109 protein-coding genes, 1 tRNA gene and 2 pseudogenes (2 of these 112 cut by a window edge) are annotated in these 115343 nt (G+C 40.6%); 23 read left to right on the top strand and 89 right to left on the bottom strand.

Annotation, left to right across the window (positions count from 1 at the left end; genetic code table 11):
- The 26 genes from LOC50_RS03225 to LOC50_RS03100 all read right to left on the bottom strand — a co-directional run.
- Positions 1-13, bottom strand: the 5' end (the start) of a protein-coding gene (locus LOC50_RS03225) for a flagellar motor protein (protein ID WP_250653616.1). It extends 752 nt beyond the left edge of the window; only the first 13 of its 765 coding nucleotides appear in the window; its start codon is at positions 11-13; its stop codon lies beyond the left edge, outside the window.
- A complete protein-coding gene (locus LOC50_RS03220) occupies positions 6-1142 on the bottom strand; it encodes a protein-glutamate methylesterase/protein-glutamine glutaminase (protein WP_250653615.1) in 1137 nt (378 codons plus the stop codon). The genes LOC50_RS03225 and LOC50_RS03220 overlap by 8 nt, the downstream gene beginning before the upstream one ends.
- Positions 1143-1195: 53 nt before the next feature.
- Positions 1196-3403 carry a chemotaxis protein CheA gene (locus LOC50_RS03215; RefSeq protein ID WP_250653614.1) on the bottom strand — a complete coding sequence of 736 codons (2208 nt, stop codon included), beginning with the start codon at positions 3401-3403 and terminating at the stop codon, positions 1196-1198.
- 14 nt (positions 3404-3417) lie between these two features.
- On the bottom strand, positions 3418-4185 hold the full coding sequence (locus tag LOC50_RS03210) for a protein phosphatase CheZ (protein ID WP_250653613.1): 768 nt from the start codon (positions 4183-4185) through the stop codon (positions 3418-3420).
- A gap of 16 nt (positions 4186-4201) precedes the next feature.
- Positions 4202-4585 carry a chemotaxis response regulator CheY gene (cheY, locus tag LOC50_RS03205; protein ID WP_036981761.1) on the bottom strand — a complete coding sequence of 128 codons (384 nt, stop codon included), beginning with the start codon at positions 4583-4585 and terminating at the stop codon, positions 4202-4204.
- Between the two features lie 40 nt (positions 4586-4625).
- Positions 4626-5336 carry an RNA polymerase sigma factor FliA gene (locus tag LOC50_RS03200; protein WP_008112209.1) on the bottom strand — a complete coding sequence of 237 codons (711 nt, stop codon included), beginning with the start codon at positions 5334-5336 and terminating at the stop codon, positions 4626-4628.
- A gap of 26 nt (positions 5337-5362) precedes the next feature.
- A complete protein-coding gene (locus tag LOC50_RS03195) occupies positions 5363-6223 on the bottom strand; it encodes a MinD/ParA family ATP-binding protein (RefSeq protein WP_036981759.1) in 861 nt (286 codons plus the stop codon).
- Positions 6216-7706 (bottom strand): flagellar biosynthesis GTPase FlhF, encoded by a 1491-nt coding sequence (flhF, locus tag LOC50_RS03190; RefSeq protein ID WP_250653612.1) that lies wholly within the window; start codon positions 7704-7706, stop codon positions 6216-6218. The genes LOC50_RS03195 and flhF overlap by 8 nt, the downstream gene beginning before the upstream one ends.
- Before the next feature lie 21 nt (positions 7707-7727).
- Positions 7728-9836 (bottom strand): flagellar biosynthesis protein FlhA, encoded by a 2109-nt coding sequence (gene flhA, locus LOC50_RS03185; protein WP_250653611.1) that lies wholly within the window; start codon positions 9834-9836, stop codon positions 7728-7730.
- Between the two features lie 71 nt (positions 9837-9907).
- Positions 9908-11038 carry a flagellar biosynthesis protein FlhB gene (flhB, locus tag LOC50_RS03180; RefSeq protein WP_250653610.1) on the bottom strand — a complete coding sequence of 377 codons (1131 nt, stop codon included), beginning with the start codon at positions 11036-11038 and terminating at the stop codon, positions 9908-9910.
- Positions 11039-11047: 9 nt separating this feature from the next.
- Positions 11048-11827 (bottom strand): flagellar biosynthetic protein FliR, encoded by a 780-nt coding sequence (gene fliR / locus LOC50_RS03175; RefSeq protein WP_036981751.1) that lies wholly within the window; start codon positions 11825-11827, stop codon positions 11048-11050.
- A 2-nt stretch (positions 11828-11829) separates the two neighbouring features.
- Positions 11830-12099 carry a flagellar biosynthetic protein FliQ gene (locus LOC50_RS03170; RefSeq protein ID WP_010387922.1) on the bottom strand — a complete coding sequence of 90 codons (270 nt, stop codon included), beginning with the start codon at positions 12097-12099 and terminating at the stop codon, positions 11830-11832.
- Between the two features lie 41 nt (positions 12100-12140).
- Positions 12141-12881: a flagellar type III secretion system pore protein FliP gene (fliP, locus tag LOC50_RS03165; protein ID WP_013465552.1), complete on the bottom strand. Its 741-nt coding sequence runs from the start codon at positions 12879-12881 to the stop codon at positions 12141-12143.
- A 4-nt stretch (positions 12882-12885) separates the two neighbouring features.
- Positions 12886-13269, bottom strand: a complete 384-nt coding sequence (gene fliO, locus LOC50_RS03160) for a flagellar biosynthetic protein FliO (RefSeq protein ID WP_024602027.1) — start codon at positions 13267-13269, stop codon at positions 12886-12888.
- Entirely contained in the window at positions 13266-13664 is a 399-nt protein-coding gene (gene fliN, locus LOC50_RS03155) for a flagellar motor switch protein FliN (protein ID WP_036981749.1), read from the bottom strand. The genes fliO and fliN overlap by 4 nt, the downstream gene beginning before the upstream one ends.
- Before the next feature lie 20 nt (positions 13665-13684).
- Positions 13685-14776: a flagellar motor switch protein FliM gene (fliM, locus tag LOC50_RS03150; protein WP_036981747.1), complete on the bottom strand. Its 1092-nt coding sequence runs from the start codon at positions 14774-14776 to the stop codon at positions 13685-13687.
- Between the two features lie 9 nt (positions 14777-14785).
- A complete protein-coding gene (gene fliL, locus LOC50_RS03145; protein ID WP_250653609.1) occupies positions 14786-15313 on the bottom strand; it encodes a flagellar basal body-associated protein FliL in 528 nt (175 codons plus the stop codon).
- 57 nt (positions 15314-15370) lie between these two features.
- Positions 15371-17182, bottom strand: coding sequence for a flagellar hook-length control protein FliK (locus LOC50_RS03140; RefSeq protein WP_250653608.1), 1812 nt, complete (start codon positions 17180-17182; stop codon positions 15371-15373).
- 87 nt (positions 17183-17269) lie between these two features.
- Positions 17270-17716 carry a flagellar export protein FliJ gene (gene fliJ, locus LOC50_RS03135; RefSeq protein ID WP_248532818.1) on the bottom strand — a complete coding sequence of 149 codons (447 nt, stop codon included), beginning with the start codon at positions 17714-17716 and terminating at the stop codon, positions 17270-17272.
- Positions 17716-19050, bottom strand: a complete 1335-nt coding sequence (gene fliI / locus LOC50_RS03130; RefSeq protein WP_076920613.1) for a flagellar protein export ATPase FliI — start codon at positions 19048-19050, stop codon at positions 17716-17718. The genes fliJ and fliI overlap by 1 nt, the downstream gene beginning before the upstream one ends.
- 17 nt (positions 19051-19067) lie before the next feature.
- Complete coding sequence (fliH, locus tag LOC50_RS03125; protein WP_250653607.1) at positions 19068-19871, bottom strand: flagellar assembly protein FliH; 804 nt, start codon at positions 19869-19871, stop codon at positions 19068-19070.
- A gap of 3 nt (positions 19872-19874) precedes the next feature.
- A complete protein-coding gene (gene fliG, locus LOC50_RS03120; RefSeq protein WP_036981734.1) occupies positions 19875-20915 on the bottom strand; it encodes a flagellar motor switch protein FliG in 1041 nt (346 codons plus the stop codon).
- Positions 20908-22623 (bottom strand): flagellar basal-body MS-ring/collar protein FliF, encoded by a 1716-nt coding sequence (fliF, locus tag LOC50_RS03115; protein WP_250653606.1) that lies wholly within the window; start codon positions 22621-22623, stop codon positions 20908-20910. The genes fliG and fliF overlap by 8 nt, the downstream gene beginning before the upstream one ends.
- Positions 22624-22643: 20 nt before the next feature.
- On the bottom strand, positions 22644-22976 hold the full coding sequence (fliE, locus tag LOC50_RS03110) for a flagellar hook-basal body complex protein FliE (RefSeq protein WP_016899229.1): 333 nt from the start codon (positions 22974-22976) through the stop codon (positions 22644-22646).
- A gap of 157 nt (positions 22977-23133) precedes the next feature.
- The gene (locus LOC50_RS03105) at positions 23134-24558 is read right to left on the bottom strand and encodes a sigma-54-dependent transcriptional regulator (protein ID WP_250653605.1); all 1425 of its coding nucleotides are present in this window, start codon (positions 24556-24558) and stop codon (positions 23134-23136) included.
- Positions 24555-25667, bottom strand: coding sequence for a sensor histidine kinase (locus LOC50_RS03100; RefSeq protein ID WP_069438714.1), 1113 nt, complete (start codon positions 25665-25667; stop codon positions 24555-24557). Before LOC50_RS03100 ends, LOC50_RS03105 begins: the two co-directional genes overlap by 4 nt.
- Positions 25668-25796: 129 nt before the next feature.
- Here LOC50_RS03100 and LOC50_RS03095 point away from each other — a divergent pair, with 129 nt between their 5' ends.
- Positions 25797-26384: a DNA-3-methyladenine glycosylase I gene (locus tag LOC50_RS03095; protein ID WP_250653604.1), complete on the top strand. Its 588-nt coding sequence runs from the start codon at positions 25797-25799 to the stop codon at positions 26382-26384.
- Between the two features lie 130 nt (positions 26385-26514).
- Here the strand turns inward: LOC50_RS03095 and LOC50_RS03090 are convergent, their stop codons facing one another.
- On the bottom strand, positions 26515-27951 hold the full coding sequence (locus LOC50_RS03090) for a sigma-54 dependent transcriptional regulator (protein ID WP_036981723.1): 1437 nt from the start codon (positions 27949-27951) through the stop codon (positions 26515-26517).
- A 373-nt stretch (positions 27952-28324) separates the two neighbouring features.
- Between LOC50_RS03090 and fliS the strand changes: the two genes are divergently transcribed.
- Together fliS and LOC50_RS03080 are read left to right on the top strand one after the other, a co-directional pair.
- Positions 28325-28726 (top strand): flagellar export chaperone FliS, encoded by a 402-nt coding sequence (fliS, locus tag LOC50_RS03085; protein WP_214551947.1) that lies wholly within the window; start codon positions 28325-28327, stop codon positions 28724-28726.
- A gap of 6 nt (positions 28727-28732) precedes the next feature.
- Positions 28733-29032, top strand: a complete 300-nt coding sequence (locus LOC50_RS03080; RefSeq protein ID WP_036981719.1) for a hypothetical protein — start codon at positions 28733-28735, stop codon at positions 29030-29032.
- Positions 29033-29292: 260 nt separating this feature from the next.
- Here LOC50_RS03080 and fliD read toward each other — a convergent pair whose 3' ends face one another.
- The 17 genes from fliD to LOC50_RS02995 form a co-directional block, all read right to left on the bottom strand.
- Positions 29293-30705 carry a flagellar filament capping protein FliD gene (fliD, locus tag LOC50_RS03075; RefSeq protein WP_214551948.1) on the bottom strand — a complete coding sequence of 471 codons (1413 nt, stop codon included), beginning with the start codon at positions 30703-30705 and terminating at the stop codon, positions 29293-29295.
- 80 nt (positions 30706-30785) lie between these two features.
- A complete protein-coding gene (locus LOC50_RS03070) occupies positions 30786-31199 on the bottom strand; it encodes a flagellar protein FlaG (RefSeq protein ID WP_036981715.1) in 414 nt (137 codons plus the stop codon).
- Positions 31200-31337: 138 nt separating this feature from the next.
- Positions 31338-32888, bottom strand: coding sequence for a flagellin (locus LOC50_RS03065; RefSeq protein WP_284692564.1), 1551 nt, complete (start codon positions 32886-32888; stop codon positions 31338-31340).
- Positions 32889-33190: 302 nt separating this feature from the next.
- Positions 33191-34759: a flagellin gene (locus LOC50_RS03060; protein WP_250653603.1), complete on the bottom strand. Its 1569-nt coding sequence runs from the start codon at positions 34757-34759 to the stop codon at positions 33191-33193.
- Between the two features lie 452 nt (positions 34760-35211).
- Complete coding sequence (flgL, locus tag LOC50_RS03055) at positions 35212-36471, bottom strand: flagellar hook-associated protein FlgL (RefSeq protein WP_250653602.1); 1260 nt, start codon at positions 36469-36471, stop codon at positions 35212-35214.
- Between the two features lie 2 nt (positions 36472-36473).
- A complete protein-coding gene (gene flgK / locus LOC50_RS03050) occupies positions 36474-38480 on the bottom strand; it encodes a flagellar hook-associated protein FlgK (protein ID WP_214551952.1) in 2007 nt (668 codons plus the stop codon).
- Position 38481: 1 nt separating this feature from the next.
- Positions 38482-39477, bottom strand: a complete 996-nt coding sequence (gene flgJ / locus LOC50_RS03045) for a flagellar assembly peptidoglycan hydrolase FlgJ (RefSeq protein WP_250653601.1) — start codon at positions 39475-39477, stop codon at positions 38482-38484.
- 272 nt (positions 39478-39749) lie between these two features.
- Entirely contained in the window at positions 39750-40844 is a 1095-nt protein-coding gene (locus LOC50_RS03040; protein ID WP_250653600.1) for a flagellar basal body P-ring protein FlgI, read from the bottom strand.
- Between the two features lie 12 nt (positions 40845-40856).
- Positions 40857-41540 carry a flagellar basal body L-ring protein FlgH gene (flgH, locus tag LOC50_RS03035; protein WP_013465588.1) on the bottom strand — a complete coding sequence of 228 codons (684 nt, stop codon included), beginning with the start codon at positions 41538-41540 and terminating at the stop codon, positions 40857-40859.
- Positions 41541-41554: 14 nt separating this feature from the next.
- A complete protein-coding gene (flgG, locus tag LOC50_RS03030) occupies positions 41555-42343 on the bottom strand; it encodes a flagellar basal-body rod protein FlgG (protein WP_036981704.1) in 789 nt (262 codons plus the stop codon).
- A 21-nt stretch (positions 42344-42364) separates the two neighbouring features.
- Positions 42365-43108, bottom strand: a complete 744-nt coding sequence (locus LOC50_RS03025) for a flagellar basal body rod protein FlgF (protein ID WP_013465590.1) — start codon at positions 43106-43108, stop codon at positions 42365-42367.
- Between the two features lie 133 nt (positions 43109-43241).
- Positions 43242-44564, bottom strand: coding sequence for a flagellar hook protein FlgE (gene flgE / locus LOC50_RS03020; RefSeq protein ID WP_250653599.1), 1323 nt, complete (start codon positions 44562-44564; stop codon positions 43242-43244).
- A 58-nt stretch (positions 44565-44622) separates the two neighbouring features.
- Positions 44623-45300, bottom strand: a complete 678-nt coding sequence (locus tag LOC50_RS03015; protein WP_008113070.1) for a flagellar hook assembly protein FlgD — start codon at positions 45298-45300, stop codon at positions 44623-44625.
- Positions 45301-45313: 13 nt separating this feature from the next.
- Positions 45314-45745, bottom strand: a complete 432-nt coding sequence (gene flgC / locus LOC50_RS03010) for a flagellar basal body rod protein FlgC (RefSeq protein WP_013465593.1) — start codon at positions 45743-45745, stop codon at positions 45314-45316.
- Positions 45746-45747: 2 nt separating this feature from the next.
- Positions 45748-46158, bottom strand: a complete 411-nt coding sequence (gene flgB / locus LOC50_RS03005) for a flagellar basal body rod protein FlgB (RefSeq protein WP_010387869.1) — start codon at positions 46156-46158, stop codon at positions 45748-45750.
- Positions 46159-46287: 129 nt separating this feature from the next.
- Positions 46288-47118, bottom strand: coding sequence for a CheR family methyltransferase (locus tag LOC50_RS03000; RefSeq protein WP_138626804.1), 831 nt, complete (start codon positions 47116-47118; stop codon positions 46288-46290).
- A gap of 20 nt (positions 47119-47138) precedes the next feature.
- The gene (locus tag LOC50_RS02995) at positions 47139-48071 is read right to left on the bottom strand and encodes a chemotaxis protein (protein ID WP_036981697.1); all 933 of its coding nucleotides are present in this window, start codon (positions 48069-48071) and stop codon (positions 47139-47141) included.
- A gap of 137 nt (positions 48072-48208) precedes the next feature.
- Here LOC50_RS02995 and flgA point away from each other — a divergent pair, with 137 nt between their 5' ends.
- From flgA to flgN, 3 genes are all read left to right on the top strand, one after another.
- A complete protein-coding gene (flgA, locus tag LOC50_RS02990; RefSeq protein ID WP_250653598.1) occupies positions 48209-48916 on the top strand; it encodes a flagellar basal body P-ring formation chaperone FlgA in 708 nt (235 codons plus the stop codon).
- A gap of 75 nt (positions 48917-48991) precedes the next feature.
- Positions 48992-49312, top strand: a complete 321-nt coding sequence (gene flgM / locus LOC50_RS02985) for a flagellar biosynthesis anti-sigma factor FlgM (protein ID WP_036983407.1) — start codon at positions 48992-48994, stop codon at positions 49310-49312.
- Complete coding sequence (gene flgN, locus LOC50_RS02980; protein WP_250653597.1) at positions 49305-49736, top strand: flagellar export chaperone FlgN; 432 nt, start codon at positions 49305-49307, stop codon at positions 49734-49736. The genes flgM and flgN overlap by 8 nt, the downstream gene beginning before the upstream one ends.
- A gap of 72 nt (positions 49737-49808) precedes the next feature.
- Here flgN and LOC50_RS02975 read toward each other — a convergent pair whose 3' ends face one another.
- Positions 49809-50267 (bottom strand): LPP20 family lipoprotein, encoded by a 459-nt coding sequence (locus LOC50_RS02975; RefSeq protein WP_036983405.1) that lies wholly within the window; start codon positions 50265-50267, stop codon positions 49809-49811.
- Positions 50268-50406: 139 nt separating this feature from the next.
- On the opposite strand from LOC50_RS02975, the gene LOC50_RS02970 reads away from it, so the two are divergent.
- Entirely contained in the window at positions 50407-51594 is a 1188-nt protein-coding gene (locus LOC50_RS02970; protein WP_250653596.1) for a flagellar assembly protein T N-terminal domain-containing protein, read from the top strand.
- Positions 51595-51608: 14 nt separating this feature from the next.
- Here the strand turns inward: LOC50_RS02970 and LOC50_RS02965 are convergent, their stop codons facing one another.
- Positions 51609-52508, bottom strand: coding sequence for a LysR substrate-binding domain-containing protein (locus LOC50_RS02965; RefSeq protein ID WP_250653595.1), 900 nt, complete (start codon positions 52506-52508; stop codon positions 51609-51611).
- Between the two features lie 113 nt (positions 52509-52621).
- Here LOC50_RS02965 and LOC50_RS02960 point away from each other — a divergent pair, with 113 nt between their 5' ends.
- The 4 genes from LOC50_RS02960 (at position 52622) to LOC50_RS02945 (ending at position 56599) form a co-directional block, all read left to right on the top strand.
- The gene (locus LOC50_RS02960) at positions 52622-53350 is read left to right on the top strand and encodes a glutathione peroxidase (RefSeq protein WP_069438729.1); all 729 of its coding nucleotides are present in this window, start codon (positions 52622-52624) and stop codon (positions 53348-53350) included.
- Between the two features lie 54 nt (positions 53351-53404).
- Complete coding sequence (locus LOC50_RS02955; RefSeq protein ID WP_214551958.1) at positions 53405-54853, top strand: dihydrolipoyl dehydrogenase; 1449 nt, start codon at positions 53405-53407, stop codon at positions 54851-54853.
- A gap of 134 nt (positions 54854-54987) precedes the next feature.
- Entirely contained in the window at positions 54988-55920 is a 933-nt protein-coding gene (locus LOC50_RS02950; protein WP_250653594.1) for a DHH family phosphoesterase, read from the top strand.
- Between the two features lie 337 nt (positions 55921-56257).
- Positions 56258-56599 carry a hypothetical protein gene (locus LOC50_RS02945; RefSeq protein WP_250653593.1) on the top strand — a complete coding sequence of 114 codons (342 nt, stop codon included), beginning with the start codon at positions 56258-56260 and terminating at the stop codon, positions 56597-56599.
- 352 nt (positions 56600-56951) lie between these two features.
- Here LOC50_RS02945 and LOC50_RS02940 read toward each other — a convergent pair.
- The 17 genes and pseudogenes from LOC50_RS02940 to rppH form a co-directional block, all read right to left on the bottom strand.
- Positions 56952-57026: transfer RNA gene (locus tag LOC50_RS02940), tRNA-Arg, on the bottom strand.
- A 74-nt stretch (positions 57027-57100) separates the two neighbouring features.
- Entirely contained in the window at positions 57101-57778 is a 678-nt protein-coding gene (locus LOC50_RS02935; protein WP_214552533.1) for a FlgO family outer membrane protein, read from the bottom strand.
- 8 nt (positions 57779-57786) lie between these two features.
- On the bottom strand, positions 57787-58464 hold the full coding sequence (locus tag LOC50_RS02930) for a FlgO family outer membrane protein (RefSeq protein ID WP_138627451.1): 678 nt from the start codon (positions 58462-58464) through the stop codon (positions 57787-57789).
- Between the two features lie 12 nt (positions 58465-58476).
- Positions 58477-59070: a FlgO family outer membrane protein gene (locus LOC50_RS02925; protein WP_069440012.1), complete on the bottom strand. Its 594-nt coding sequence runs from the start codon at positions 59068-59070 to the stop codon at positions 58477-58479.
- Positions 59071-59137: 67 nt separating this feature from the next.
- Positions 59138-59800: an SPOR domain-containing protein gene (locus LOC50_RS02920; protein ID WP_250653592.1), complete on the bottom strand. Its 663-nt coding sequence runs from the start codon at positions 59798-59800 to the stop codon at positions 59138-59140.
- A gap of 18 nt (positions 59801-59818) precedes the next feature.
- Positions 59819-62809, bottom strand: coding sequence for a hypothetical protein (locus LOC50_RS02915; RefSeq protein ID WP_250653591.1), 2991 nt, complete (start codon positions 62807-62809; stop codon positions 59819-59821).
- Positions 62810-62812: 3 nt separating this feature from the next.
- Positions 62813-63637, bottom strand: coding sequence for a fimbrial biogenesis chaperone (locus tag LOC50_RS02910; protein WP_250653590.1), 825 nt, complete (start codon positions 63635-63637; stop codon positions 62813-62815).
- A gap of 21 nt (positions 63638-63658) precedes the next feature.
- Positions 63659-64108: a DUF4402 domain-containing protein gene (locus LOC50_RS02905; protein ID WP_250653589.1), complete on the bottom strand. Its 450-nt coding sequence runs from the start codon at positions 64106-64108 to the stop codon at positions 63659-63661.
- A gap of 39 nt (positions 64109-64147) precedes the next feature.
- Positions 64148-64738, bottom strand: a complete 591-nt coding sequence (locus tag LOC50_RS02900; protein ID WP_250653588.1) for a DUF4402 domain-containing protein — start codon at positions 64736-64738, stop codon at positions 64148-64150.
- A gap of 136 nt (positions 64739-64874) precedes the next feature.
- The gene (locus LOC50_RS02895; protein WP_250653587.1) at positions 64875-65471 is read right to left on the bottom strand and encodes an SPOR domain-containing protein; all 597 of its coding nucleotides are present in this window, start codon (positions 65469-65471) and stop codon (positions 64875-64877) included.
- A gap of 70 nt (positions 65472-65541) precedes the next feature.
- Positions 65542-66394 (bottom strand): annotated as a pseudogene (locus LOC50_RS17415) (SPOR domain-containing protein).
- Between the two features lie 276 nt (positions 66395-66670).
- Complete coding sequence (gene galU / locus LOC50_RS02880) at positions 66671-67549, bottom strand: UTP--glucose-1-phosphate uridylyltransferase GalU (RefSeq protein ID WP_013465615.1); 879 nt, start codon at positions 67547-67549, stop codon at positions 66671-66673.
- 17 nt (positions 67550-67566) lie between these two features.
- Positions 67567-68418 carry a thymidylate synthase gene (locus LOC50_RS02875; protein WP_069440013.1) on the bottom strand — a complete coding sequence of 284 codons (852 nt, stop codon included), beginning with the start codon at positions 68416-68418 and terminating at the stop codon, positions 67567-67569.
- A 13-nt stretch (positions 68419-68431) separates the two neighbouring features.
- Positions 68432-69235 carry a prolipoprotein diacylglyceryl transferase gene (lgt, locus tag LOC50_RS02870; protein ID WP_064663050.1) on the bottom strand — a complete coding sequence of 268 codons (804 nt, stop codon included), beginning with the start codon at positions 69233-69235 and terminating at the stop codon, positions 68432-68434.
- Between the two features lie 12 nt (positions 69236-69247).
- Positions 69248-70057 carry a sulfite exporter TauE/SafE family protein gene (locus tag LOC50_RS02865; RefSeq protein ID WP_250653585.1) on the bottom strand — a complete coding sequence of 270 codons (810 nt, stop codon included), beginning with the start codon at positions 70055-70057 and terminating at the stop codon, positions 69248-69250.
- Between the two features lie 65 nt (positions 70058-70122).
- Complete coding sequence (gene ptsP, locus LOC50_RS02860) at positions 70123-72387, bottom strand: phosphoenolpyruvate--protein phosphotransferase (RefSeq protein ID WP_250653584.1); 2265 nt, start codon at positions 72385-72387, stop codon at positions 70123-70125.
- Between the two features lie 23 nt (positions 72388-72410).
- Entirely contained in the window at positions 72411-72929 is a 519-nt protein-coding gene (gene rppH / locus LOC50_RS02855; protein ID WP_013465620.1) for an RNA pyrophosphohydrolase, read from the bottom strand.
- A 521-nt stretch (positions 72930-73450) separates the two neighbouring features.
- Here rppH and mutH point away from each other — a divergent pair.
- Positions 73451-74122 (top strand): DNA mismatch repair endonuclease MutH, encoded by a 672-nt coding sequence (mutH, locus tag LOC50_RS02850; RefSeq protein ID WP_138627447.1) that lies wholly within the window; start codon positions 73451-73453, stop codon positions 74120-74122.
- A gap of 13 nt (positions 74123-74135) precedes the next feature.
- Here the strand turns inward: mutH and LOC50_RS02845 are convergent, their stop codons facing one another.
- The 6 genes from LOC50_RS02845 to rlmD form a co-directional block, all read right to left on the bottom strand.
- Positions 74136-75110 (bottom strand): prolyl hydroxylase family protein, encoded by a 975-nt coding sequence (locus tag LOC50_RS02845; RefSeq protein WP_250653583.1) that lies wholly within the window; start codon positions 75108-75110, stop codon positions 74136-74138.
- Between the two features lie 143 nt (positions 75111-75253).
- A complete protein-coding gene (eno, locus tag LOC50_RS02840) occupies positions 75254-76552 on the bottom strand; it encodes a phosphopyruvate hydratase (RefSeq protein ID WP_250653582.1) in 1299 nt (432 codons plus the stop codon).
- 96 nt (positions 76553-76648) lie between these two features.
- Positions 76649-78283, bottom strand: a complete 1635-nt coding sequence (pyrG, locus tag LOC50_RS02835) for a CTP synthase (RefSeq protein ID WP_036981643.1) — start codon at positions 78281-78283, stop codon at positions 76649-76651.
- 161 nt (positions 78284-78444) lie between these two features.
- Positions 78445-79266, bottom strand: a complete 822-nt coding sequence (gene mazG, locus LOC50_RS02830) for a nucleoside triphosphate pyrophosphohydrolase (RefSeq protein ID WP_036981641.1) — start codon at positions 79264-79266, stop codon at positions 78445-78447.
- Positions 79247-81403 carry a GTP diphosphokinase gene (gene relA, locus LOC50_RS02825; RefSeq protein ID WP_036981639.1) on the bottom strand — a complete coding sequence of 719 codons (2157 nt, stop codon included), beginning with the start codon at positions 81401-81403 and terminating at the stop codon, positions 79247-79249. Before relA ends, mazG begins: the two co-directional genes overlap by 20 nt.
- Before the next feature lie 8 nt (positions 81404-81411).
- On the bottom strand, positions 81412-82737 hold the full coding sequence (gene rlmD / locus LOC50_RS02820) for a 23S rRNA (uracil(1939)-C(5))-methyltransferase RlmD (protein WP_138626674.1): 1326 nt from the start codon (positions 82735-82737) through the stop codon (positions 81412-81414).
- A 112-nt stretch (positions 82738-82849) separates the two neighbouring features.
- Here rlmD and barA point away from each other — a divergent pair, with 112 nt between their 5' ends.
- Complete coding sequence (gene barA / locus LOC50_RS02815; RefSeq protein WP_250653581.1) at positions 82850-85624, top strand: two-component sensor histidine kinase BarA; 2775 nt, start codon at positions 82850-82852, stop codon at positions 85622-85624.
- A gap of 29 nt (positions 85625-85653) precedes the next feature.
- Here barA and pdxJ read toward each other — a convergent pair whose 3' ends face one another.
- The 10 genes from pdxJ to rpoE all read right to left on the bottom strand — a co-directional run bounded on the left by pdxJ (position 85654) and on the right by rpoE (position 94202).
- Complete coding sequence (gene pdxJ / locus LOC50_RS02810) at positions 85654-86385, bottom strand: pyridoxine 5'-phosphate synthase (protein ID WP_010387803.1); 732 nt, start codon at positions 86383-86385, stop codon at positions 85654-85656.
- A 21-nt stretch (positions 86386-86406) separates the two neighbouring features.
- Positions 86407-87099, bottom strand: a complete 693-nt coding sequence (gene recO, locus LOC50_RS02805; RefSeq protein WP_013465631.1) for a DNA repair protein RecO — start codon at positions 87097-87099, stop codon at positions 86407-86409.
- A gap of 22 nt (positions 87100-87121) precedes the next feature.
- Positions 87122-88054, bottom strand: a complete 933-nt coding sequence (gene era, locus LOC50_RS02800) for a GTPase Era (RefSeq protein ID WP_013465632.1) — start codon at positions 88052-88054, stop codon at positions 87122-87124.
- Positions 88044-88721 carry a ribonuclease III gene (gene rnc, locus LOC50_RS02795; RefSeq protein WP_008466504.1) on the bottom strand — a complete coding sequence of 226 codons (678 nt, stop codon included), beginning with the start codon at positions 88719-88721 and terminating at the stop codon, positions 88044-88046. Before rnc ends, era begins: the two co-directional genes overlap by 11 nt.
- A 2-nt stretch (positions 88722-88723) precedes the next feature.
- On the bottom strand, positions 88724-89659 hold the full coding sequence (gene lepB / locus LOC50_RS02790) for a signal peptidase I (RefSeq protein ID WP_013465633.1): 936 nt from the start codon (positions 89657-89659) through the stop codon (positions 88724-88726).
- A gap of 16 nt (positions 89660-89675) precedes the next feature.
- Complete coding sequence (gene lepA, locus LOC50_RS02785; RefSeq protein WP_250653580.1) at positions 89676-91463, bottom strand: translation elongation factor 4; 1788 nt, start codon at positions 91461-91463, stop codon at positions 89676-89678.
- Between the two features lie 122 nt (positions 91464-91585).
- The gene (locus LOC50_RS02780; protein WP_013465635.1) at positions 91586-92035 is read right to left on the bottom strand and encodes a SoxR reducing system RseC family protein; all 450 of its coding nucleotides are present in this window, start codon (positions 92033-92035) and stop codon (positions 91586-91588) included.
- Positions 92036-92046: 11 nt separating this feature from the next.
- Complete coding sequence (locus LOC50_RS02775) at positions 92047-93000, bottom strand: MucB/RseB C-terminal domain-containing protein (protein ID WP_016899682.1); 954 nt, start codon at positions 92998-93000, stop codon at positions 92047-92049.
- 4 nt (positions 93001-93004) lie between these two features.
- On the bottom strand, positions 93005-93619 hold the full coding sequence (locus LOC50_RS02770) for a sigma-E factor negative regulatory protein (protein WP_250653579.1): 615 nt from the start codon (positions 93617-93619) through the stop codon (positions 93005-93007).
- 1 nt (position 93620) lies between these two features.
- Positions 93621-94202, bottom strand: coding sequence for an RNA polymerase sigma factor RpoE (gene rpoE / locus LOC50_RS02765; protein WP_036983401.1), 582 nt, complete (start codon positions 94200-94202; stop codon positions 93621-93623).
- Between the two features lie 245 nt (positions 94203-94447).
- Here rpoE and nadB point away from each other — a divergent pair, with 245 nt between their 5' ends.
- Entirely contained in the window at positions 94448-96058 is a 1611-nt protein-coding gene (nadB, locus tag LOC50_RS02760) for an L-aspartate oxidase (protein WP_036981625.1), read from the top strand.
- Here the strand turns inward: nadB and LOC50_RS02755 are convergent.
- Together LOC50_RS02755 and LOC50_RS02750 are read right to left on the bottom strand one after the other, a co-directional pair.
- Positions 96033-96389 (bottom strand): hypothetical protein, encoded by a 357-nt coding sequence (locus LOC50_RS02755; protein ID WP_036981623.1) that lies wholly within the window; start codon positions 96387-96389, stop codon positions 96033-96035. The two genes, nadB and LOC50_RS02755, sit on opposite strands and share 26 nt — an antisense overlap.
- Positions 96390-96444: 55 nt before the next feature.
- Positions 96445-96696, bottom strand: a complete 252-nt coding sequence (locus LOC50_RS02750; protein WP_250653578.1) for an FAD assembly factor SdhE — start codon at positions 96694-96696, stop codon at positions 96445-96447.
- Between the two features lie 152 nt (positions 96697-96848).
- On the opposite strand from LOC50_RS02750, the gene ygfZ reads away from it, so the two are divergent.
- The gene (gene ygfZ / locus LOC50_RS02745; protein WP_250653577.1) at positions 96849-97760 is read left to right on the top strand and encodes a CAF17-like 4Fe-4S cluster assembly/insertion protein YgfZ; all 912 of its coding nucleotides are present in this window, start codon (positions 96849-96851) and stop codon (positions 97758-97760) included.
- An 11-nt stretch (positions 97761-97771) separates the two neighbouring features.
- Positions 97772-98257, top strand: coding sequence for an FKBP-type peptidyl-prolyl cis-trans isomerase (locus LOC50_RS02740; protein ID WP_250653576.1), 486 nt, complete (start codon positions 97772-97774; stop codon positions 98255-98257).
- 42 nt (positions 98258-98299) lie between these two features.
- On the opposite strand, the gene LOC50_RS02735 is transcribed toward LOC50_RS02740, so the two are convergent.
- The 3 genes from LOC50_RS02735 to LOC50_RS02725 are packed head-to-tail and all read right to left on the bottom strand — an operon-like array spanning position 98300 to position 99992.
- Positions 98300-98785, bottom strand: a complete 486-nt coding sequence (locus LOC50_RS02735) for a hypothetical protein (protein ID WP_013465644.1) — start codon at positions 98783-98785, stop codon at positions 98300-98302.
- A 27-nt stretch (positions 98786-98812) separates the two neighbouring features.
- Positions 98813-99625: a DUF481 domain-containing protein gene (locus LOC50_RS02730; protein WP_013465645.1), complete on the bottom strand. Its 813-nt coding sequence runs from the start codon at positions 99623-99625 to the stop codon at positions 98813-98815.
- A gap of 46 nt (positions 99626-99671) precedes the next feature.
- Positions 99672-99992 carry an HI1450 family dsDNA-mimic protein gene (locus tag LOC50_RS02725; RefSeq protein WP_013465646.1) on the bottom strand — a complete coding sequence of 107 codons (321 nt, stop codon included), beginning with the start codon at positions 99990-99992 and terminating at the stop codon, positions 99672-99674.
- Between the two features lie 289 nt (positions 99993-100281).
- Here LOC50_RS02725 and LOC50_RS02720 point away from each other — a divergent pair, with 289 nt between their 5' ends.
- The 5 genes and pseudogenes from LOC50_RS02720 to LOC50_RS02700 all read left to right on the top strand — a co-directional run.
- Positions 100282-101073 (top strand): crotonase/enoyl-CoA hydratase family protein, encoded by a 792-nt coding sequence (locus LOC50_RS02720; protein WP_036981617.1) that lies wholly within the window; start codon positions 100282-100284, stop codon positions 101071-101073.
- An 83-nt stretch (positions 101074-101156) separates the two neighbouring features.
- Positions 101157-101510, top strand: a complete 354-nt coding sequence (locus tag LOC50_RS02715) for a CidA/LrgA family protein (protein ID WP_013465649.1) — start codon at positions 101157-101159, stop codon at positions 101508-101510.
- On the top strand, positions 101503-102234 hold the full coding sequence (locus tag LOC50_RS02710; RefSeq protein WP_013465650.1) for an LrgB family protein: 732 nt from the start codon (positions 101503-101505) through the stop codon (positions 102232-102234). The genes LOC50_RS02715 and LOC50_RS02710 overlap by 8 nt, the downstream gene beginning before the upstream one ends.
- 37 nt (positions 102235-102271) lie before the next feature.
- Positions 102272-103105, top strand: coding sequence for a mechanosensitive ion channel family protein (locus tag LOC50_RS02705; RefSeq protein WP_016899673.1), 834 nt, complete (start codon positions 102272-102274; stop codon positions 103103-103105).
- Between the two features lie 106 nt (positions 103106-103211).
- Positions 103212-103649 (top strand): annotated as a pseudogene (locus tag LOC50_RS02700) (GGDEF domain-containing protein); the annotation flags it as partial.
- Between the two features lie 80 nt (positions 103650-103729).
- Here LOC50_RS02700 and LOC50_RS02695 read toward each other — a convergent pair.
- Both LOC50_RS02695 and LOC50_RS02690 read right to left on the bottom strand, forming a co-directional pair.
- Entirely contained in the window at positions 103730-105082 is a 1353-nt protein-coding gene (locus tag LOC50_RS02695; protein ID WP_138626670.1) for a magnesium transporter, read from the bottom strand.
- A gap of 298 nt (positions 105083-105380) precedes the next feature.
- Entirely contained in the window at positions 105381-107048 is a 1668-nt protein-coding gene (locus tag LOC50_RS02690; RefSeq protein WP_076920662.1) for a methyl-accepting chemotaxis protein, read from the bottom strand.
- 406 nt (positions 107049-107454) lie between these two features.
- Between LOC50_RS02690 and purU the strand changes: the two genes are divergently transcribed.
- Positions 107455-108285, top strand: a complete 831-nt coding sequence (gene purU / locus LOC50_RS02685) for a formyltetrahydrofolate deformylase (protein WP_036981614.1) — start codon at positions 107455-107457, stop codon at positions 108283-108285.
- Between the two features lie 465 nt (positions 108286-108750).
- Positions 108751-110637 carry a hypothetical protein gene (locus tag LOC50_RS02680; protein ID WP_069440029.1) on the top strand — a complete coding sequence of 629 codons (1887 nt, stop codon included), beginning with the start codon at positions 108751-108753 and terminating at the stop codon, positions 110635-110637.
- Positions 110638-111173: 536 nt separating this feature from the next.
- On the opposite strand, the gene LOC50_RS02675 is transcribed toward LOC50_RS02680, so the two are convergent.
- The 3 genes from LOC50_RS02675 to acs all read right to left on the bottom strand — a co-directional run.
- Positions 111174-112781, bottom strand: coding sequence for an AbgT family transporter (locus tag LOC50_RS02675; protein ID WP_008111547.1), 1608 nt, complete (start codon positions 112779-112781; stop codon positions 111174-111176).
- 158 nt (positions 112782-112939) lie between these two features.
- Positions 112940-113590, bottom strand: a complete 651-nt coding sequence (locus LOC50_RS02670; protein ID WP_214552559.1) for a response regulator transcription factor — start codon at positions 113588-113590, stop codon at positions 112940-112942.
- Between the two features lie 92 nt (positions 113591-113682).
- A protein-coding gene (gene acs / locus LOC50_RS02665; RefSeq protein WP_250653575.1) for an acetate--CoA ligase crosses the window boundary here: on the bottom strand, positions 113683-115343 show its 3' portion. 280 nt of this gene lie beyond the right edge of the window; 1661 of the gene's 1941 nt are visible here — the last part of the coding sequence; its start codon lies beyond the right edge, outside the window — the gene reads right to left on this strand; its stop codon occupies positions 113683-113685.

Below are 115343 nucleotides of genomic sequence, written 5' to 3'. Positions count from 1 at the left end.
AAAGCTTATCCAAAGCCAACCTCTCTTTTTAAGCGTGCAGCCACATCATGAAGGCCTATGTTTTCATTTGCTAATCCAGCACTAGCTACTGCTTGCGGCATACCATAGACAACACAACTTTTCTCATCTTGAGCCCAAATTGTAGCGCCAGTTTGTTTAAGCATGCGAGCACCGTCACGACCATCTGCACCCATGCCTGTCAAAATAATGGCAAGTACATCGCCTTGATACGCTTTTGCTACACTAGCAAAGGTAATATCCACACTAGGCTTATAGCTAACTCGTTCATTTTTATCTTCAAATACACGTAATGTTCTGTTTGAACCTCGTCCTTCTACCATCATTTGCTGTCCGCCTGGCGCTAAATAAGCACAGCCTGGTTGCAGTCTATCGCCTTGCTGTGCTTCTTTTACTTTAATTTTACACAAGCTATCTAATCGGGTCGCAAACGCAGGTGTAAATGCAGCTGGCATGTGTTGTATGAGTAGTATTGGGTGTGGGAAATTAGCAGGTAACTGAGTCAATATAGTTTGCAGTGCAACTGGTCCACCTGTTGATGTGCCAATAGCAATTAATTGATATTGCTTACCACTAGCACGCGTTGATGTGCTACTAGAAGGCGTTGGGCTTGCGCTTTTAAAGCTACGATCAGGTTGCACTATAGGCTTATGAGCAAAGCGCTCAGAGGTGCTTGGCGCTGGTTTAAGACTTGGAGCAGCAGGCGCTCTGATAATTCTACCATTTCGCTGGCGGCCTATTTCTTTAACTTTATTTTGTAATAGCTTTATTGCGTCGTCGTTATTACGAGCAATATCTTCAAACTTTTTCGGTAAAAAATCCATCGCGCCGGCATCAAGTGCATCTAAGGTGGCAGATGCGCCTGCGCGTGTTAACGAGGAGAACATTAAAATAGGAGTGGGGTTACTCGCCATGATCTCTTTAACTGCACTAATACCATCAAGCACCGGCATTTCAACATCCATGGTGATCACGTCAGGTCGTAATTGAGCTGTTTTATCGACAGCTTCTCGACCATTTACAGCGAAACCTATAACTTCAATGCCGCTGTCTTGTTCAAGAATTTCACTCACTCTGCGGCGAAAAAAGCTTGAATCATCAACTACTAAAACTTTAACAGCCATTTCGCTCTCTTATTCAATGAATGGGTAGGCATAAAATATATGCCTACTTTTAATTATCCAGCGTAATGCTTTAACATACTTGGCACATCTAATATCAGTGCAATGCCACCATCAGAGGTGATTGTTGCACCTGCCATACCAGGCGTCCCTTGAAGTAATGCGTCTAAAGGCTTAATTACCACTTCCTCTTGACCAATAAGCGAGTCAACAACAAAACCCACTTTTTGAGTTCCTATTTGCACAATAACCACATGACCTTGTGCTTTTCGCTGACCTCTATCAGCCCCTTTGATGAGCCAATGTTCAAGGTAGAATAACGGAATCGATTTTTTACGAACTATTATAGTAAGCTGACCATCAACCACATTGGTCTTTGTTAAATCCAAGTGGAATATTTCACTAACACCCGCCAGCGGCAAAGCAAATGTTTGTTCGCCAACCACTACCATTAAGGTAGGCAGTATTGCCAGTGTCAGTGGTACTTTAATCTCTAAAGTAGTACCTACGCCCATCTCTGATTTAATATTTACTGAGCCATTGAGTTGAGTGATTTTTGTTTTAACCACATCCATACCAACGCCACGGCCAGAAATATCTGAAATCTCTTCTTTAGTTGAAAACCCAGGTGCAAAAATAAGGTTATAAGCTTCGGTATCAGAAAGACGACTCGCTTGGTCGTGATCAAGCACCCCTTTGTTAATGGCAATCTTTTTAAGCTTTTCAGCATCCATACCAGCACCATCATCTTGGATAGTAAGCAAGATATGATCGCCTTGTTGAGACGCTGATAAAGTAACAGTACCGGTTCTAGGTTTACCTGATGCTTCACGAACGTCTGGCATTTCAATGCCATGATCCACTGAATTGCGCACTAAATGCACTAACGGATCAGCAAGCGCTTCCACTAAGTTTTTATCTAAATCAGTGTCCTCGCCTACCATTTGCAAGTTGATATCTTTATTCAATGAACGAGCTAAATCACGTACCACACGTGGGAAGCGGCCAAATACTTTTTTGATTGGCTGCATTCGTGTTTGCATTACCGCACCTTGGATATCAGCTGTCACTACATCTAAATTAGAAATTGCTTTACCCATGGCCTCGCTATCAGAGTTAGTCGCTAGACTTACCAAACGATTTCGCACAAGTACCAGTTCACCTACCATGTTCATTATTTGGTCTAAGCGTTTGGTATCAACTCGTACCGTTGTTTCTGCCGGTGGAGGCGCTGCTTTTTTAGCGGGAGCTGCTTGTGCCGCAGAAGCCGGCTTAGCTGGCTCTGGTTTAGGCTGTGGCTTTGGTGTCGCAGCAGGCGCAGGTTTATTCTCGACTACAGGTTCTGGTTTACTTACAGGAGCCGGTGTTTCTATCGATTTAGGTGCACCTTTACCATGAAGCTCATCAAGTAACGCTTCAAACTCGTCGTCACTTATTTCATTATCGCCCGAGCTTTGCTCGTTACTTGGTGGAGCCACAGGAGCTGATGGTGTTTGTTGTGGTGTACTTGAGGTTGCTTGGCTCACTTCGCCAAAGCTGCCTACACCATGAAGTTCATCAAGTAGGCTTTCGAATTCATCGTCAGTTATATCACCACTGACATCATTGTCACTTGATGATGATTGTTTTTCTTGTGGGGCTTGCCCTTTTCCATGAAGTTCATCAAGTAGGCTTTCGAATTCGTCTTCGGTTATTTCATCAACCTGAGACTCAGTACTGCTGCTATCTGGGCCGCTAAATAATTCATCAAAAGCAAACGGGTCTTCTTTAGCATCGTTGCTCGGTTGCTCTGCAACTGGTTCAGGCTCTACCGATAGAGTTTCCACAGAAGCTATATCTTCAACCACAGAATCGCCGGCAAGCTCTTCTGCTGTCGGTGGCTGCCCAAGTTTGTGAAGTACAGCAAGTAATTCTGGATCCGCAGGCTCTGGCTGGTCACGATTTTTAATCGTGGCAAACATTTCATTAATGGTGTCCAGTGCTTGTAAAATCACATCCATTAATTCAGAGTTAACTGTTCTTACACCTTGGCGCAGTAAATCAAACACATTTTCAGCACCATGACATGCATCAACAAGCTCTGTCATAGCCAAAAAGCCAGCGCCACCCTTTACAGTGTGGAAACCGCGAAATATTGCGTTTAGTAGCTCAGTATCATCTGGATTGTTTTCCAGTTCTACTAACTGTTCAGATAAAAGCTCAAGGATTTCTCCGGCCTCTACTAAAAAGTCTTGTAAAATATCTTCATCGACTTCAAAGCTCATGCAGTACTCCCCTATTAGAAGCCCAAACTTGATAATAGATCATCAACTTCATCTTGATCAGATACAACATCATTACGCGATTCTTTATCAATAATAGGCCCTTCGGGACCTGCTAGTGTTTGTGCAACAATGGGATCTTCTATTTTTTCTGGTTGTTCAGTGGGTTCAATCTCACCACCTTGCGCTGCAAATGCAGTTAAAAGGTGAATTAAACTTTCTTCAACTTCACGGACAAGTTCAATAACACGGCGAATAACCTGACCGGTTAAATCTTGATAGTCTTGAGCCATCAGCACATTAGTCATCAGCATTTGTAACTCATCGGTTTTGTGATGAGAACTGCTCATAAACTTATCAATACTATGGCAAAGTGATTTAAACTCACCAAGCTCTATTTCGCGGTTCATTAAACGATCCCACGTTGGCTTGATATCAGCTATTTCGTCAGCGATTTCTTGTGCTAATGGTAAGCTTGCTTCAACCGCATCCATTGTCTTATTGGCTGCGTTTTCTGTCATTTCCATGACATAGTTAAGGCGTTTTTTTGCGTCAGGGATGGCATCAGTGGTAATGTCTGTTAAACGCGTGTCTAACTCGAAACTTTTTAAAGCTTCGTGCAGTTGACGAGTCAACTTTCCCACCTCAGCAAATAAATGTGATTGCTCTTGTGAAGCTGTTTCTAAAATTAACTGATTCGCTTTATCTTGCTCACCATTTTCTAAAAAAACAACTAACTGGCGAGCTTGTTCTAAAGTAATCTGAGGCGCAGCAGGTGCTGACATAAGCCTCTCCCTCTCATTAACCTAAGCGTTCGAACACTTTTTCTAATTTAGTTTTCAATGTACTTGCAGTAAATGGTTTAACAATATAACCATTAACACCTGCTTGGGCCGCAGCAATTATTTGTTCTTTTTTAGCTTCTGCTGTAACCATTAAAACAGGAATATGCTTTAATTTTTCATCCGCTCGAATTGCCCTTAAAAGATCAATACCTTGCATGCCTGGCATATTCCAATCTGTTACAACAAAATCAAACGCTTGATTTTGCAACATAGGCAAAGCAGTTGACCCGTCATCTGCTTCTTGAACATTGGTAAAACCTAAATCGCGCAACAGATTTTTAATAATACGTCTCATTGTTGAGAAATCATCAACAACAAGAATTTTAATGTTTTTATCCAAAACATCCTCCAGTGAGGCCTGAACCTTTATTTACTTACTTCTAGTTTATCCAGTCATTGATTTTTGCTTTAAGCTTAATCATCGCCTGACCATGTATCTGACTTACACGCGATTCACTTACATCGAGTATATGCCCAATTTCTTTTAAATTCATCTCATCGTTATAGTACAAAGAAAGCACCATTGCATCTTTCTCCGGTAACGACTTTATTGCACTGAGTAAAGACTCATTAAACCGTTCATTTTTAACATTATTAAACGGTTTGTCTAGTGCTAAATCTTGGCCATGGGGTGTAATCACATCGTCATCTATACCAAGGTCTTCAATGCCTAACACTTTGCTTACATTTACATCGTTTAAAATATGATGATACTCATTTAGCGAAATTTCAAGTTTTTCAGCAACTTCACTATCTTTAGGTTCACGGTTTAAACTGTTCTCAAGCGCAACAATAGTCTCTGCAACCAAACGGCTTTTTCTGTGAACTGAACGTGGAACCCAATCGCCTCGGCGCATTTCGTCTATCATCGCACCACGAATACGAATACCGGCGAAGGTTTCAAAGCTTGCACCTTTGCTTGCATCAAAGTTTTTTGAAGCTTCAATTAAACCAATCATACCCGATTGAATTAAATCATCTAGCTGCACACTGGCCGGTAAACGAGCAATTAAATGGCACGCCACTTTTTTGACTAATGAGGCATGCTTTTCAACAATCATATTTAAATTCTGTGTTGACTGATATCCCATAACTCTATTCACCGGTATTGTCATTGTTAGTTACTAACTAGTTTCTCAATGAAAAACTCTAAATGACCCGAGGCTTGGCTAGGTGTTGGCCACTTAGCAATTTTTGTAGCCAGTGTTTTAAAAGCAATTGCAGCAGGCGACCCAGGAAAAATCTCAACAATTACTTTTTGGCGGCGCGTTGATTTGCGCATATTTTCATCATATGGAACCGTTGCAACCAACTCCATTGATATATCTAAAAATCGGTCGGTAACCTTTGAAAGTTTTGCAAACAATTCCTGCCCTTCGCGTAGACTGCGCACCATATTGGCAACAATTTTAAATTTATAAACGCCGTGCTCACGGCTAAGTACTTTAATTAAAGCATAGGCATCGGTAATTGATGTAGGCTCATCACATACCACCACAAGCACATCTTGCGCTGCGCGAGAAAAACTCAGCACCATATCGGAAATACCCGCAGCGGTATCAACAATTAAAATATCAAAGTCGGTGTTAAGTTCACTAAATGCACGAATAAGTCCAGCGTGCTCTGAGGGTGATAACTCAACCATACTTTGCGAACCCGATGTTGCAGGCACTATTTTTATGCCTGCGGGACCTTCGACTAAAATATCATCAAGTTCACATTCGCCCGATAAAACATGAGATAAATTACGCTCAACGCGCAGTCCAAGCATCACATCACAATTCGCTAATCCTAAATCAGCATCTAGTACAAGCACACGTTTGCCTTGTTGGCCTAACGCGATTGCCGTATTAAGGGATACGTTCGTTTTACCCACTCCACCTTTGCCGCCGGTGACAGCGATAACTTTTACGCCGTTATTATTATTCTTGCTCATTTTGCGAAGGCCGCTTGCTTGATCTAAAACTGTGTTAATCATACATCTCTACTGTGCTCGACGCCACTGATTGGTGTCGTGATTGTTGTGCTTTTATTCTTTTTAAATACAATTGCTCAGCTTTTTTTACTAGTTTTTCGGCATTTGCCACTCTAATATCTTCTGGTACTCGCTGACCGTTAGTAAGATACCCTATTGGGAGACGATTTTGAATCGCAATACTAATAATCTCACCTAAACTCAATGACTCATCAAGTTTAGTAAAAATACATCCACTTAGCTGTACTTTTTTAAAGTGCCTTACTGTTTCTTGCAATACATTAATTTGCGCCGTCGCACTTAATACTAAATAACTACGTATATCAACACGCTGATTACGCATCAAGGTGTTTAACTGCTCGGTTAAGCGTAAATCACGTTGACTCATTCCCGCTGTATCAATTAAAACTAGACGTTTATTTCGTAAATGATATAAAACTTCTGCTAATTCATTTGCATCTTTAACTTGTTTAACGCCACAACCTATAATACGACCATACGTTGCTAGCTGCTCATAAGCACCAATACGGTAGGTATCGGTAGTAATAAGCGCTACTTTATCGGCACCGTATTTTTGTGCACCCAATGCTGCCAGTTTTGCAACTGTGGTGGTTTTACCCACGCCAGTAGGTCCGACTAACGCAAAAACACCGCCTTGGCGAAGTATTTCGTTGTTCGTGGTTTGCATTTGATCTTCAACCATGTTCAATAAAGCTTTCCAGCCTTGTTGGCGAGACACGTCGTCTGGTACAAAACATGCCATTTGCTCAGCAACATTTTTCTCTATCCCCATACCGACTAAGCGGTCAATCATACATGCACGGGTCGGATCGCGACGTGCCATATCTTGCTGCATTAAACCTGATACTTGGTGCTCTAATAGTTGACGAATTGCGTTCATTTCTTCACGCATTGTGCTGATGTCACTGGATTCTTTATGCATTGTTTGCTGATCCGGTGCGCTAGGTGAATCTAAATCGTCAAAGCCACTGTCTAAGTCGTCAAAACCTAAGCTATCGGCTTGGGTGCGAGGACGCACTGGCGCGCTTTGTTCACGTTCAAACATATTTTTAGGTCGTGATTGCACAAGCTCTTGTTCTTGATAGTGGCCAGATGTGTCAATACCAGAGTGTGAAAACATTGAAGCAAGCTCTGCTGAACGAGGACGTGGAGACTGACGCTCTAGTAAGGCTTGTAAGCTATCTGCAACCTTTGCTTGTGGCTTAGGTTGAGCGCGTTGCGGTTCTGGTTTAACAAAATTATGTGAACTTTGCTCAGTATGTGCAAATGAAGCGCTTGCAGCAGGTTGACTTTGAGGCTGCTCTGGCGGTTTTGTCGCTGCTTTGTCGTAATCAACTGCAGCAACAATTTCAACGCCATTAGCTAGTTTTTTATTTGACATAATAACCGCATCAACACCCAACTCTTCTTTGACTTCTTTTAGTGCAGTGCGCATGTCTTTAGCAAAAAAACGTTTAATTTTCATAATTCAAACCCCTTTAAAATCTTATTGTTGGCCTACAGAGCTGACAATCTTGATCTGTCTTTCATCTGGTATCTCTTGATAAGACATCACCCGCAATCCTGGAATGGTGTATTTAACAAATCGAGATAACACAGTGCGTAACATTCCTGACGTTAGCAATATTGAAGGTTCACCGGCCATTTCTTGATTTTGATGCGCTTCATTCAATGATGTTTGAAGTCTATCAGCAAGCCCTGGTTCTATTCCGGCACCTTCATCACCTGCATTTTGAAGTGACTGATGCAACATCTGTTCCAACTCAGGCGCCAAGGTTATGACAGGGATTTCAGAAGACATACCAACAGCATCTTGAACGATTAATCTACGCAACGATATTCTCACTGCAGCCGTTAATACATCAGGGTCTTGGCTACGAGGGCCATACTCAACAAGGGTTTGAACAATTGAGCGCATATCTCGTATTGCTACCCCTTCATTTAATAAATTTTGTAGTACTTTAACGATGGTGGTTAGTGGTAATACCTCAGGTACTAGCCCTTCAACTAAGCGAGGGTGACTTTTACCTAACATATCTAATAAGTTTTGTACTTCTTCATGTCCGAGTAATAATGCGGCGCTATTAGTGAGTAACTGACTAATATGAGTGGCCACAACGGTTGCTGAATCAACTACGGTGTAACCTAAAGACTGTGCTTCATCTTTTTGAGCAGGTTTTATCCAAACTGCATCTAAACCAAACGCAGGATCTTTAGTTTCAATGCCTTTGATCGGGCCAAATACTTGGCCAGGGTTAATTGCTAGTTCATCGCCGTGTTTAAGCTCCCCCTCACCACTTGATACACCCATCATGGTGATGCGATACGCATTTGGATCAAGTTCAAGGTTGTCGCGAATATGTACAGGCGGTACTAAAAAACCCAGCTCTTGAGATAGTTTTTTACGCACTCCTTTAATACGGTTTAACAGCTCACCACCTTGTGATTGGTCAACCAAAGGAATTAATCGATAACCTACTTCTAAGCCAATAACATCAACTTGCTGTACATCATCCCAACCCAGTTCTTTTTGTTCTTGTTTAGCCGCAATCCCGGTACCTGAGGCTGCATTTTCAGCTTCTTCGGCCTCAGCAGCCGCCAATTTAAGTTTGTTTTGCTGGGTGTAGTATGCAAGGTAACCTAAAAGCGCCCCTAAACTTAAAAATGCAATATGCGGCATACCTGGGACTAAACCCATAGTGATGAGGATACCAGAGGCAATAAATAATGACTTTTCGTTACCTAATTGCTTCTTAAACTGATCGCCCATATTGTGCGATTCATTTTGACGGGTTACAACAATCGCAGTACCAATTGAAAGTAGTAATGAAGGTAATTGCGCTACCAAGCCATCACCAATGGTTAATAGTGTGTACACTTCCATAGCACGTGAAAAGCTCAAGTCATGCTGGATCATGCCAACAAATAAACCACCTACAATATTGATCACTAAAATGACTATGCCAGCAATAGCATCGCCTTTTACAAATTTACTGGCACCATCCATAGAACCATAAAAGTCAGCTTCACGGGTTACTTCATCACGACGCTCTCTGGCTTGCTCCGCACTAATAAAGCCAGCATTCATATCTGCATCTATGGCCATTTGCTTCCCTGGCATAGCATCTAGAGTAAAACGCGCTGATACTTCTGAAATACGTCCTGCACCTTTGGTAATTACCACAAAGTTAATGATGATCAGAATTAAAAACACCACTAAACCCACGGCGTAGTTACCACCAATCACCACCGAGCCAAATGCTTCAATGACTTTACCAGCAGCATCACCACCGTTATGACCCTCAAGTAGTACCACCCGAGTACTGGCTACATTAAGTGCTAAGCGCATTATGGTTGCAATTAACAGCACCGCTGGGAACATCCCAAACTCAAGCGGTTTCATGGTGTATACAGTGACCAGTAATACAACTAACGCAAGCGCGATATTAAACGAAAATAATATATCAAGCAGAAATGGAGGCAGGGGTAAAATAACCATGCCCAGCGCAGCCAACACCAAAAGCGGTGTACCAACGCCTTTTGCATATTCTTTTTTATCTTTATTAAATTGTTGTAATACCGCTTTAAATTCCATAACTCTACAATTTCAAAAAATTGACACTACGCTAAAATTGCAATAACTATTCCAAGTTAGTTGGTTAGCGGTTAATACTTGAATTCATCGGGGATTGGCAGCTTTTTATTAAGCGCGACAGGGCGTTTTCCACGGCCTTTTTTAAACCGTTTAAGCTGAAACACATAAGCAAGTACTTGAGCAACTGCAGTAAAGAGCTGATCGGGAATTTGATCCCCTACTTCAGCGGTATGATAAAGCGCTCGGGTTAAAGTTGGAGACTCAACAATAGGCACTTCATTACCCAATGCAATTTTACGAATTTGCATGGCGAGCTCATCCACACCTTTGGCTAATACAATAGGCGCGCCTGCTCGCTCTGTATCGTATTTTAAAGCTACGGAATAGTGAGTAGGGTTGGTAACAATAACATCGGCGTCTGGCACATCCTGCATCATTCTCTTTTGCGACATTTGACGTTGGGTTTGCCTGATACGCGCTTTGATTTGCGGATCACCCTCAGAGTTTTTATATTCGTCTTTTACCTCTTGCATAGTCATTTTAAGCTGTTTGTTATGGCTATAACTTTGAAATGGGGCGTCAATAGCAGCAATAATAATTAAGGTACAAGACATGCCTAAAAACATCCACGCTAAAATTTCCAAAGCATGAACAATATTGCCAGGCGCACTTTCTATACTTAAATGTAAGATTTCATCAAAATATACATTAATTAAAAAAATAGCGAAGGTTGCCACTAGGCCAAACTTTAATAATGACTTAAGTAGCTCAATAGCCGCTTGCGAGCCAAACATCCGAGTAAAACCTTTCATTGGCGACATTTTACTGGCTTTGGGCGCTGCCGCTTGCCAACTAAAATTAAAGCCGCCAAGCATGGTATTACCGATAAATGCAGCCAATACAATAATGAGTACAAACATCGACATAGGAAATAACAGTACGTCGGCCACCTCTCCCCATACGGCAAACATTTTGGTGGTGTCGTAGGTTTCATTGCGGTTAAGACTCAGCATTCTTCCCATAATGCGGTACAAGCCTTTGCCAATTTCAGGCCCATACATTAATAAGGAAATAGCAGAAAAAATAAGTACAAACATGGTACCTAACTCTTTAGAACGCGCTATTTGGCCTTTCTTTTTAGCATCATCAACTTTTTTTGGGGTGGGTTCTTCGGTTTTTTCTTGTCCGGAATCTTCAGCCATTACGCTCTCCTAAGGGGAACAACCAACTAGAGTACACATCAGCTCAACCATTTTTAGCCATTGGAACTCAAACTGAGTGACAAAGTTACCAAGCGTTGCCCAAATAATAACGAGCCCTGCCACTAAGGTAAACGGAAAGCCTATAGAGAAGATATTTAACTGTGGGGCAGCACGGGTCATGATGCCAAATGACATATTAATTACAAGCATGGCGGTTAATGGTGCTAATGACAGCACTAATGCAGTGGTAAACATCCAACCACCCCATGTCACTATGTCCCAATAATGATCAACCGCCCACCAATTACCATCAATTGGCAGTACCTGAAAACTATGTACCACCATTTGAATCATCATTAAGTGGCCATTAAATACAAAAAATAACAAGGTAGCTAAAATTAGGTAGAACTGCCCTACAGCAGGCACACTCATTCCATTTGAGGGGTCAACAACTGACGCAAAACCTAAACCGGTTTGCATAGCAAGGATTTGCCCGGCTAACACAAATGTATTGAGCAGTAGTGTGGATGCAAAACCAATCGCAACGCCAATCAGCATTTGTTGTAGGACCACTAAAACCATTTCAAAAGAAAATAAATTAGTAAATGTAGCAGCAGGAAGAACAGGAACAACTAAGAAGGTGACCACTACAGCCAAGCCCATTTTTATTCGAGCAGGTACGTTTTTTGCGCCAATACCCGCCATGATCATGATCATAGAGCTGATGCGCACTAAGGGCAGTAAAAAATCACTTAACCATTGAATGACAACGGAAAATGGAAATTCCATTGTTAACCTGCAATTTCGGGGATAAGCAGCACTAAGCGATTAAAAAAGTCCATTAGCTCTTGAGTAAACCAATGTCCTCCCACAATCAGGGCACTGATGGTGATTAATAAACGCGGTAAAAAACTCAGTGTTTGTTCGTTAATTGAGGTTGCTGCCTGAAACACAGCCACAACCAACCCAATAATTAAGCCAGGTACCACAATGGCAGACACCAGCTTAATCACTAAAAATAGGGCTCCACTTAAAATATCAACAAATACTTCAGGTTCCATGGACGACTCCTAGTGTGGTTGGTTCAATGAAGAGTGCACAACTACGTGCCCAAGCCAAAGCTTTTAGCGAGTGTACCCATCACCAAGCTCCACCCATCAACCAATACAAACAACATAATCTTAAACGGTAGCGACACAATCATGGGCGATAACATCATCATACCCATGGCCATCAATACCGATGCAACCACCAAATCGACAATCAAAAAGGGAATAAAAAACATAAAACCAATAATAAAAGCAGTTTGTAGCTCACTGGTCACAAACGCAGGAATAAGCACAACCATTGGCGTTGCTTCAGGCGAGTCAAGCTGATCGTAACCTGCTATTTTAGCAAAGGTTTCTAAATCTTTTATACGTACCTGTGAGAGCATAAACGCTTTCATTGGCTCTTTGGCTAAATCAAGTGCTTCAAGTGACGTTACTTGTTCACTTAAATACGGTTCGATAGCGCGCTCATTTATTTGCTCATAAATTGGCGCCATAATAAAAATACTTAAAAACAGCGACATACCTAGTAATACTTGGTTCGAAGGCGTTTGCTGCAAACCAATGGCTTGGCGCAAAATAGCTAAAACAACAATAATTCGAGTGAAAGAGGTCATCATGATAATGGCGGCTGGAATAAAGCTCATAGCCGTCATGATCGCCAACACTTGTAGCGTCACTGAGTAGTCTTGGGTGCCATCGGCATTAGTGGTGATCGTCAGCGCGTCAATCCCCTCGGCATTGACCCCTGGGACGAACACCATGGCAAATAGGAAAAGCAGCCATTTAGTCATAATATTAGTTCTTTTTATTTTGATTAAGTTGCGGATTCAACATTTTGCCAAACCGCTTCGCTAATTCTGGTAACTCTTTTTCTGTTAGGGGTGTTTCTAACTTGTGTAGATAATTAATACTGTGTGGAGTAACCCCTAATAGATGCTGTGCATTATCTATTTCAACCACCATTAAGCGCTCACGTGATCCCAACGGAAGACTGCGGATCACTTTAAACTCATCGTTATTGGTTAAATTTGGATTGAGCTTTTTTACAAAAAAAGCCAACACTAAAATTAACACCACAACCATACCCAAAGATAAAACCATGGATACGATATCTGTGGTCGGTGTTGCAGCATCGGTTGCTGCAAACACCGAATTGCTTAAACTAGCTAGTGCTATCATCGCAACTTTTTGATCCGTTCAACCTGACTAATTACATCCGTTAAACGAATACCGAACTTATCGTTCACCACAACCACTTCGCCATGCGCAATCAAAGTACCATTAACTAAAACGTCAAGCGGTTCTCCGGCAACCCTGTCAAGCTCAACGACCGAACCTTGGTTAAGTTGTAATAAATTACGAATATTAATTTTAGAACGCCCTACTTCCATAGAAATAGTAACGGGAATATCTAAAATAGTATCGAGTTTACGTTTTTCTTCACCGCTGAGTTCATGCTTTGAATCATCAAGCTCATCAAGCTCGGTTACTTTGACCTCAGAACTATCGTCAGTGCCTTCAGCTTCAGCAAGTGCTGCGGCCCATTCGTCCATTGTATCTTGATCATCGCTCATACTTTTAACCTTTTAATCAATTACCAGTCTAAGTCTACACCGTTTGAAAGGTGTAAATCATCTTCTAGTTCTGCTAATTCTGCATCTGAATCAATTTTTTTGCCGCCTTTGGTAAAGACATGCAGCTCAGATTTAACTGAATCAGGGCGTTTAATTTTTTCACTAATTTGTAGCGCAACGTTATCGCGTGAACGACCCATTTTAGCTCTAAATGTAGGTAACTCTTCCACAAATACGGTAATATGCTCAGGCATTTCAACTGGAATTATATCCCCAGCTTTGAGCTCCATTATTTGTCTTAAGCTTAAATCAACTTCAAGTAGCTGGGTCGATAAATCGACTTCTACATCCATTATTTCATCACGAAGCGCCTTACTCCAACGTAAATCGGTATCTTCAGTATCAGACTGAACACCCGCATCCAATAGCTCTCTGATAGGTTCGAGCATTGAATACGGCAGCGCAATATGGAAGTCTCCCCCGCCACCATCGAGCTCAATATGAAAAGAGCTGATAACCACTACTTCGGTTGGGCTAACAATATTAGCCATCGCAGGGTTTACCTCAGAATCGAGGTACTCGAACGACACATCCATCACCGGTGCCCATGCTTCTTTGTAATCTTCAAAGATTATTTTCAGCAGCATTTGTACGATTCGGCGTTCTGTTGGGGTAAATTCACGTCCTTCAATTTTGGCATGATAACGGCCATCGCCACCAAAGAAGTTGTCTACCAGTATAAATACTAAGCGTGCTTCCATGGTAATAAGGCCGGTGCCTTTTAATGGGCGAAAACGCACCATATTCAAACTCGTTGGTACAAACAAGGTATGTATGTACTCACCGAACTTGATCATTTGCACGCCGTTAATTGACACCTCAGCGGTGCGGCGCATCATGTTAAATAAGCTAATTCGCATATGACGGGCAAATCGCTCGTTAACAATTTCAAGTGTCGGCATGCGACCACGCACGATGCGATCTTGCGAAGAAAAGTCGTACTGTAGTGTACTTCCCTCACCATCTTCACCGTCGTGTATATCTTCCTCTTCGACTTCATCGACACCATGTAATAGCGCATCAATTTCGTCTTGGGATAATAAATCGCTCACACTGGCCCCTTATTGCATCACAAAGCTGGTAAATAGTACCCGCTCAATTACTTTGTTGCCTTCAACATTCATCATAGCGGCCTGTACTTTATCAAGTGCAGTAAAACGCAGTGTTTCTTTGCCTACACTGGTGCTAAGTTCATCAGCCGTTGTCATGGAAAATACACTCAGGAGTGTGCCTTCAATCAGTGGAATGTGTTTCTTAGCCGTTTCTTCATTACCATCGCCGCGCACTAATAATTGCACTTTAATCTGTACAATTCTATCGCGACTAGCCCCTGGCACATTAAAAATAAACGGTCTAGGCATAGCAACATATAAAGCACTGCCAATCGTTGCCGAAGAACTTGTTGGCGCAGCAGCTACCTCACCATTGGCAGCATCATCTGCAAGGGTTTCTACTGGCCCATCACCACCTGATAACAAAAAGTACCCTGCCACAGCGCCAACAATAAGTAATACAGCGGCAATAATTATTATGAGTTTGCTTTTACTTTTACTTACTTCTTCTATTTCTAAATTAGTATCTTCAGCCATTGTATTTCCTTTATTTGCAAAGGTATTTGCTTGTTTTAACTATTATAATAGCAGGACTTAGGCATAGTAATCTATTGATGATGACGTTTGTTGTCCAGAACGCTGTATTTGCTTATCTGGTTGCTCACTATTTGTCTCATCTGTAGAGCGATTATTGGCCATTTGCCCTTGTGCATCACCTTCTTGTTGCTGTGCTTGTTCATCTGAGGAATCACCGTAAGAAATACTGCTTTCACCTAGTTCTAAACCTTGCTGCATCAGCATTTCTCTAAGCCTAGGTAACGACTGCTCCAGCGCTTCTTTGGCTTGCTGGTTTTGCACTACAAAGTTGATTTGTGCTTGCTCAGCATCACTTCTAATACGAATTTGCATGCTGCCCATTTCTGGCGGATCTAGGCGAATTTCAGCTTCTTTATTATTAATACTTAACATTGAGCTAACCCGCTCTTGTAGCATTTTTGCCGCATCACTTTTAATAATGTTTAAAGCCTGTAACGTGGCAGGATCAATGCTTACTTGTTTCGCTTGTGCTGTACTTTGTAACTGTCCTGCTTGCAAGCTTTGCGCTTCAAAAATAGCTTGTTCGTACCCTAAAGTATCGTATTTAGCGAGACTATTAAGCGACTGTTTGTCAAATATATTAATGATCTGAGAGAAAATTTGTGCTGCACGCGGTGGCATTTGCTCAGCATTAGTGCCGCGTATGCTCTCTTTTTGTAATGCGTCTAACTGTTTGGCAAGCTCTTCAGGGTTATCAACTACCGATTTTGAACTCTCTAATTTTAGCTCAGGTTTTACATTGGCTGATTCAGTACCAGCCTGTGCTTTTGGCGTTATTGCTCCCGCCAAAGCATTATTTGAAAATAGTGGCTTATCTTTGGCACTAAACAAGCTATCCGCGTTAATCGCGGTTTCTAAATCACTGATTACTCCCTTTAGCGAGGTAAGTTCTTTCGTTGATAAAGATTCATTTTTAACGTAACCCTGCAACTGATTGAGTAAGGCCTGTTTTTCTGGGGTAGTTAGCGTACTTATTTGTCCATTAATGATCTGCTGAGGTGTTTGCGGCTTCTCACTTTCACTCACATACTTACTGAGTAATAGCTTTAAATCCGCTAGGTTATCTTTATTAATTGGCTTGCTCATCGCATTAAGCTCAGTAGCTAATTCACCTTGCTGAGCAGGTGTTAAATTTGCCAATAATTTATCTGCTTTAATGGCATTATCATCTTTTGATAACAGCGCCAAAAAGGAAGCATCTAGCGATGCTTTAATGTTCATAGTCTCGGTCGGCTTATCCGATGGTTTAGCAGCCGCGAGTTCATTTGTAACAGCCTCATACTGTCCGGTTGGGGCAGCTGTAGCTAAAGGTTTCGTGTCAAACTGTGAAGACTCAGCTGCAGTTTTGCTTGCTGATTCAGAACCTACAGTCTTTTGTGACTGCACAATGGCCGTATCATCAACAATTTCATCACTTGGTAAATTAATAACAATAGGTGCCAGCTTATCTTCAGGCTTAGCGTTTATTTTAACAGCGTCTTTGTCTATTAACTGCGCACCGCCATGGGGGTTATTTTTTACTGAGGTATCGATGACTTGTGCCGCATTAATTTGCGCCAGCATATCTTCACCGCTCAAAGGTTTTTCTTCGCTACTTTGCTCTTTTAGATCGGATTGTTCATCTGCTGATTGTTTGTTTGGCGCTTTAGCTTGCGTACTGTGTACTTCAGAAGCTTGGTTAGCAAGAGCTAATTGATCAAAAAAGCCAGCATCATTACTGCTGTCTAGCTTTGTTTTATCACTGTCTTTTTTAACTAAGTATGAGTCTTGCTCAGATACCGCTAACATTGAAATATCATTTATCGCCATAAATCACCTAATAAAAGCGGCAACAGCCCACCGCACAATCCTAAAAATCATTGCTCTTGTAGAATCTAAGCAATTAGCATGCCTACCTTATAGTGCTTTATGCCTTTGATAAAACTGATTAGAGGAAAATTCATCGAGCATTTTTTGCTCACTTTTAGCGGCCAACATATCCGCTTTTATCTGTTGTTTTTCAATTAACTTAGCAACCGCTTTCGCTTTTACTTGTTGCTTTAACCACAAGGTTTTACGCTGGCTAACCACCTGCTTTGCAGTGTTAACAGTGCTTGCTTGTTGACGTATCGCTTCTTCAATCTTAGCAATGAATGCATGATACTGACTAAATCCGGCACTTGATAAACCCGACTGCCCCTTAATATGAAGTTGCTGCGTGTATTCTAGTCGAAAGTCATTTAAGCCTTGCAGCTTTTGCTGATTTAATTGCAAGTTTTGATTAGCTTGCAAGTAGCTCATGCGTAACGTTTCTTCTTTTTCGTTTTCAAGCCTGAGCAACAAATGCAGTTTATTTTTTGCCATTATGCTTGTCCTAATAATTGCGCTAGCCCTTGAAGGCCATCATCATAGCTAATCACATCACGCATCCCTTGTTGTAAAAATGCGTTCACTCTTGGCATCATGTTTATTGCCTGATCGAGCATTTGATCACTGCCTTTTTGATAAGCGCCCAAGGTAATCATGTCTTTGTTTTGTTGATACATTGAATACACTTGCTTAAGCACCCGAGCTTGTTGCATGTGCGACTCAGACACCACTTGAGGCATAACTCGAGAAATCGATTTTTCTATGTCAATGGCAGGATAATGGCCGCTGTCGGCTAAATCACGCGATAAAACAATATGCCCGTCAAGTATGGCACGTGCAGCATCAGCAATCGGGTCTTGCATGTCATCGCCTTCACTCAGTACGGTAAAAAAGGCAGTAATAGAACCTTGCCCTTCCCCGCCGTTACCCGCTCTTTCCACCAGCGCAGGTAATTTAGCAAATACTGAAGGTGGGTAGCCTTTTGTTGCAGGGGGCTCACCCACAGCCAGCGCGATTTCACGCTGTGCCATAGCATAACGCGTCACCGAGTCGAGTAATAACAATACGTTTAAACCTTGATCTCGAAAATACTCTGCAATGGTTACCGCACTTTCGCAGCCTTTTAATCGCATTAATGGTGAGGCATCAGCGGGGGCTGCAACAACAACTGAACGTTTACGCCCTTCAACACCCAGTATTTCTTCAATAAATTCTTTTACTTCTCGACCACGCTCACCGACTAAACCCACCACAATCACATCGGCTTCACTGCCTCGGGTCATCATGCCTAATAATACTGATTTACCCACACCAGAGCCTGCAAATAAACCCATACGCTGACCTTGGCCTACCGTAATTACCGAGTTAATAGCCCGCACCCCCACATCCATAGGTTTACTAATGGGGCGCCGTGCCAGTGGGTTTATTGCATTTTGAGCAAATTTAAGTGTATGTTCTGCATTAATTTTACCTAAGCCATCTAAAGGTCTGCCTAAGCCGTCTACCACTCGACCAAGTAAGCTCATGCCAACAGGCAAACCTGTGTCATTAACTTGGGGGATAACTCGCGCACCAGGCAGTACGCCTGAAATGTGGTCGTTAGGCATTAAATACAAAGTTTGATCGTTAAAACCAACAATTTCAGCGTCAACAAAGCCGTTCATTGTTTCAATTTTACATTGGCTGCCTACCGGAGCACGCAAACCTTTGGCTTCCAGTGTTAAACCAACCACACGGGTTAAAACGCCCGCAACCGCAGGCGTTGGAATTTTAATATGCCGTTGGTATTGAGATAAGCGTTCGCTTAATGAAGTATCGCTCACAGACATGACACGCCAATAAAAAGTTAGATACCACTGTTATGCAAAAAGCTATCCAATGTTTCTTTGATACGGGTTTTCAAGGTCATATCTAAAGATGATAACGTTGTTTTAACTTCACAACCGCCCCGCTTTAGACTGGGTTCTGCAATTAGTTGCCAATGATTATCTTCAATAGCTTGCTCACCATAACTGGTTTTTATTAGCGTTAAGTCATCTGGATGAAGATGAATTTTAACTTTCTGTTGTTCTGCATTGAGTGCATCAATACTTTTTTTCAAAGTATGTAAAATAATATCAGGTGATGTTTTTACTTCTTGATAAATAATCGCTTCACTGAGCATAGTGGCTAGCTGTACCAGCTGTCTTTCTGCTTGCTCGTCCACTTTTTTAAGCGGGTCGCTTAAACTATCTAGTAAGCCACGCAGGCTGCTCAACTGCTCATCAATTAATGGTTTAACGTCTTCTTGGCCTTGTGTTTTACCCAGCTCTACACCTTCTTTGTAACCCGCCTCTTTACCCTCGGTTACGCCTTTGTCAAAGCCATCTATATAGCCTTGTTCGTGTCCTTGTTTAAGACCTTCTTCGTAGGCATCTTGGCGAATACGCTCCAGCTCTACCATAGTTAATGAAGGCAGCTCTGGTTCTTCCGGTTCTTCTACTTGTTCTTTTGCTATTTCTTTACGGTATAGCTCGGCTAAGGGTGTGCCATAAGCCGTAGAACGATTGCGAAAGCTACGCTCATCGGGAGAAACATCAGGAATTGGCCAATTTTTTAATAACTCATCAGCTTCATCTGCATGTAATGGGCGACCTTTAGAGTGACTCATAGATTATAAGAACTCCTCACCACCGCCACCACCAAGCATAATTTCACCTGAATCAGAAAGGCGACGTGCTGTTGATAAAATTTCTTTTTGCGCCGCTTCTACTTCACTAATGCGCACTGGAGCCATAGCTTCTAAATCATCAGCGAGCATTTCAGCGGCACGTTTTGACATGTTACCCAAAATTTTCTCTTTAAGGGCATCGTCGGTCCCTTTAATGGCTTTCATTAATACATCTTGCGGCACTTCACGCAGGATTGCTTGAATGCCTCTGTTGTCTACATCCATTAAGTTTTCGAAGACAAACATTAAGTCTTGAATTTGTTGCGACATTTCTTCGTCATGCTCACGGATAGAATCCATTAACTGCCCTTCAACATTGGTATCGAGGTAGTTCATAATATCTGCAGCCGCTTTTAAGCCCCCCATCTTCGCAGCTTGTGCGCCTGCTTGACCAGCAAATTGTTTTTCCATAATTTCGTTTAATTCTTGTAAAGCTGCTGGTTGTACTTCTTCTAAATTGGCAATACGCATGGTTAAATCTAGGCGCACTTTTTCAGTAAATTGCGCTAAAATTTCAGCTGATTGTTCAGGCTCTAAATAAGAAAGCACAATTGTTTGAATTTGCGGGTGCTCATTACGAATAATGTTAGCTACCTGCTTTGAGTCCATCCATTTCAATGAATCAAGACCTTTAGCGCCTGAGCCCATAACAATTTGGTCTATTAAGCTGGCGGCTTTATCTTCACCTAATGCAGCAGTAAGTGCTTTTTTGATAAAATCTTCAGACTGAAAACCTATCGTACTAAAGCTCTGAATTTGTTCAATAAATAAATTATGAACTGCGCTAATTTTAGCTTGCGACAAATCATCAATTGCCGCCATAGCCATACCTACCTTTTGCACTTGTTTTGGCTCTAAGTGCTTTAGGATTTGCGCTGCATCTTCTTCAGATAAGCTCAGCAATAATATCGCCGCTTTATCTACACCATCGAGCTTATCAACATCAAACGCCGCTGGTAGTTGTTTTTGTTCTTGATCAGTCATCTTCTGTTAACCACGCTTTCACTACTTGTGATGATAGTTCTGGTTCATTGGCTACAAGCGCACGAACCGCTTTGAGTAAGTCTTCGTCGCCATGTAGGTCTGGTAAGCGTAGTGTACCATCGCTAGAGAAGCCAACAGAAGCAGAATCAAAGTCATTATTTAGCATATCTAATGTGCTGTCACCAAGGTCAACACCTGAACTAAGAGAGTCTTCATCGTATTCTTCAAGTGTATTATCTGGGTAAATTAAGCGTTTAAGCATAGGTTTAACAACAGCTAATATCAGTACAATAATAACCAGCGCACCTAACACTAAGCGCAACATTTTCATAAACCAGTCTTGTTCCCATAAAGGCAATTCAAAATCAAGCGCTGAGTCTTCACGAACAAATGGTACGGTTACTACTTCAAGAGCATCACCCCGTTGCATATCAAAGCCTACGCCACCTTGTAACAAGCGACGAATATTTGACAAAGCTTCTACCGAGCGTGGCGTCATAGTTGTTTCACCATTTTCACCCACCGTAGGCAGGTAATCAACCGCTACAGACACACTGATTCTGCGGATCACACCGGTTTGCTGACGCTTATGTGAAATAGTGGTATCGAGTTCATAGTTACGAGTGGCTTCTTTGTGAGTTCTACTCGGTGAGGTTGCAGTGCCTGCACCGCCCGCCATCGCATCTTCAGGAATAGTTGAGTTAACTGGTGGCTGATTAGTCAGCGCGCCTGGAATACCAACCGCTAGGCCACCAATATTATTTTCTTCAAAGGTTGTTTCACTTCTTACCGCAGGTAAGTCTGGGTTGTAACGTTTTTGTGTTTCTTCTACCGCACTAAAGTCCATACTTAAATCTACTTGTGCGGTGTAATTACCTAATCCAACCACGGGGATCAAAATACTGTCGATTTTTTCTAGGTATTCTTGCTCACGTTTACGTTCAATATCGTATTCTTTACGTGAGCGTGCAGCTAAAGAGGTTTGCGAGCCTGAATTTAATAAACGACCATTTTGATCGGTCACAGTAACGCGCGAAGGCTCAAGCCCTTGTACTGCTGAAGCTATCATATCAACAACCGAGTCAACTTCTTCGGCATCTAGAGAGCGACCGCGTTTAAGAGTAAGTACAACAGTCGCAGAGGGTTTTTTCTCTCTACGGGCAAATACATTTTCTTTGGGAATCGCTAACAATACTTTGGCGCGAGTAACATTATTTAGCTCTTCTATAGTACGGGCAAGTTGTTGCTCACGGCCATGTTTAAGGCGCTCACGTTCTAAACGTTGGCTTACCCCAAACCCCATGTCTTGCATAATAATGTCGCTACCTGATGTAGGCCCTTGATCTAAACCTTCACGGGTCATCAATAACTTGATATTTTGATATTCAGTTTCATCCACCGAGACCACATTGCCATCAAGTTGGTAGTCAATTTTTTGTGCATCTAAAAAGTCGAGTGTTTCTATTAACTCTTCAGTTTGCATTTTACCTAAAGGGCGCATATCTGGCTGACGAGCCCAAATAATAACGAAAATAGCAATGGCTAAACAAATAGCTAATGCAACAATCAGGGTAATTTGACGTAAAACATCAACACCGCCAAGGGCACTGAAATAGCCTGATTTTTGCTCTTGTTGATCTTCGTTTTCACTTTGCTCCATCATGCCATCAGCAAGTGCCAGATCTGTAGATTGATTAGATTGCGCCACAATAATTCTCCACTACCTAGTTAAACAGGCATGTTCATAATTTCTTTATAAGATTCAACAAGCTTATTACGAACCTGTACCGTAGCTTCAAATGCCACAGAAGACTTTTGCGAAGCAATCATAGCCTCAGCAAGTGATACGCTTCTGTCGCCATTCTCTACCGCTTTTACTTTTTGTCCTGTGTCTTGCTGAAGTTCATGCACTGTATTAAGGGCATTACTCAACATGTCACCAAACTGTGCTGTAGAGGTTGATTGCACTTGCGTTGGCAAGTTATTAACTTGATTACTACGTGTGGCCTCTGCAGCCATTGATTGCATTTCTTGAAATAAAGCACTGTTTTGAATTTTCATAATTGTCTCTGATAATGCAGTAAACTCTTAAAGAGAATAAAGCACAAAACATGCCAAAAATTAAAACCAATTAAAACAACGCTTTAAGTAAAATAATTAAGCAGTCAGAGTTTTGACAGCCCTAAATTCAAGTGATTGAACTTAGGGCTTATGGGGGTTATGCTGGGAGGGAAATACCTAAATCGCGCATTTGCGCTAATTTGTAACGCAAAGTACGCGGGCTAATACCTAAGGTTTCGGCGACCTCTTTGCGTTTTCCTTGGCAGCGTGCCAAGGTTTCTAAAATAATACGATGTTCTTTATCTTTAAGCTCATCTTTGTAACTGCCGGTATCGATGGCTAACAAATCATTTTTTTGCTCATCTGCAGACGCTGCTTTTTCATCATAATAAGCGTTACTGAGACTACTTTTTACAGGCTCAAAGTCAGCTTTAGTTTCAGCCACAAAATGCGTTGGGGCTAGATTTTCGATAAAAATAGCATGCTCATCAATACTATTTCCACTGCGTAAAATTAATGCTCGCTGAATAACGTTATCTAGTTCGCGTACGTTACCGGGCCAACTATGGCTAAGCAGTTTTTGCTCTGCACTGCTATCTAAATACGCCATTGGCTCTTTGCTTTTACTTAAGTGACGTTCAATCAAATGTTTAGCCAACACAATAATGTCACCTGGGCGCTCACACAGTGGTCGCCACAGCAGTGGGAAAACATTGAGTCGATAGTATAAATCTTCGCGGAACTGGTTATCAGCAACTGCTTCTTTTAACTCTCGGTTACTTGTGGCAAGCACACGTACATCCAGTGCAATGGTTTTACGACCACCTAAACGCTCAACTTCACGCTCTTGCAATACCCGCAGTAATTTGGCTTGTAAGCCTAAATCCATCTCGGTAATTTCATCAAGTAAAATAGTACCGCCCTGTGCTTGTTCAAACTTACCAGGACAAGCTTGAATAGCACCTGTAAACGCGCCTTTCTCATAACCAAACAAAGTAGCTTCAAGCATGTTTTCAGGAATAGCAGCACAGTTAATCGCAACAAACGGTTCATTACAGCGTTTTGATTTGTCATGAATATAACGCGCCAGTACTTCTTTACCAGAGCCACTTGGCCCAAGCACCATCACACTGGCATCTGATCGAGCAACTTTACCTGCAAGTTCGAGTAATTGAATACTACTAGGGTCGGCGACAATGGGCCCGTCTGTTTCTTTTTCTTTTTCTGGTAAGTAACGACTCACCATATTCAATAGCACTTCTGGTGAAAATGGCTTAGCCATATAATCAATCGCGCCTAAACGCATAGCCTCTACAGCATCATCAATAGTGGCATAGGCCGTCATCATTAGTACGGGTAAATCAGGGTAATTTAATTTAATACTACGTAATAAATCTAGGCCGCTCATTGCGCCCATTTGTACATCACTGACCACCAATGAAAATACTTCTTTTTTTAGTAGCAACATGGCTTGCTCAGCACTATTGGCGGCCATACAGGCTATACCTGACATTTCAAGCGTATCAATTAATGCTTCACGAAGTCCGGCGTCATCTTCTACAACTAAAATAGTGTTACTCATTGTGACTCCCCTAATTTAGATGTGACACTAATAGGTAGCAACATACTAAAAATTGCTCCCCCTTGTGGGTTGTTGTTTGCTTCAACACGTCCCTGATGTGCACTGGCCACTGAACTTACAACGGCAAGTCCTAAACCAGTACCTTGGCTTTTAGTGGTATAAAAGGGTTCAAATATTTTTTCACTTTGAGCTAAATCAAGCCCAGGGCCGTTATCACTAACACTAATGCGGACATAATCAGGGTCTTGCGTATCACGCAAAGCACTAAGATGTACTTGTGCACCACTGCCAATGACTTGAATACTATTATGAATTAGGTTTTGAATTGCGCTTGCCAATGCTGTTTTGTTACCCATAATTTCAATATCGGGTTCAGGTAAGCTCACATTTAATTCGCTATCATTGAGCGCTACCATAGCATCGGCACCGGCTTTAACTTCACTTAGTAGCTGTTGCATCGACACTTGCTCAACAACTTGCTGATCACCACTTTTAGCAAATAACAGCATGTCGTTTACTTGGGTTTCTAAATCTTTTAAACGTGACATTAATTTAGTATGAAAACTGCCGCGAGACGCTTCGGGTAAGCGTTTTGAGCCTAAATTTGCGGCATACAACATAGCCGCTGATAACGGTGTGCGTACTTGATGGGCCAAAGATGCCACCATTTTACCTAACGCACTTAAACGCTGCATATGCGCGACTCGCTTTTGTAAGCGTCGGGTTTCGGTTAAATCGGTCATTAATATAAGTTGCCCAGGCTCTGGCGCAAGTGCAGTAATATCGAGCTTTATTAAGCGTCCATCTTTTAACGACACTTCATGACCATCATCTTGATGAGGACGAAATGAGCGCTGAATAACGCTAAACCACTTCTCACCTTCTAATGGCTCGCCGAGCATATCGATAGCTATTTGGTTTGCCTTAGCGATCATTCCTTTACCATCGAGTACAATTACGCCCGCAGGCATGGTATCAACTAGATGAGAGAGCCAACTTGCTTGTTGACGCAAATCACTCAACTCACCAACATACTCCTCTTGCAGTAAACATGGGTTATACTGATTAGCAGAAATAAACTGAGGTTTTAGCACACTTGCAAGGGCCATAATCAACTCTCTAAAATAATGTAGATACACTGGCTAATGCACAATATGTACCAAAATTATTTCCTTATAATATCAACAACTTAAACAATTAAAATACGTGTCGTAAAAATGACGCGCTAAGGAATAAGTATGAAAGAAGAAGCTCAGTATCGCTGTCCATGGTTAGATACTTCAAAACCAGACTACGTGGATTACCATGACCATGAATGGGGCGTACCTGTGTATGACGATCACCTACTTTTTGAGTGTTTAACCTTAGAATCGGCACAAGCAGGGTTAAGTTGGTACACCATATTAAAAAAGCGCGCTAATTATAAAAACGCCTTTGCAAACTTTGATGTAAATAAAGTAGCGGCCTTTACTGAGCAGGACCTAGAAACATTAATGCAAAATGAGGGAATTGTTCGCAACCGCTTAAAAATAGCCGCAGCAATTAATAATGCAAAGTGCTTCATAGCTATTCAAAAAGAGTTTGGCAGCTTTAGTGATTACCAGTGGCGGTTTGTTGGCAATAAACCTCAGGTAAACGATTTAGAGACGCTTGCGGATTACCCTGCAGTTACTGAAGCATCAACGTTATTTGCAAAAGATTTAAAAAAGCGCGGTTTTAAGTTTTTAGGCCCAACCACAGTGTATGCCTACATGCAGGCGTGCGGTATGGTTAACGATCATAGTAATAATTGTTTTAGAAAAGAAGAAGTTAAAAAACTCGGCTAGGAGCGGGTTTCGGGTTACGAGACGCGAGGTAAACCCGCTGACAAGTATAGCGCTGAGTTTGCATTAAACACGGTGTTTAGTTTTTCTAACCTAACACCTTACACCTGGTACCTAATATCGGCACTTACTCTTAATCCCTAGACAAGTTATATTTTTTCATTTTTTCGACCAGAGTGGTTCGTCTTACACCAAGTACTTCAGCAGCACGGGCGACAACGTAATCAAAGCGCTCTAATGCCTGTGTGATTAAGTTAATTTCAAGCTCAGCTAAGTACTCTTTAAGCTCAATACCTTCATCGGGCAATAAACCAGGTGCGGCTTGAACAAAATCATCTTCTAGATCTATTTCATCTTCGCTAAATCCGCCACTAAAAATATCATTAAAAGCATCACGCTCCATCAGCTCTTCTGGGTACTGTGGCTCATAGGCTTCAACTTCAATGTAGCGGTATTTATTAGGTAAGTCAGGAACATCCACCACCTTATCTGGAAACATAATAACCATGCGTTCAACAAGGTTCGCCAGCTCACGAATATTACCCGGCCAAGCATGTTCTTTTAAACTATCAATAGCACGCTCTGTAAACTTAGCCGTAACCCCGCTTTGTTCATTTACTCGGCGCATAAGCTCTTTAAGTAGTAATGGTATGTCTTCTGCGCGTTGAGCAAGAGATGGGCTCTCAATAGGAAAAACATTTAAGCGATAGTATAAATCTTCTCTAAATGAGCCTTTTTCTATCATGCTTTCAAGGTCACGGTGGGTTGCAGCAATCACACGCACATCAGCTTGGATCGCTTTGGTACCACCAACGCGCTCATAGCTACGCTCTTGGAGCACTCGCAGTAACTTAACCTGCATTTGCAGTGGCATATCCCCTATTTCATCTAAAAATAGCGTGCCACCTTGCGCTAACTCAAAACGGCCTTTTCGTGCTGAAATAGCCCCAGTAAACGCGCCTTTTTCATGACCAAATAGTTCACTTTCTAATAGCTCAGCAGGAATAGCCCCACAGTTTACTGGAACAAAAGGCCCTTTATTACGTTTAGAAAGCAAATGTACGTTACGGGCAACTACTTCTTTACCCGTGCCCGACTCACCTAAAATAAGTACGTTAGCATCGGTTTTAGCAACTTGAGTAATTAAAAAGCGTAAATCTTTTACCGCTTTGGTTTCACCTACAAGGCCATCAAAGGTACTTTTTTCTTTATTGTGTTGATGCTCATGAGGGAGCATACGCTGATATTGCTGACAATCATGTAGTAACTGGGTAGTAACTTCATGAGTAAATGGCTCACAAATTAGTCCAACAACATTAGCCAAACTCAACAAAGGTTTAAGCGTTTCACCTATCAGTAAAAAAGGAAATGTTGGGTATCGTTTAATTAAACTTTCGTGATCTAAAGACTGCAAAGCACCTAACACCACAATACATTCTTTGTTTTGATAGTGGCTACATGCCTGTTCAAAGTCAGCTTCAGTTTGCAATTGTACCGCTTCACCAATAAAAGTAAGGGATGCATATAATCCAATAGAGCGATTGTTATTATTATCTAAAATTAAGATCATCTTTAGCGAGCCATTTATTTCACTAATTTGTTTTATTAATCAAATTGTAAGCCAGTTGGATTTGGATGCAAGTAATAGCGGCAATTTTTTGACATTAACGCCAAAAAACAGACACTTTAATTAAAGCAACAATACTTAAGGATTAACCATTAAGTATTAAGGTTGTAAAGGCCCCCTACATTCGCATAATAAGTTAATCGCAAAGCTTAATACTTAAATTAGAGATGTAAAGTCACTTTATAATAAAAATATTCACTAATAGTTACTTAAGTTGCTGTCTTAAATGCCGATAAGTAAGTATATATAAATGCTTGGCATTATAATTGCTGGCATTGTATTAATATTTTTAGTTATCAAAATTTAGGATCTTCTCATGGCACATGCATCAATAAAAAAATACGGTCAAGTTCGTGCAAGCAGTATTAGCGAAATGACACCTTACGAACAAATAAACCTAATTTTTAGTAACATTATCGGGCGCTTAGCTGCAACCAAAGGGTTTATTGAACGCAAAGAAATTAAAAAAAAGGGCGAAAACATTTCAGCCTGTATTTTACTTTTTGGCGCATTACAAGACGCACTTAATTTTGACATTGAGCAAGGCTCAGAAATTTCAGACAACTTATTAGCGCTATACGACTATTGCCAGCGTACACTAACTAAAGCTAACTTAAATAACGATACAGCAGCAATTATGGAAGTTTCTAGCATAGTGAAAGAAATAAAAGAAGGGTGGGATAATATTCCTGCTAGCGAACGCTCTCCTGCAGTTTAATTTATTATGCCTTTAATAACTGACCAACAGCCAGCAGAGCAAATTAAACAATTGCTCTGCGAGCTTGAAACACTGGTAAATAACAACGATGCTGACGCGGCAGCTTTACAGCTTGAAGCGTTAAATACGTGTTTAAAAAGCTGGTGCGAAAGCAATGAGCAGCCAAGTAGTGACGAACTTATAGCAACACAAGCGCATATTAATGCTATTTTAACTCAAGCTAATATCCATAAAGACGACTCGTTTAAAGCCTTGTTAAAGCATAAAAAATCAGACAAAGCGATCAGCGCTTACAAAAGCACTTAAAAAGACAGTTAGCATAATAGGAAGTAAATTAAACGAGGGTGTTGCCCATTGCTCTTCTCTAAAGCGCAGCGCCCTCTTAACCTCTTTGTGAGTAAATCACTTAAAGCCTTTTTGCACTGTTTTAATCTGTTTAACGCAAAAAGTGCGGTATTGTTGTGATTAAATAAAACCGCACTTATAAAACTAAAAACTGCCTTTTCGCAAGCTCAGTATTTGCCTTAGCCTAAAGACTAATATATTCCCTAAAGCCTAACCCTTAACTACTTAGACTTTCTAACTACGCCTGGCATATTATCTAACTGAGATTGAAGATAATTACTGGTTGAATTTAAGCCTGCTACTAATAAATCCATGCTGTTGTACTGCGCATAAAGGCGCGACTCTAACGACTGCATTTTACGTGCAAACGATACTCGTTCGTCATCAATCCCGCGAAGCTGGCCTTCTTTACTGTCTATGCGGTTTTGAATTAAGCCATCAGACTTAGTATAAAAGTTCATTAGCTCATCAAACGACTGGGCAAAACCGCCTTCGTCTTTATTTTCGTCAATAAAAAACTGCTGTACTAAATCAACATCATTTTTTACTTGCTCGTCTAAGCGTTCGCTATCTAAGCTTAACTTACCGTATCTGTCGGCTTCAACACCTAACTGCGATAGCGATAAAGAGTTACCATCGCCTAAGTCAACACTGTTGGTAATTTCTTGCCTTAACTTTGACATAACACCACGCAGCAGTGAATCACCCGCCATTACGCCAGCGCCATCTTCGCCAGATTTACCCAAGTTTTTACTTAGCTCTAACAGCTCGTTATAACTTTCGATAAACCCATTTAAGCCAGCTTTTATATTATTGTTATTTTCTTTAACAGTTAACTTACTTAGGTCGTCGTCAACATCGTGTGCTTTTTTAGCGGTAATAGTCACGCCATCAATCACGTTTTTAAATTCGTTAGTGCTGCTAGTTACTGTTACTGTGCCGTCAATAGTTATTGACGCATCAACAGCGGCAACTACTTCGCTCACATTTTTTATTCCTGCGGGTGCAGGGTCAAACGCTAAACGCGAAAGGCCTAAGGTATCGGTGTTGTTAGCATCGTCATCAGCCACTGCTATTTTAATTTGGTTTTCAAGCCCACTGGTTTGAGCCGAAAACACTAAGCGCTGGCCAGTATCATCGGTAATTATGGTGGCGTTAATGCTTTTGTTATCTTTACTGTTGTTTATTGCATCGCGCACTTCGCTTAGCGTTGCAGTGTCTGATACTGCAATATCAAAGCTATTATCGCCCGAGCTTAACGTCATGGTGCCAGCACCAACAGGGTTGGTGGCATCAAATGCACTCGACATTATTTTATGCTCAGTGGCTAAATTATTTACTTTTACTGAGTAGCCACCTGGTTGAGCGTCTTTGTCTGAGCTAAGCGATATAAAATCATCATTACCTGACGCGGTGCGCTTTTGGTAGTTATCAACATCGCCGAGGGCGGTCATAGATTCTTGCACTTTCTCAAGTGCAGCTTTAAGCGCACCCACAGCGGAAATATCGGTAGTTAAGTTAGCTTCTTTTTTATTTAAACGTGATTCAAAAGGCGCCTTTTCGGCATTAACCAATGCACCCACAATTTCAGATACTTGTAAGCCTGAACCTAACCCTGTAAACGAAATAGCCATGTTTATACCCCTTTACACTATTAAATAAAAAACAAAAAACTTAAAAAACGCAGCTGCTATTTAGTTATATACTTATATAGCTATATCGTTTGGTCAATTAATAAACCCGCAGTTTCAGACAACTTAGACACTAAACTTAACACTTCTTCCGAAGGGTATTGTTTAATAACATCGCCAGTTGCCTTATCGAGCACTTTAATTACATCGCGGCCTGAGTCTTCATCTACTTGAAACTGCAAGCTACGGTTCATCTCCCCCATAAAATCCTGCAATTGTTGCGCCATTTTTTCAAGCTGTTCACGCTCTAACGGTTGTTGCTGCGTAGCAGTGTCGGCATTACTTTGATATTGCTGTGCTTGTGAAGCACTTTTTTTAACATCGTCAATGGCACTAGCCGTTAGTACCGTAGCTGTTTGCCCTACTTTACTTTCGCTAGCTTGCCCTGCGTTACTTGCCGTTACTAAAGCTTCTGCGCCTGAGGTAATTGTATTCATAACGCCTCCTAAATAGTTTTAAACATTGTACACTATTTATCAATTAGCTTAATTTAGTAAGTTAAACGACAAAAGGAGATGAACAAAGCCATCTCCTTTTTAAAATTACTAATACTGACTTTTAATATTAGTTAGCTATTAACCTAATAAGCTAAGTGCTGCTTGTGGTAACTGGTTCGCTTGCGACAAGATTGACGTACCTGCTTGTTGCAATATTTGGTTTTTCGTCATTTGCGCTGTTTCAGTTGCAAAGTCAGTATCTTGAATACGGCTACGTGATGCAGATACATTTTCTTGAATATTTGCTAAGTTACTAATCGTGTGGCCAAAACGGTTTTGTATAGCACCTAAATCGGCACGTTGATCATCTATCATTGCTATTGCATTATCAATAATAGCTAACGCATCTTGCGATCCAGATTGAGTACTAATATCAACAGTATCAACTGCAATAACAGAGCTTGTATCTACATCTGTATCAGCAGCTAATAAATCACTATCTGCTTGTGCGGTAAACGTTGTCGCTGAGTTAAGCTGAACTGCGCCATAAATACGTGCAGTATCATCAGTTGTTCCATCACCACTTGTCAATGTTATGGCACCTGCGGGAGCATCAGTTCCATCATAACCTTGGGTTGTGATGGCTAATGTCGTAGAAGCGTCTGAAGTAGCATGCCCCGAATGGTTTTTTGCATTGAAATTTTCAATATTAATATCTTTGCCAGTGTCACTGGTAATTATAAGCTCATCATTTTCAATTTTTGCAGCAACTCCATGATCTGCGGTACCCGCATTAATTGCTTGTGCCATAGCATCTCTATCCAATGACGCATCCGCTTGGCTGTCAAAACTTACCGTTTCACCGTTTAAATCGAAAGTGTAGCTACCGAAGTTAGTAGCATCACCTGGATCAACGATAGGAGGCGTTGCTAACACAAGTGTGGCTTGTGTTCTAGCTTGAGCGCTTATACCCGTTGTATCTGCTACTTTATTAATTGCCTTGGCTGCATCTGCTGCAGAGGAACCCGCATTGATTGTTACATCAACCTCTTTGCCAGCACGGCCTGTAAGAGTATACTTTTGTGCAGCAGTAATATCGTGTGTGACTGCCGTCAGGTCTGTTCCTGCTGTTGATGCTGCGCCAAAGCCCGTTGAAGCACTTTGCAAATTCATTTGGTTTGAACCAATGTCCTCTGCCGCTACACTTGTAAGTGACAGGTTGATAGTTTCATTCGCATTAGCACCTACTTGAAATGCTTTACTACCAAAGCCACCATTTAATAGTTGTTGCCCGCCAAATGAGGTTGTGTCAGCAATACGCGTCAACTCAGATTGCAAAGCTGACACTTCTTTTTGCAATGAAGCACGCGCATCTGCAGAGTTTGAACCATTCGCTGATTGCAGTGCTAATTCACGCATACGTTGTAAAATACTTGTAGACTCTTGCATCGCACCTTCGGCAGTTTGTGCCATTGAAATACCATCGTTAGCGTTACGCTGTGCTACACCTAGGCCGTTTATTTGCGATGTTAAACGATTTGAAATTTGCAGGCCGGCGGCATCATCTTTTGCGCTGTTAATACGCATCCCTGATGATAAACGTTCCATTGATGTTGCTAAATTAGAACCTGATTGAGACAGGTTACGTTGAGCGTTTAGTGAAGATACGTTTGTGTTTACTGAAATCATAATAAAACTCCTGATTACTTTCGTAACATTGCTTATTTTAATTTAACCAAGAGCTGTTACAAATGTATGCTCAGCTCCGTACTGATTAAGTTAACGGCAGGAAGTAAATTATCTTTAGAAGTATTTTAAAAATAAATTAATTTATTTGCTCAGTAAAGGGTAACAACTTGTTTTAAAATAATAAATAGTTATTTATTAATTTTTGTAATGCATATAGTTATGTCGCTAATAACTTTTACTATCTAAAAAAACGCACTTCAAAGTGAAGTGCGTTTATAAGTATTTTTTGGTGAAGCTAATAGTTAACCACCTAGTAAGCTAATTGCTGCCTGTGGTATTTGGTTTGCTTGGGACAATATTGAGGTTCCTGCTTGCTGTAATATCTGATTTTTAGTCATTTGAGCCGTTTCTGTAGCAAAATCGGTATCTTGAATACGGCTACGGGAAGCTGACACATTTTCATGAATGTTTGCAAGATTACTAATCGTATGACTAAATCTATTTTGTGCAGCACCTAAATCGGCACGTTGGTCATCTATCATCGCTATTGCATTATCTATAATAGCTAGAGCATCTTGAGAGCCTGCTTGAGTAGCAATATCAACTGTGTCAACCGAAATAACTGAACTAGCAAATTCACTATTAGCAGTTTCAGCTAATAAATCACTAGAAGCCTCTGCTTTAAACGATGTAGATGAATTTAACTGTATAGCCCCATAAATACGAGCAGTATCATCAGTCGTTCCAGCAGCACCGCTAGTTATTGTAACAGGTGTTGATTCAGCCCCATCATAACCCAATGTAGTTATTTCTAATGTAGTTGATGCATCAGTATCAGGTGCTGAGTCAATACCATTTTTAGCATTGAAGTTTTCAATATTAATATCTTCGCCAGTATCACTGCTAAGTATAAACTCATTGTTTTCAATTTTTGCAGATACTCCATGATCAGATGTACCCGCATTAATTGCTTCAACCATTGCATCACGGTCTAAAGTTGCATCATCTTGACTAACAAAAGAAACTGACTCACCGTTTAGTTCAAACGAATAACTACCATAAGAAGGGTTTGCAGGATCAGTCGTTGTATCTGATGTTGGAAGCGTTCCTAGCTCTAGCTTAGCCTGAGTTCTTGCTTGCGCAGTTACACCTGTAGTGTCTGAAACCGAATTAATAGCTTTTGCAGCCTCCTTAGCACTTGCTCCAGCGGTTATAGCAACTTCAACAGCATCTCCACCTCTGCCAGTAATAGTATATGTTTGATCATCAATATCGTGAGGAACGTCTGTTGTTAAATCTGTGCCGGCAGCCGATGTTGCGCCATAACCTGTTGTAGAGCTTTGCAAATTAATTTGGCTTGAACCAATATCTTCTGCCGCCACACTTGAAAGGGACAAATTAATAGTTTCATTAGCATTAGCACCTACCTGAAACGCCTTAGAGCCATATGTACCATCCAGCAGTTGCTGCCCACCAAAGGAGGTTGTTTCAGCAATGCGAGTAAGTTCTGATTGTAATGCAGAGACTTCTTTTTGTAATGCTGCACGTGCGTCAGCAGAGTTTGAACCATTTGCTGATTGAAGTGCTAATTCACGCATTCTCTGCAAAATATTGGTCGACTCTTGCATCGCACCTTCTGCGGTTTGCGCCATTGAAATACCATCGTTAGCATTACGCTGAGCAACGGCTAAGCCATTTATTTGCGATGTTAATCTGTTTGAAATTTGTAGGCCCGCCGCATCATCTTTAGCGCTGTTAATACGCATCCCCGATGCTAGGCGCTCCATTGAGGTGGCTAAGCCTTCACCTGATTTTGCTAAGTTACGTTGTGCGTTTAATGACGACACATTAGTATTTACTGTTAATGCCATTTTACCATCTCCTAGATTTAAACAGAGTGTGGTTCAAAACATCTTGCAGGAACCACCAATCAGATGACTATTACAAAGCAGGTTTTATGCCAACTATAAAACAAATTTCAATGCGTTGTTTTATATACAAAAAGAAATGGAAAAACGTTATATTTTAAAAGTAAAACCACGTTTTATAGTGGCAGATTAATAAATAGTGACAGTTTTTTGCCGCCTAGGTTAGAAGGGTTACTGAAGGTTGTGAGTTACTTTTAAAGCGGCGCTCTCCTTATGAATAAGTCACTTAAAACTTTTTGCACAAAGAGAAAACAATGAGAGTAAATAAGAAAGTGCCAAATAGTTAAAAACCAAAAAGCGCGGTATAAAACCGCGCCTCCATCGACAAAAACGCCTAGCTTGGCTTGTTTTTGCCTAAAACCTGATACCTGACGCCTAAAACCTGCTCTTAACCATTAAATATAATCAAATAACGAGAGTTTGGCTAAGCGGCCAAAGGTGGCTTGCGAGGCTTGCAGTGCGGTTTCTTGTTGAGTGAGATCGCTAATGGCTTTTGCCATATCTACTTCAAGCAGGCTTGAACGATTACTTTGGTTTTGAATGTCTAGCGCAGAGTTAGAGTCGGTTACTCTTTCTAGCACATTCATCCGCCCACCTAAACTCGCTTGGGTAAACACAACTTGTTCGCTGGCGTTTTGCAGCTGCGTTACGCCATCGTTAAGTACTTGCTGAAAATCATCCCCCTCAAGCGTGCCATTATTTAAACCTGTAATTAAACCTTGTAGCGTATTAAGTACGTTTTCTTTGTGGGGTTTTTCTAGGCTAAAATCGAGCTGCTGCCCAGGTGCTGCGCCGGTTAGCTGAATTTTCATTCCGGCAAACTCTATTGGCTCGTCGGTTACATTTCCGCTAACTGGTGGTATTTGCGCTACTCCATCACGTAAAATTTCATACTGATCCGGATCGCCAGGGTTAGCACCCGCAGTAACCACTACATTAAAAGTATTTGCTGTGGCTGACACTAAAGGGTCTGGATCAGGGTTATATTGCTCTTTATGAAACTGATCGAAAACACCTTGTTTATCTACATAAACAGAACCCGTAAGCGTACTTGATGCATCGCCTGTGTTAGATGCTACATCGAGGCGTGCATTGGTTTTTTCAAAGGTGTCGTAGCCGTTGTCGCTAGATTTAATCGACACACCTTCGGCAATAGTAATTTTATGCTGGCCTTGATCGCCTTGGTAATTGTACTTGCCGCTAGCGGCATCAAACTGATACGGTTGCGTGCTGTCTTGGTAGCCTGAAAATATATATTTACCGTCTTCGGAACGGGTGTTCATTAAATTAGCTAACGTTTTTTGTATTTCGGTTAGCTCCGACGCTAACGACTTTAAATCGTCTTTACTGTACGCGCCATTACCTGCTTTTAAGGCAATATCTTTAGCTGCTTGAATACTTTCGTTAATACCTTGCAGTACGCTTTCTTCGATTTTGAGTCGGCCATTGAGCTGATTAATATTTTTTGTATATTGCTCATTACTTTGTATTTTATTGGTATACAGCATAGCTTGCGATATATCGGCAGGCGCTTCTGAAGTAGATAAATACTTTTGTTCAGTATTTACTCGCTCTTGTGCGTTTGCTACGCCATTTTGATTTTGTAGTATTTTATTAATGCTGTTTTGATACATTAAGTTATTTGATAAGCGCATAATTACCTCGCGGCACTAAGTAAAGTGTCAAAAATAGAACGTGCAGCAGAAAGCACCTGAGCTGAAGCTGCGTAAGATTGTTGAAAGCGCAGCAAATTAGCTGCTTCTTCGTCAAGGTTTACCCCAGATAACGACTCGTACCATGCCTCTGACTGCTGTGCGAGTGCGTCGAATGCTGCGCCGTTTGTTTTAGCTTGGCCTGTTACCACGCCAATGTCGGTTACTAATCCGGCATACGCTTGGTTAAACGTTTTATGGTTATCGGCATCTGAGCTTGAAACAACATTTTGACGCACAAAGTCACCGTTTTGTAACTCAGCTAATTTTAAACCGTTGCGGTTATCGTCAAAGCCGCCTTTGTTAAACTCTAACGTAAAGCTATCGCCCGTTGCTGGTACGCCTTCAATATTAAAATCAAAGCCATAACCATCGTATGGTGCCCCGGCTTGAGCGAGTATATTGTTAGCAGGCGGTGTAACCGTAAACGTAGTTGTACCATTACCATCAGTAAGTTGATATTCATTAGCATTGGCTGTTTTAACAATGCTAATAGGGCCATTTGCTAAATCCAAAGGATTACTAAAACTACCCGTGGTTACATCGGTGACATTACCCGGTGAAATACTGCCTGTGCCTGTATTATCAAGCCCGTCTGCTGTTCTAATTGGAGAGGCCAAGGCAATGTCTTCGCCCCGACCTGTTGTCAGCGATATATTACCTGCCGTGCCACTATTAAGTTTTACCTGAAATTGGTCACCGGCATTACCGGCTCCGGTTACGTTTAGCTCTAAACCAAACGACTCCCCACTGGTAATAGCGGCTGAATCGATAATGCCACTGGGTGGGATAGTTGCTAAAGAGGCTGTGCCTAATGGTTCACCTTTATTATCAATAGGCTGAATACTTACTTCGTTAGGATTACCCGTATAAGTGATCACAAAGTCACTCGCTGGCAGTTCACTGCCTTTACCAGCCTCAACGGTTGCTGAGATATTAGCTGTTCCGCTATTGGCTTGATAAACAAAAGCACTGACCGTTGGGATATCAAAAATATCCCCTCCAAGCTCACCGTTTGCATCCATACCTAAACGGTTTTGCTGATTAAACGAATCAGCAAGCGCAATGCCCATTTGGCCTATTTGATTTTGCGCAGGTACTAAAATATCGTCTCTGAAGGCAAGTAAACCACCTATTTTGCCTTTTAATTTACTGGCATCAACTTCAAGCGGCACAGCTTTGCCGCCATTTACATCTAAGCGCAGTTCTTTAAAGTTTGGATCCGGGTCGCCGCGCATCGAAAACAAGTTAAACGAGCCGTTTTGCATTACAACGGCTTCACCGCTGCCCATAAACACTTGTTTTTCACCATTGGGGCCATCGAGTGTTTCTATATCAATCAGCTCAGATAAATCGCGAATTGCTTTATCACGCTCATTGTAAGCTGAGCTCGCATCGGCTTCATTCCTGGTACCATGAACACCCGCAATTTCTTGATTCAGCGAACTAATACTTTCAATAAGCGTATTAGCCTCTTCAGAAAAGATTTCTAATTGCTCATTAACAACCGCTTTTTGCTCAGAAACAATACCTGCAAGTCGGTCCATTTGATCAACTAAATTTTGTGCATCACTCATCACTAATGAACGAGCAACTGTTGAGGAAGGTTGATTAAGCGCTTCTTGCACGTTATTAAACATTGAGTTGATACTAGTTGATAGGCTATTTGATTTTTCTGAAAAAATTTGATCAACCCGACTCGCTTCACTAACGAATTGATCAAAAAAACTTTTATTTGAAGTATCTCGATTTAATTGCTTTTGCGCAAACTCATTCAATAACCGGTACGTTTGACCACGGCCCACCTGATTATCAATCATGGTGGTAAATTCGGTGCGCTCACGTACATACCCTTCGGTATTAACATTTGAGATGTTTTTACTTGTCGTTTGCAATAACTCAGAGTTTGCTCTTATTCCTGAATTTGCAATATTTAATAAATTAAACGACATGTTACTCTACTCCTTGGCGGATCACGCTTGTGGCGATATTCTTCAATTCGTTACTGTTTAACACCCTTTTTATTTTGTCAGCATAATTAGGATCGGTTGCATAACCGGCTTGCTGTAAAGAGTCTAAGAACTTATGCGGCTTTGCCGTATTGTTTAATGCATCTTGATAGCGCGGGTTTTGTGTTAAAAAATCTACAAAATCATTCACGCTATCTTTTATCGAATCATACGCTCTAAAGCTTGCTTGCTTTTTAACTGCAGCACCTTGCTCAAACTCTAAAGTGACCTTACTGGCCTTTTCACCCTGCCAACTTTTATCTGACTTAATATTGAATAAGTTGTTTGAGCTATTACCATCACCTTTACTAATAATATGTTTACCCCAACCAGTTTCTAATGCCGCTTGCGCGACCATAACCGCCGGATTTAAACCAATTTTTTTAGCCGCTGTTTTTGCGTGTTCCCACACGGTGCTTACAAATTCCTCAGCATTTTCAAATGTCTTAGGCGCTGTGTTTTGTTCGCTTTTTTCAGTTGAATCAACGAGCGGTGCTTTTTCAATGACCTTTTGGTTTTCTTGATGAGGTAAGGTGCTACCCGCACGTTGGTCACTAAAGAAATCTGACGTTGTACGAAGAACAGAGCCTGGCATAAAGTTTTTTCCATCTGGCGATAGTTGCTGCACAATTAAATCTGCAAGCCCCAAAGAGCCATTTGATGAAAGCTCTGTGGCCATTTGTTGGTCGTGCATTTCTTCAAAAAATTTCACGCCGCTAGCATTAAACGGGCTTTCTTTATCTTCAAAAGCCTCATTAGCTTTACGCATACTTTTAAGCAGCATTTGGGTGAAAATAGCTTCAAATTGTGCCGCTGCTTTTTTTAACGCCGCTTTAGATGCATCGGTTGATGCATCACCGCTGTTTAAAGCATCTCGACGCAAAGAGTCTAAGTTGCCTAAATCAAAAAAGTTTTGCTTATCTAGATGATTTGTTTCCATCAGCTTTTTGACACAATAATTAATAATTCTTAGTTAAATGCAATAATTGAGCCAAGTGAAGTGAAAGGTTCTAGGTTCTAGGTTCTAGGTTCTAGGTTCTAGGTTCTAGGTTCTAGGTTCTAGGTTCTAGGCAGAAATTAAACTAAGTGAGAGACGCGAGGTAAACTCGCTGCTACTTATTGTGTAGGTTTATATTGCTGAGGTAACAGCGGCTTTATGCCGCGTCTTTTTTTAGGTTAACTGTTAAAGACCCTAAATAGGGTCTTATAAAACTAAATTACAACAAGCTGACCATTTATGGCGCCGGCTTCTTTAAGTGCTTCAAGAATCGCCATTAAATCACCAGGAGCAGCGCCAACTTCATTAATTGCGCGAACTAAATCATCAAGACTCACACCAGGATCAAATACAAAAGCGCGTGAATCATCTTGATTAACATCAATAATACTTTGCTGTGTAACAACGGTTTCGCCTTCTGCTAACGGGTTTGGCTGCGCCACATTTTGTTGCTCAGCAATCGTGACTGTTAAACCACCATGGGTAATTGCCGCAGGTTGTAATTTTACATTTTTGCCTATAACGATGGTGCCGGTACGCGAATTAACAATTATTTTTGCCGAAGTATCCGCAGGCTTAAATTCTAAGTTTTCAAGGGTCGATAAATACGATACGCGCTGCGAGGCATCTCGTGGCGCAACAACCCGAATAGAGGCGGCATCGAGTGCTTGTGCGCTATTTGGGCCGATTAAATCATTAATGGTTTTCTCTAAACGTTTTGCGGTTGTAAAGTCCGGACGGTTTAAATTAAAGGTAATATAATCGTTTTGCATAAATGGGCTTTTAACGGCACGTTCAACCGTGGCACCGTTTGGCACACGCCCTACGGTTGGCGTATTAATCACGACTCGGCTACCATCTAGGCCTTCAGCACCTAAGCCACCAACAATTAAGCTCCCTTGTGCAATAGCGTATACATTACCATCAACCCCTTTTAAAAATGTTTGTAATAACGTACCGCCACGTAAGCTTCCCGCACTACCAATTGATGACACAGTAATATCTATAGTTTGCCCTGGCTTTCTAAATGGAGGGAGTTCAGCATGGACCGCGACTGCGGCAACATTTTTAATTTTTGGCTTTAGGCTTGTTGGTAACGTAATACCAAAACTATTAAGCATACCTTTGAAGCTTTGCTCGGTAAAACGGCTTTGCTCACCGGTACCAGGTAAACCAACAACTAAGCCATAGCCTACTAATTGGTTTGAGCGCACTCCTTCGACCATAGACACATCTTTAATCCGCTCAGCACTGGCAGTATATTGCCAGCCTAGTAGCACCATAAAACAAAAAACTTTAAAACCATTCATGTTGAATGTCCTCTAAAAGGGAAACAATGAGCTACTAAAGAAACGCGTTAACCAACCCGGGCTTTGTGCCTCTTGAGTTTGACCCTTACCTGAATACTGAATACGCGCATTCGCAATACGATTAGACTCAACGGTATTATCAGCATTAACATCTTGTGGACGCACTAACCCCTCTAAGCGAATAAATTCTTCACCGGTATTTAGCGTTAGCCATTTTTCACCACGAATCACTAAATTACCATTTGGTAATACTCGCATCACGTTAACCGAAATATCGCCAACTAGGCTGTTTGATTGATTTGATTTTGAGTCACCTTTAAACGACGCATCACTACCAACCCCAAATTGAATACTATCGCCACCAATATTAACCGGTAAACCACCTAAACCAATAACAGGATCGAGGCTAGCATCTGTTTGTTTATCTGTTTCTGTTTTAGCCGCTTTTGTGGCTTGGGTTGACTCTTGCAATTTAACAGTAATGATATCGCCTGTTCTAAGTGCTTTTTTATCGGCATATAAGTCATTCGATAACTGAGTACTGAATAAAGAGCCAGTTGCTACCACTGGCTCCATATTAGGCTCAGGATACATAGGTGCATAGTAGGGATCGTCCTGCACTACTTCATTATTTTGTGTAGATACACAACCGCTTAACAGTAAAGTCCCTACTGCAAATAACATAATATTACGCATACAATCCCCCAAAACTATAATTGTTGATTGATGTAGCTCATCATTTCATCAACCGCTGAAATTACCTTTGAGTTCATTTCGTAAACTCGCTGAGTTTCAATCAAATTAACCAACTCTTCGGTCACATTTACATTTGATGTTTCAAGTGAACCTTGAATAATTGTACCTAGGCCCTCAACCCCCGGATTACCTTGAACAGGCGCACCACTTACTGCAGTTTCGGTATAAAGGTTTTGCCCTATAGGCTCAAGGCCCGACGGATTAATAAAATCACTAATCGTGATTTGACCAATAACCACGTTTTCGGCCTGACCTTTTACGCGAACTGACACTTCACCGTCTTGAGATACGGTGATCGACTGTGCATCGTCAGGTACATTCATTTCAGGCTGAACAACATAACCAGCACCCGAGGTTACAACACGCCCCTCACCGTCGGTGGTAAACTGGCCGTTACGCGAATAAGCAATATTGCCATCTGGTTGCAATACTTCAAAAAAGCCAGGACCTGAAATCATCCAATCTAATGAATTTTCAGTGGTGAGCATATTACCTTGCGAAAAGTTTTTTTGGTTAGCCACCACCTTAGTACCCGCACCAAGCATTAAACCTGACGGCATTTCGGTATCTTGTGATGAACGACCGCCTGGTTGATTAATATTTTGGTAGAGTAAGTCTTCAAAAATAGCGCGGCTTTTTTTGTAACCCACTGTACTGGCGTTCGCTAAGTTATTTGATATAACCGATATATCAGTTTGCTGAGCGTCAAGCCCTGTTTTACTTATCCATAATGCTGGATTCATAATAATATCCTCACGTTAAAGTTAAACGATGCGCATCAGCTGTTCTTGACGTTCGTCAATCTCTTCAGCGGTTTTCATCAGTTTTACTTGTAATTCAAATTGGCGTTGATGACTGATCATATCGACCATTTCATGCACAGGATTTACATTCGATTTTTCTAATGTGCCACCTAATACTTGTACATTGGCTGATGTTTCAACTATTTGGCCTGGTTTAGCTCTAAATAAGCCATCGTTACCCTTTTCGAGCGTGGCGTTGTTTGCATCAACTACTTTTAGCCGATCAACTTCTTCTAAAAAGTTAGCCGGTGCACCTTGAGGGCGAACTTGAATAGTGCCATCTTTGCTAAATTCAATTTTTTCAATCGGTACCGGTAATATGACGGGCCCACCTTCGCCAATAACTTGACGACCGTCGCTGGTAGTTAACATACCTTCAGCCGTTATATTTAACGAACCCACTTTTGTGTAGGCTTCATTACCAGAGGCATCCTGAACACTCAGCCATGCGTTATCACTCATAGCAATATCGAGGCTACGGCCTGTTTCGACAACACCGCCCGATGTCATGTTTGATCCTGGGCGCTCCTGCATAGCAAAAACACGAGTCGGCAAACCTTCACCGAAAGCCTGCATTGACCGTGCTTGCGCAAAATCAGATTTAAACCCAGTGGTATTCGCATTTGCCAAATTATTGGCTTTAAGAGCAAGCCCTTGCATGCTTTGTTTAGCGCCAGATGCCGCTATGTAGACCATTTTATCCATAACATCGACTCATTAAGAAATCTATGTATGAGTAAATGCAATATAAGTGCCAAATTAAATTTAAGTGTGAATAAGATTTTAGAAGAGGAATAAAAAAGGCTGCACTAAGCAGCCTTAGTAAATCAAAACATGATTATCTGATCTGAAGGATGTTTTGTTGAATAGTTGAGTTAACCTCAAGCGCACGAGAGTTTGCTTGGAAGTTACGCTGCGCACTAATCAAATCAACCAGCTCATTGGTTAAGTTTACGTTAGATTGCTCAAGAGCTGACGAGTTAATGTTGCCTAGTGTGCCTGAACCTGGCTCACCCGCTATTGGCTCGCCCGAGGTTAAACTTTTTTTCCATGAAGTATCACCTACTTGCTGCAAACCTTGTGAGTTTGAAAAGCGCACCATGGCAACTTGACCTAAGTAAGTTGAATCACCATTACTGTAAGATGCAACAACTTTTCCATCTGTACCAATATCAATACCCGCTAAGCGACCTACTGTCGCACCATCTTGCTCTAGTGCTTTCACCTCAAAGCGACTCGCATATTGAGTAGGCGTTTTATTTGCAGTACCGGCCTCATCGCGCCAATTAATCGCAATATCATCAAATTGTGCGCCATTAGATAAAATACCCGATAAATTAGCTCCGGTTAAATTAACATCAGTAAAGGTTGGACCAACATTTGGAGCACCATTAGTCGTTGCAGGCAAACCGCTAGCATCAAACCCAAAGGTACTTAGCGGGCTTGGTGTTGCTGTCGCGGCACCAGTTGCATCAAAGGGAGTTTTATCAAGCGTACCATGTACTTGCCATTCATTAGGCGCTGTTTTTACAAAAAAGAATTGTAGAACATGTGGCTCACCAAGTGAGTCATACATTGTGGTCGATGTCGAAGAGTTATAAGTAGTACTGTCTGTTGCATCAAAAGGGACAGCTATTACATCTTCTCGAGAATCGACGTTAAATGATGTATAAACGTTTGAAGTAGAGCGCGGAGAGCCCGAAGAATCGGGTATTTGTAAAGCAGATGAAGTACTAAGACTTACAGAGGTCGTATCACCACTAACTTCATCAACTGGGAAGCTTTGTAAAAAATTACCTTTAGCATCTACAACAAAGTTATCTTTATTAAGCTTAAATGCACCCGCACGCGTGTAGGTAAAGTCTTGTGCGCCTAAGTCTTGACTGGTAGCAAAATACCCCTCACCGGTAATCGCTAAATCCAGTGAATTATTAGTAAACTGCAGCGACCCTTGATGAAACTGCTGGGCAACCATAGTGGTTTGTACACCATCACCATTTTTCGTTTTACCAGCGCTAAATACTGATGATGCGTATACATCAGCAAATTCAGCGCGAGACTCTTTAAAGCCCGTGGTATTTACGTTGGCAATATTATTGGCGGTAACATCTAAATCTTTTTGTGCGGCAGCAAGGCCTGTTAATGCAATATTGAAGCTCATAATTAACCTCTAACCTAAAAAATATTTAGCCTATTGGCTAAAAAATACATAAAATCTATTACGCGATTTCTGCGACATCAGTCAGCCTAACCGCACCTTCTTTTGTGTTAATAATAATGCCGCTTGAGCCATTAATATTAACACTCTCAATATTTTTGAATGAGGCAATTGGTAAGCTAGAGAATTCGCCATCCGTACTGCCTTCAGCTTTAACCTTGTATTCACCAGGAGGAAGTCGTTCACCCGCTTCGTTTTTACCATCCCATGCAAAGCGAACCGCACCTGCAGGCTGCGTGCCTAAATCAATAGTTTTAACTAATTGCCCTGATGCATCTTCAATACGAAGCGTTAAATTGTCTACCGGCTTTTCAGCAACAATCGCTCCCTTTACCTCACCCGACTCATTAAGCTCAAGTGTGTCAGACTCCAGCAGCGCTTGCTTACCGACCAATGTTGATGCTTGCAATGCTGAATTTGATGTCATCGACGCAGCTAAAGACTCAAAGTTAGAGTTTAAATTTGAGATCCCTTCAGCCATAGTAAAGTTTGTCATTTGTGCAATCATCTGATCGTTATCAGCTGGTTTGCTGGGATCTTGATATGACAACTGCTGTGTTAACAACGAAAAGAAATCTTCTTGGGTTAACGCATCACTCTCTTCTTTTTTTGGCACTTGCTTATCTTGCCAACGTAAAGAGTCCATATAGGATGAAGAAGTACTAATATCGTTACTCATGAGCTACCCTCAGTTACCGCTGACCTAACAGCAGTGTTTTACTTAACATTTGCTTAGCTGCATCAGCAACTTGAACATTTGTCTGATAAGAGCGAGAAGCAGAAATCATATTTGCCATCTCCTCAACAACATTCACGTTGGGTTTGTAAATATATCCATTTTCATCCGCACTCGGGTGATTTGGGTTATATTCGATTTGTAGTGGTTTATTACTTTCAACCACTCCTAACACTTTTACACCAACGGCAGAGCCCTGTGGGTTGCTTGCTGACGCTGACGCTTTTGTAAGCTCCGCAGCAAATACAGGTTGTCGCGCTCGGTACGTCTCATTTTGCGAAGAGCTAATTGTATTGGCGTTAGAGATATTACTTGCCGTGGTATTTAATCGCACGTTTTGCGCGCTCATACCTGAACCAGCAATATCAAACACATTATATAAACTCATAATTAGGCTCCTTGACTACCGAGGGCTTTTTTCAGGCCTTTAAATTTACCATTAAGAAACTGGACACTGGCCTGATACTCCATAGCATTCTGTGTATACAAGTTCCGTTCCACTTGTATATCAACAGAGTTACCATCACCCGTATCTGTTTGATTTGGCGTACGAAATAATTCATTACCACCTACACTACGGGTACCACCGGCAATGTGTTTTTCATTGGTTCTTACCATGGTATTGCCGCTTAGTTGGTTGGACTTTGCCGTTTTTAATGCTGAGGCAAAGTCGATATCTTTTGCTTTATAGCCGGGCGTATCAGCATTTGCGATATTAGTAGCGAGCATTTCTGCTCTTTGCGAACGGATCAACATCGCATGCGGATGCACGCCTAATGCTTTATCAAAACTGATAGCCATAACTACCTCCAAAAAATTGACTCAGTACCGATAAAGCAATAAATGAGCCAGCAGTGAAAATAGTGATAATAAAAACAAAAAACGACGCAATGGGCGTCGTTTAGTGGAGGGATAATATATTTATGAAGGTCATTTTTTTTGGTAAATGATACCAGGGTTACAACGCACCATATCAAAGTCAGTACTTAAACCAGACATAGACTCCGACGCACCTAAAAATAAGTACCCCTTAGGGTTAAGTGCTTGAGAGAATTTTGCAATTATTTTGGCTTTCACCTCAGGTGAAAAGTAAATTAAAACATTACGGCAAAATATAATATCGAACTTACCCATTAAGGCGTACGAATCGAGCAAATTTAAATGCCTAAAGCTCACTTGCTTTTTCAATGAATCAACCACTTGTGCCATGCCATTGCCGCTGTCTTTAAAAAACTTTTTACGGCGCTGTGCAGAGAGTCCGCGAGACAATGCCAATGCGTCATATTCAGCATGTTTACATATATCAAGCATGGTATTTGATATATCTGTACCAATTATTTGTGCACCCATTTTTAAAACACCAGGGCTGCTGGATTGAAACTCAGCAACCGACATCGCTATTGAGTAGGGTTCTTGTCCTGATGAGCTCGCCGCAGACCATATTTTTAATGGCCTATTTAACGTTTTAAACTCAGGGAATAATCTGGTTTTAAGTAACTCAAACGGATACTGATCTCTAAACCACAATGTCTCATTGGTTGTCATGGCATCAACAACGGCTGCGCGCAGCTGGCGCTCATGTACACCTAGCGTTTTACTTACCAGTTCAGATAACGAATCAACATTAAATCGAGACATTAATGGTGCCAAACGGCTCTTTACTAAATACTGCTTATTTTCACCTAAAACAATACCGCACTGTTGTTCTAAAAATAAGCGAAATTGATCGTATTCATTTTGCTGTAAATCTTTATTAGTCAAATCAATAACACCTATGTTTATTAATCACGATGAACCCATTTATTAACGGCTGTTGCAAGCTCGTCTGGGTTAAATTTTGCAATAAAATCATCTGCTCCTACTTTTTCAATCATCGCTTGATTAAAAACACCACTCAATGATGTGTGTAAAATCACATGTAGTGGCGCGAGCTTAGGATTAGCTTTGATTTCTGCAGTCAGCGTATAACCATCCATTTCTGGCATTTCTACATCAGAAATCAGTAGCCCTACTCGCTCTGTAATATCATTTACGCAATCGAGCTCTGCAATTTCTTTTAATCTTATTAAAGCTTCTTTACCATTTTTAGCCAACTCAGTTGTTACACCTAATGGTTCCAATGCTCGTTTTACTTGATTTCGCGCAACAGCCGAATCATCAGCAATAAATACTATTCTCTCGCCTAAATCTTTTTGTATAGTGCCTTGCGAGGCAACATCATCACTTACCGTAGTATTAACTGGGCAAATTTCGTTTAAGATTTTTTCTACGTCGAGTATTTCTACCAACTCATTTTCAATTTCAGTGACGGCTGTTAAATAAGAATAACGCCCTGCTCCTGATGGCGGTGGCATTATTTTTTCCCAGTTCATATTAACAATTCGCTCAACACCACCAACTAAAAAACCCTGCACTGTGCGGTTATATTCTGCAATAATAATAAAACTGTCTTCAATGTTTTTAATGGGCCGCCCGCCTACAGCCATCGATAAATCAATCACTGAAATAGTTTGGCCTCGAATGTGTGCTACACCACGAATATAAGCATTAGATTTTGGCATGCTGGTTAATGGAGGGCATTGAAGAACTTCTCTTACTTTGAACACATTAATGCCAAAGCGCTGACGCCCATTAAGCTTAAATAACAATAACTCCAAGCGGTTTTGCCCAACCAACTGTGTACGTTGGTTTACTGAGTCTAAAATGCCGGCCATTTAATCTCCTAAGAAAACAAATATAAGGAACGATAATTGCTTTCAATTAATAAAGCGTCATAACACAACGGGGGCGTCTAAATTCTGACGCAAAATATTTATACCCTGTTTGCAACCATAAGCATAGTCGAAACATTATGAGTTTGTTAAAAAAAACCAGAAGATACAGTGTTTTTTATTTTCTTGCTAGCCTCTGCTTCACTTTACCACTAAAGGCTCAAGTATTTAGTAAAGAATCGCTACAAGAAATGGCTGTTTCTTATGTTGCTCAAAAAGCAGTAGCTACAAATGATAACAAAATACAGTTCAGTGCATTACCGTTAGATAGCCGCATACCTGATCGCCATTGTAACTCAGAACTAGCGCTAGAAACCCCAAGTGAGCCCCCATTTAATCGTCAGGTCACCATTCAGATAAAATGCAACGATAATGAGAACTGGGCACAATACGTGCACGTTAGAATCACTGAATCAGCACCGGTTGTAGTTGCAACTACTAACTTAGCACGAGGTGAAGTGATTACTCCATCCCATTTAAGTATTGATATGCGCCCTGTGCACTTTATACGTGTTCAGTATCTTGATGACCCTGCACTACTTATTGGTAGCCGCAGCAAACGTAATATTCGTGAAGGTATGCCAGTACTACTTAATCAAATTTGTATGGTTTGCAAAGGCGACTCTGTCAACATTTTTGCCAACATTAAAGGGTTAAGAGTAAAAACCACGGGTGTTGCATTAGAGGATGGCACCTTGGGTGAACAAGTACGAGTAGAAAACAAAAAGACAGGTAAAGTTTTAAATGCGCGTGTAGATGGTGTAGAGTCAGTTCAGGTAAATATTTAATATAAATTTATGCTAAAGTATCTTTAATAAATGCCGATATAAAGGCATCAGTTGGGTAATAAATGGGCTTTTATTATGGTCGGTCAAGTAAATAAATCAAATCAACAACCGAGTGTTTTAACAAACACTCAACAGCAAAAAGTTGATTTAAAAAGAGATAATGCAAATACACAGGCTGCACAAACGCCTTCACCTAAAGCTGCAAGCGATTCGGTGAGCTTAACACCGCAAGCTAAGCAATTAAAATCGTTACAAGAGAAAGCGCAGCAGTCTTCTGATTTTGACAGTAACAAAGTTGCTGAGCTTAAAAAAGCGATTACTGAAGGCAAGTATCAAATAGACAGTGAGAAACTTGCCAAAAATTTAGCAGACTTCGAGTTTAATGTTTATGGCTGATCACAATAGTTTAATTACGATTAAACTAAACGAACAAATAAATTGTTTAACAACCTTGAGTGAGCTTCTTACTCAAGAGCTTAATGCTATTGCCTCACGTAGAGGCGAAGGTTTAAAAGAAATTACCCAACAAAAAATGTCTTTTTTAACCAGTATAAGCACCCTTGATAAAGAACTCAGCAAACTAATTGCCAGTAATGATCAGCAAACAGATGAAAACGCTGACTTAATAAAGCTAACTCGAGAAAAGCTTGAGCAGTGTCAAAAACAAAATGAAGTTAACGCTCACGCAGCGCACCAGGCACAGTTAAGTGTTAAGCAACTGAAAGGTATTTTAATTGGTGCACCTTCGTCTATGACCTACGATCAAGCTGGTAGCGTAGTAAATACCGATAACAGCATTGTGCGAAACCTTAAAGCCTAAAAAAGAATACCCATAAAAAACGCCTAAACGATAATCCGTTTAAGCGTTTTTTTATGGGTAATAATTTGTCGCTCAGTAATAAGTCACTTTTTTCACTTCACGTGGCTTTATCTCACCTATGTACAAGTCGTGAACGCGTTTCATATTAAGTTCAAGCTCAGTTATATACATATCATTTACGGCATATGTTTTTATAATTTGTGCGCCTTTAATAATACCTTGTACCTTGCTTTGTAAATAATCATCTTGGGCAACAGAGCCTGCAACGGTTGTACCTGCGGTAATTTTTTGCCCGTATACTTGCTCTGTTAGTTCGCGGTATGCTTCTAGCTTTGAAGCCTTAATCGCCATAAGTTGTTTTTGAGTGTCATTACTTCCCGACTGCAAACTAATGGGCGCGTACCCTATTGCTTTTAATACAGGGTAATTATTTGGCTCAACATATTTATATTCAACGTGCTTATCAAATAAATTGCTACAACCGCTTAACGTTAAGCAGCCTAATGTGATCATTAATGGCATTACTCGCATCATACAGGGCCTTTAAAAACTAATTAAACTCAGTTATGCACGTTTAATGCCAGTGATACCTATATTCTGTAACAACAAATAATAGTGGTACATTACTTGCTGAGATTCATTAACGCTAACGTTTAATTGGAGTAAGAGTATGAAATCGTTTTTAAAAGCAGTATTGGCAGGATTAAGCACCACTGCGGTATTAACGTTTTCACCTTTTACCCACGCTCAGTGGTATGAGTCTACAGGCCATGCGGTTATTCAAAATAGCGACATTCCCGGTGCAAAGGCCGCTGCAATAAAAGATGCGATTACCCAAGCCCTTGTATTCTCTGGTGCGCGGGTGAGCTCGGTGCAAACCCTTGTTGATGGTATTTTAACCCAAGATCAGCTAAAAATAAGTAGCCAAGGCGAAATTCAAAAAATAGAGCTCGTTAGCGAAAACCGCAGTAGTGATGAGTTTGCAATTACCTTACGCCTAGATATTTTTGCGCAAACTGAACTGTGCCCGCAAAGCAACTTTAATAAGTTTATAGCTGTCACGCAAAGCCAACTAACAAATCGTGAACAAGCGAGAATGGGTCAAATATTTGACATTAACAAAGCAGTCAGTAAAAACATTTATACCTCGTTGCAAAAATCAAAAATGAGTGCAATACCCGTTGCCTATTTCAACAAAGCTATAAAGGTTGATACCTACTTTAATCAACAGCATGACTATTCAAACAGTCAGTTAGAAGAAATTTCATCACGCAGCAATGCGCAATATGTGCTGTTAAGTCAAATAACCAGTTTATCTACCAGCGATAAACTCAATAGCGACTATGCGTTTTGGCAAGATGAAAGCTATCAGCGCCACTACCAAATAGAGTTTAGCTTATTTAATGGCACCACTTACGAGCCGTTATGGCAAAAGAGCTATCAAAGCCAAGCAATTTGGCCATTTGAAAAAACAGCCATTATTGATGTAAATAGTAATCGGTTTTGGCAATCACCTTTTGGCCAAAGCATTAGTGATATAAACCAAACCTTAAGTTACGACCTACAAGCAGCCATGGCCTGTCTACCTACTCAAGGTAAAATAATGCATATGGAAAACAATAAATTAGTGATTAATTTAGGTAAGGCTCATGGCTTAGAAAAAGGCCAACAACTGAGTATTGCCCATCATAATTATTTAACCGACGCACAAGGCAACACTATGCCGCATACCATCACTACACTTAACCGTATACGAATTGAGCAGCTTTATCAGCACAGCGCTATTGCCGTCAGTATTAATGATCAGCCTTTGCCGGGCGTACAAATTAATGACATTGTAGAGATTGCCGAGCAATAGCCGCATGTAAAATGCTAAAGCGCCTCGCTTAGTTTAGCCTTTAAATTAGAGTGGGCGCTTAACCACTGAGCCAATTGCTCAACCCCAGATAAGTGCGGGTAATGCTTTCTACATGCAAATACAATATTACGTTGTTGATTAGGAGAAATAGGCAAATAATGAATACCCACTCGTGGTATTGCTGCAAGTTTTGGCACAAACGTAACACCATCATCCATCGCCACCAGCGCCAATAAAGTCTCAAGGCTATTTCCTTGATACTGGCTGGAAACATCTACCCCTGCCGAAAAACAAAACTGCTGGGCTTGATCTTTAAAGCAATGGCCATCACTTAACATTAATAGGTTGCAACCTTGCAGGTCTTGCAGTGCCACTTTTTTATGCTTACACAATGCGTTATCGCTTGATACGGCAACTAAAAAGTCTTCTTTATATAAATCAATGGTATGGTAACTTTTAAGTTCAGGTACATCCGCTAAAATTGCAAAGTCGACTTCACCACTTTCTAACGCAGCTAAAATAGTGGTTGTTTGCATTTCAATAAACGAAAACTGGCTATTTATAAACGCTGCTTTCATTGATGTTAGTAGCGTAGGTAATAAATACGGCGCAATCGTTGGAATAATACCAATGGTTAGCTTACCCTGCAGTGGTTCATTAGATGTTGCTGCCAGCTCTTTTAATATTTGTATTTGCTCTAAAACGACAGCTATTTGTGTCAATAAACGTTCACCTTTGGCAGTTAAGGTAACGTGCTTGGTAGAGCGGTCAAAAATAATAACGCCTAATTCTTGTTCCAGCTTTTTAATTTGCCCACTTAAGGTAGGCTGGCTTACAAAGCAGGCATCGGCTGCTTTACGAAAATGCTTATAGTGGGCAACCGCTTTGATATACTCTAAATCTTTTAAGTTCATATTTACACTCAACCTGATAGCTTATACCTATCAGTTTAATACAAACAAACGATTGGAACTATATTTAATTGTTCGCCATAATGGCTATCAACAAATCAAGAGGAACTAAAAACATGTTAAACAATATTGAAGGTCAAACAATCCCAAACGTAACATTCGCAACGCGTCAAAACGACGAATGGAAATCAGTGACTACAGACGACATTTTTAAAGGTAAAACGGTTGTTGTGTTTTCACTACCTGGTGCATTTACACCAACGTGTTCATCAACTCACCTACCGCGCTACAACGAGTTAGCCGGTGTATTTAAACAAAATGGCGTTGATGACATTGTTTGTGTATCAGTAAACGATACCTTTGTAATGAACGCATGGGCTGAACATCAAGAAGCGCAAAACATTACTTTATTACCAGACGGTAACGGCGAATTTACTGACGGCATGGGTATGCTAGTTGATAAAAACGATTTAGGTTTTGGTAAGCGCAGCTGGAGATACTCTATGCTGGTTAAAGATGGCGTAATAGAGAAGATGTTTATTGAGCCAGATTTACCAGGCGACCCGTTTGAAGTATCTGACGCTGACACTATGCTTGATTACATCAACCCAACTCAAGTAAAACCAGAAGCAGTTACTCTATTTACTAAGCCTGGCTGTCCTTTCTGTAAAAAAGCAAAAGAGCTACTTACAGCTAAAGGCTTTGCTTTTGAAGAAATTGTAATGGGCGCTGGCGCATCACTTACCAGCCTTAAAGCGGTATCGGGCCGTGAAACCGTACCACAAGTATTTATTGGCGGTAAGCACATTGGTGGCTCAGACGACCTAGAAAAATACTTTGCTTAATTAAGTAAATAAAACAGGGGCTGCAACGCCCCTGTTTATTAAAGGAAAAACACTATGAAAGAATTGCAAACCGACGTTGTTGTTATAGGTGCAGGTACCGCTGGTTTAAGTGCCTACCGTAATGCTAAACAATTTACTCAAAACGTACTTATGATTGAATCTGGCCCTTACGGTACAACCTGCGCACGTGTTGGTTGCATGCCAAGTAAATTATTGATTGCAGCAGCAGAAGCCGCGCACTCAATAGAAATGGCCCCTGCCTTTGGAGTTCACAGCTCAAAACCGGTAATTGACGGTAAAGCCGTTATGGCACGAGTAAAAAGTGAGCGCGATCGCTTTGCAGGATTCGTAGTAGAAGCCGTAGATGAAATACCTAGCGAAGATAAAATTCGTGGCTATGCACAATTTTTAGACGCCAACCGCGTACAAATAGACGACCACACCATTATTACTGCCAAACGCTTTGTAATTGCAACGGGTTCACGCCCATCTTACCCTGGCGTATTTAATAACTTTGGCGACCGACTGATTATTAATGACGATGTATTCGACTGGGATGATTTACCAGAATCAGTAGCCGTATTTGGCCCTGGCGTTATAGGCCTTGAAATTGGCCAAGCGTTGCACAGATTAGGCGTAAAGGTAAAACTATTTGGCGTAGGTGGTGCCATAGGCCCATTAACCGACCCCGTGGTTAAAGATTACGCTAACACCGTATTTGCAGAAGAATTTTATGTTGATACCGACTCAAACGTATCAGACATGAAAAAAGTAGGTGATAAAGCCCAGCTTACCTACACCGACAAGCAAGGTGTTAAACATACTGAGCAGTTTGACTATGTACTGGCTGCAACCGGGCGAGTACCAAACACCGATAAGCTAGGGTTAGAAAACACCGGCATAGAGCTTGATGAACGTGGCGTACCACTCGCTGATGCCCATACTATGCAATGTGGCGACTCTCACATATTTATTGCCGGCGATGCCAGTAACATGATCCCACTGCTTCACGAAGCATCCGATCAAGGCACTATCGCAGGGCAAAACGCAGGCCGCTACCCTCAAGTGCGTGCTGGTTTACGTAGAGCTAAAATTGCCGCTGTGTTTAGCGACCCACAAATAGCCATGGTTGGTGAAAGCTTTAAAGAAATTAGCCAACGATTAGGAAGCTGTGATTGCTTTGAAATAGGCGAAGTTAGCTTTGAAAACCAAGGTCGCAGCCGCGTTATGCTAAAAAACAAAGGGCACATGCGCGTATATGCCGAGCACGGTACCGGTTTATTTTTAGGTGCTGAATTTATAGGCCCACAAGCAGAGCACATTGCTCACTTACTTGCATGGGCTGTACAAAACAAAATGACTGTACCACAAATGCTAGATATGCCTTTTTATCACCCTGTTATTGAAGAAGGCCTGCGCACGGCACTGCGTGATTTAAACGCTAAATTAAAATTTGGCCCAGACATTCTTAACCATTGTATGGAATGTGGCCCAGGCGCATAACACATCACTAATACACACTTGCTACTCAAAGCCAAAACCATTGTTTTGGCTTTTTTTTATGTTAAAAACTGGTATATAAAATGGCGTTTAAACTGCTACATTCAGATTAATAAACAAACAAAAATGGACCGAAAATGAGCAATAATAAATATAGACTTGTCACTCGAAGCGATTTTGACGGCCTAGTGTGTGCCGTATTACTTAAAGATTTAGATTTAATCGACGATATTTTATTTGTGCATCCAAAAGACATGCAAGACGGTAAAATAGCCATTACCAGCAACGATATTACCACTAACCTCCCCTATGTTGCCGGTTGTCATATTGCATTTGATCATCACTTGAGTGAAACCGTTCGTAACGCAAGCGATATAAAAAATCACATTATTACCCCAGATGCGCCCTCTGCGGCACGCGTTGTATACGACTATTATGGCGGTGCAGAGAAATTCCCTAATATTTCAACTGACATGATGGAAGCGGTCGATAAAGGGGATTCTGCACAATTTTCAAAAGACGAAATTTTAAACCCAACAGACTGGGTACTGATGAACTTTATTATGGATGCGCGTACAGGACTTGGCCGTTTTCGTGAATTCAAAATTTCTAATTACCAGTTAATGATGAAGTTAATTGACGCCTGTAAAGATCACAGCATAGAACAAATACTAGCAATGGAAGATGTTGCCGAGCGTGTTGCGTTATACCACGAGCACAACGCACAAGCTAAAGAGCAAATAGACCGCTGCTCATCAGTACACGACAACTTAGTGGTACTCAATTTAACCGAAGAAAAAACCATTTACGCTACTAACCGCTTCGTTATTTACGCCATGTTCCCCGAGTGTAATATCTCAATTCATAAAATGTGGGGGCTTAAAAAGCAAAACGTGGTGTACGCCATTGGTAAATCAATCACCAACCGTAGCTCAAACACCAATGTGGGCGAGTTATGCCTTAAATATGGCGGCGGCGGCCATTTAAATGCTGGCACTTGCCAAGTAGAAACCAGCAAAGCTGAAGAAGTATTGAGTGAGCTGATTGCTACAATTACCAGTGATGGCTGAGTTATAGCTTCGGGGTTCGGGGTTCGGGGTTCGGGGTTCGGGGTTCGGGGTTCGGGGTTCGGGGTTCGGGGTTCGGGGTTCGGGGTTCGGGGTTCGGCAAAGTATTTTATAAAGCGGGCTAGTTGATAGCTCGCTTTTTTATATGAAAAATTTAATGGAGAGCTTCGTTGAGCTGTGAACCAGTCATTCAGGCGAGTCGTAATTGTCTTAGTAATAATAAAAGGATATTCTTCCCTTTTTCACATATTTAAATAAGTTCATAAAATAAGGATGTTTTCACGCTAAAATAGGAAAAGTGTCCTCAGACAAAGCTGTTATATAATAATTGGAATCTTATATGTGGATTAAAAAATTTTGGAAACCTCTTTTGTCTTTATTAGTGGTAGTAACAACGTTAATCGTCGCCATATTTTCATATGTGAGCGTTTTTAATGGTTCATTATCCAAAAATTCCAATGACTGGGGAGCATTTGACAGTTATTTGAGCGGTACTGCTGGTGTTGTGATTGCACTGTTTGCCGTCATCTGGCTTATTTATTCGGTAAGCATCCAAAAGGAAGAAATTGAAAAACTTAAAATTGAATTAAATAAATCAGCAATAGAACAAGAGCAACAGACTGAAATTAGCGCTTTAACTGCATTAATTAGTTCTTATGGCACTTCTGCTCAGGTTACATAATTGAAGCTAAATGGTTGTAATGACGGAACTAATCATATCTCAAACAATGAATCAATTACTTCTATAAAGACCCAGTTAGAGCATGAGCTTGCAAATGTAAATGAGTATACCGCTAATCTGGAAGCAAAACTCGTACAACTTACATAGTAATACATTTTTGTCGGATGTTGTGGCTTAGCTTCACCACTTATCCGACCCAAGTCAAAAGGTAGGTTGGTTAAGCCGAAGGCGCCACCCAACAGGCTTTCAAATTCACTTTTCATCCGCAAATGGCACATAGCTGACATTGCTACAAATAGACTACATAGAGTTGATATAGTAACAAAGAAAGAGCGTAACTCATTGATTTTATTGGTGGCCCCTACAGGAATCGAACCTGTAACTGCCCCTTAGGAGGGGGCCGTTATATCCATTTAACTAAGAGGCCACGCTGGGTGCTAAGTACTAAGTGTTTAGAAATTATAACGGTATCTGGTTTTTTATATCAAGCCTCAAATTAAGTTAATTGCTTGATAAATATATATCTTCTTTATTTAATACGTAAAGCGGTATAAATGTTCGGCTGCTGGCGGCAAGGCGCTTATTTTCAATATTTATCACGCGAGCGTTAACAACAACCCCATCTGCACGGTAAATTAATGTACCCGATAAAACATGGCTGGCTATATTCGTACCTGCAAGCTTGCGAGTGTTTCGGGTGAATGCAAAGTCGCCTTGTTCATTAACGGTAATTAAATTGGCTGTTTTAAAATCAACCGCGCTATAACCAAACTTTTGTAGCTGATGTATAAAAGTTTCTGATAACTGATTACCTAACTGGCTTGCTGTAGTTAAACTTGCGTCTAAATCAACGAACGACGTGACTGCAATCGCTGCATCTTGCGGGACTACTTGCATGGTGTCGGTTAAATCAAGTGCCATTTGCTCTACGTAGTTAACTAAGCTTTTATGATGCTTGTTAGGGTTAAACTGCGTTGTATCAGCATATTGCTCTTGCTCGTCATTGCGCTGCATTTGCGACATGATTTGGTTAAAATCAAGATCACTTACCACTGTTTGCTCTGGCTCAGATTTGGCGGATTCAGCCATGTTAGATTCACTTAGTAAATTACAGCCTGAAAGTAATAGTGATAATGCACTTATGCTAATTAAAGCTGAGCGCTTAGCTAAGTTAGCCATGATAAACCTCACTTACTCGCCTGTTTAAGCATAATGCCATCAGCACTGTTACTGCTATTTAGCGCATCAACAACTGATTGCGGAATAAAGCCCTGTGCAGAGCCTACAACCGCTTTACTCGCTAAACCAACAATACGTGCGTTTACTAATATGCCGCCTTGGTGGTTTACTAACGTGCCTGCTAATACGTAACTAAAGTTTTGTTCTTGGTTAAGCTCTAAATAGTCGCGGCTAAAAACAAAATCGCCACCAGGGGTTACACGCATATAATCGGTGGTTTTAAAATCGATTACCGGTACACCAAAATTATGTAGCTCATGCATAAAGCTCTCGGCAATTTGATTGCCCACTAAGTCAGCATTGTTATAGTCACGGTCTAAAAATACAAAGCTCGATACCGCCAATGGCGTTTTAGTATTTACGTACTGTAAATTTTCAGCCATGTCTTGCATGATGCCACGCACATAGTGATTAATATTTTTGCGTGTTGGCGTGTTAACTTGTTTGTTTTTATTCATCACTGCTGTTTTATTTTGATACAGCGAGTCGCTTTGTGTAGGTGCGGCTACAGGGCGTTGCTCAAAAAACATAGGTGCATCGTCGGTAATTTGTGTGTCACTATGGTTTTTCATTTGTGAACAACCAAAGCCTAGTGGCAAACATAAAGTTAATAGTAGGCGTTTCATGTGCGCTCCTAATTAATATTCACTGCGGTAAATATAGTCACCGCGCTGCTGTATTTTTTCATTGCTCCACATCACATTGATGGGAATTTCAGTACTGCCGGCAGATACAACTTGATTAGTTTGCATATTTACCATGCGCGCGTTAACAATATAAGCATGCTCTTGACGGGTTAAAGTACCGGTGATGACAAAGTCAATAATCTGACGCTGCTTTAAATTGCCAGTATTGCGGCTAAGTACTGAGTCTGCACTCGCTGATAAGTTAAGTTGGTTTTCAAGCCGGTATTCAACCGTGTTATAACCTAATTGGGTGAATTGAGTTATTAAGCTTTCCTGAATTTGCTGGCTAAGCCCTGCCCCTTGCCCTTGAGCAACATGAGAATCTAGGGCATCTGCTAAATAAAAGCTACTGACCGCAATTGAAGCGGTGCTTTTAAAAGGCTCTTTAATATGGCTAAGCTGGGCACTCAAGCTATTTACGTACTGGTTAAGCGTATAAGGTGCCATAACCGCTTTAGGCGCATCAGTGCTTATACTTGGCTTTGGCTGAGGTGTTAAACTACAGCCCGCTAAATTTAATAATAGTAAGGGTAACAAAAGGCGCATAGTTGCCATCCTCTAAAAACATAATAGTTACAAAGCAATTATTATGCCTAACACCCTAGATACATATTTATTTTAATGGCTGCTGCGTGTAATGGCTCACAATGCAGTTGATTTGGCGCTGTTTTAGTTTATCGCAATCAGCAGCGGCATTCGCTTGTTCCTGATAAGCCCCAAGCTTTAAACGGTAGTAAGTAACCCCACTTACATTAATAGTTTCTACATTCGCCACAAATTCGCCCTGAAATAATGAAGATGCGCTGGCTTTTATTTCATTTAAACTTTGGCTAAGTCGGTCTTTGTCGGTAACGGCTGCCACTTGTAAGGCAAATAAGGCTTTAACGGCTTGTTTTTCATCAGCTGCTGCATTCGTTGCCACTTGAGCTTTTTGTGCTTCTTTTGGTGCTACCGTTTCAGCTGAAGCTTTAGCTGTTGGTACTACAGGCGTATTTTTTGATGCAGACCCTTGATTTGCCACCGCATTTAATTGGCTTATTAACAACTTTAAGTCTTGTTCAATCACTAATAAACGTTCAACACCTGCTTTGGCTGCTTGCCACTGCTGAGACGATGCTTTTAGCTGCGCTAACTCCTCGTCAGAAAGGCTTGCACTGGCTTGTTTAGGCTGAGGCGACTCTACTGCTGTTTTGGGACTGCTGCATCCAGATATAAAAAGAGCACCAATACAGGCGATGAGTATTAAATAGCGTTTATATAAATTAGCATGTTGCATGGTTAAACCTTATTGTTATTAGTGGCTAATAAGTTGCGCTTGGACTTGGCAGTTCAAGCCTTTCACCTTTAATTCTGCGCATACTTGTTCAAGCTCTCCTTGGGCAGACTCGGCATAAGCGACGGCTAAAATATACCGCTTTTGTTTATCGTCTTTAATATAAAAAGCATCACGCTTTGATTGCTCATTTAGATGGCGCTTAATAAGTTGATAATACGCTTTCATAATCGGCAATGATGAAAACCCACCCGCATTGGCAATATACGCTGGCGTTTGTGTTTTTTCTTTCAGTTCAAAGTCAACGCCCATTACGACTTCACCTTGCGCTGGTAAATTTACCATTACTTGTTGCGTATCTTTTAAGGACTTACGCTGCTTAAACTCATCATCTATAACCGCTTTATATTCGCCAGGGCGTAAATCGGTAAACAAATAATAGCCATCATAGGCAGCTTGCGTTTGCGCCACTTGCTTACCTTGTTTATCGAGTAATTTAACGGTAGCAAAAGGCTGTACTTCACTGCTGCCTTGCTCATCTCGTTTGTAAACAGTTCCCTCTAATTCACTACTGTGATTAAGCGGTATTTCCATGTATTCGACAAAACCGGCACGGGGCGTAATAGAAAAGCCATCGTTGGCGGCAACTAAAAAAGGCTCACTAATACTACCAGGCTCAATCACTATATCGGTTGTTCTATTCGCCGGCATACCTTTAAGTATCGCTAAGCCATTTTCGTTAGTTACAGCTCGGCGATAATTTTGAACTCCTTTTACCTTAACGCCTTCAATTCCCTTTTCCCCATCATCTTGAATATTGTTATTATTTGAATCAAGAAAAACTCGAACCATTAAAGTCCCTGAATTTACGAGGCTTCTTTTACTTAAAAAGTACTCGTCAGTGTTCGTATCAAAACCGATACTAAAGCGACTAAATAAACCTAGTCGCCAATTATCATCGTCATCGTAGCTCATTGTGCTATTTAAGCTAAAACTATCGCTTTGCCAATTTAGACCCAACTCCATAGAAACTAAATCGTTTATACGGGAGTTTCTTAGTGTGAATTCAGATTGCAAATTCTGAGATAAATTACGGCTTAATTCTGCTTGGTAACCCAGTATAGTCGAACCAGAGTCTGCGCTGTAGTCAACACTAAAACGAGTGTATGTTTTACCAAATCGATGTTGAAGACGCATACTGCCAAGTGTTGTTGCATCGTCTAAAGAGTCAAATTTTCGCCAAATTAAATTGTTACTAACAACGGTACCACCTAAATTATACGATAAGGTATTATCAACACTTAAATATGAGTCACTAAATTCTCTGTTGTTATAGGCGAGCGTATTTTGATAGCTCAAGCTTCCAAATGATTCATCAAATAACTTTCCTGCCGTGTATAGTTGATAACTTTCAGTTTTCGCTGTATCTGTATCACCAACTATTTTTTCATTGTTTTGAGACAGGCTTAAACGTACCGATTGACCAACTAATTCACCTCTAGCTGCGACCTCTAGCTTATCTTCATCGTTATTATTTTTTTCATAATCTAGATTAAGTAATACCTTATCAAATATACTCAGGTTTGAACCAAAGGCATAATTGTTAACATTATCACCCGAATTGCTATTTAATATTGATGTACCAGCATAAACCGATAAATAATCAGTTAATCCCGTTTCATAACGACCCGCTAGCTGCCAACCTTTGCCTTGTGTCGAATAAAGTGACTGATTGAATAACTGCTCACCTTGCTCAGTAATTGACAACTCATAAAACGATTCATCTGCTGACAAACTATTACCATCTATAAAATATTGCTCTGTTTTTCGCTCTACTTGTCCTTGTGGACCATAAAAAATCAGCTCAAAATTATTAGCGCCAAATAATAAATCAATGTCTTCAAATAAATAACGCCCATCAGCTAAACTAAACTGCTGCGCTAGCAGTACATCATTACGGTATAACTCAACATCCCACCCTGGTTGAATAGCACCCGTTAAATTAATTTGATTACTATTAACCTGTTTAAAAAGTGGTTTGTTATCAACTTTTACTCCTCTGGCGTAACTACTATTAAATTGTTTACCGACTTGAGTTGCTAATACATCTCCAAATTGAACAGTTGTCGCATTTAAGGGACCTAATAATCGTGCATCTTTACTTTGACGGCTAAATGATAATCTTGAATCTGATAGTAAATCTTGTTTTCGTCCTGCAAAAAAATACTGAGCATTAAAATAAGCCAAGTCATTTGATCCTAATACAGAGTACCCTATTGCTGAATCCGTATTACTCTTGGTTGCACTAAGCTGCACATCAGCAAGAGGAGATGAAATTGCACTGTATGGACTGGCCTTCCAAGGTAATATTGCTTGACGTGACTCTCTATTAGTTACAGTCTCTCGCTGCTCTCTTTCGCGTTTTAATTCTATAGGCAATTTGGTAGGGGAGCTTACATTTAGCTCAAGTGCTGAATATTCAATATCAATATCTAACGAAAACCACTGCGCTAACAAGTTACTATCAACAAACATATCGCCGTTCTCAGCATAAGCTTGTTGGCTGTTAAATGAATATCTAGCGCCGTTAATTTGTACTGTATTTGTATTTAAGTCTAGATAAAACTGATTATCTTCACGAATAAACCAGCCTTGAGCAATAAGGTCATCGCTATTTATATCGATAGCAAAATCCAGGCTTTCTGAAAAACTTAATAAATCTATTAATACACCGGTTTTACTTTTCACCCCGAGCATTTCACCCAGGTAATTTTTTTTCACGAACGATGAAAAAAATAACAACTCCCCTTCGGGGATACCCTCACCTTGCTGCACATTAAGCTCAGGCTCTGTTCTTTCATTTAAAGCTTGTTCAGTGTTGTATTGCTGCCATTTTTTATCTATTTTTTTTATGCTAGCAAAAATGGCCTGAGTATCAGGCTCTGCTGCTAATAATGGATCAATTGATAAAAAAATGATCAGCAACCACTTTAACCGCTTAAAGTAATACATCGCCTATTTCAAATTACCGATAATTGCATTATTGATTGGCGCAACCTTTTCACTAAAAATAGTATCGCGATATTCTTTAAGTCCTGTATAAATTACGCGAATTTGGCCATTTTTCGGAATATTTTGATCTACAAAAATTGGTATCGTCGCCGTTGTTGTTTTGAGCTCAGGGTAAATACTAAAATCGTTTAACATAGCGATCTTTTTCTCTGTATCCGTTCCTTTTTGCTTAAAGAAAACTTCTAACTTGCCAAAAGAACTAAAGCCACCCTCTCGTAAAATTTCGATCTCAAGCGCCTTTTTTTCTGGGCTGTGTATAAGCTGTAAATTGCTAATATTAACATTAGGTTTTTCAGCTCCTTTTCGCAAAATAACAGGGATAGTGTAACTTAATAGTAATTTCAAATTAATACCCAGTCTTTGTTGCTGGATTTGAGTTTCATTAGGGAGTGCTTTAAATGCTAAGTGAGAGCGGTATTCCTGTTCTATTAAACCTTTTGGCTTTCGAATAGCAAGCTTAACAATCTGCCTTTCTCCTGGTGCTAATCTAACTTGCGATGGGCTGATCCTAACCATATTTTTAAGTGAAGATGAACTTTCTTGATCAGCCGCTAAATTAGCATACCCTCCGCCAGCTAGTGCGACTTTATCTTGCCACTCCAACCTATAAGTTTTTGCTTCATTAGAGTTATTAACAACAATGACTTTAGCAACACGCTGACGCTCATCAAAATTAACTCTTGTTGGGGAAATAAGTAAGTTTGCATAAGAATGGAAGCTAGTTAAGATAAAGCTTACTAAGATAAAAAAAGTTTTTATTATTGTCATTTAATCAACATCTCTAGTTGTCTAATAATTTAGCGTCACTTCAATTGTAGTATCAAAGATACCATCTTTATAATTATTTCCGTCACCTGAGGTACTTAATTGCCCCCCTACTCTCAATAAAGCCGTTCCTGTGGTATCGGTTGTAATGGTCGCATTATAAATGAGTTGATTTAAAATCAGTGGCGCGCCACCAAAAATGTTATTTAGGGGCTGATCACTTACAAAGTCACTCACGTTTACCTGGATACGTGCAGGGTATCCTTCAAGCAACAATTCGGCTGCATGGCCTTTTTCAAGTAAATATATCTTATTGGTTAAGGTGTTTGTGTTACTGGGCAACAAGGTCATAGAGCTAACACTTTGATTATCACTGATAACAATTTTACCAAAATTCAATTGCTCAAGCGGTGTAACTTGTGCGTATAAATCCGTAGTTAAGAAAGCTGCTAGTATGAGTAAAATTAATTTCATAAAGTAGCCTGCTTTATACAATAAAGCAGGCTTTGCCCATTAGTAATTTAATTCTAATGTAAACGTGCCACTGTATGATCCATCGATATAATCACTAGTTGCAGCAACCCCTGTTGTGGTTAATGTTGCACCAAAATTAAAAGTTGCTTCGCCATTTGAATCAACCTGAATGGTCGTTGTAGCTGCGCTATTAGGCGTCGCACCAGTTAACACATAATACGTTGGAGTGCCCAAAGTAAATGCAGCAGTGCCCGCAGGTGCTGTATCAGGCGCAATCGCACTTTCAGTCGGATTTGTAATGGTCAATGTACCAAAAGGAGATACACCTGAAACTGAGAATGAGGCCGGTGTACCTGCTACTAAAATTGCAATTTCAGCTGCGGTTGCATCTGTAGAAGCCGTTGTAGGAGCAGTAGCAGGGTTTGCGGCTACTACTAATGTTGCAGTCTCCGTCCCAGTTAAATCACCTGAAGCCCTGATTGTACCAAAATCTAGTGGTGCATCATTCGTAAAGGTGAATGCGTTTTGAACTGTAACACCCGCTTGAAAAGAAGCAGTTTCTGCAGCCGCACCGAAAGAAAGAACAGTCATTGATGCAGCTAATGCTGCTTTAGTAAATATTTTGTTCATAGTTTTCCCTTAGATATAAGTTGTTAACCTTTTGTTCAGGTTAATTTAAGTATCGGCCAAAATCACTAAAAAGTTAGAAAATATCTACTTTATTTTGATTTATAATAACAAGATGCAAAAATAAACGTAAAAAACCTTAAACTTCCTCTAAAAATGACGCTAAGGTACACTTATTACCCATCCTATAAAAAAATAAACACAGCTGCGCTGCTTGCTGTTGATTTTTCAAAGGGCCTGCTACAACACTATAAAAGATAGTTGATTCTTTTTGTTGCTCATTAATACGGTATTGCAAAATACTGTTTAATTGAGGGTATTGCTCTTTTAGTCGCTGCACTTGCCTTTTGGCCCCATTAGAAATTAAATAGCGACCAATTTGCACACCGTAAATCCCTTCGTTTGTACTGGTAGTATTATCAGCTAAAGCGGTTTCTGATGAGGGTTGTAAAGGTTGCTTAGAGCCATATTCAACACGTTTTACCTTCTCTTTCATCGGCTCTGGTACGGTATCAATATCTGTTTGAGCAGAAAGAGCTTGAATCAATAACGATAAGTCTTCTTCCATGGTGCTTAAGCGCGCTATTTGCTCTTTGTTGTTATCCCATTGCTCTAGGTAAGGTTTTATATCTTTTTCACGCACAAGCTTGTCGCTTTGTGAATCTGAGGGCATTAGCTGGTTGCTGCAACCAGCTAATGCAAATGGTATTAATAATGTTATTAAATGAAGTTTCACTTTAGGCACCCATTACAAAAGACTAGCTATCTAAAGCTATTATGCAATAAAAGCGCCAAGTAATACTGTTTTATAACCTGATTGGTCCGTCAGTGTAGTTACTCACAAAACAGTCAACTTTATAAAATTTAAATACTTCGCAATCATCCTCTGCACTTTTAAAGTTAAAATACTCACCTAATTTTAATCGATAATAGGTTTTGTTATTAACCTTTGCTTTTTCAATATTTGTCGTGATTTTGTCCTTAAACAAAGGCGCTGCTTTTTTGTTAATTTGCTTCCATTCTTTAGCAACACTCTCTTGTGAATCGAGTGACGCAACCTGCAATGCAAATACTTTTTTTGTTGGTATCAACCATTGTCACTTTTGTTGCCATCGATATTTTAGAGGCAACCTTTTTGTTCACCCTAGAACTAATGGCTTTCACTGGCGAGCGAACAGTTCGTTTACTGTAGCTTTTTGAAGGGGCTGTAATTATTTTTGTGGCACGCTAGCATAGCGACTACTGTGTCGCTGATTGTATGGAAGCGTCCCCTTTATAGGATTTTGCGTAGCGGTTACTATATCTTTGTCTCGGTCGTTCAACTTTATCTGAGGTGCTTGCGTAGTTATTGCCATACCTGAGGTTTGCCGAGGTATTAGTCTTAATTGATAAGCGAGCATAACGATTGCTAACAGCCTGATTAGATTACGCTATTGCTTTACTGTTAATAATATCTAGGTGATCAACTAAATATGTGAGCTCACGTTCTAACTTTAATAGCCGCTTTATCCCAGAGCGTGCTTGCTGCCATTGCAAGGCGGCACCTTTTAGTTGAGCAAGCTCGAGCGCTGTGATGGTTACATATTCAGGTGAATCTTTAACTTGTTCATTTAATGATGTTTTATCAGGCGATATCGTACAACCAGTACTTAATAACAACAGTAATACGACTAACAGATATCGGTGATACTTTTTGCTGTATTCATATATTGATTGTTTCTCTTTCAATAGTTTAGACCGCTCAATTAAGTCAATTTTCCATTGAATCAACAAAGCACGTTAACAACAAAACAACCTGCTTTAACATAGCGATTACAGCACAATGTTAAATATGTCTGTATAACTGCAAAAATAGTGATAATTTAAAATACTAAAAAAGCTATTTTACAATCAAAAAAAGCGCCATATAGGCGCTTCTAATAATGATAAGTTTATTTAAATTAACGTTTTAATAAACGTTTTAAGCTCACCGGCGAATTCATCACGACGAAGAGCAAATTCAATAGTTGCTTTTAAATAACCAATTTTACTGCCGCAATCATGGCTTCGGCCTTTCATTGCGTAGGCATCTACTTTTTCATCTTGCATAAGCATGGCTATTGCATCTGTTAGCTGAATTTCATCACCAGCACCTTGAGGGGTTTTAGCCAGTAATGGCCAAATATTTTTACTCAACACGTAACGACCAACCACAGCAAGGTTTGAAGGTGCCTCGTCAACGGGTGGTTTTTCTACCATGCTTTGAATAGGTGAGCTTTCACCTTGGTTTAACTCAACATCACCTAAATCCACAACACCAAATTTATCTACGTCATCTTTAGGGACTGGCTCAACCATAATTTGACTGTGTTTAGTTTGCTCAAAGCGAGTAATCATTTCAGCTAAGTTGTCTTTTGTTAGGTCACTTTCTACATCATCAATAATAACGTCGGGTAAAATAACCACAAAAGGTTCATTGCCAATAATAGGGGCGGCACAGTTAATAGCATGGCCAAGGCCTTTTGCCTCACCTTGACGTACATGAATAATCGTCACGTCCTTAGGGCAAATAGACTGTATTTCGGCAAGTAATTGCCGCTTTACACGTTTCTCTAACGTTGCCTCTAATTCAAAGCTGGTATCAAAATGGTTTTCAATCGAGTTTTTACTCGAATGCGTTACTAGCACTATCTCTTTAATGCCAGCGGCAACCGCTTCGCTAACTACGTATTGAATGAGTGGACGGTCTACAACGGGCAGCATTTCTTTTGGAATTGCTTTAGTAGCCGGTAACATACGTGTTCCAAGGCCGGCTACGGGGATCACTGCTTTCATTATGCTCTCCTTATTTTTTAAACTGAAAATGGGTACTGAATCGCTTCATGGCATTGATAACCAACCACCTCAAAGTCATCACGTGTTACCCATGTTTCTATATCTTCGAGCGACTTAATCTCTGGGTTAATTTTTAATTGAGGAGAAGCAAATGGCTCGCGCTTTAATTGCACATCTCGCATTAAATCTAGCTGATTTTCGTAAATGTGGGCATTGGTGATTTTATGATATGCCTTACCGGCTTTGTGGCCAGTAATTTGTGCAACCAGTGCCAATAAAACAAAACATTGAATTTGATTAAAGTTTAGACCTAGCGGTACATCACAACTTCGTTGGTACGAGGTTAAATACAGGGTGTCGCCTAGTAATGAAAAGGTATGCGTATGCATACATGGGCGCAAGCAGCCAAGCTCAAACTCACCTGGATTATAAAAGGTAATAATTTCACCGCGATCATCAATGCCATTTTTTAAATTATTGATGACCTTTGCCAGTTGATCTAGTGTTGTACCATCAGGGCGTTGCCAGCCTCGTCCTTGCACGCCATAAACGCGCCCCATATCATCCTCACCTTTACGATTAGGATTATTGAGCCAGGCACTATTTTCATTGGCGTTGGCATCCCAAGTTTTACAGCCTATATTACGAAACTGCTCAGCACTATCATAGCCTCTTAAATAACCTAACAATTCAGCAATAGCTGCTTTGTAATAACTTTTTCGCGTGGTGATCATAGGGAACTGATTATTAGCCACATCGTATTCTAAATCAGCGTTTATAACCGTTAAACAACGTGTACCGGTACGCTTATTTTCAACCCATTGTCCTTGGTCAACAATGCGCTGACATAATTCTAAATATTGTTTCATCTAACTTCTTCTTTTAAGCTTTTGCCGCTGTTTTTGATTGTGGTTGTTTATAGGCCCAAATAAGTAAGCCTAACCCGCCAATTATCATTGGTAACGATAGAATTTGCCCCATAGAGATAAAGTCGGCAAATAAACCCAATTGCGCATCTGGTTGGCGAAAATATTCAATACAAAATCTAAATACGCCGTAACCCAGTAAAAACAAACCCGACACACTTCCCGCAGGACGTGGACGCTTAATAAACCACAGTAATATGACAAACAATACAAGCCCTTCAAAAAAAGCTTCGTAAAGTTGTGAAGGGTGGCGTGCAAGCGGGCCTCCAGTTGGAAACACCATTGCCCACGGAACATCAGTGGTACGCCCCCATAATTCGCCATTAATAAAGTTACCTATACGCCCAGCCAGTAAACCAACAGGCACTAAAGGTGCTACAAAATCACCGACTTGTAATAACGATTTTTTACGCTTGTAAGCAAAAATAGCAATTGCAGTGATCACCCCCAGTGTTCCACCATGAAACGACATTCCTCCTTGGTCTATTCTAAACAAATATAAGGGGTTTTCGATAAAATAGCTAAATTGATAAAACAGAACATAACCAATACGCCCACCTAATATAACGCCCAGCATGCCGTAAAAGAGTAAATCGCTGACCTCGTCTTTAGTCCAACCTGAACCGGACTTACTAGCTTGGCGATTAGCAAACCACATCGCAAACGCAAAACCAATTAAGTACATTAATCCATACCAACGAACGCTAAGTGGTCCAATAGAAAAAATTATTGGATCAATTTGAGGAAACTCCAGTGCCATAAAAATAAACCTTTAGCTAAAAACCATTTTAATAGAGATGATAACAAGTAACATCGCGAAAACTTTCTTAATTGTATTTACAGGTAAGTAATGTGTTGCTTTGGCGCCTATTGGCGCTATAAACCATGAGGTAACAACAATCCCTAACAATGCAGGTAAATAAACAAATCCCATAAAACCATGCGCTAAGTCTGTTACTCGCCAACCGGCGCTGATATAACCAATAGAGCCAAAAAAGGCGATTACAATACCACATGCAGCAGCGCAACCAATTGCCTTTTTAATATCAACCGAAAAATAGTGCAGCATAGGCACAAGTAATGCGCCACCGCCAATCCCAATCAACCCAGATAGTGCCCCCATTATCGCACTAATACTTCCTAGCACGGGGCCTGCAGGCATCGGGTGACCTACGCTCACTTTATTACGGGCAGAAAGCACCATTCTCATAGCAATAAAAACCACACTCACCGCAAACACGGTTCGTAACATTTTCTCAGGTATAAAGCTGGCAGCAAAGCCGCTAATCAAGGCACCAATGGCCACACCCGACATTACCCAAGGGGCAATTTTCCAAGGCACATTATCATTTTTATGATGAGCTAACGCTGAAGAGGTCGAGGTAATTAAAATAGAGGCTAAAGATGTCGCAATAGCGATAACTAATACATGATCGGCAGCGGCCACATTAAAACCCAGTAACAAGCTCGTTAGCACCGGCACAATGATTAAACCACCGCCTATGCCTAGAAGTCCTGCTAAAAAACCAACAATGCAACCTAATAACGCACAACTTGCAACTAGAAGTCCTAGTTCATACATAGTTATCTCTAATACATTTAAGAATATGTATATTTTAATTGATTATATAAACAATAACAGCTCTATCATTTAGGTGTATAAAATAAATTACCTAGCTGATGCTCTATCATAAAATTACGGGTTAAACGCAACACTTGTTTAGCATTGGGCTGTGCTAAACACTCGCTCAGTAATTGTTCCATATCACTAACATTTAAGCGCCTAAGCACCCATTTCACTTTATTTAACGACGATAAGTTCATACTTAAGCGTCTATAGCCCATGGCAATGAGTAATATTGCTCCCTCGGGATCGCCGCCAAGCTCACCACATAAACTAAAGGGCAATTCATAGTGCTCACATTCGCTGGCAATATTATTTAATACACGTAACACAGCTGGATGATAAGGATTGAATAAATCGGCCACACGGGCATTTGCTCTATCTACCGCTAATAAATACTGAGTTAAATCGTTACTACCCACTGAGCAAAAATCGACTTTTCTAGACCACTCTGGCAGCATAAATACACTTGAAGGTACCTCAAGCATAATGCCAATATCTGGCTTTTCTATTAGTTGCTCAGGAAATGTTTCGCTTAACTCATAATAGGCTTGGTTATACAATGCCAGCGACTCTTCAACTTCATCAGTACCACTGATCATAGGCAGCATTATTTTTAAATTACCTAAGCCAACATTCGCTTTGAGCATGGCTTTGAGCTGATCTAAAAAAAGCTCAGGATGATCTAGGCTAATTCTAATACCACGCCATCCTAAAAACGGGTTTTCTTCGGTAATATTAAAATAATCTAAAACTTTGTCGCCACCAATATCTAACGTTCGCATAACTACGGGGTTAGGATAATAGCTACTGAGTACTTCTCGATACCATTTTTCTTGTTCTTGCTGCGACGGAAACTGCCCTTTTTGCATAAACCACGCTTCGGTTCTGTAAAGACCAACACCATCACAAATATGGGCACTATTTTGTTGCGTATTAAGTTCAAGCCCAGCGTTGAGCAATAAACTAATATGCTCCCCGTCCATGGTAATTGCAGGCAGTGATTGCTCTTCTAAAAAACGATTATTGAGTAAGTTATCTTGATGTTGTAACTCGGTATACTCATCAATAAGCATTTGCGAAGGCGAAATATATAAACGCCCAGCAAAAGCATCTAAAATCATTTCTTTGTTATCAAACTGCAATAACGGTAAATCTTCAATACCCCAGATCGCCGGCACCCCCATTGCTCGCGTTAAAATAGAGGCATGGCTATTAGCTGAACCATTAATGCTTACCACACCTACTAAACGCTCATTTGGCACTTCGGCTAACATCGCAGGAGTTAATGTGTGAGCGATGAGGATTGTGTTTTCAGGGTAGTCTTTTATTGCATGCTCGGTATTCACTAAGTGATGAAGCACCCGTAAACCAATGTCTTTAACATCAACCGCACGCTCTTTAATGTAAGGGTCTTGCATTTCATTAAACTGCGCAACTAAACGTTCAATCACAATTTTTAATGCGCTTTTTGCACACCAACCTTCTTGTAATTGTGCCTCTACATTATGACCTAAGCTTTTAGCATCCAATAATTGCTGATACACATCAAACACCGCCAACGCTTCTTGCGGTATGGTATCGCTTAATGTCATCGATAAGGTGCTAAATTCCTTGCGCGTTGCAGCAACCGCTTGCGTGAATAAACGGCGTTGTTCATTCACATCACTATTTTTAGTAAGCTCTATGGACTTAAAATTAAGTTTAGGAATAACAACAAAGGCTTTACCAATACTAATGCCTGGCGCACTAGACACCCCTTTTAAAACCGATGTTTGATGAGACGACTCATCTTGACGCAATACTTCTTTTATTTCGGCATGCGCAAGCTGTGAAGCTAACTGCGCTGAGAGCGTAATTAAAAACGACTCTTCATCTTGAGAAAATACTCGAGCCATTTTCTGTTGCACAACAATAACGCCTAATACCTTTTTTTGATGAACAACAGGCACAGACAAAAAAGCGTTGTAGCCTTCTTCGTTCACTTCTGGGGAGAGTTTAAAGCGAGGATGCGATTTAGCAAACGCAATGTTAATCGCCTCTTCGCGCTGAGCAACTAGCCCAACAAGTCCTTCAGTAAAGCCAATTCTAAATTTACCCACCGCATCGGGGTTTAACCCTTCGCTGGCCATTAGTACAAAGTTATCTTGACTGTAATCGGCAAAATAAATGGAGCAGCACTGGGTATTCATGGCATCTTTTACCATTTTCACAAAGCACACTAACGCATCGTCTAAATTCGCTTGTTGCGAAACAGACTCAGCTATCGATCTGAGTGTTGCCAGCATACACTGCTCCTTTTTATGTAAAACTACCTTTTGCTTCGCCAATTGTCTTTTTGTTGCTCTCGCTTATTGAAGGGCATAGCAAAAGGAGCAAACTCTTTCATAACACGTCGATAAACATCCCGTTTAAACGATACTACCTGCCTTACTGGATACCAATAACTCACCCACCGCCAATCATCAAATTCAGGATGGTGCGTTTTTAGTAAATTTACATCTTCATCTTTACAGCGTAACTTCAGTAAAAACCATTTTTGTTTTTGCCCAATACACACCGGACTTGAGTCGCGACGGATTAATCGTTTGGGTAATTTATAGCGTAACCAATGTTTTGAGCTTGCAACTATTTCTACATCTTCTGGTCGCAAACCTACTTCTTCGTGTAATTCACGGTACATAGTTTGTTCTGGTGTTTCACCATCATCAACACCGCCTTGGGGAAATTGCCAAGAGTGTTGACCATAGCGTCTGGCCCAAAACACTTGCCCCTGATTATTGCAAATTACAATTCCGACATTGGCACGAAAACCTTCGGCATCAATCACCTTAGTGCCTCATTTGTAAGTCGATTTTTTATGATTGTTCCACATTAGCTGCAATACGGCAAATACTATTACGTACAAGCCCCATTAACGTCCTCGGTTAAGGCAAATTAATGGCAAAATCCATTGCATGTGAATAACAAATAACACTGCCATACATAAAAACCACACTGTTTGTGCTGGTTACTCACAGCTTGTGCATAACTTTTGTAAAACACGCTCATTTAGCAAACAAATCCACAATACAAGATCTAAAAGGTGATGTTCTCCACAGAATCTGTGGATAAACATGTTTATACATCTGTATTTATCCTTACAACAAATATAGACCTTAATTAAAACTGAACACTAAAAACAAAAAAAACAATACATTTCAGTTGCTTAGTTAAATTTAGCGTTTTAAAACAGCGCATAAAATTGCACCACGCACAGTGCGAACAAAATTCAACCAACCGCTAAAGATATCCACTAACACCCTAATTTGCTATCATGACACTGGTATTTATTCAACTAAAATAAACAGTATGCAACCTTTAAAACCTCATTCAATCAATCAATTAATGCAACGTGTCGATGCTATTGCAGGACTCACACTAGGACAACTTGCACAGCAGTACCACTTTAAAACGCCAGATGATTTATTGCGTGAAAAAGGCTGGACAGGTCAACTGATAGAGTATGTTTTAGGCGCAACGGCCGGTTCAAAACCGCTACCCGACTTTGAAGATTTAGGTATAGAGCTCAAAACATTGCCCATTTCATATAAAGGTAAACCGCTAGAAACCACCTTTGTGTCGGTTACCCCACTAATGAATGTAACTGGCATGACCTGGCACACAAGTAGCGTACGTAAAAAGTTGAATCATGTTTTATGGTTACCTATTTTAAGTGAGCGCAATATCGCCCCGTTTGATAGAACCATAGGCAGTGGCTTTTTGTGGCAACCCTCCCCCGCGCAAGATGCGCAATTACAGCGAGACTGGGAAGAGCAAATGGAGCTTATAGCGCTTGGTCGGGTAGATGAAATATCAGGGCATTTAGGCGACGCCATGCAAATACGGCCAAAAGCTGCTAATAGCAAAGTAGTTACCGATGCCATAGGCCCGAACGGACAAATTATACAAACCCTGCCCCGTGGCTTTTATTTAAAAACCAGTTTTACAAAAGAGATATTAAAACAGCAGTTTCAGTTGTAATTATTTGTCGGTATTAATTTTTGCACCAAATAGATTCGCGTAACCAAAAAGGTTTTTCTCGCATCCAAAGCGTACAAATCCACTTTTCACCTAATAATACGGGCTTTCCACTATGTACTGAGTTTTTATCTACCTGATTACCAATCATATTATTAAATTTAATCACTTGTCCTTGCTTAGCTTTAACACTTACATTCCAGTCTTTAAAGGCGGTTTCTCCACCTTCAAATCCGTCATTTAAATTTATAATACGTGTTCGCTGTCTTTGACCAAAAAAATTAAGTTCTTTTTTAGCATTTCCATTTGAAGGTGTAATAAAATCATAGTGCCATTTGTATTGCTGACCTTGAGTATAACGATAAATAATCATAGGCTCAGCATATGCTAAGTCAGCATAGTCGTCTGAACATATGATGCGCTGTAATATAGCTATTAAAATATTATCGACTGGTAATTGTGTTATAAGCTGCTCATTGTCTCTGATGTCTATAACTTTTTGTCTTGTAGAGTTTTCAGCATACACCCCAGCTAAATTTAAATTATTATTAGCAAGCTTTATAATCTCCTGCGCTAATTCATTCGTTAGTTGCGTTTCTAATGTTGTCACAGGTAATGATTGTTCAGAGGATTGAATATGCAATGGTATAATTAAGCTACTCCACAACCCTATTAAATCGGTTTCAATACCCTGCTGTATAGTCTTAGGAAGGCCTGATATATGTTTTTCAAAGTTAATTGTTACTTGCGGATCAGCAGTTCGGATTGGCCAAAAGTGAGATAAAACCTTAAGAGCTTCAATTTTATGATACTTAGCTAAGCATAAAACAATGGCTAGCTCCTGAGAAGAAGTTGATGATGAAACCGCATGACATAACCAATAGTGAACAAATTCAGGAGCTGTTAGCGCAAAAGACACTATTTCTTGTTTTGGAGGAAGCGTGCCATGATATTTGGCATTTATGAGGTGAGTAACATAGTTATTTTTCATAATCATTTTATTGTTATTTTTAATACGCTCCTAAAGTAACAATAAATTTACAAACAATAAACCACCCACCTGTTATATTTGCATTTATGATTAAAAATCCCCGCATAAGCGAGGATTTTTATAATTTTAAACAAATTAAAGAATTACTGACCTTTAACTTCTTTTAAACCATTGTACAGTGCTTTAGCGCCTAATTGCTCTTCAATACGAAGCAATTGGTTGTACTTAGCAACACGGTCTGAACGGCTTAATGAACCTGTTTTGATCTGGCCTGCAGCTGTACCAACCGCTAAATCAGCAATGGTTGCATCTTCAGTTTCACCAGAGCGATGAGAAATAACCACTGTAAAACCAGCATCTTTCGCCATTTTGATTGCCGCTAACGTTTCTGTTAGTGAACCAATTTGGTTAAATTTAATTAAGATTGAGTTAGCAATACCATTGTCGATACCACGTTTTAAAATCTTAGTATTGGTTACGAATAAGTCATCACCCACTAATTGAACTTTATCGCCCATTAATTTAGTTTGATGTGCAAAGCCATCCCAATCAGACTCATCTAAGCCATCTTCAATTGATACAATTGGGTATTGCTCAGTTAAGTCTTTTAAGAAGTAGTTAAACTCTTCAGAGGTAAACTTTTTACCTTCACCTTTAAGGTCGTAGATATTTGCTTCTTTGTCATAAAACTCAGAGGCAGCACAATCAAGTGCAAGCGTAATATCTTTACCAAGCTCATAACCGGCATTTGCAATAGCCACTTTAATTGCTGCAAGTGCTGCTTCGTTTGATGCAAGGTTTGGTGCAAAACCGCCTTCGTCACCAACAGCTGTTGAATGACCATCCGCTTTAAGCACTTTTGCAAGGCTGTGAAATACTTCAGCACCCATACGCAGTGCTTCACGGAAATTAGCAGCACCAACTGGCTGAACCATAAATTCTTGAATATCTACTGAGTTATCAGCGTGCTCACCGCCGTTGATGATGTTCATCATTGGTAGTGGCATAGAGTAAACACCTGGCGTGCCATTTAAGTCAGCAATGTGCTCGTATAGCTCTACTTTTTTAGATTGTGCAGCCGCTTTTGCGTTAGCAAGTGAAACCGCTAAAATAGCATTAGCACCTAGTTTTTCTTTATTTTCAGTACCATCTAAATCAAGCATTACTTGGTCTACATCACTTTGAGCAAGTGCATTTTGACCTTTCAAAGCCGCTGCAATTTCATTATTAATGAAACCTACCGCTTTTAATACGCCTTTACCTAAATAACGAGTTTTATCACCATCACGTAATTCTAATGCTTCGCGAGTTCCTGTAGATGCACCTGATGGTGCAGCAGCACGGCCCCATGAACCATCAGCTAAATATACCTCAGCTTCTACAGTTGGGTTACCACGCGAGTCCATAATTTCACGACCGATTACTTTTACGATTTCTGACATCTTGATTCCTCTATATTCCCAAAATGGTGAGTACGGCTAACCTTGGCCAGCCTTAGAAACAAAAAAGGCCGCGCAATATGCACAGCCTTTTTTAAATTACGAAGACGCTTTTTGGTAGGTATGAGCCGCAGCTACAAACCCTTCAAATAGCGGATGACCATCGCGTGGCGTTGAAGTGAATTCCGGGTGGAATTGCGCTGCAATAAACCAAGGGTGATCTTTATTTTCAATAATCTCTACTAGCTTTTTATCTTCAGATAAACCAGTAAAGCTTAAACCTGCTTGTTCAAGCTGTGCAACGAAGTTGTTATTAACTTCGTAACGGTGACGGTGACGCTCAACAATTTCGTCGCTGCCATACACTTCGTGTACTTTAGAGCCAGGCGTTAAATGGCATTTTTGTGCGCCTAAACGCATTGTGCCACCTAAATCAGACTTTTCATCACGTACTTCTACGTTACCCTCAGCGTCTAGCCACTCAGTGATTAAACCAACCACTGGAGCCTCTGAATTTGCATTAAATTCCGTTGAGTTTGCATCAGTTAAACCGGCAACATTTCGTGCGTATTCAATTAACGCAACCTGCATACCTAAACAAATACCTAAGTAAGGCACTTTGTTTTCACGAGCATATTTAGCCGCTAAAATCTTACCTTCAACACCACGACCACCAAAACCACCTGGCACTAAAATAGCATCTAAACGAGAAAGAATATCGGTTCCTTTAGTTTCTAAGTCTTGTGAATCAACGTATTGAATATTAATAGTTAAACGATTTTTTAGTCCCGCATGTTTTAATGCTTCGTTTACTGATTTGTATGCATCCGGTAATTCAATGTATTTACCAACCATACCAATTGTCACTTCACCCGTTGGGTTAGACTCTTGATACAATACTTGTTCCCACTCAGCTAAATCAGCCTCAGGCGCGTCTAAATGGAAACGACGACATACAAAGTTGTCTAACTCTTGCGACTTTAATAACGCAGGGATTTTATAAATACTGTCTACGTCAGGCAGTGAAATAACGGCTTTTTCTTCAACGTTTGTGAATAATGCAATTTTTGCACGCTCGTTATTTGGCAGCTTACGGTCTGAGCGACAAATAAGAATATCTGGTTGAATACCGACTGAGCGTAACTCTTTAACTGAGTGCTGAGTTGGTTTTGTTTTCACTTCACCGGCAGGGCCTAAGAATGGCACTAGCGTTAAGTGAATAAATAGCGCACGTTCACGACCAATCTCTGTGCCCATTTGACGAATAGCTTCGATAAATGGTTGTGACTCAATATCACCTACCGTACCACCAATTTCAACGATTGCTATATCATAGCCTTCTGCGCCATCATAAACACGTTGCTTAATATCATTAGTGATATGAGGAATAACCTGAATTGTTGCGCCAAGATATTCGCCACGTCTTTCACGACGTAGTACATCTTCATATACGCGCCCTTGCGTAAAGTTATTACGGCTGGTCATTTTGGTGCGAATAAAACGTTCGTAGTGACCTAAATCAAGGTCCGTTTCTGCGCCGTCTTCGGTAACGTATACTTCACCGTGTTGAATTGGGCTCATTGTGCCTGGGTCAACGTTGATGTAAGGATCCAGCTTTAAAATGGTAACATCTAAGCCACGGGCTTCTAAAATAGCGGCCAACGATGCTGCTGCAATACCTTTACCCAACGAAGAAACAACTCCGCCAGTAACGAAGATAAATTTTGTACTCATGCGAACCCTAGAATATCAGGAATTAAAAGGAATATAATACCCAAACAAGTGATTTTGGAATATAAACAAGACGGGGCGAAATTGTACCAAAACATAGCTAAGCAATCCAGCTAAAAATAGCAAATCTGTGCACAAAAAACAGACATTTTTTATGTCCCTATTTATTTAATTTTTTTTATCGCATCCCATGCTGCATCCATTTCCTCTAAAGACGCAGACTCAATACATTTACCCTGTGCAATTAAGTAGTTTTGCACCTTTTCAAATCGTGCAGAAAACTTATCGTTCGCACTGCGAAGCAATTGCTCTGGGTCACGTTTAACATGGCGCGCTACATTCACGGTAGCAAATAACAAATCACCTAGCTCTTCTGCTGTATGATCTGAGTAAGGGTTATGAGCTAAGGCTTCTTTTACTTCCTCAACCTCTTCACTCACTTTGTCAATCGCGCCGTGATAAGTCGGCCAATCAAACCCTAACGCAGCGACCCGTTGCTGAATTTTTTTAGCTTTTGTTAAGCTAGGTAAACTGTTTGGTATATCTTGCCAAAGTGACGAGCTTTGACCTTGGGGTTTAGCTGCACGCTCTTGTGCTTTTATTGCTTGCCACTGCGCAGCTAATTCGGCATCGGTTTTAGGTGTGTCTTGCGCTGAAAATACATGCGGATGACGACGCACCAGCTTTTCATTTAACTGTGCCACTACATCGTTAAAATTAAATAATTGCTGCTCTTGTGCTAATTGCGCATAAAACACAATTTGAAATAGTAAGTCGCCTAACTCATTTTTTAAATCGCTTAAATTATTCGTTTCAATACAATCAGCCACTTCATAGGCCTCTTCAAGAGTATGAGGCACGATTGACGCAAACGTTTGCTTGAGATCCCAAGGGCATCCGCTCTCAGGGTTTCTCAGTGTTTGCATTATTTCCAGCAGTTGGCTTAAAGCCTCATTATTAGCCTGATTACTGCCCTCGTTTTGCACTGTGCACCCCTTCTATCTGGTGTAACTTAGAAAGCACTTTATTGGTGCCCTGTAAGTCATGCACTTCTATTTGCATCACAAAAATAGCCGTTTGAGTGCTATCAACCGTGTTGACATTCATATTGAGCACATTGACTTTTTCATTCGCCAAAGCAGAACTAATATCACGAATTAACCCAGACCGATCGCTGGCTTCAATACGAATAGTTAACGCGTAGGAGCTGCTAATATCATCTGACCAACTTACTGAAATAACGCGCTCTGGGTGCTTGTTTTTTAAATTACTAAACGAGTCACAATCCTCACGATGCACGGCAATGCCACGGCCTTGGGTAATATACCCAATGATTTCATCACCAGGTACTGGGCGACAACAACGAGCAACATGGCTCATTAAACTACCGACCCCATCCACCACAATACCGTTTTTGTCACCAGTCACTTTACTAGGCGATTTGAAACGAATTACCGGCTCATGCTCTGTTCTGTCGGTAATAAAGTTAAGCATTTGGTTAAGGCGAATATCGCCTGCGCCAATGGCGACCATTAAGTCATCAAGCTCTCTAAAATTAAAACGCTTTATAGCAGGATCTAAATCTTTATAAGTTAGCTCTAATTTTTGTAATTCGTTATCAAGGATTTCTTTACCCGCACTTAAGTTTTTATCGCGGTCGAGCTGTTTAAACCAATGATGTATTTTGGCTCTAGCGCGAGAAGACTTAATGTAACCTAACGACGGATTTAGCCAATCACGACTTGGGTTCGGCTGCTTTTGGGTCAGTATTTCAACTTGATCGCCGGTACTTAATTGATGAGTAAACGGCACTATTTTGCCAAATACTTTTGCACCAATACACCGATGCCCTACATTGGAGTGAATGTAGTAAGCAAAATCAAGAGGTGTTGCTCCTAGTGGTAAGTCAAAAATGTCTCCACGTGGAGTAAACACATAGACGCGGTCTTCAACCACTTGATTTTTAAGCTCTTGCGCTAAATCGCTGCCATCAACCACTTCTTCTTGCCATTGCAGTAACTTACGCAACCAGCTAATTTTTTGCTCATAACCTGAACCACGCCCTGGTAACGCACCTTCTTTGTACATCCAATGTGCGGCAACGCCCAGCTCTGCATCTTGATGCATGTCGTGCGTTCGGATCTGAATCTCAACAGTTTTACCTTCGGGGCCAAATACTACGGTATGAATAGATTGATAGCCATTTTGTTTTGGGGTCGCAACGTAATCGTCAAATTCTTTATTTAAATGGCGCCAATTAGTGTGCACTATGCCTAGGGCACCGTAGCAATCTTGCAGGCGCTCAACCACAATTCGCATCGCGCGTATGTCAAACAGCTGATCAAACTCGTAGTTCTTTTTCACCATTTTTTTATAAATGCTGTAGATATGTTTTGGCCTGCCGTATACCTCGGCTTTAATACCCGCTTCATGTAGGCGCTGTTTTACTTGCTCAACCATATCAGCCATATACGCTTCACGGGCAAGGCGCTTATCATCAAGTTGTTTAGCTATATTTTTATAAATATCTGGGTGTAAATAGCGAAAGGCTAAATCCTCTAGCTCCCACTTTAATTGGCCAATACCAAGGCGATTAGCAAGCGGTGCAAATATATCCGCAGTCTCTTTGGCTGCAATCACTCGCTCTTCTTCAGCGGCATCTTTTACGTTGCGTAAATGGCACACCTGTTCGGCTAATTTAATCACCACGGCACGCACATCTTCCACCATAGCAAGCAACATACGGCGAATATTATCGACCTGCACGGTACCATTGCCTTGATGAGCTAACGTACTTATGGTGGCCATTTGCGACACACCCGTTAATAACACCGCAACATGATTTCCTAAATGCTCTTCGACAGCGTCAATGCTCACTACATCATTTAAATAATAAGGGGTTAAATAGGCGGTGGCTAACGAGTCAGCATCTAAATTTAGCTCAACCAAAATCTCCACCATCTCTATGGCGGTATTTTGGCGCTCGCTATTATCGCAAGTTTGGCAAAGTTGCTGTGCTTTATTGAGTAAGCTAATTTTTTCCTGAGACAAATCAAGAGATTCTACGCGTGAAAAAAAATCACCCGCTTTGTCATGTTGATGAGATTGACGTGTCGCTACCATAATGCGCTTTACCTCCGTTGAAATAACGCCATAGTTTCGATATGCCCTGTATGAGGGAACATATTCATTAGCCCTATTTTATTAAGTTCAAAGCCGGCTTGCGAAATAATAGCGCTGTCACGGGCTAAAGTAACAGGGTCGCAAGAGACATATAAAATCGCTCTAAACTGCATTAATGGAAGCTGCTCTAAAACTGCCATAGCACCAGTGCGAGAGGGGTCGAGTACTAAAATATCTAACTCTTTATTAAACCACGGCGCTTTTTTAATACTCGTGGTTAAATCAAAACAATGAAATTGGGTATTTGTAATAGAGTTAGTGTGCGCATTTTGCGTCGCTAATGCAACCGCCGAAGTAACGCCTTCAATTCCTGTTACTGTTTTAGCCTGCTTTGCTAACACTAAAGAGAAGTTACCAATACCACAAAATAAATCCAGTACATTTTCATCACCTTGTAATGCTAACCAGCTCGCCGCTTGAATTAACATTGCCTGATTTACACTCGCATTGACCTGAATAAAGTTATTTAGTCCAAATTCAAATTTTATATCTAACTGATCAAGCTTATAAAATGGCATCGCTAAGTGGGCATGATCAATGGTATCGCTATCACTTTGCCACACTAATTGCCAATGATGCGCCGAGACACTTTGCTCAACAAACGCTTTATCTGTGGGCGAAATAGCTTTTGTATGACGAATAACAATAAAGTGTTGCTCATCTGCAGCGCATAACTGCAAATGACTTATACTGTGCAGCGCCTTATTATGATTAATTATGTTATCAAATACGCTAAATACCTCTGCAAATACGTCACTTAATACTGGGCAATGATTAATGCTAACAATACTTTTAGAGCCACGTGCTCTATAGCCTACCCGCATTTTTTTTGCTGCTTTGTCGAACATTACGGCAATGCGGGCACTACGTCGGTAATGCGTTGCTTGGCTTAGCAGCGGAGCCTGCCAGTTCAAATCAGTTAATTTTGCAAACTTGGCAAATAATTGATTTACCGCCGCTTGCTTTTCAACGACTTGTTGTGTGGCATCTAAATGCTGTAACTGACAACCACCGCATTGGCTGTAATGTTCACAAATGGGTGTGGTGCGATATTCACTGGCTTTGAGTATTTTAAGCGTGTCAGCTTGGCTGTAACGTGCTTTATCATCAACTAACTTGGCTTTTACTCGCTCATCAGGTAATGCCCCACTGACAAAACACACTTTATTGTTGTACTTAGCAATACCACGTCCGTGGTGATCCATTGCCGTTATATCAAGTTCAAGTGATTGCTGTTGAAGTGGTTTTTTCTTTGCTTTAAATATTTGTGCCATTAGGCATTACCTTAAAAGGTTGATGAATCACGTCTCTACCTAGATACTTTGAGAATAACTATGAGTATGTATATACTCACATTCAATAAAAAATGATAATAATGCTCAGATTATGACCAAACTAGGCTTGCGCGATTCTGTTTTAACACTCACCCTGATCCCCACAGTGATCATCGGGCTATTACTAGGTGGTTATTTTACAATAAATCGTTACATTGAGCTTGATGAAATTTTATATCAACAAGGCACAACGATTGCTGAACCTCTGGCTATTGCACTTGAACAGCCTTTACTGGAAAAAAATAAAAAACTGCTTAATCGCATAATTCGCTATACACACAACAAACACTCCCCTTCGATTAAATCGATTGCCATCTTTAATGATAACAACCAACTTATTATAACCAGTAATTATCATCGCTCATTCGACACTTTAATTGAGCAAACGCAATTAAATGGCTTTAAAGCCACCTATGTTCAGCAAAGTGAAGACTTAGTAACCTTTTTCACCCCTATCATTAACCATACAACCCTCAATAGCGACTGGAATACTTCTGAGTTCCAAACCTCGTTGGGCACCGTTGTGATTCAGCTTAACCGCGACAAAGCTGTTATTGGCCAACAACGTGCATTATTGGTCAGCGGTATTATTATTATTCTCGCCTTAGTATTAGCCGCTATTTTAGCGCTAAGACTTAGTCGGATGTTTATGACCCCACTTAATAAGTTAGTACTTGCTACCGACAGACTAATTGAAGGTAAAAGACAAACCGGATTAACTGAACCCATGAATGGCGAGTTTGAGTTATTACGTGAGGGGCTCAATACCATCTCGCATTCTATGGTGATGCAAAAAGATGAAATGCAAAAAAATATTGATCAAGCAACCAGCGATTACCGCGAAACGCTTGAACAATACGAAACACAAAATATCCAGCTCACCATGGCTAAAAAAGAAGCACAGGATGCTAACCGTGTTAAATCTGACTTTTTAGCTAAAATGAGTCATGAGTTACGCACCCCACTTAACGGGGTTATTGGATTTACCCGTCAGCTTTATAAAACGCCTCTGAATAAAAACCAAAAAGATTACCTTGATACCATAGAGCTTTCGGCTAACAGCTTAATGACTATTATTAGTGACATATTAGATTTCTCCAAGTTAGAAGCAGGAGCCATGGAGCTTGAGTCTATTCAGTTTCAACTGCGCGATAGCGTAAACGAAGTAATGACATTACTAGCACCTAGCGCACACGACAAACAACTTGAGCTTTCTATTTATATTAACCCTCAGGTGCCTGACCACTTAACCGGCGACCCCACACGGTTTAAACAAGTGCTGATTAACTTATTAAGTAACGCGATTAAATTTACTGAAAAAGGCGCGATAAAAGTCGATATTAGCCATCGTTTGCTTGATGAAGAGCGCACCTCTGTCTTAGTGTCAGTCGCAGATACTGGGGTAGGTATTCCAGCAGATAAACAAGACGCGCTATTCACCGCCTTTGGTCAAGCCGACTCCAGTATTACCCGCAAATTTGGCGGTACCGGCTTAGGGCTTATTATTACTAAACATATCGTTGAAGCAATGAGCGGCCGTATTACTTTAAATTCAGCCCCTGGTAGCGGAACTTGTTTTACCTTTAATGGTGTATTTAGATTACCAAATCATGTATTTATCAACGATTTGCCTACCCAGTCATTAATTGGTAAACGTGTTCTTTATTTTGAGTCGCATAAGCATACTCATCACGCCGTTGCCTCATTATTACAAGAGTGGAAAGTCAGTGTCACTCCTTGCTATAACGAAACCGAATTTTTAGAGTGCATAAAAAATTCAGAGATCAATTTTGATATTTGTCTTATTGGTCACATGGCATCAGTTGACGATATGCAGCGTTTAAAAAGCTATGTAAAAGCGGTTAGGGAATCAACCGATTATTTATATTTAATGCTTAATACTGTATCACACAACATGCGCGAAGCCTTCATCGGCAGCGGCGCTGACGCCTGTTTGAGTAAACCTCTTAATCACCGAAAGCTATGTGAGTTATTAGCTGCGCCTTATCGACTCGACCATCCGGCACATAATATAGAACAGCATGAACAAACCCTGCTGCCGCTAAAAGTGTTAGTGGTGGATGATAATGACGCTAATTTAAAATTAATTTACACCCTACTCAACGAGCAAGTTGAATTAATTGATACCGCACATAATGGGTCACAAGCGTATAGTTTAAGCAAAAGCCATAAATATGATGTGATTTTTATGGATATTCAAATGCCTATAATGGATGGTATTACAGCCTGTAAACTCATTAAAGAGTCATCTTTGAATGAAGATACGCCTATTATTGCCGTGACGGCGCATGCACTTAATAGTGAAAAAGAACAGTTATTAAAAGATGGTTTTGAAGGTTATTTAACTAAGCCCATCGATGAAGATATGCTAAACCAGATTATTTGCGATCATAGCCCACAATTACCAGTGAGTCGTGATAAGTCAAAAAGCACATTTGAACATAGCCCTGCCCCTTTTGATAGCACTCGCCTTGATTGGACGCTGGCATTGCAACGTGCAGGCGGTAAAGCAGAATTAGCCAACGAAATGCTTAATATGTTACTGCTAAGCGTGCCCGAAACCCTGAACTTACTAAATCAAGCAATAAGCAGCGAAGATTGCCCTCAAGTACTTAGCGTTATCCATAAATTTCATGGCGCATGCTGCTATACAGGTGTACCAAAATTAAAAGCATTGGCTGAAACGATCGAAACATCACTTAAAAATGAATGTACGCTTGAGAATATTGAGCCCGAGTTATTTGAGTTGCAAGACGAGCTTGAAAACTTACTTGTTGATGCCAACATTGATATCACTAATAAATAAGCTCGTCTTTAATATTGTTAATTATAACTCTACGCGCGAGCTTCAAGCATTAAGCGTTTCATGTCACGAACCGCTTTATCTAAACCGTCAATGGCTGCGCGGGCAATAATAGCGTGGCCAATGTTTAGCTCATAAATCTCTGGCATCGCTGCAATTGGTTTTACATTGTGATAATGCAGACCATGGCCAGCATTAACAATCAAACCAATACTGGCTGCGTATTTCACGCCTTGGCGAATGTGCTCAAGCTCTTTGGCCGTGTCTTCATCGTTGGTGGCATCAGCATACGCCCCAGTATGAATTTCAACATAAGGCGCACCACAGGCTTTTGCAGCGTCCAACTGCGCTTTATCGGCATCTATAAACAGTGACACTTTAATACCGGCTTGCGTTAAAGTTTTAGTCGCTGCGGCTATTTTATCAATATTACCCGCTACATCTAAGCCGCCTTCGGTAGTAAGCTCTTCACGTTTTTCAGGTACTAAACATACATATTCAGGCTTAACCTCAAGTGCAATAGCAATCATTTCATCGGTTACTGCGGTTTCAAGGTTCATACGTGTTTGAATGGTTTTAGCCATTACATACACATCGCGGTCTTGAATGTGTCTGCGGTCTTCGCGTAAATGAATAGTAATGCCATCAGCACCGGCATGCTCTGCAACACTGGCTGCATGAGCAGGATCAGGATAAGAAGTGCCTCGTGCTTGGCGAAGCGTTGCAATATGATCTACGTTCACGCCTAGAAGAATATCTTTCATTTTTGTACCTGTGAAATTTGTTTATTGAGAGGCCGTAAATAATTCACGACTTTTTAATGGCTTGTTGCCCAACAATGGTTTTAATAAATAACGACTTAATTGCTTTGCCATATATAACACATCCGCTTGGCTAAAGTCATGATTTGCTATGGCATTGAGTTGTGAACCAGTAAACCCAGAACGCGAGTCGTGTTGCACCGCAAAGCCCACTTCTGCAAAGTAGCTATACGTTTGCGTGTCATCAATTGGCTCACCATCCGCATCAAAACTAAAATCAACCCCATAACCTAGTAGCTCTAGCAATTGAAACTCATAAGAGCGCAGCACTGCTTGCATGTCAGTCCCGCTATTAAGGTTTTCTAAGTGAGTTTTATAAAGTTGAAAAACCTGATCAATGGGTTCATTAATCGGCACAATTCGGTTGGTTAATTCATTTAAATAAAAGCCACAGTAAAGCTTATCACCGGTTAAAAATAACGGATTACCATGAAGCTCAAATTTATTGATGTACTTTAAATCGTATTTGCCATTGTAATGGACGAGTAAGGCTTGAAATGGTTGGAGTTGGGCTTTGTATTTAGTGGCCTGGCGGCCACTAACTCGTGCGAGCATTCTAAGCTGGCCAACGCCTTCTACTAGCATATCGAGCATTACTTGCGAGTCACTATATGGACGCCGATGTAATAAATAAGCTTTATAGAAATCGCTGTCCATAAACTATGCTGCGTATAAAATGTTAATCTTCACCGTAACCTAAGCTTCTTAAGGCACGCTCATCGTCAGCCCAGCCCGATTTAACTTTAACCCACAGTTCTAAAAACACTTTATTTTCAAGCATTTCCTCTAAGTCTTTACGCGCTTCACGGCCGATTACTTTTAGCTTTTCGCCTTTGTTACCAATTACCATGCGCTTTTGCGTTTCACGCTCAACTAGTATCAGGCCATTAATATGCCAAATACCGTTTTCTTGCCATTTAAACTGCTCTATTTCCACAGTCACTGAATACGGTAACTCTTCACCCATAAAGCGCATTAGCTTTTCACGGATAACTTCAGCCGCCATAAAGCGCATTGAGCGGTCAGTTACGTAGTCATCAGGAAAGTAAAACTCGCACGGTGGTAAGCGCTTAGTCACTTCTTCTTTGATCAGGTTAATGTTTTTACCCTGAGTCGCAGATACGGGCATAATACCGACAAAATCAAACTTATCGCCTAAAAACTTCATATGTGGAAGTACAAGGTCGCGATCTTTCACTTGGTCAATTTTGTTAATAACTAACAATACCGGCTTGCCACTTTGGCTTACTTTGTTAAGTACCATGTCGTCATCGGCATTCCAATGAGTGCCTTCAACCACAAAAATGATCAGCTCAACATCACCAATTGAGCTAGACGCTGCACGGTTCATTAAACGGTTAATAGCACGCTTTTCTTCAACGTGCAGGCCTGGGGTATCGACGTACACCGCTTGGTGCTTACCCTCAGTATGAATACCCATAATACGATGGCGCGTGGTTTGTGGCTTACGTGAGGTAATACTGACTTTTTGCTCAATAATTTCATTAAGCAGTGTTGATTTACCCACGTTAGGACGGCCAACAATCGCAACCATGCCACAAAATGTGTCTATCTCGCCTTCATGAGGCTGTATTAAGGTATCAAGATTCATTTTTAAGTATCTTCAATGCTTTTTCGGCCGCTTTTTGTTCGGCTTTACGCCGTGAGCTGCCAACAGAAATAATGCTATCCATTCCATCAACAATACATTCAACCGTGAATGTTTGATTGTGTGCCTGACCTTTAGTATCAACTACGGTGTAGCCTGGTAATGATAGCTTACGAGCTTGCAAATACTCTTGCAGCAGGGTCTTAGGATCTTTTTGGTTAAGCCCTGGTGAAATAGCATCTAAACGTGATTCATACCACGCTAAAATAAGCTCGCCGCAGCGATCAATATCTGAATCTAAAAATACAGCGCCAATAATGGCTTCAACTGCATCCGCTAGGGTCGACTCACGTCTAAAACCACCACTTTTTAGCTCGCCAGGACCTAAGCGTAGGTAATCACCAAGCTCAAATTCAAGGCCAAATTCAGCTAACGTCTGGCCGCGAACTAAAGTCGAACGCATTCGGCTTAAATCACCTTCGCGTGCTTTAGGAAATTTAGCGTACAGTGCATTGGCAATAACAAAGCTCAAAATAGAGTCGCCCAAAAATTCGAGTCGCTCGTTATGTTGACCTTTGTGGCTGCGATGCGTCATTGCTTGCTCAAGTAACCCTTGATCAGCAAATGTATAGCCAATTCTTTTGTATAACTCTGTTACATTTTTTTTCATTGTTACTGAATATTACCTAGGCGTTCAAAACGAACACCAGTTGGAACCCATCCTGGTAAAATGTCATCTGGGCCATTATCAAATTCAAAACTCATCCATATAAAGACAGCTTTACCCACCAAGTTTTCTTTTGGTACAAAGCCCCAAAAGCGACTATCTTGGCTGTTATCGCGATTATCACCCATCATAAAGTAATGATCAGCTGGAACCACCCACTCATCCGCAGGTGTGCCCAATTGCTGGTAGTAACGCCCCTTACGTTCAGGCGATTTTGGGTTGATTAAAATGTCATGGTTAGTCGTGGTTAAATCTTCATTTAAACGCGCTAAATCCATTGGGCCTTGCTTAAATTCATTATCATTAATTAATTTAAAATCAATTTTATTGAATTCATTACAAAGAAGTGCGCCCTTTTGAACTTCACCTTCTTCGCATTTTGGTTGAATATATAAACGCTTATCACGATAAACAATTTTATCGCCAGGTAAACCTATAGCACGTTTAATATAGTCCACTCTCTCATCTAACGGGTATTTAAAAACAACAATATCGCCACGCTCTGGTTCGCTTACATCCACTAATTGGCTGCGCCATACTGGGTCTTTAATCCCATAAGAATACTTTTGCACTAAAATAAAATCACCCACTAATAAGGTGGGCATCATTGAACCCGATGGGATTTGAAACGGCTCAAAAATAAACGATCTAAAAATAGTGATAGCAGCAATCATCGGAAAAATCGACTTTGCTGTTTCAGTAATCATTGGCTCAGGCGCAATCAATGCTGCGGTTTCTTCATCAAGTTGACCACCGGCAGAGGTTTGAGCAATTGCTAAACGTTCCTGCCTTTTAGGGGCAAACATTAAGTGATCAATTAACCATATTAGACCTGAGCCTAAAGTTAATAACACCAATAAAACTGAAAAGTAGCCAGCCATTTATTATCCTTTATTTTTATTTACCAACTTTCAAAATGGCTAAGAACGCTTCTTGAGGCACTTCAACGTTACCAAGTTGCTTCATTCGCTTTTTACCATCTTTTTGTTTTTGAAGTAGTTTTTTCTTACGGCTCACGTCACCACCGTAACATTTAGCGATTACGTTTTTACGTAGTTGCTTAACAGTCGTTCGAGCGATTACGTGTTGTCCAATCGCTGCCTGAATCGCAATATCAAACATTTGACGTGGTATAAGGTCTTTTAACGCATCAGCAAGCTGACGACCGCGTGATTGCGCGCTGTCGCGGTGAACAATAATAGCCAACGCATCTACACGCTCGCCATTGATAAGTATATCTACACGCACCATGTCTGAGGTTTGGAAATGCTTAAAGTTATAATCAAGCGAAGCAAAACCACGGCTTGTTGATTTTAGCTTATCAAAGAAGTCCATTACCACTTCGGCCATTGGCAGTTCATACGTTACTGCAACTTGCTTACCGTGATAACTCATTTTAGTTTGCATACCGCGCTTATCAACACATAAAGTGATTACGCTGCCTAAGTACTCTTGTGGAACTAAAATATTAGCTTCTACAACCGGCTCACGTATCTCTAAAATATCGTTTACTGGCGGAAGATCAGACGGGTTATCTATTTGTGTCGTGCCTTCTTTAGTCACTACCTCGTAAATAACCGTTGGTGCTGTAGTGATTAAATCAATGTCGTATTCACGCTCTAAACGCTCTTGGATAATTTCCATGTGTAGCATGCCCAAGAATCCACAACGGAAACCAAACCCTAACGCAGTTGAATTTTCTGGTTCAAAGAATAACGAGGCATCGTTTAAACTAAGTTTGTTTAGGGCATCGCGGAATGACTCGTAATCATCAGAGGCTATTGGGAACATACCCGCATACACTTGCGGCTTAATTTTTTGAAAACCAGGTAAGCGCAGTGGTGCCGCATTTTTTTGATGAGTAATGGTATCACCCACCGGTGCACCATGTATTTCTTTGATACCAGCAATAACAAAGCCTACTTCACCAGTGTGTAAAACACCGGTGTTAGTTTGTTTAGGCGCAAAAATCCCCACATGATCTGCGGTATGTACGTTCTCGTTTGACATGATTTTAATTTTGTCGCCCGCGCGAAGTTCACCATGTTTGATACGCACTAGCGATACAACGCCTTGGTACGGGTCAAACCAAGAATCGATAATTAGCGCCTGTAATGGCGCATCTTTATCACCAACTGGTGGCGGTACATCTTTAACGATCATTTCAAGTACTTCAGCAATACCTACACCTGTTTTGGCGCTACATTGCACAGCATCAAGGGCATCAATACCAATAATGTCTTCAATTTCTTCGGCTACACGTAATGGATCAGCTTGCGGTAAATCAATTTTATTAAGTACCGGTATAACTTCTAAGTCCATTTCAATCGCGGTGTAGCAGTTTGCTAATGTTTGCGCTTCTACGCCTTGACCAGCATCAACAACGAGCAGTGCCCCTTCACAAGCCGCTAACGAACGCGATACTTCATAGGTAAAGTCAACGTGCCCTGGGGTGTCGATAAAGTTAAGCTGGTAAGTTTCACCATCATTCGCTTTATAATTTAAGGTTACACTTTGTGCCTTGATGGTAATGCCACGTTCACGTTCAATATCCATTGAATCCAGAACTTGCTTCTGCATTTCACGGTCGGTTAAACCACCACAAACTTGGATCAAACGGTCAGAAAGGGTCGATTTACCATGGTCAATGTGGGCGATGATCGAAAAATTACGGATATGCTTCATAAACTGGATTCTAAACTTCTATTTTAAAGGACTAAGGTCATATGCCTAAATAACTTGAAAATACTTGCTGTGTATTTTCAAGTTACTGTGGCATAAAAACGCAATTTTACATTTAATTGGCGTCAATCACCATCTATTTGAGTTAAAGGGAGGCTAATTGGATGAATTTTTATCACTTTTATCTCATGTCTTAATGATTTCACCCATGTTTTAGCAATTAAAAAGCCGGTGATCCCACCCAATATCGCGGCTAAAATTTGCCAGCCTTCGGCTAACAATATCAATTCACTGGCTATTAAAGCGAATATTAAACTCAAAAACAAAGGCAGCATGTAAACTGCAAAGGCATGCTTTACAACATGGCTATCATCCAATGACAAAGTTACTTTTTGGCCTATTTCTAACTGTGTTTCAAATTTATAAGGTAATGTTTTTTTGGCGGTACCAAATAACTTACTAAACACTTGTGAACCACAACGTCCATTACAGCCTTCACAGGCCTGTTTTTGTTGGGCTTCTAAATGCGCAACGTGGCCACTAAGGGCCACGACGGTTAACGTTTGTTCAATCATAGTTTAGTTACTTATAATGCCCGCGATACAGACTCAGCAATGGCTTTGGCACTCATGGTTGGAATGTTTCCCACCACAGAGACATCAAAATTTCCGCCGTTGTGTACATAAATCGTAGTTGCCCCTGAGGTGAGGGCACCGCTTAAACGCTTACCCGGTAGTGGTCGTTGTACAAACACCGATACTTCAACAAACCCATCAGAAAATAAATAATAGTCTGTTAATTCATTATTTAAGTCGAGCTTATGCCTGTCTGACTTAAGTAATTCAAACCCCTCAGGTAACCAGCCAATAGTCCAGTTCATGGCATTCGCTTTAGTTTGTTCGTCAATTGAATTGGCAGGTAATGGGGTTGGAAAGTTACGATTAAGCACTTCTAATAATAAGTTTGCCGGTTGCTCAGTCACACTAATATGAGTGAGCTGTAATTGCTCAAGCGCTTCACCTTGATGATTAACATACGCTGCCTTTAATAATAACGACGACTCAGTATCAATCCATATCCAATAGTTGTATTTGTCTTCGTTTTTAGATTCAATTCGAACTAATTGCGCGGGACGCCCAGCAATGCGGCCTTTACCACCAAGCACAAAATCATAATGCGCACTTAAGCGGTTAATATCTTTAAAAAGCACTTCAGGAATAGGGCCGGCAATTGAGTCGGTTGTTAACGAATACGGCTCTGATTGTGGCTCAAAATAGGTAACTTGGTTGTCAATGCGGATCATTTCAAGGCCAGCACCGTTGAGTAAACTCAAATGCTCAAGCTCAACGTCCCCCTGTTTAGCATGCACCCAACGGTAGGGCTCCATACTTTTGCCTTTAACAACAACAAAAGAGGCATCAAAATTACGTGTATGAACTGCACTGGCCATTTCAAGCAGTAAATCTTTAGCGGGGTTTGTGTCATTGGCAAAAGCATTAAAACTTAATACCAACGACATAACAAAAGTTATTACTTTCATCTAATTAGTTTTTTTCCTCTTGCGACGTTTCATCTGTTTTCGCAGTTTTCAACGAATGAGCCACACGTGCTTGACGCTGGTGTTCAAGTACTAGAGCGCCAATACGTTGCTGTTGAAGCTCTCGTAAGCCTTGCTCTGCGTTCACTAGCGCCGGTGCTGATGAATAACTCACTGGCGATGCCATGCCGGTTAACGGCGTGGTTTGTAATAAAGGAATTTCGTTTTGCACAGCATCTTCACCTTGCGGCAAGGTGTTCACGCCAACAATAGTAAACATTGCCACGCTAGCTGCTATTGCTAACTGCGCAACCGGCTTGCGCCAATTAAACGCCACGACTTTGTTGTCGACTTCAGTGCTTACCGGCTTTGCCACACTTTCAGACTGGCTAAAGTCTGCATAAACCGGCTCACTATCAAGTGCTAATGAAATGCGATCACTAATATCAAAATCCATATTTTTGTTGTTTTCTTTAGCTCGCATTGCATCACCGATTAACGCGTAACGGCCAAATGTAGCTACATCAGCAGATGCAATCTCGGCATCATTTAATGCTTGCTCACCGTCAAGTAATGCTGATAACGATTCGTTATCTAAGCGGTTAACGTGTGCTTTTGTCATACTAAGACTCGCCTATTAATGGGTTTAATTTGTTATCAATTGCTTCACGGGCACGAAAAATACGCGAACGCACCGTCCCGACTGGGCAATCCATCACCACGGCTATTTCTTCATAGCTCATCCCCTCAATTTCTCTAAGGGTAATCGCGGTTTTAAGCTCTTCAGGCAAACTATCAATCGTATTAAAAATAACAGCGCGTACTTCTTCGCTTAATAGTAAATTTTCAGGTGATGCGTTTGAACGCATTGAATCAGCCCCCTCATAAAACTCGGCATCGTCAGCATCTATATCATTTGCTGGCGGTTTACGCCCTTGAGCCACTAAGTAATTTTTAGCACAATTAACGGCGATACGGTAAAGCCAAGTATAAAAAGCACTGTCACCACGAAAATTAGGAAGGGCACGATACGCTTTAATAAACGCCTCTTGTGCTACATCAGCAATGTCACCCTTATTTGATACATAACGTGAGATCAAACCGGCAATCTTGTTCTGATACTTCTTAACTAATAGGTTAAAGGCGTTTTTATCTCCCTGCTGAACCCTTTTCACTAACGCTAAATCTAATTCCTGCTCGCTCATTCGAGCCGGTACTCCTCTGATTGATTCTTGCTTATTATTCATAGTGTCGCCATTGTTCACACCTACTCTGACCCTTAGATGAATAAAAAGTTCTGCTTCATATTGTTTTTTTATAAAATAGCTAAAAAATTACGTATTTATACGCTAAAACCACTTCGTGGTAGTGCTACAAATATGGTACAACTATAAGTATTAAAAATAAATATTGCTCTATCTGAGCATTGTAACCGCAAAGTACCTCACAGATGAACCAAAATAAACATCACATTACCGATGTCGCTATTATTGGTAGCGGCGCAGCAGGCTTATCACTTGCTTTATCTTTGGCTAATTACTGTAACGTTACCGTAATTAGTAAAGGTGAATTAACCGAAGGTTCTACTCTTTATGCCCAAGGCGGAATTGCCGCTGTTTTTGATAAAAAAAATGACAGTATAGAGTCTCACGTTGAAGATACCTTAGACGCCGGTGGCGGTTTATGCGATAGAGAGGCGGTTCATTACACTGCCAGCAATGCTCATGACTGCCTGCAATGGCTGATTGACCAAGGCGTGCCTTTTGATATGGAGTTTGATAGCAAAGGTAAAGAGCGCTTTCATTTAACTCGTGAAGGCGGGCATAGCCACCGACGCATTTTGCATGCAGCCGATGCCACAGGCAAAGCTGTGCAAACAACCTTGATTAGCCAAGTTCAAGCACACAGCAATATCACCTTGTTAGAGCATTACAATGCGATTGATTTAATTACCGATAAAAGTATTGGCAAAATGGGTTCACATGTTCATGGCATGTATGTGTGGAATAAAAAAGCCAAAAAAGTAGAAACAATTGGCGCAAAATTTGTTGCCCTAGCAACGGGTGGCGCAAGTAAAGTATACCTTTATACCTCTAACCCTGATGTTTCTAGCGGTGATGGTATTGCCATGGCATGGCGTGCAGGGTGTCGCGTTGCTAATATGGAATTTAATCAATTTCATCCAACCAGTCTTTATCACCCTGAATTGCAAAACTTTTTAATTACCGAAGCAATGCGTGGTGAGGGAGCCTATTTAAAACGCCCAGATGGCACGCGATTCATGAAAGAGTTTGATGAGCGAGAAGAACTCGCCCCGCGCGATATAGTCGCGCGCGCTATCGATTTTGAAATGAAGCGCCTTGGTGCAAATTGCTTATATTTAGATATTAGCCACAAAGACAAAGATTTTATTATTGAACACTTCCCAACGATTTACGCCAAATGTTTAAGCGTAGGGCTTGATATCACCAAGGAGGCAATCCCTGTCGTTCCCGCAGCACATTATACCTGTGGCGGCGTTATGACCGACTTTAATGGCAAAACCGACTTAGCTAATTTATACGCTGTGGGTGAAGTGGCTTACACTGGGCTGCACGGTGCTAACCGTATGGCAAGTAACTCATTATTAGAGTGCGTTGTATTTGCCCATGCTGCAGCAAAAGACATTTTGAGTAAAATAAAGACCGCTCCTGCACTGGTTGATTTACCTAGTTGGGATGAAAGCCGCGTATCTAACTCAGATGAAGAAATCGTGATCACCCATAACTGGCATGAGCTGCGATTATTTATGTGGGACTATGTTGGGATTGTGCGCTCAACCAAACGACTTGAACGCGCGCTTCATCGTGTTGAACTATTACAGCAAGAAATCCACGATTACTACGCGAACTTTAGAGTGAGTAATAACTTGCTTGAGTTACGTAACTTAGTTCAAGTAGCTGAGCTTATAATTAGAAGTGCTATGGAACGTAAAGAAAGTCGCGGACTGCACTTTACCATTGACTACCCAGGGCAAAACGAAAATCCAACGCCCACTATTTTGACTCCAAAGCGCAATTAATTGCCGCAAGTGTTGCGCGTTTTAAACGCGCGTAGCTTTGCTCATCAACACTATTGGCTGAGATAATCAGCCAATAGTTTTCACTAAGGCCATTAATATACAACCACACACTGCGACCAAGTAATCGGCTTTGCTTACCAATAACCCCTTGAATTAGCAGCTTTTCACTCTCAAAACGAAATTGATTTGGCTCTAATAATATAACGCCCTGCTCTGGCTGAGCAGCCACGATTTTTCGCCAAACGATAATGCCAGCAACGATATTAAGTGCAATGCAAAAAAGAGTTGCCAAAATAGAAGTGGTAAATAAGCATAATATTAAAGTTAGCACACAAAAAAAGACCACAATCTGTTTGTGGTCTGTCTTATTATTTGTAACGATAAACCTATACACGAACTCGGTCTAAAATTAGCTCAACCATACTGTTTAGCTCAACGTCTTTACATTTTTCATGGCCCATAAACCAAGCAAATAAATCTGGGTCTTCTTGTGTTAATAAGCGCTGAAAAGTCGCCTGCTGTTTAGCATTCAACGAATCATAAGCTTCTTCAACAAACGGCATAAACAAAACATCTAGTTCTAACATGCCACGGCGGCAAGCCCAACGGATACGTGCTTTACTATGTATTTCAACCATCTTAAACCTCATATTTAATTAATTCGAGTTTAACAAATGCACGTTAATTTAACAGCACTAAATTATAAAAAAACAACGCTTGTTGGTGGCTGTACCATCGGCTTTAACTACGTTATTATGTGGTTTCATTTGTTATTGCAAAGAAGGTGTTTATGTCTCTGGTTTATGCATGTCCTTTATCACATCAGGTTATTAGCCTCTCAGGCACAGATAAATTATCTTACCTACACGGACAAATCACTCAAGATCTCAATAAAATCAACAACAACAACTTTTTGTGGACAGGTCACTGTAACGCAAAAGGTAAGCTGTGGGGTGTATTTAAGCTATTTTCTTACCAGCAAAACTATTATTTAACCGGATCAAGTGCTGAAGTAGAACGCTCACTGGCTGAGTTAAAAAAATACGCTGTATTTGCAAAAGTTGAAATTAATAAAGCCCCAGAGCGATTAATTGGTTTATTAGGTGATGACCTAACTGATTTGCTTACGCAACTTGATATTCACTTTAGTGACGATGCCACAGCATGCGACTTTGCTAACGGCAAAGCCCTTAAACTTGCGCCAAACCGCGTTTTACTTATGGTTGATAGCCAATTTTGCTTACCTGATGAAGTATCTACCCTCGACAACGACGCTATGTGGCAACAGGGCTCACTGCTAGCTGGTGAGCCTCAGTTAAGCGTTGATGCAATTGATGAATATGTGCCGCAAATGGTTAACCTTCAAGCCATCAATGGCATCAGTTTTAAAAAGGGTTGCTACACCGGCCAAGAAACCGTCGCACGTATGAAATACTTAGGTAAAAATAAACGTGCCATGTATATCGTTACAGGGCAAAGTGAAGGATTGCTCGATGCACCCGATATCGAAACCCAGTTAGGTGAAAACTGGCGCCGCGCGGGCAAACTTATTGCGCAAAGTTTTAATGAAAAAACACACACTTTAACTGGCTTAGTTGTGTTGCCAAACGATACTGACACCGCTCAGGTTCTTCGTGCAAAACATACCCCTTCGGTAGAGCTAAACATTCTGCCTCTACCTTACTCTCTTGAAGATGAATAATAGGAATGACTATGATCGTTGCAGCAAATAAAGTGGTAAAAATGCATTACTCTGTACTAGATAATGATGGCAATACCATTGATAACTCATTTGGCGGTGAGCCATTAATTTTTATCGTTGGTACGGGTTACCTGATCTCAGGACTTGAAAACGCGCTGCAAGGCAAACAAGCTGGCGATACGCTAAGTATAAAAGTTGAACCTGAAGAAGGTTACGGTGAGCGTCATGATCACCTAATGCAAGCAGTGCCAAAATCAATGTTTGAAGGCATGGACATTGAAGTGGGCATGCAATTTCGTGCAACCACCGATGACGGCGACCAGTCAGTCATGATCATCGATATTCAAGACGAAGAAGTGATTGTTGATGGTAACAACCCACTCGCTGGTATTACGCTCAATTTTGATGTAGAGATTTTAGAAGTACGCGATGCAACGGCTGAAGAGCTTGAACATGGCCATGTACATGGTGAAGGCGGTTGTGGTCACGACCACTAAACCCTAATCCAGTAATAAAAAAAGCGCCTCAGGCGCTTTTTTTTATAGCATATTATTATGCGTACGTAATTTAACTTGAGGCTCTGCTGCAGGTGCTTCGCCAGGGGTTATTTTATCTTCAAGCGCAGCAACTAATCCTGCTTGGTCATTAGTGCCTAAGCGGTATTGGCTGCCATCTTTAAGCGTTAATTGCACGGCACTAAAGCCTGATACTGAATAAATCCAACCATCATGCGTAATGCGGATACCAATACCGTGACGGTAAGAGTTTTGTACTGCTTTTACGTCAACTATGTCCTCTAGTGCTAATTTTTGACCCGCAACGCCTGGACCAAATGCCCAGCTAATATGGGCTTCATCAACTTTAATGGTTAAACCATGAAATAAAAAACCCACCAGCAATAAAATACCTGCAAATACCATTAACGGCACATCGGCACCCATTAAATTCCATGCAAGTGCAACAAACCCACCTATCCATGCCAATACTACAAATATAAATACCGCATACTGCTTATGCTGATACATAACACTCTCAATTAAAAAGTTAAAAAATTAAAAACTGTATACTAACGTTGCGCTGAGCTCTGAATCATATTTAAGCTTATCTTCTTCAGGCTTAGAGTTATAACGGTACATATAAGCAAACTTGAGCGATACAGCCCCAACCACTTGGCTAATTAAGGCCGTTTCTGACTTTAACCGTGAGTTAAGCCCAGATAAAGACTGCTCTATACTAATGTCTTGATTAAATCGAGTACGCTTAGATACCAACCTCTCCCATTGCATGGCAATACGTAACAAGTAACCCATTTTGTCTTTATCGTCTTCGCTTATTGTCGACTCATCATCAGCAACGGAGCGATATAAACCAGGGCCAATATCTATATCTACTTTGTTTTTAACCCCTTGATAAATACGTGCACCATAGCCGGTCGCCACCGTACTTTTAAAATCAAGACCGCTAAATTCATCCTCTTCATAATCGCCATAAATAAAGAAAGACGAATTTTTAACGCCTACCTTGTAGTTACCCTGCGCAGAAACAAACACGCGATTAGCCGTAACATCCGACTGGCCCGTTTCTTCATTTTCGTCACGTTTGTATAAGGAATCTATTTTGAATTGATTACGCCAGTTTTCAAAATCTTGGTAAAGATTACCTTTGAGTTTAAAACTGGTTGAGTTGGTATTACCTTTACTTAAAATAAAACCAAACTCGGTATCACCATAAAGTACTTCGCCTTTGTGTAGCTCATGAATTTCTTCATCGGAGAGCTCCCCATATTGATGAAAATCTTCAAAGGGATCCACTGCCCAGCTGTAGGAGCTAAATAATAAAAGCAGTAATACAACGTACTTTCGCAAAATACATTCTCTTGCAAATGGTAATAATGAAAAGGGGCCGAAAAAGTTATTCACTTTCTTTCCATAAAATATGGCAAAAAGGCGCGTCTTTATCACGGCTAATTAAAATTTTCGCAAATAAGACGTCTTCGTTATCAAACTCGAGGCCCACTAATACTTGAATAAAATGCTCAGGCTCTATTTCTAGTGCAACAAAATCTTGCCACTGTTCATCGGGCTCATCTTCTTCAATAAAGCCAAGTTCTTCACGATGCAGGTTAAATTCTTCAACATCTTTATCACTCAGGTTGTTGGGAGCCAGCTCCAAAAAAATATCATAAGCTTGATGGGTTGCTTCTTCTACCGTAAATAAACGTGGACCTGACATAAGTGGTTAACCTCTGAGCTTTTAAGTTGGCGCCATAATATCAAAAGTTGTTAGTGTTTTGATAAAAAAACACGTTAAATACTGACTTTTTTACTTTTACCTAATACTTATAGATATTAATGGATTGGTTAGCATTAGGGTCTGCTAGCCTTTCAAGATTAAATCTGCCTTGAAAGATAAAAGACCGCAATTGCATTAAAAAATTCACTTTGTTTTTTATTCATCTTCACCCACTTTACTTAGCACGAATAAAAACATAAGCTCAAATAACAGGTCAGAGGAGTGCGATATGATAAAACTAGAAAAAAAACAGGGCATTGCCACCGTCACATTAAATCGAGTAGAAAAACAAAATGCCTTAAGCTTTACTATGTTTATTGAGCTTAACAAGGTGATTAAAAATATTAAAAAAGATGCAAGTATTCGTGCGGTTGTATTAACCGGTAAAGGCGAACACTTTTGCGCAGGGCTTGATATTAACGCGGTTATGGCCTCGCCAATGAATATTATAAAACTCCTATTTAAATGGCTTCCTGGTAATCAAAATTTAGCGCAAAAAGTAGTACTTGGTTGGCAATCGTTGAGTGTGCCTGTTATTGCCAAAATAAACGGAAATTGCCTTGGGGGTGGATTGCAAATAGCACTGGGTGCCGATTACCGGATTGTTCACCACGATGCCAAACTCGCCATTATGGAAGCGCGCTGGGGGTTATGCCCAGATATGGGCGCTAATGTTATGCTTTCAGGCTTAGTAAAACGCGACCAAGCGCTTTGGTTAGCAAGTCACGCAAATCCAATAAACGCACAACATGCTTTTGAACTAGGTTTAGTAACCAAAACAACCGACGATACAGATAAAGCAACTAAAGAGATGCTTGATACACTGCTAGCGCGCTCACCTGACACATTAGCTGCAATAAAGCGTGTAACTCAACAAAGCTATAAAGCCCCTGTTCGAAAAATACTCGCTAAAGAAACATGGAGCCAAATTCGCTTACTGATCAACCCTAATACTAAAAAAGCCATTGCTAAAGCTAAAGGGAAAGCTGATATTGAGTTTACAAACGCCAAGCGCTGGTAACATTGATGGTAATACTAAGGCACAATGCATATAACAGCATTATTTGTTAAAGTTAGGCTCTTCTATTCTAGTGAGCCAAATTAATGAAATACCTACTAAGTAGCGCAATTATTTTATTGTGCTTAGCAACAAGCAAATTCATTATGCATCTTCTTGATGCGAGTTTCCCTGCTCCTCTACTCGCCATGGTTTTGCTGCTAACGTTACTGTTATTAGGCATAGTTAAAGAACATCAACTCGCCCCCTGTGCATCACCTATTTTGAATGTAATGCCTATTTTCTTTATTCCTGCAGGCGTCGGTTTTATAGAACATTTAGGGCTAATTAAATCACATTGGCCTTTCTTAACTGCGGTCATCTTATTAGTCCCACTCAGTAGTTTAATCTTAGTGGCAAGCCTAGTGGGCTATTTTAAAGGTAGAGCTAATAATGACTAACTTAACCACTAGCATAAACCCCAGCCTATGGTGGTTAACCGTGCCATTTATTATTATTCTCTTTATTGCGCTAAGAGCGGTTAATCTTAAGATAAACCAGAGTATTTTAAAGTCATTAACCAACCCTGTTTTTTTAAGCATTGGCATTATTGCCCTACTGTTAGTCAACCTTAAATTACCCTATTCACAATTTGCCTCACATAGTCAGTTACTAAGTTGGCTATTAGAGCCGGCCATTGTTGCTTTAGCCTTGCCGCTTTATCAGCAATTTATGCACGTACGTAAAAACTTACTATTAATTGTCGCTACTTGCAGTATAGGTATTGTTAACGCCACACTAGTGGCTTTTGTATTAAGTATTTTATTTGCTGTGCCCTCACAATTGAGCGCCTCTGTTGCGGCACTCAGTGTAACAACCCCTATCACACTGCTGGTTACTGACTCATTGGGAGGAATTAGCTCACTTGCCGCTGCCATGGTTATTTTTATTGGTTTATTGGGGGCTTTGTTTGGCTTTATATTGCTCAAATTAGTTAAGATTTATAACTTTGAGGCACAAGGAATTGCAATCGGTACCGCGTGCCATGCAATTGGTACGGCGGCAGCTATTGCCGAACACCCAAAAATAGGCGCATTTTCATCAGTGGCTATGGCACTCAGTGCATTATTAACCGCAGTGATAGTACCACTATTATATCCAATTTTAGTTAATACTTTGTTATAGTAAGCGGATAACAGTATCGCTAAAAATAGAGCCCAGCATGATCAGTTCCGAAATTCAGCAATTTGAAAAGTACTACGCCCTACTTACCGAGTATTTAGTTACCTACAGTATGCAAATAGTGGGCGCTATTTTTATTCTACTCGTTGGCCTGTGGGTCGCTAAAAAGCTCGCCGAAGTTGTCGCAAACTTAATGACCCGCCATAACATTGATATCACCCTGACTAATTTTGTCAGTAATGTTGTAAAAGTACTGCTGATCATTATGGTGATCATTATTGCGCTTGGTAAAATTGGCATTAGTGTAACCCCATTTGTAGCTGCAATAGGTGCCGCCTCATTAGGCGCAGGCTTAGCGTTACAAGGTATGCTTTCTAATTATGGCGCGGGGCTTGCTATTATTGCTACGCGGCCATTTGTGGTTGGCGATACCATAGAAGTAAAAGGCGTTAGTGGCCAAGTAAAAGTAATTGAGCTGGGGCACACCATATTAATTAATGAAGAAAAAGTAGAAATAACCATTCCTAACAAGCATATTGTTGGCGAAATTCTGCATAACTCATTTAATTATTCATTGGTAAAAGGTGAAATAGACATAGCCTACAGTGCCTGTAGTGATACTGCGATAAGCCTTATTGAAAACGTATTAGTCAATCACGAACTCGTAGCTAAACACCCTAATGCACAAATTGGTATAGAACGTTTTGCTGATAGCGGCGTCACCATTAGTTATCGTTATTGGGTGCCCACCACTAAAATTATTGAAACTAAACTCGCTATAAATGGCGGTGTGTATAAAGCGATTAACGATGCCAATATTGAAATTCCGTTTCCACAACGCATTGTTACGCTTAATAAAAGCGACCTAAAATAAATAAAAACCTTAATATGATTTTAAATCATATTAAATTAATTAAGCGTGCTTACAAATAAAATAATAACGAGTCCTTATGCATCGATCACCTTTTTATTTAGGCGACTGGCAAGAAAGTATTCAAAGCAAACAACCTCTAACCAGCATATTGATTGATGTAGATCACTTTAAAAAATTCAACGACACCTATGGGCATATTAAAGGTGATAAATGCTTACAAAAAATTGCAAAAATGCTTTTGCATTGTATTCCGTCAAGAGAGTGTTTGGCTGCGAGATATGGCGGTGAGGAGTTTGCTATTATTTTACCGCGTTGCGATATAAAAAGTGCAACGATTGTTGCCAAGCATGTACAACAACAAATTAATGCGATGACATTTACAGATATAGGCCTACCACCAGAGGTTAAAGTTAGTGTGAGCCAAGGGATTGCCTGTGAACATAATAGTCAATATCGCACCTACGAGGCGCTGTTGTGCGCCGCAGACACAGCCTTGTACCGCGCAAAAACCGAAGGTAGAAATAAAACAAGTACTGTTGTTTAAAACATTCTAACGGGCTTGTAATGCTATTATTTTATATATTACTAAACGCCACTCCATGGAACTGGCGTTTAGCTTAAAAATTAGAGTAATAACAAACTACCTAACCCTAAAAAGGTTACAAAGCCGATAATATCAGTGACTGTGGTTAAAATCACTGAACCCGACAACGCAGGGTCAATTTTCATTTTATCTAAAATAGAGGGGATCACTACGCCCGCCAACGATGCAGCCACTAAATTCAGCAGTATTGCCACGGTAATGGTTATACTAAGCATAATATCGTTAAACCATACAAAGGTTAGCAAACCAATTACTAAAGCCCACACCAAGCCATTTACCGCCCCTACTCGCAGCTCTTTTTTAAGTAATGCGTTTCGGTTTGAGTCAGTAACCTGACCCAGAGCCAGTCCTCGTACAATAACCGTTAAGGTTTGGCTACCGGCAATACCGCCCATTGATGCCACTACAGGCATTAATACCGCAAGTGCCACCACTTGCTCTATAGTTGCGCCAAACAAACCGATAAACCACGAGGCTAAAAATGCTGTTGCTAAGTTTATACCTAACCAAATACCACGGTTTTTAGCACTTTTACGAACACTGGCAAATAAGTCTTCGTCTTCTCGTAAACCACCGGCCTTTGCTGCCGCTTCGTCGGCTATTTCTTGACGTAACTCATAAGCTGATGCAATGGTTAAACGCCCTATTAATTTGTTATCGGCATTAACCACGGGCATGGCCATTTTCTCGCTATGAATAACCACTTCAGCGGCTTCATATAAATCATGGTCTGCGTGCAATGAGGTAAAGTCATGATTAGCTAGCGTCATTAAACTCTCGTTATCATGCGCTTTTATCAGATCATTAACCGCAACTTCACCGATTAAGCTACCTTTACGGCTCACCAAATAAATAACTTCGCTGTATTGCGGTAAGCCTTTGTGTAGCAGCTTTTTAGCGCCACCCGCAGTGAGTTTGTCTGACACCTTTAAAAAATCAAACCCAATCCAGTGACCTAATTGCTCTGGCGTATATTGCTGAGCCAGTTCGTATTGCTTAGTTTGTGCTTCATCGAGTTGTTTTTTAGCGTAATCAATAAAACGTTGTGGAATAACTTCTTCTAACTCAAGTAGCTCTTCAACATTTACTTCGTCTAATAATTTAAATCCGGCACTGTCATCTAGTGTTTGTAGTAACCATAAACAGCTATCTTCACTTAAATTAACAAAAATTTCGTGCTGCGTGTCTTCATCTAATAAATGCCAAATTTCGAGACGCTGCTCTTTAGGGATCGCCTCAAACAATAAAGATAAGTGCTCAGTTGATAAAGTTTGCTGAGCATCTATTAGTAATTTATTTTTGCGCTCAGTGGTATCACACTGCAATAAGTCATTTATGAGTTGTGGTAACTGATCAACCGGATACTCTATCATTTAAAAACCCTAAAATAGTCGTTTCACTATAAATTTACTGTAATAAGTAAGTACTTATTAATGAGATTAGCTAGGATCTGTTTGTCTTTCGAGGTTGAACACATTTCAATCCAAAAGGTCAACAGACCCTTATAGTGTACATTAGTCGCTAATAAAAATATTAAAAAAATCGCTGTGCTGTTAAATATTTATAGATGTAGCAGGCTATAAACTATTGCGCTTTAGCTAAAAATAAAGCAAAAAAAGCCGTAACTAAATAAGTCACGGCTTCTAAAAGCAATTAATAGCTAAATGTTATTTATATTTTAAACTGACCGACTAAATCACCTAAGTTTTGACCTCGTCCCGCTAAGTGCTGACTTACCGAAGAGGTCGTTTTACTCGATTGCGTTAATTCATTCACAATTTCTTGAATTGCATAAACGTTACGGTTTATCTCTTCTGTAACGCTACTTTGCTCAGTAGCTGCGGTGGCAATTTGTGTACTCATATCGTTAATTGTTGTTACCGATGTAGTAACCGCACCTAAACTTTCAGATATAGCGCGTGAAGACTCTACAGAGCGGTTACAGCTTTGTTGACTCGCTTGCATGGCTCCTACAGCCGCAGTAACTAAGTTATGTAATTCGCTAAGCATTTCATTAATTTCTAATGTGCTATCTTGAGTTCTGCTCGCTAAACTTCTAACTTCATCAGCCACCACCGCAAACCCACGACCTTGCTCACCTGCGCGTGCCGCTTCAATTGCCGCATTTAATGCCAGTAAGTTAGTTTGCTCAGCAATACCCCCAATGACACTCAATACGCTATTAATCTTTTTAGATTGTTCACTTAACGAGTTAACCTGCTCTGCGGCTTGGTTAATTTCGCCCATTAAGTTTGAAACTTCACTCAATGAAACATCCACACAATCTTGCGCATTAGCCACTTCTTTTGTTGCCGCCTGCGTTGATATCGCAACTTGTGTGGTATTTTGCGCAACTTCATGTGAGGTTGCTGACATTTCGGTAATCGCCGTTGCCACTAAATCGGTTTCATGGTTATGCTTTAATAACTTGTCTTCTATCAGTAATGTTTGCGTATTAATATCTGAGGAGGCTGTTTTAACGTCACTTGTTACATCAACCACACCGGCAATAATACTGTGTAGCTTGCTCACAAATACATTGAAAGATTCACCTAACTGACCAATTTCATCATGGGTATCTATTTCTAAGCGTCGGGTTAAATCCCCCTCCCCTTTAGCAATATCATCTAAGCTTTGCACCATACGTTTGATCGGTTTTAGCATATTGTTAGAAGCATACAACGCACCGGCTGCTGCTAAACCAAGAAGCAGAAGTGATATTAAAACCAAAGTGGTCATTTTTTCGCTTAAATGGCGCTCCATAGTTGCTTGATACTTTACCAGCTCAGCTTCAATATCATCCATATAAGTGCCAGTTCCAATCATCCAATTAGTACCTGGGATCATGGCAGCATAGCCAATTTTTTCGACTAAGCCTGTGGTATTGGGCTTTTGAAAATGATAAGTAAACGAGCCACCGCCCTTACGCGCTTGTTCAAGTAGGCCAACCACTATTTTTTTACCGTTTGGGTCGGTCATCCCTATTTTATTTTGACCTTCTATTGCATCACCCAGTAATGCATGAAAAACACTAATACCATCGGTATCATAAATAAAGTAGTAACCATCTTCGCCAAAAGTTAAATCTCGCAACGCATTTTTTGCGTCTTGTTCATTACCTTGTGCTAATTGGTATTGCACTATTTGAGAACCAATTTCTACTTCTGTTTTTAATAGAGTCTGTTTATCAGCAATTAATTTAGTTTTGAACTCATTAAAGTTTTGCTGTTGATTCTGCTTCTCTAAATAATAAGAGCCCGCCATAAAACTGATTAGTAATACTATCAATGGTAAAACAGCCAACAATAGCAATTTGTTTTTTAAGCTTAAATTACCCATTATTTCTCCAATTAACATTATAAGCCATTAAGCTTTTTATTTTGCAGCCGCTTAGCAGCTAAGTTTCCATTGTTTATATTACTGACAACAGCGCCACACTTGTATACAAATTAAGCACAAACAGAGTTAATTCGCAATTTAATATACTCGTATGCTAGTAAAGCACACTAGAAACAACTTTTTAACTAGGCAATAGTATAAATATAGTAATAAACAACTGATTTAGTTCCTTGTTTTAAATCCCTACTAGAACACAATTTGTTAAACTTACTCAAAGCTAAATTAACCTTACTAACGCTATCTTAGCGTAAATTAAAATTAAACATTGGCCATCACACAAAGGTCTTGCTTTCTGAGTTAAAACACAAATAATGAAGCAACTAACCACTGGGTAAGAATGAGGAAAATGAGTTATATACTAACCACCCAATGCGCAGACGATATAGGCTTAATCGCCAAAATTACCGGACTGTGTAATCAGCATAATTTAAATATTATTCGTAACAACGAATTTGTTGATAAAGATGCACAACGCTTTTTTATGCGCACAGAGCTTACAGGCGAACCACATGCTGAGTTTTTGTCACAACTTCGCGACGTATTACCAGCTGGCGCAGAAGTGGCACTACACGGTGAAGAAAAAACCAAAGTGGTACTATTAGCCACAAAAGAAGCTCATTGCTTGGGCGGCATGTTATTAAAGCAATTTGAACAAGCTCTAAACATAGAGATACTCGCCGTTATCGCTAACTACCCTACTCTAGAGCCTCTAGTGAAAGGGTTTAATATTCCTTTTCATGTGGTTTCTCATGAAGGACTTACGCGCAGTGAGCACGACGAAAAAGTCGGTGACTTAATTGCCAGCTATAACCCTGACATTATTGGCCTAGCTAAATACATGCGTATTTTAAGCCCTGAATTTGTGGGTCGTTTTGAGGGTAAAATCATTAATATTCATCACTCATTTTTACCTGCTTTTATTGGTGCAAAACCGTATCACCAAGCATTTGAACGTGGTGTGAAAATTATTGGTGCCACGGCTCACTTTGTTAATAATGAGCTAGACGAAGGCCCGATTATTTTACAAGACGTATCGAGTGTGACTCATGCGAATACAGCTGAGATGATGGCTAAAATGGGTAAAGATGTAGAGAAAACGGTGTTTTGTAAAGCACTGCAACTAGCATCAGAGCATAAGCTGTTTATTAATGGCAATAAAACCGTCGTATTTTCATAATTAGCTTTATATAGCTATTAAAAATGCCAGCTAACAAGCTGGCATTTGTTTATCCAATATAACTAAACCTGAACATTGATTAAGAGACTTTATTAAAACAAAGTAAATTTACGTATCAGCTGTTTTCTATTGCAAGTAAATTCAACCTAATAGAACCGAAAATAGAGCCTTTTTTTAGATTTATATCATTATTTTCCTCGACCTTTACTATCAACTTCCACGGCCAAAATATGCAATTTTCCTCTTGGCAAAACATTCACTTTATGGATTAGCTGAAATACCAGGTTATTTACTATACTCCCTTTTAAGCAATAACAACTTTTAAGAGATTTAACTTATCATATTCAAGTAACCTTAAGCTGAACAATATTATTGATATATAATCAGAAATTAAGCAATAATATATGCATTATTTTAGCTATGCTGATATTCCCTTTTAGGGTTACTATTTATAAGGAGCATTTGATGGCTTTTGATTACGGATCAATCGATCTTGGACTAAAAAACCCTTTCAAACTGGAAGGTAAAGTAAAAGCAATAAGAGGGCTTATTGAATCTGTTGTTGGCATCAGCTTGCTTGTTATCGCATCTAGCTCTGTAAAAGAAGATGCAACAGCAGGTTGGATCTTAATGATATTTGGCATGTTAATACTCGCCCTAGGAATTCGGACTTTATCAGGTGGTATTTATGCAACGCTTAAGTACTTCGTAGGTAGAAACCACCCGACATCGTTGGCGTTTAATTTTAGTAAGTCACAAACCTCAACTGCACAAGAAGAAAAAAACGAGGTAGCCTACACTGCGCAAACATTAGAAGAAATGCTTGTTGGTCGCAAAAACAGTACTTTTAAAGAACCGAATGGCTTTTTATCGCGTTTGCTACATAGTTTAGTACCAAAACTATTATTTTTACCCTACCCAATACGTAATGTTGCCCAACGTTTATTTGGCTCATGGATAAGCACACTGGTTGCTCTTATCGCTTACGCATTGGTCGCCTTTGTGTCACTGTCTGGTTTTACCGGTGAAGCTGGCGAACTAGCTTTTCCAATATATAGTGCCATATTAATGTTTTATGTGCTGTTTTCTTGGCGCTCTTCTGGCAAACCTATTTCACGTAATGCAGAGAAAAATATTGAAGCCTTAGGTACTGGTGCTCTTGCTAAAATCATTTCTTTATCCTTTATATTGCCCATTGCTATAGGCCTGTCTATGTCGTGGATAATGCAGGAACAGCGCATAAGCAAACAACAAATAGACAATTGGCTTGAGCAATTGCCCAACCTTAACGCGGGCCTCTATTTAACTGCCATTATTATTTTAGCTGCATTTAGTTGTGCACTTGTTTTTGTGATGATTAAAGCGCGTTTAAACGAAGTGACACCAAGCGCTGAAGTATCAGAACTACGTGAAAATTGGCAAGAGTCTGTTCATCCAGATGAAATTTTTATAAATCTTGATAACTTAGTAATGGCTAATCGCCGTTATAAAGAAGTACCTAATAGGGTTTATCGTGAGCTAGATCCTAAACTACAAGAGCAAATTGAAGGAAAAGGCGGGTTTAAAGGCGAAATGATTCAAGAAATTCAGCCTAAACTACACACAATGGATTTAGGTAAGCACTTTAACCTTTCTCGTTTAGTTGCGTTAATTAGTGGTAACTTACTCTACATTGTAGCGCTTACCTTTACTGTGTTGCTTGCTTACTCTTTTATTAATATTTACCACTATATTGACGCTGCTAATATAAATAGTATTGAACAAGCCTTTAATAATAAAAATATTATTGAGTTTAGCGAGCTGTTAATGGCAAGTGTTCATTTATTGCTTATCGGCATATTAGTTAAAGCATTTGCTCAGCTGCTGAGCAATAGTGCCCATTTATTTTTTGCTGAAATGCAATTTGAATCTTTACTCGTGTACTTCAAGTGCGAGGGTACATTTACTGAGTCAAAAATATCAACGGGCACCGGTATTCATGATAGCACACGCTCGGAAAATACCTTGGTACGTAGCAGCATAACGCCTTGGGTGATTGTTTCGCGCATTGTTTCTACAACCTTTGCAGCTACAGGCATGAAAAACCTCGAGCATCCTCGACATATTATGGAAATGCATAAAGATGAAGGTCAATTACAAGCAATCAAAAAAGATGTAATTGCATTTTTGAAAGACCGAGAATCAATTGCCTCTATCACTAGCGAACGCGATTTAGGCAATGCATCTCAACTGCACCAGTTAAACCAGCAAACACGGGCTATGCCTATGCAGCCAGCTTTAACCAAAGATGATGAGGAAGCCGCTGGTTTTTTACGTCAGGAAGACGATTTAGCGTCTGAGCCAAAAACCTAGCTTATCTATATGCCACCTTATTACTAGGTGGCATCTTTCCACACTAAATCCCCCTCTCTACATTGATGTAAATGTAATTCCCCCTGCAAGCGCATTAAAAACAGGGAGGGGATGAGGAAAATAAGTAATACACTAACCAATTAATACGCAGACGATATAGGCTTAGCCAAAATTACCAAACTCTGTAATCAGCATAATTTAGATATTATTAGGCCTTGTTGATAAAGATGCACAACGCTTTTTCTGAGAGCAGAACTCACAGGCTAATCTCGCAGCGATTTTTATCATAACTTTGCGAAGGGTTTCCTGCTAACGTCAAAGAGGCACTGCACGGCGAAGAAAAAACCAAAGTTGTATTATTAGCTCCAAAAGAAGCCTTTGTTTAGGCGGCATGTTATTAAACCAATTTGGTAATACTCTAGCTGTTTATTAATGGCAATAAAACCGTCGTATTTTCATAATTAGCTTTATATAGCTATTAAAAATGCCAGCTAATAAGCTGGCATTTTTATAAGTAAATAATTAACCTTACTTAACTAGGGTGTGTAATACGTTGGTGCTCCAGGGCCTACTGGCATACCTAAAACAAATACCCATAAGTAAAACAGTACCACCCAGCCAACAAAGAAGATTAAGCTGTATGGCAACATAGTGGCTACCAAAGTACCTATTCCCATGTCTTTTTTGTATTTAGTGGCAACCGCAAGGATTAAACCAAAGTAACTCATCATCGGGGTAATTAAGTTAGTTACTGAATCACCAATACGATAAGCCGCTTGAATTGTTTCTGGTGCATAACCAATTAACATCAGCATAGGAACAAAAATAGGGGCTGTTACTGCCCACTGCGCTGACGATGAGCCTAGCGTTAAGTTCACTAAAGCACACATCAAAATAAACAGTACAAATACTTCCGGCCCAGTTAAGCTAAGAGCTTGTAGTAACGCGGCACCGTTAATCGCTAAAATTGTGCCTAAGTTAGTCCATTTAAAAAATGCAACAAACTGCGCAGCAAAAAACACTAATACAATGTACATGCCCATAGAGCTCATACTTTTGCTCATGGCATTGATCACGTCTTTATCATTTTTCATGGTGCCAACCACTCGACCATACACAAAACCTGGAATACCAAAGGTAACAAAAATAAAAACAACAATCCCTTTTAAAAACGGCGAGTGAGCAACTAGACCTGTTTCAGGGTTACGTAAAATACCGTCTGCGGGTACAATCGTCCAAGCGAGCAACAACGAAACAACAAGTAATGAAACTCCAGCCCATTTCAAACCTGACTTTTCTTTGGCAGTTAAACCGGCAATATTATTTTGAGCTAAATCTTCACTGGCTTCATCTGGGTTATATTTACCTAAACGTGGCTCAACAATTTTCTCAGTAACAAGCGTACCTAAAACAGCAATTAGCAATACTGAAATCATCATAAAATACCAGTTCGCTTCAGCGCCTACTTGGTAAGTTGGGTCAATCATTTGTGCTGCAGGCGTCGTAATACCCGCTAATAACGGATCGATAGTACCCAGTAATAAGTTAGCACTATAGCCACCCGATACACCAGCAAACGCTGCAGCAAGGCCTGCAAGCGGATGACGACCTAAACTATGAAATATCATTGCCGCTAGAGGGATCAATACTACATAACCCAGCTCAGATGCTGTGTTTGATAAAATAGCAGCGAATACCACCATAAAGGTAACTAAGCGTTTAGATGCACCCATAACCATGCCACGCATTGCCGCAGACAATAATCCTGAATGCTCGGCAACACTTACACCTAATAGCGCTACTAGCACCGTACCCAGTGGCGCAAAGCTGGTAAAGTTAGTTACCAATCCCGTTACAATACGCTGTAAGCCCTCGGCACTGAGTAAGCTAACTACTTCAATTACACCATCTGGATCGCGCCCAGCAGAGCCCTCAGGGCGAGGATCGATAGCACTAAGTCCAAACCAATCAGCAACGCCACTAAATAAAATAATGGCAATACAAAACAGCGCGAATAAGGTAATTGGATGGGGAAGCATATTCCCTAAAAATTCTACCGTGGCTAAAAATCGATTAAACCAACCGCCCTTTGCGGCCTGATTTTCATCTTGGGATGTGTGTGGTGAGTCCATTGAGTCTGACATACCATGCTCTCTTAATTACAAAATGCCCGTAACCTAGCATTATTTTCTGAGCAGGTCATGTAATAAAGATGAATGACTTGTTATCCCATGGTAATTAACTGATGGGTTTGTTGTGATGGGGTTACAAAAAAGAGGCTCTCGCCTCTTATTTAGTCTGCTTAAGCTTGCTCTATGGGTTCTAGTTGTAGTTTTGCAGCAATTAAAACAGCTTGAGTTCGATTATAAACACCGAGTTTTCTAAATATGGCAGTGATGTGAGCTTTGACTGTGGCTTCTGAAATGTGAAGTTCGTACGCAATTTGTTTATTCAGTAAACCTTCGTGCAAATATTGTAATACGCGGTATTGCTGTGGAGTGAGTGATGCCACTTGTGCAGCAATTTCTCTATCTGCGCCTTCTATTTCAGCCACTTTAGTTTTTAGTTCGGTTGGCAGCCAAGTATCGCCTTCGAGTATTTGGTTAATTGCGTTGGCAATATCGTCAGATGATGATGACTTAGGAATAAACCCCATTGCCCCATAACCCATAACTTTCGAAACAATATTTACATCTTCACTACCCGAAACCACCGCAATAGGTAAGCTTGGGTAATCTTCACGTATACGGATCAAACCGTATAAGTCACCGTTACCTGGCATGTGTAAATCTAGTAGTAATATATCAAGATCTTCTTGTTCGCTTAACACCTTCAATGTACTATCAAAATCCGCTGATTCAAATACTTCTAAACCTGCAAACTTTACACTCAAAGCGCCCTTTAGTGCTTCACGAAATAACGGATGATCGTCCGCTATTAAAAACTGACTCATTGTTCACTCCCAAAAATTCGGCTGCTATCCAACAGACAACAGCCGATATACTACGTTTAGAATCAACTTCTAATCAAGCTTTTAACGCGAAATTAACGATTTAATCGATTTTCTACTAGCTCATCAACCACTGACGGATCCGCAAGTGTTGAGGTATCACCAAGCTGTTGGTGCTCATTTGCCGCGATTTTACGTAAAATACGACGCATAATTTTGCCAGAACGTGTTTTTGGTAAACCTGGCGACCACTGAATCATATCTGGTGATGCTATTGGGCTTAGTTCTTTACGTACCCAATTACGGATCTCTTTTGTTAGCTCATCACTCACCGTTACACCCTCGTTAGGAGTTATGTAAACGTAAATACCCTGGCCTTTAATATCATGCGGGTAGCCTACTACTGCTGCTTCAGCTACAGCTTCATGAGCAACTAACGCGCTTTCAATTTCCGCAGTACCTAAACGGTGCCCAGATACATTAAGTACGTCATCAACGCGTCCTGTGATCCAATAATCACCGTCTTCATCACGACGACAACCGTCACCAGTAAAGTACACACCAGGATAAGCGCTAAAGTAGGTTTGTTCAAAGCGCTCGTGATCGCCATACACAGTTCGTGCTTGTGAAGGCCAGCTATCTAAAATAACTAGGTTTCCTTCAACAGCGCCCTCTAATGTATTACCTCCAGCATCAAATAATGCCGGTGCAATACCAAAGAATGGGCGAGTTGCAGAGCCAGGTTTCATATCGGTTGCACCTGGTAATGGCGCAATCATGATGCCACCGGTTTCGGTTTGCCACCACGTATCTACAATTGGGCAGTTAGATTTACCAATTTTCTCAAAGTACCAAGTCCACGCTTCTGGATTGATTGGCTCACCCACAGAACCTAAAATGCGCAAGCTATCGCGATGTGAGCTGGCAATCGGCTCTTCGCCTTTGGCCATCAATGCACGAATGGCAGTAGGTGCTGTGTATAAAATTGTCACGTTATGTTTATCAACCACTTCACCCATACGACCTGCTGTTGGGTAAGTCGGTACGCCTTCAAATACGACTTGCGTACACCCATTAACGAGCGGCCCGTAAGCAATATAACTATGACCTGTGATCCAGCCAACGTCAGCACTACACCAAAAAATATCATCGTCTTTTAAATCAAAAATGTATTCGTGGGTCATAGATGAATAGACTAAATAGCCACCGGTGGTATGTACCACACCTTTAGGCTGACCTGTAGAACCCGATGTATACAGAATAAACAGCGGGTCTTCAGCATTCATGTGTTCAGGTTCGCACTCTGACGCTTGATCTGCAACTAAGTCATGCCACCAAATATCATGGTCGTGCCAATCAACATCGCCTGATGTTAGTTTATGTACCACTACATGTTCAACAGTGGTGACTGAATCTTGTAATACGGCTTCATCTACATTGGCTTTGAGCGGCACACAGTTACCTGCACGTCGGCCTTCATCTGACGTGATCACCACTTTAGCGCCCGAGTCGTTAATACGATCCGCAATAGCTGACGGTGAAAAACCACCAAAAATAACTGAATGAATTGCCCCTATACGGGCACAAGCTTGCATCGCGTATATAGCTTGCGGGCTCATTGGCATATAAATGGCTACACGGTCACCTTTTTTAACACCTAATTTTTTTAAACCATTGGCAAACTTTGCCACTTCATCATGTAGCTGTTGGTAGGTGATATTTTCGCTTTGTGAAGGATCATCACCTTCCCAAATTA

Origin of the sequence: Pseudoalteromonas sp. SCSIO 43095 (assembly GCF_023650455.1) — a bacterium.
In the GTDB taxonomy this organism is placed as follows: Bacteria; Pseudomonadota; Gammaproteobacteria; order Enterobacterales; family Alteromonadaceae; genus Pseudoalteromonas; species Pseudoalteromonas tetraodonis.
Note: the sequence above shows the minus strand (reverse complement) of the source record. Positions and strands in the feature narration are given on the sequence as shown.

Coding starts and splice junctions, on each gene's coding strand:
- fliE (WP_016899229.1), bottom strand. CDS start 22,976: ATGAAAATTCAAAACAGTGCTTTATTTCAAGAAATGCAATCAATGGCT.
- flgK (WP_214551952.1), bottom strand. CDS start 38,480: ATGTCGTTTAATTTATTAAATATTGCAAATTCAGGAATAAGAGCAAAC.
- flhB (WP_250653610.1), bottom strand. CDS start 11,038: ATGGCTGAAGATTCCGGACAAGAAAAAACCGAAGAACCCACCCCAAAA.
- LOC50_RS03140 (WP_250653608.1), bottom strand. CDS start 17,182: ATGGCGATAAATGATATTTCAATGTTAGCGGTATCTGAGCAAGACTCA.
- galU (WP_013465615.1), bottom strand. CDS start 67,549: ATGAAAGCAGTGATCCCCGTAGCCGGCCTTGGAACACGTATGTTACCG.
- LOC50_RS02770 (WP_250653579.1), bottom strand. CDS start 93,619: ATGACAAAAGCACACGTTAACCGCTTAGATAACGAATCGTTATCAGCA.
- flgL (WP_250653602.1), bottom strand. CDS start 36,471: ATGCGCTTATCAAATAACTTAATGTATCAAAACAGCATTAATAAAATA.
- LOC50_RS03015 (WP_008113070.1), bottom strand. CDS start 45,300: ATGAGTAACGATATTAGTACTTCTTCATCCTATATGGACTCTTTACGT.
- LOC50_RS02780 (WP_013465635.1), bottom strand. CDS start 92,035: ATGATTGAACAAACGTTAACCGTCGTGGCCCTTAGTGGCCACGTTGCG.
- LOC50_RS03040 (WP_250653600.1), bottom strand. CDS start 40,844: ATGAATGGTTTTAAAGTTTTTTGTTTTATGGTGCTACTAGGCTGGCAA.
- LOC50_RS02960 (WP_069438729.1), top strand. CDS start 52,622: ATGTTAAACAATATTGAAGGTCAAACAATCCCAAACGTAACATTCGCA.
- LOC50_RS02965 (WP_250653595.1), bottom strand. CDS start 52,508: ATGAACTTAAAAGATTTAGAGTATATCAAAGCGGTTGCCCACTATAAG.
- LOC50_RS02925 (WP_069440012.1), bottom strand. CDS start 59,070: ATGCGCCTTTTGTTACCCTTACTATTATTAAATTTAGCGGGCTGTAGT.
- fliI (WP_076920613.1), bottom strand. CDS start 19,050: ATGTCTGTGAGCGATACTTCATTAAGCGAACGCTTATCTCAATACCAA.
- fliG (WP_036981734.1), bottom strand. CDS start 20,915: ATGACTGATCAAGAACAAAAACAACTACCAGCGGCGTTTGATGTTGAT.
- LOC50_RS02690 (WP_076920662.1), bottom strand. CDS start 107,048: ATGGGTAATTTAAGCTTAAAAAACAAATTGCTATTGTTGGCTGTTTTA.
- LOC50_RS02725 (WP_013465646.1), bottom strand. CDS start 99,992: ATGTCAGGTCCACGTTTATTTACGGTAGAAGAAGCAACCCATCAAGCT.
- LOC50_RS03100 (WP_069438714.1), bottom strand. CDS start 25,667: ATGGCCCTTGCAAGTGTGCTAAAACCTCAGTTTATTTCTGCTAATCAG.
- flgA (WP_250653598.1), top strand. CDS start 48,209: ATGAGTTTGTTAAAAAAAACCAGAAGATACAGTGTTTTTTATTTTCTT.
- flgH (WP_013465588.1), bottom strand. CDS start 41,540: ATGCGTAATATTATGTTATTTGCAGTAGGGACTTTACTGTTAAGCGGT.
- LOC50_RS02905 (WP_250653589.1), bottom strand. CDS start 64,108: ATGAAATTAATTTTACTCATACTAGCAGCTTTCTTAACTACGGATTTA.
- LOC50_RS03065 (WP_284692564.1), bottom strand. CDS start 32,888: ATGATTTCAGTAAACACAAACGTATCTTCACTAAACGCTCAACGTAAC.
- flgJ (WP_250653601.1), bottom strand. CDS start 39,477: ATGGAAACAAATCATCTAGATAAGCAAAACTTTTTTGATTTAGGCAAC.
- flgE (WP_250653599.1), bottom strand. CDS start 44,564: ATGAGCTTCAATATTGCATTAACAGGCCTTGCTGCCGCACAAAAAGAT.
- LOC50_RS02715 (WP_013465649.1), top strand. CDS start 101,157: ATGAAATACCTACTAAGTAGCGCAATTATTTTATTGTGCTTAGCAACA.
- LOC50_RS03220 (WP_250653615.1), bottom strand. CDS start 1,142: ATGGCTGTTAAAGTTTTAGTAGTTGATGATTCAAGCTTTTTTCGCCGC.
- relA (WP_036981639.1), bottom strand. CDS start 81,403: ATGGTAGCGACACGTCAATCTCATCAACATGACAAAGCGGGTGATTTT.
- fliL (WP_250653609.1), bottom strand. CDS start 15,313: ATGGCTGAAGATACTAATTTAGAAATAGAAGAAGTAAGTAAAAGTAAA.
- lgt (WP_064663050.1), bottom strand. CDS start 69,235: ATGGCACTGGAGTTTCCTCAAATTGATCCAATAATTTTTTCTATTGGA.
- LOC50_RS03090 (WP_036981723.1), bottom strand. CDS start 27,951: ATGATCTTAATTTTAGATAATAATAACAATCGCTCTATTGGATTATAT.
- lepB (WP_013465633.1), bottom strand. CDS start 89,659: ATGGCTGGCTACTTTTCAGTTTTATTGGTGTTATTAACTTTAGGCTCA.
- nadB (WP_036981625.1), top strand. CDS start 94,448: ATGAACCAAAATAAACATCACATTACCGATGTCGCTATTATTGGTAGC.
- LOC50_RS02875 (WP_069440013.1), bottom strand. CDS start 68,418: ATGAAACAATATTTAGAATTATGTCAGCGCATTGTTGACCAAGGACAA.
- LOC50_RS02945 (WP_250653593.1), top strand. CDS start 56,258: ATGTGGATTAAAAAATTTTGGAAACCTCTTTTGTCTTTATTAGTGGTA.
- LOC50_RS02775 (WP_016899682.1), bottom strand. CDS start 93,000: ATGAAAGTAATAACTTTTGTTATGTCGTTGGTATTAAGTTTTAATGCT.
- flhA (WP_250653611.1), bottom strand. CDS start 9,836: ATGGAATTTAAAGCGGTATTACAACAATTTAATAAAGATAAAAAAGAA.
- barA (WP_250653581.1), top strand. CDS start 82,850: ATGACCAAACTAGGCTTGCGCGATTCTGTTTTAACACTCACCCTGATC.
- LOC50_RS02920 (WP_250653592.1), bottom strand. CDS start 59,800: ATGCAACATGCTAATTTATATAAACGCTATTTAATACTCATCGCCTGT.
- LOC50_RS02675 (WP_008111547.1), bottom strand. CDS start 112,781: ATGTCAGACTCAATGGACTCACCACACACATCCCAAGATGAAAATCAG.
- fliJ (WP_248532818.1), bottom strand. CDS start 17,716: ATGGCAAAAAATAAACTGCATTTGTTGCTCAGGCTTGAAAACGAAAAA.
- LOC50_RS02950 (WP_250653594.1), top strand. CDS start 54,988: ATGAGCAATAATAAATATAGACTTGTCACTCGAAGCGATTTTGACGGC.
- fliP (WP_013465552.1), bottom strand. CDS start 12,881: ATGACTAAATGGCTGCTTTTCCTATTTGCCATGGTGTTCGTCCCAGGG.
- LOC50_RS03060 (WP_250653603.1), bottom strand. CDS start 34,759: ATGGCATTAACAGTAAATACTAATGTGTCGTCATTAAACGCACAACGT.
- flgN (WP_250653597.1), top strand. CDS start 49,305: ATGGCTGATCACAATAGTTTAATTACGATTAAACTAAACGAACAAATA.
- LOC50_RS02975 (WP_036983405.1), bottom strand. CDS start 50,267: ATGCGAGTAATGCCATTAATGATCACATTAGGCTGCTTAACGTTAAGC.
- fliN (WP_036981749.1), bottom strand. CDS start 13,664: ATGAGCGATGATCAAGATACAATGGACGAATGGGCCGCAGCACTTGCT.
- LOC50_RS03200 (WP_008112209.1), bottom strand. CDS start 5,336: ATGGGATATCAGTCAACACAGAATTTAAATATGATTGTTGAAAAGCAT.
- flgB (WP_010387869.1), bottom strand. CDS start 46,158: ATGGCTATCAGTTTTGATAAAGCATTAGGCGTGCATCCGCATGCGATG.
- ptsP (WP_250653584.1), bottom strand. CDS start 72,387: ATGCTGGCAACACTCAGATCGATAGCTGAGTCTGTTTCGCAACAAGCG.
- LOC50_RS02845 (WP_250653583.1), bottom strand. CDS start 75,110: ATGAAAAATAACTATGTTACTCACCTCATAAATGCCAAATATCATGGC.
- LOC50_RS03105 (WP_250653605.1), bottom strand. CDS start 24,558: ATGAGTAACACTATTTTAGTTGTAGAAGATGACGCCGGACTTCGTGAA.
- LOC50_RS03095 (WP_250653604.1), top strand. CDS start 25,797: ATGAAAGAAGAAGCTCAGTATCGCTGTCCATGGTTAGATACTTCAAAA.
- LOC50_RS02915 (WP_250653591.1), bottom strand. CDS start 62,809: ATGTATTACTTTAAGCGGTTAAAGTGGTTGCTGATCATTTTTTTATCA.
- LOC50_RS02695 (WP_138626670.1), bottom strand. CDS start 105,082: ATGATAGAGTATCCGGTTGATCAGTTACCACAACTCATAAATGACTTA.
- LOC50_RS03080 (WP_036981719.1), top strand. CDS start 28,733: ATGCCTTTAATAACTGACCAACAGCCAGCAGAGCAAATTAAACAATTG.
- LOC50_RS02750 (WP_250653578.1), bottom strand. CDS start 96,696: ATGGTTGAAATACATAGTAAAGCACGTATCCGTTGGGCTTGCCGCCGT.
- rpoE (WP_036983401.1), bottom strand. CDS start 94,202: ATGAGCGAGCAGGAATTAGATTTAGCGTTAGTGAAAAGGGTTCAGCAG.
- LOC50_RS03195 (WP_036981759.1), bottom strand. CDS start 6,223: ATGATTAACACAGTTTTAGATCAAGCAAGCGGCCTTCGCAAAATGAGC.
- fliS (WP_214551947.1), top strand. CDS start 28,325: ATGGCACATGCATCAATAAAAAAATACGGTCAAGTTCGTGCAAGCAGT.
- era (WP_013465632.1), bottom strand. CDS start 88,054: ATGAATCTTGATACCTTAATACAGCCTCATGAAGGCGAGATAGACACA.
- flhF (WP_250653612.1), bottom strand. CDS start 7,706: ATGAAAATTAAACGTTTTTTTGCTAAAGACATGCGCACTGCACTAAAA.
- LOC50_RS03210 (WP_250653613.1), bottom strand. CDS start 4,185: ATGTCAGCACCTGCTGCGCCTCAGATTACTTTAGAACAAGCTCGCCAG.
- recO (WP_013465631.1), bottom strand. CDS start 87,099: ATGGACAGCGATTTCTATAAAGCTTATTTATTACATCGGCGTCCATAT.
- LOC50_RS03070 (WP_036981715.1), bottom strand. CDS start 31,199: ATGAATACAATTACCTCAGGCGCAGAAGCTTTAGTAACGGCAAGTAAC.
- pyrG (WP_036981643.1), bottom strand. CDS start 78,283: ATGAGTACAAAATTTATCTTCGTTACTGGCGGAGTTGTTTCTTCGTTG.
- LOC50_RS02705 (WP_016899673.1), top strand. CDS start 102,272: ATGATCAGTTCCGAAATTCAGCAATTTGAAAAGTACTACGCCCTACTT.
- fliO (WP_024602027.1), bottom strand. CDS start 13,269: ATGATAGCACTAGCTAGTTTAAGCAATTCGGTGTTTGCAGCAACCGAT.
- flgC (WP_013465593.1), bottom strand. CDS start 45,745: ATGAGTTTATATAATGTGTTTGATATTGCTGGTTCAGGTATGAGCGCG.
- LOC50_RS02955 (WP_214551958.1), top strand. CDS start 53,405: ATGAAAGAATTGCAAACCGACGTTGTTGTTATAGGTGCAGGTACCGCT.
- LOC50_RS02930 (WP_138627451.1), bottom strand. CDS start 58,464: ATGAAACGCCTACTATTAACTTTATGTTTGCCACTAGGCTTTGGTTGT.
- mutH (WP_138627447.1), top strand. CDS start 73,451: ATGCAACCTTTAAAACCTCATTCAATCAATCAATTAATGCAACGTGTC.
- LOC50_RS02900 (WP_250653588.1), bottom strand. CDS start 64,738: ATGAACAAAATATTTACTAAAGCAGCATTAGCTGCATCAATGACTGTT.
- flgG (WP_036981704.1), bottom strand. CDS start 42,343: ATGAATCCAGCATTATGGATAAGTAAAACAGGGCTTGACGCTCAGCAA.
- LOC50_RS02995 (WP_036981697.1), bottom strand. CDS start 48,071: ATGGCCGGCATTTTAGACTCAGTAAACCAACGTACACAGTTGGTTGGG.
- LOC50_RS02735 (WP_013465644.1), bottom strand. CDS start 98,785: ATGTATCAGCATAAGCAGTATGCGGTATTTATATTTGTAGTATTGGCA.
- flgM (WP_036983407.1), top strand. CDS start 48,992: ATGGTCGGTCAAGTAAATAAATCAAATCAACAACCGAGTGTTTTAACA.
- pdxJ (WP_010387803.1), bottom strand. CDS start 86,385: ATGAAAGATATTCTTCTAGGCGTGAACGTAGATCATATTGCAACGCTT.
- rlmD (WP_138626674.1), bottom strand. CDS start 82,737: ATGGCACAAATATTTAAAGCAAAGAAAAAACCACTTCAACAGCAATCA.
- LOC50_RS02970 (WP_250653596.1), top strand. CDS start 50,407: ATGAAATCGTTTTTAAAAGCAGTATTGGCAGGATTAAGCACCACTGCG.
- LOC50_RS02935 (WP_214552533.1), bottom strand. CDS start 57,778: ATGGCTAACTTAGCTAAGCGCTCAGCTTTAATTAGCATAAGTGCATTA.
- LOC50_RS02740 (WP_250653576.1), top strand. CDS start 97,772: ATGATCGTTGCAGCAAATAAAGTGGTAAAAATGCATTACTCTGTACTA.
- fliH (WP_250653607.1), bottom strand. CDS start 19,871: ATGAGTCACTCTAAAGGTCGCCCATTACATGCAGATGAAGCTGATGAG.
- LOC50_RS02720 (WP_036981617.1), top strand. CDS start 100,282: ATGATAAAACTAGAAAAAAAACAGGGCATTGCCACCGTCACATTAAAT.
- LOC50_RS02680 (WP_069440029.1), top strand. CDS start 108,751: ATGGCTTTTGATTACGGATCAATCGATCTTGGACTAAAAAACCCTTTC.
- lepA (WP_250653580.1), bottom strand. CDS start 91,463: ATGAAGCATATCCGTAATTTTTCGATCATCGCCCACATTGACCATGGT.
- LOC50_RS03170 (WP_010387922.1), bottom strand. CDS start 12,099: ATGGAACCTGAAGTATTTGTTGATATTTTAAGTGGAGCCCTATTTTTA.
- LOC50_RS03025 (WP_013465590.1), bottom strand. CDS start 43,108: ATGGATAAAATGGTCTACATAGCGGCATCTGGCGCTAAACAAAGCATG.
- fliR (WP_036981751.1), bottom strand. CDS start 11,827: ATGGAATTTCCATTTTCCGTTGTCATTCAATGGTTAAGTGATTTTTTA.
- LOC50_RS02670 (WP_214552559.1), bottom strand. CDS start 113,590: ATGAGTCAGTTTTTAATAGCGGACGATCATCCGTTATTTCGTGAAGCA.
- ygfZ (WP_250653577.1), top strand. CDS start 96,849: ATGTCTCTGGTTTATGCATGTCCTTTATCACATCAGGTTATTAGCCTC.
- purU (WP_036981614.1), top strand. CDS start 107,455: ATGAGTTATATACTAACCACCCAATGCGCAGACGATATAGGCTTAATC.
- fliD (WP_214551948.1), bottom strand. CDS start 30,705: ATGGCTATTTCGTTTACAGGGTTAGGTTCAGGCTTACAAGTATCTGAA.
- LOC50_RS03215 (WP_250653614.1), bottom strand. CDS start 3,403: ATGAGCTTTGAAGTCGATGAAGATATTTTACAAGACTTTTTAGTAGAG.
- LOC50_RS02710 (WP_013465650.1), top strand. CDS start 101,503: ATGACTAACTTAACCACTAGCATAAACCCCAGCCTATGGTGGTTAACC.
- eno (WP_250653582.1), bottom strand. CDS start 76,552: ATGTCAGAAATCGTAAAAGTAATCGGTCGTGAAATTATGGACTCGCGT.
- rnc (WP_008466504.1), bottom strand. CDS start 88,721: ATGAAAAAAAATGTAACAGAGTTATACAAAAGAATTGGCTATACATTT.
- LOC50_RS02865 (WP_250653585.1), bottom strand. CDS start 70,057: ATGTATGAACTAGGACTTCTAGTTGCAAGTTGTGCGTTATTAGGTTGC.
- LOC50_RS02910 (WP_250653590.1), bottom strand. CDS start 63,637: ATGACAATAATAAAAACTTTTTTTATCTTAGTAAGCTTTATCTTAACT.